Origin of the sequence: Serratia sp. CY40230, assembly GCF_052168835.1 — a bacterium.
GTDB classification, from domain to species: Bacteria; Pseudomonadota; Gammaproteobacteria; order Enterobacterales; family Enterobacteriaceae; genus Serratia; species Serratia nematodiphila.
On record NZ_JBJNLX010000003.1, the window covers coordinates 508490 to 623832 of the forward strand.

At 59.7% G+C, this 115343-nt stretch carries 96 protein-coding genes and 3 tRNA genes (2 of these 99 running past the window's edge); 70 read left to right on the plus strand and 29 right to left on the minus strand.

Going from position 1 to position 115343, the window contains the following annotated elements; all coding sequences use genetic code 11:
- Both ACJ8IJ_RS14045 and ACJ8IJ_RS14050 read right to left on the minus strand, forming a co-directional pair.
- Positions 1–1145, minus strand: the 5' portion of a protein-coding gene (locus tag ACJ8IJ_RS14045; protein ID WP_275095139.1) for an L-lactate permease. 439 nt of this gene lie to the left of the window's left edge; only the first 1145 of its 1584 coding nucleotides appear in the window; its start codon is at positions 1143–1145; the stop codon falls past the left edge of the window.
- A 323-nt stretch (positions 1146–1468) separates the two neighbouring features.
- Entirely contained in the window at positions 1469–2389 is a 921-nt protein-coding gene (locus tag ACJ8IJ_RS14050; RefSeq protein WP_442518667.1) for a LysR family transcriptional regulator, read from the minus strand.
- Between the two features lie 425 nt (positions 2390–2814).
- Here ACJ8IJ_RS14050 and ACJ8IJ_RS14055 point away from each other — a divergent pair, with 425 nt between their 5' ends.
- The 17 genes from ACJ8IJ_RS14055 (at position 2815) to ACJ8IJ_RS14135 (ending at position 21607) form a co-directional block, all read left to right on the plus strand.
- Positions 2815–3018, plus strand: a complete 204-nt coding sequence (locus ACJ8IJ_RS14055) for a DUF4762 family protein (RefSeq protein WP_004931753.1) — start codon at positions 2815–2817, stop codon at positions 3016–3018.
- Positions 3019–3195: 177 nt separating this feature from the next.
- Entirely contained in the window at positions 3196–3861 is a 666-nt protein-coding gene (locus ACJ8IJ_RS14060) for a DsbA family protein (RefSeq protein ID WP_442518666.1), read from the plus strand.
- Entirely contained in the window at positions 3861–4805 is a 945-nt protein-coding gene (locus tag ACJ8IJ_RS14065) for an ABC transporter (RefSeq protein ID WP_442518665.1), read from the plus strand. Before ACJ8IJ_RS14060 ends, ACJ8IJ_RS14065 begins: the two co-directional genes overlap by 1 nt.
- A gap of 19 nt (positions 4806–4824) precedes the next feature.
- The gene (locus tag ACJ8IJ_RS14070; RefSeq protein ID WP_442518664.1) at positions 4825–6948 is read left to right on the plus strand and encodes a peptidase domain-containing ABC transporter; all 2124 of its coding nucleotides are present in this window, start codon (positions 4825–4827) and stop codon (positions 6946–6948) included.
- 40 nt (positions 6949–6988) lie between these two features.
- Positions 6989–8116: an efflux RND transporter periplasmic adaptor subunit gene (locus ACJ8IJ_RS14075; protein ID WP_442518744.1), complete on the plus strand. Its 1128-nt coding sequence runs from the start codon at positions 6989–6991 to the stop codon at positions 8114–8116.
- Positions 8106–10064 (plus strand): ABC transporter permease, encoded by a 1959-nt coding sequence (locus ACJ8IJ_RS14080; protein WP_442518663.1) that lies wholly within the window; start codon positions 8106–8108, stop codon positions 10062–10064. Before ACJ8IJ_RS14075 ends, ACJ8IJ_RS14080 begins: the two co-directional genes overlap by 11 nt.
- Positions 10061–11440 carry an efflux transporter outer membrane subunit gene (locus ACJ8IJ_RS14085; protein WP_442518662.1) on the plus strand — a complete coding sequence of 460 codons (1380 nt, stop codon included), beginning with the start codon at positions 10061–10063 and terminating at the stop codon, positions 11438–11440. The genes ACJ8IJ_RS14080 and ACJ8IJ_RS14085 overlap by 4 nt, the downstream gene beginning before the upstream one ends.
- Positions 11441–11442: 2 nt before the next feature.
- Positions 11443–12696 carry a beta-ketoacyl-[acyl-carrier-protein] synthase family protein gene (locus tag ACJ8IJ_RS14090; RefSeq protein ID WP_033645646.1) on the plus strand — a complete coding sequence of 418 codons (1254 nt, stop codon included), beginning with the start codon at positions 11443–11445 and terminating at the stop codon, positions 12694–12696.
- Between the two features lie 11 nt (positions 12697–12707).
- Positions 12708–12950: an acyl carrier protein gene (locus tag ACJ8IJ_RS14095; RefSeq protein ID WP_033632204.1), complete on the plus strand. Its 243-nt coding sequence runs from the start codon at positions 12708–12710 to the stop codon at positions 12948–12950.
- A 541-nt stretch (positions 12951–13491) separates the two neighbouring features.
- Complete coding sequence (locus ACJ8IJ_RS14100) at positions 13492–14040, plus strand: tyrosine-type DNA invertase (RefSeq protein WP_442518661.1); 549 nt, start codon at positions 13492–13494, stop codon at positions 14038–14040.
- A gap of 480 nt (positions 14041–14520) precedes the next feature.
- Positions 14521–15042 carry a fimbrial protein gene (locus ACJ8IJ_RS14105; protein WP_154871739.1) on the plus strand — a complete coding sequence of 174 codons (522 nt, stop codon included), beginning with the start codon at positions 14521–14523 and terminating at the stop codon, positions 15040–15042.
- A 97-nt stretch (positions 15043–15139) separates the two neighbouring features.
- A complete protein-coding gene (locus ACJ8IJ_RS14110; protein WP_131165556.1) occupies positions 15140–15817 on the plus strand; it encodes a fimbrial biogenesis chaperone in 678 nt (225 codons plus the stop codon).
- A 106-nt stretch (positions 15818–15923) separates the two neighbouring features.
- The gene (locus ACJ8IJ_RS14115; protein WP_442518660.1) at positions 15924–18473 is read left to right on the plus strand and encodes a fimbria/pilus outer membrane usher protein; all 2550 of its coding nucleotides are present in this window, start codon (positions 15924–15926) and stop codon (positions 18471–18473) included.
- A gap of 10 nt (positions 18474–18483) precedes the next feature.
- Positions 18484–19542: a fimbrial protein gene (locus ACJ8IJ_RS14120; protein WP_234721980.1), complete on the plus strand. Its 1059-nt coding sequence runs from the start codon at positions 18484–18486 to the stop codon at positions 19540–19542.
- A gap of 61 nt (positions 19543–19603) precedes the next feature.
- Positions 19604–20131, plus strand: a complete 528-nt coding sequence (locus tag ACJ8IJ_RS14125; RefSeq protein WP_154871737.1) for a fimbrial protein — start codon at positions 19604–19606, stop codon at positions 20129–20131.
- Positions 20132–20182: 51 nt separating this feature from the next.
- Positions 20183–20878, plus strand: a complete 696-nt coding sequence (locus tag ACJ8IJ_RS14130) for a response regulator transcription factor (RefSeq protein WP_131165559.1) — start codon at positions 20183–20185, stop codon at positions 20876–20878.
- A gap of 45 nt (positions 20879–20923) precedes the next feature.
- A complete protein-coding gene (locus ACJ8IJ_RS14135; RefSeq protein WP_154871735.1) occupies positions 20924–21607 on the plus strand; it encodes a response regulator transcription factor in 684 nt (227 codons plus the stop codon).
- A 230-nt stretch (positions 21608–21837) separates the two neighbouring features.
- On the opposite strand, the gene ACJ8IJ_RS14140 is transcribed toward ACJ8IJ_RS14135, so the two are convergent.
- Complete coding sequence (locus tag ACJ8IJ_RS14140; protein WP_004931799.1) at positions 21838–22389, minus strand: tyrosine-type DNA invertase; 552 nt, start codon at positions 22387–22389, stop codon at positions 21838–21840.
- A gap of 375 nt (positions 22390–22764) precedes the next feature.
- Between ACJ8IJ_RS14140 and ACJ8IJ_RS14145 the strand changes: the two genes are divergently transcribed.
- Positions 22765–24417 carry a multidrug ABC transporter permease/ATP-binding protein gene (locus ACJ8IJ_RS14145; protein ID WP_154871734.1) on the plus strand — a complete coding sequence of 551 codons (1653 nt, stop codon included), beginning with the start codon at positions 22765–22767 and terminating at the stop codon, positions 24415–24417.
- 388 nt (positions 24418–24805) lie between these two features.
- Complete coding sequence (locus ACJ8IJ_RS14150) at positions 24806–24919, plus strand: YmiA family putative membrane protein (RefSeq protein WP_049232362.1); 114 nt, start codon at positions 24806–24808, stop codon at positions 24917–24919.
- Between the two features lie 183 nt (positions 24920–25102).
- On the opposite strand, the gene ACJ8IJ_RS14155 is transcribed toward ACJ8IJ_RS14150, so the two are convergent.
- On the minus strand, positions 25103–26323 hold the full coding sequence (locus tag ACJ8IJ_RS14155; RefSeq protein ID WP_049186860.1) for a CynX/NimT family MFS transporter: 1221 nt from the start codon (positions 26321–26323) through the stop codon (positions 25103–25105).
- Between the two features lie 503 nt (positions 26324–26826).
- Between ACJ8IJ_RS14155 and agaR the strand changes: the two genes are divergently transcribed.
- Genes agaR through agaF form a run of 6 tightly spaced genes read left to right on the plus strand, consistent with a single transcriptional unit; the run spans position 26827 to position 31507 of the window.
- A complete protein-coding gene (gene agaR / locus ACJ8IJ_RS14160; RefSeq protein WP_004931804.1) occupies positions 26827–27600 on the plus strand; it encodes a transcriptional repressor AgaR in 774 nt (257 codons plus the stop codon).
- A gap of 23 nt (positions 27601–27623) precedes the next feature.
- Positions 27624–28907 carry a D-tagatose-bisphosphate aldolase, class II, non-catalytic subunit gene (locus ACJ8IJ_RS14165; RefSeq protein ID WP_004931807.1) on the plus strand — a complete coding sequence of 428 codons (1284 nt, stop codon included), beginning with the start codon at positions 27624–27626 and terminating at the stop codon, positions 28905–28907.
- Between the two features lies 1 nt (position 28908).
- Complete coding sequence (gene agaV, locus ACJ8IJ_RS14170) at positions 28909–29385, plus strand: PTS N-acetylgalactosamine transporter subunit IIB (RefSeq protein ID WP_004931808.1); 477 nt, start codon at positions 28909–28911, stop codon at positions 29383–29385.
- Positions 29386–29399: 14 nt separating this feature from the next.
- Positions 29400–30179 carry a PTS N-acetylgalactosamine transporter subunit IIC gene (gene agaW, locus ACJ8IJ_RS14175; protein WP_004931810.1) on the plus strand — a complete coding sequence of 260 codons (780 nt, stop codon included), beginning with the start codon at positions 29400–29402 and terminating at the stop codon, positions 30177–30179.
- Positions 30169–31062, plus strand: a complete 894-nt coding sequence (locus ACJ8IJ_RS14180) for a PTS system mannose/fructose/sorbose family transporter subunit IID (RefSeq protein WP_033632215.1) — start codon at positions 30169–30171, stop codon at positions 31060–31062. The genes agaW and ACJ8IJ_RS14180 overlap by 11 nt, the downstream gene beginning before the upstream one ends.
- Positions 31063–31072: 10 nt before the next feature.
- The gene (agaF, locus tag ACJ8IJ_RS14185) at positions 31073–31507 is read left to right on the plus strand and encodes a PTS galactosamine/N-acetylgalactosamine transporter subunit IIA (RefSeq protein WP_004931813.1); all 435 of its coding nucleotides are present in this window, start codon (positions 31073–31075) and stop codon (positions 31505–31507) included.
- Between the two features lie 36 nt (positions 31508–31543).
- Here the strand turns inward: agaF and ACJ8IJ_RS14190 are convergent, their stop codons facing one another.
- Positions 31544–33271, minus strand: coding sequence for an ABC transporter ATP-binding protein/permease (locus ACJ8IJ_RS14190; RefSeq protein ID WP_131165563.1), 1728 nt, complete (start codon positions 33269–33271; stop codon positions 31544–31546).
- Positions 33272–33476: 205 nt separating this feature from the next.
- Between ACJ8IJ_RS14190 and ACJ8IJ_RS14195 the strand changes: the two genes are divergently transcribed.
- Complete coding sequence (locus tag ACJ8IJ_RS14195; protein WP_131165564.1) at positions 33477–34184, plus strand: tetratricopeptide repeat protein; 708 nt, start codon at positions 33477–33479, stop codon at positions 34182–34184.
- 28 nt (positions 34185–34212) lie between these two features.
- Here the strand turns inward: ACJ8IJ_RS14195 and ACJ8IJ_RS14200 are convergent, their stop codons facing one another.
- Both ACJ8IJ_RS14200 and ACJ8IJ_RS14205 read right to left on the minus strand, forming a co-directional pair.
- Positions 34213–34860 carry a DsbA family protein gene (locus ACJ8IJ_RS14200; RefSeq protein WP_004931818.1) on the minus strand — a complete coding sequence of 216 codons (648 nt, stop codon included), beginning with the start codon at positions 34858–34860 and terminating at the stop codon, positions 34213–34215.
- 74 nt (positions 34861–34934) lie between these two features.
- Complete coding sequence (locus ACJ8IJ_RS14205) at positions 34935–35819, minus strand: MBL fold metallo-hydrolase (protein ID WP_004931820.1); 885 nt, start codon at positions 35817–35819, stop codon at positions 34935–34937.
- Positions 35820–35927: 108 nt separating this feature from the next.
- On the opposite strand from ACJ8IJ_RS14205, the gene ACJ8IJ_RS14210 reads away from it, so the two are divergent.
- Positions 35928–36836: a LysR family transcriptional regulator gene (locus tag ACJ8IJ_RS14210; RefSeq protein ID WP_015378928.1), complete on the plus strand. Its 909-nt coding sequence runs from the start codon at positions 35928–35930 to the stop codon at positions 36834–36836.
- A gap of 27 nt (positions 36837–36863) precedes the next feature.
- On the opposite strand, the gene ACJ8IJ_RS14215 is transcribed toward ACJ8IJ_RS14210, so the two are convergent.
- A complete protein-coding gene (locus tag ACJ8IJ_RS14215) occupies positions 36864–37787 on the minus strand; it encodes a LysR family transcriptional regulator (protein ID WP_021505677.1) in 924 nt (307 codons plus the stop codon).
- A gap of 133 nt (positions 37788–37920) precedes the next feature.
- Here ACJ8IJ_RS14215 and lysA point away from each other — a divergent pair, with 133 nt between their 5' ends.
- Complete coding sequence (gene lysA / locus ACJ8IJ_RS14220; RefSeq protein WP_021505676.1) at positions 37921–39183, plus strand: diaminopimelate decarboxylase; 1263 nt, start codon at positions 37921–37923, stop codon at positions 39181–39183.
- 27 nt (positions 39184–39210) lie between these two features.
- Here lysA and ACJ8IJ_RS14225 read toward each other — a convergent pair whose 3' ends face one another.
- The 3 genes from ACJ8IJ_RS14225 to galR form a co-directional block, all read right to left on the minus strand.
- Entirely contained in the window at positions 39211–39513 is a 303-nt protein-coding gene (locus tag ACJ8IJ_RS14225; RefSeq protein WP_004931828.1) for a helix-turn-helix domain-containing protein, read from the minus strand.
- A 5-nt stretch (positions 39514–39518) separates the two neighbouring features.
- Complete coding sequence (locus ACJ8IJ_RS14230) at positions 39519–39863, minus strand: type II toxin-antitoxin system RelE/ParE family toxin (RefSeq protein ID WP_004931830.1); 345 nt, start codon at positions 39861–39863, stop codon at positions 39519–39521.
- A 159-nt stretch (positions 39864–40022) separates the two neighbouring features.
- Positions 40023–41042 (minus strand): HTH-type transcriptional regulator GalR, encoded by a 1020-nt coding sequence (gene galR, locus ACJ8IJ_RS14235; protein WP_004931832.1) that lies wholly within the window; start codon positions 41040–41042, stop codon positions 40023–40025.
- A 220-nt stretch (positions 41043–41262) separates the two neighbouring features.
- Here galR and ACJ8IJ_RS14240 point away from each other — a divergent pair, with 220 nt between their 5' ends.
- The 3 genes from ACJ8IJ_RS14240 to lplT all read left to right on the plus strand — a co-directional run bounded on the left by ACJ8IJ_RS14240 (position 41263) and on the right by lplT (position 47204).
- A complete protein-coding gene (locus ACJ8IJ_RS14240) occupies positions 41263–43521 on the plus strand; it encodes a molybdopterin guanine dinucleotide-containing S/N-oxide reductase (protein ID WP_442518659.1) in 2259 nt (752 codons plus the stop codon).
- Positions 43522–43866: 345 nt separating this feature from the next.
- Complete coding sequence (gene aas / locus ACJ8IJ_RS14245; RefSeq protein WP_131165567.1) at positions 43867–46020, plus strand: bifunctional acyl-ACP--phospholipid O-acyltransferase/long-chain-fatty-acid--ACP ligase; 2154 nt, start codon at positions 43867–43869, stop codon at positions 46018–46020.
- Positions 46020–47204 (plus strand): lysophospholipid transporter LplT, encoded by a 1185-nt coding sequence (lplT, locus tag ACJ8IJ_RS14250; RefSeq protein WP_131165568.1) that lies wholly within the window; start codon positions 46020–46022, stop codon positions 47202–47204. The genes aas and lplT overlap by 1 nt, the downstream gene beginning before the upstream one ends.
- Positions 47205–47238: 34 nt before the next feature.
- Here lplT and ACJ8IJ_RS14255 read toward each other — a convergent pair whose 3' ends face one another.
- The 4 genes from ACJ8IJ_RS14255 to mutH form a co-directional block, all read right to left on the minus strand.
- On the minus strand, positions 47239–48279 hold the full coding sequence (locus ACJ8IJ_RS14255; RefSeq protein ID WP_016929924.1) for an NADP(H)-dependent aldo-keto reductase: 1041 nt from the start codon (positions 48277–48279) through the stop codon (positions 47239–47241).
- Between the two features lie 205 nt (positions 48280–48484).
- Complete coding sequence (locus ACJ8IJ_RS14260; RefSeq protein ID WP_004931843.1) at positions 48485–48703, minus strand: YgdI/YgdR family lipoprotein; 219 nt, start codon at positions 48701–48703, stop codon at positions 48485–48487.
- 154 nt (positions 48704–48857) lie between these two features.
- Positions 48858–49574: a TerC family protein gene (locus tag ACJ8IJ_RS14265; protein WP_004931845.1), complete on the minus strand. Its 717-nt coding sequence runs from the start codon at positions 49572–49574 to the stop codon at positions 48858–48860.
- Positions 49575–49674: 100 nt separating this feature from the next.
- Positions 49675–50361, minus strand: a complete 687-nt coding sequence (gene mutH, locus ACJ8IJ_RS14270; RefSeq protein ID WP_033644848.1) for a DNA mismatch repair endonuclease MutH — start codon at positions 50359–50361, stop codon at positions 49675–49677.
- A gap of 696 nt (positions 50362–51057) precedes the next feature.
- Here mutH and rppH point away from each other — a divergent pair.
- The 12 genes from rppH (at position 51058) to recD (ending at position 69707) form a co-directional block, all read left to right on the plus strand.
- Positions 51058–51585 (plus strand): RNA pyrophosphohydrolase, encoded by a 528-nt coding sequence (gene rppH, locus ACJ8IJ_RS14275; RefSeq protein ID WP_004931849.1) that lies wholly within the window; start codon positions 51058–51060, stop codon positions 51583–51585.
- 12 nt (positions 51586–51597) lie between these two features.
- Positions 51598–53844 (plus strand): phosphoenolpyruvate--protein phosphotransferase, encoded by a 2247-nt coding sequence (gene ptsP / locus ACJ8IJ_RS14280; protein WP_049186875.1) that lies wholly within the window; start codon positions 51598–51600, stop codon positions 53842–53844.
- A gap of 221 nt (positions 53845–54065) precedes the next feature.
- Positions 54066–54938 carry a prolipoprotein diacylglyceryl transferase gene (lgt, locus tag ACJ8IJ_RS14285; RefSeq protein ID WP_019455719.1) on the plus strand — a complete coding sequence of 291 codons (873 nt, stop codon included), beginning with the start codon at positions 54066–54068 and terminating at the stop codon, positions 54936–54938.
- 7 nt (positions 54939–54945) lie between these two features.
- Positions 54946–55740 (plus strand): thymidylate synthase, encoded by a 795-nt coding sequence (thyA, locus tag ACJ8IJ_RS14290; protein WP_016929918.1) that lies wholly within the window; start codon positions 54946–54948, stop codon positions 55738–55740.
- A 174-nt stretch (positions 55741–55914) separates the two neighbouring features.
- Positions 55915–56418: a prepilin peptidase-dependent protein gene (locus ACJ8IJ_RS14295; RefSeq protein WP_004931862.1), complete on the plus strand. Its 504-nt coding sequence runs from the start codon at positions 55915–55917 to the stop codon at positions 56416–56418.
- Positions 56412–56990 carry a prepilin peptidase-dependent protein gene (locus ACJ8IJ_RS14300; protein WP_280631251.1) on the plus strand — a complete coding sequence of 193 codons (579 nt, stop codon included), beginning with the start codon at positions 56412–56414 and terminating at the stop codon, positions 56988–56990. Before ACJ8IJ_RS14295 ends, ACJ8IJ_RS14300 begins: the two co-directional genes overlap by 7 nt.
- Entirely contained in the window at positions 56987–57433 is a 447-nt protein-coding gene (locus ACJ8IJ_RS14305; RefSeq protein WP_261127116.1) for a YgdB family protein, read from the plus strand. Before ACJ8IJ_RS14300 ends, ACJ8IJ_RS14305 begins: the two co-directional genes overlap by 4 nt.
- The gene (locus ACJ8IJ_RS14310; protein ID WP_265261394.1) at positions 57423–57779 is read left to right on the plus strand and encodes a prepilin-type N-terminal cleavage/methylation domain-containing protein; all 357 of its coding nucleotides are present in this window, start codon (positions 57423–57425) and stop codon (positions 57777–57779) included. The genes ACJ8IJ_RS14305 and ACJ8IJ_RS14310 overlap by 11 nt, the downstream gene beginning before the upstream one ends.
- Positions 57780–57810: 31 nt before the next feature.
- The gene (gene recC / locus ACJ8IJ_RS14315; RefSeq protein ID WP_442518658.1) at positions 57811–61182 is read left to right on the plus strand and encodes an exodeoxyribonuclease V subunit gamma; all 3372 of its coding nucleotides are present in this window, start codon (positions 57811–57813) and stop codon (positions 61180–61182) included.
- Positions 61183–61414: 232 nt separating this feature from the next.
- Entirely contained in the window at positions 61415–64303 is a 2889-nt protein-coding gene (gene ptrA, locus ACJ8IJ_RS14320) for a pitrilysin (RefSeq protein ID WP_442518743.1), read from the plus strand.
- Positions 64300–67860: an exodeoxyribonuclease V subunit beta gene (gene recB / locus ACJ8IJ_RS14325; protein WP_442518657.1), complete on the plus strand. Its 3561-nt coding sequence runs from the start codon at positions 64300–64302 to the stop codon at positions 67858–67860. The genes ptrA and recB overlap by 4 nt, the downstream gene beginning before the upstream one ends.
- On the plus strand, positions 67857–69707 hold the full coding sequence (gene recD / locus ACJ8IJ_RS14330; protein WP_442518656.1) for an exodeoxyribonuclease V subunit alpha: 1851 nt from the start codon (positions 67857–67859) through the stop codon (positions 69705–69707). The genes recB and recD overlap by 4 nt, the downstream gene beginning before the upstream one ends.
- Before the next feature lie 37 nt (positions 69708–69744).
- On the opposite strand, the gene argA is transcribed toward recD, so the two are convergent.
- A complete protein-coding gene (argA, locus tag ACJ8IJ_RS14335) occupies positions 69745–71070 on the minus strand; it encodes an amino-acid N-acetyltransferase (RefSeq protein ID WP_015378910.1) in 1326 nt (441 codons plus the stop codon).
- A gap of 239 nt (positions 71071–71309) precedes the next feature.
- Here argA and amiC point away from each other — a divergent pair, with 239 nt between their 5' ends.
- Complete coding sequence (amiC, locus tag ACJ8IJ_RS14340) at positions 71310–72563, plus strand: N-acetylmuramoyl-L-alanine amidase AmiC (protein ID WP_004931882.1); 1254 nt, start codon at positions 71310–71312, stop codon at positions 72561–72563.
- Between the two features lie 90 nt (positions 72564–72653).
- Here amiC and ACJ8IJ_RS14345 read toward each other — a convergent pair.
- The 3 genes from ACJ8IJ_RS14345 to ACJ8IJ_RS14355 form a co-directional block, all read right to left on the minus strand.
- Positions 72654–72730, minus strand: a tRNA-Met gene (locus ACJ8IJ_RS14345).
- Positions 72731–72795: 65 nt separating this feature from the next.
- A tRNA-Met gene (locus ACJ8IJ_RS14350) sits at positions 72796–72872 on the minus strand.
- A 58-nt stretch (positions 72873–72930) separates the two neighbouring features.
- A tRNA-Met gene (locus tag ACJ8IJ_RS14355) sits at positions 72931–73007 on the minus strand.
- A gap of 216 nt (positions 73008–73223) precedes the next feature.
- On the opposite strand from ACJ8IJ_RS14355, the gene mltA reads away from it, so the two are divergent.
- Both mltA and tcdA read left to right on the plus strand, forming a co-directional pair.
- Positions 73224–74360 (plus strand): murein transglycosylase A, encoded by a 1137-nt coding sequence (mltA, locus tag ACJ8IJ_RS14360; protein WP_004931884.1) that lies wholly within the window; start codon positions 73224–73226, stop codon positions 74358–74360.
- An 84-nt stretch (positions 74361–74444) separates the two neighbouring features.
- Positions 74445–75251 (plus strand): tRNA cyclic N6-threonylcarbamoyladenosine(37) synthase TcdA, encoded by an 807-nt coding sequence (gene tcdA / locus ACJ8IJ_RS14365; protein WP_049187677.1) that lies wholly within the window; start codon positions 74445–74447, stop codon positions 75249–75251.
- On the opposite strand, the gene csdE is transcribed toward tcdA, so the two are convergent.
- Together csdE and csdA are read right to left on the minus strand one after the other, a co-directional pair.
- A complete protein-coding gene (gene csdE / locus ACJ8IJ_RS14370; protein ID WP_004931888.1) occupies positions 75242–75676 on the minus strand; it encodes a cysteine desulfurase sulfur acceptor subunit CsdE in 435 nt (144 codons plus the stop codon). The genes tcdA and csdE overlap by 10 nt on opposite strands.
- Positions 75677–75695: 19 nt before the next feature.
- The gene (gene csdA, locus ACJ8IJ_RS14375) at positions 75696–76901 is read right to left on the minus strand and encodes a cysteine desulfurase CsdA (protein ID WP_442518655.1); all 1206 of its coding nucleotides are present in this window, start codon (positions 76899–76901) and stop codon (positions 75696–75698) included.
- A gap of 196 nt (positions 76902–77097) precedes the next feature.
- Here csdA and ACJ8IJ_RS14380 point away from each other — a divergent pair, with 196 nt between their 5' ends.
- The 4 genes from ACJ8IJ_RS14380 (at position 77098) to rlmM (ending at position 80168) form a co-directional block, all read left to right on the plus strand.
- Positions 77098–77322, plus strand: coding sequence for a YgdI/YgdR family lipoprotein (locus tag ACJ8IJ_RS14380; protein WP_004931891.1), 225 nt, complete (start codon positions 77098–77100; stop codon positions 77320–77322).
- A gap of 385 nt (positions 77323–77707) precedes the next feature.
- A complete protein-coding gene (locus ACJ8IJ_RS14385; protein WP_004931894.1) occupies positions 77708–78625 on the plus strand; it encodes a transcriptional regulator GcvA in 918 nt (305 codons plus the stop codon).
- A gap of 51 nt (positions 78626–78676) precedes the next feature.
- A complete protein-coding gene (locus ACJ8IJ_RS14390; protein WP_004931896.1) occupies positions 78677–79072 on the plus strand; it encodes a DUF423 domain-containing protein in 396 nt (131 codons plus the stop codon).
- Positions 79065–80168, plus strand: a complete 1104-nt coding sequence (gene rlmM / locus ACJ8IJ_RS14395; protein WP_004931897.1) for a 23S rRNA (cytidine(2498)-2'-O)-methyltransferase RlmM — start codon at positions 79065–79067, stop codon at positions 80166–80168. Before ACJ8IJ_RS14390 ends, rlmM begins: the two co-directional genes overlap by 8 nt.
- A 40-nt stretch (positions 80169–80208) precedes the next feature.
- Here the strand turns inward: rlmM and xni are convergent, their stop codons facing one another.
- From xni to queF, 3 genes are all read right to left on the minus strand, one after another.
- A complete protein-coding gene (gene xni, locus ACJ8IJ_RS14400) occupies positions 80209–80967 on the minus strand; it encodes a flap endonuclease Xni (RefSeq protein WP_442518654.1) in 759 nt (252 codons plus the stop codon).
- A gap of 54 nt (positions 80968–81021) precedes the next feature.
- Positions 81022–82386 (minus strand): nucleotide 5'-monophosphate nucleosidase PpnN, encoded by a 1365-nt coding sequence (gene ppnN, locus ACJ8IJ_RS14405; protein WP_021505658.1) that lies wholly within the window; start codon positions 82384–82386, stop codon positions 81022–81024.
- Positions 82387–82578: 192 nt separating this feature from the next.
- Positions 82579–83424, minus strand: a complete 846-nt coding sequence (queF, locus tag ACJ8IJ_RS14410) for an NADPH-dependent 7-cyano-7-deazaguanine reductase QueF (RefSeq protein WP_004931905.1) — start codon at positions 83422–83424, stop codon at positions 82579–82581.
- Positions 83425–83487: 63 nt separating this feature from the next.
- On the opposite strand from queF, the gene syd reads away from it, so the two are divergent.
- Positions 83488–84036: a SecY-interacting protein gene (syd, locus tag ACJ8IJ_RS14415; protein WP_004931906.1), complete on the plus strand. Its 549-nt coding sequence runs from the start codon at positions 83488–83490 to the stop codon at positions 84034–84036.
- Between the two features lie 612 nt (positions 84037–84648).
- Here syd and ACJ8IJ_RS14420 read toward each other — a convergent pair.
- On the minus strand, positions 84649–85887 hold the full coding sequence (locus ACJ8IJ_RS14420) for an MFS transporter (protein WP_442518653.1): 1239 nt from the start codon (positions 85885–85887) through the stop codon (positions 84649–84651).
- 178 nt (positions 85888–86065) lie between these two features.
- Between ACJ8IJ_RS14420 and ACJ8IJ_RS14425 the strand changes: the two genes are divergently transcribed.
- From ACJ8IJ_RS14425 to ACJ8IJ_RS14445, 5 genes are all read left to right on the plus strand, one after another.
- Positions 86066–86392, plus strand: coding sequence for a YqcC family protein (locus ACJ8IJ_RS14425; protein WP_028127529.1), 327 nt, complete (start codon positions 86066–86068; stop codon positions 86390–86392).
- A 146-nt stretch (positions 86393–86538) separates the two neighbouring features.
- Complete coding sequence (locus ACJ8IJ_RS14430; protein ID WP_442518652.1) at positions 86539–92514, plus strand: alpha-2-macroglobulin family protein; 5976 nt, start codon at positions 86539–86541, stop codon at positions 92512–92514.
- 49 nt (positions 92515–92563) lie between these two features.
- Positions 92564–94912: a penicillin-binding protein 1C gene (gene pbpC, locus ACJ8IJ_RS14435; protein ID WP_442518651.1), complete on the plus strand. Its 2349-nt coding sequence runs from the start codon at positions 92564–92566 to the stop codon at positions 94910–94912.
- 60 nt (positions 94913–94972) lie between these two features.
- Positions 94973–95743, plus strand: coding sequence for a tRNA pseudouridine(65) synthase TruC (gene truC / locus ACJ8IJ_RS14440; RefSeq protein WP_131165575.1), 771 nt, complete (start codon positions 94973–94975; stop codon positions 95741–95743).
- 33 nt (positions 95744–95776) lie between these two features.
- On the plus strand, positions 95777–96229 hold the full coding sequence (locus ACJ8IJ_RS14445; RefSeq protein WP_016929894.1) for a flavodoxin: 453 nt from the start codon (positions 95777–95779) through the stop codon (positions 96227–96229).
- Positions 96230–96286: 57 nt separating this feature from the next.
- Here ACJ8IJ_RS14445 and ACJ8IJ_RS14450 read toward each other — a convergent pair whose 3' ends face one another.
- The 4 genes from ACJ8IJ_RS14450 to map all read right to left on the minus strand — a co-directional run bounded on the left by ACJ8IJ_RS14450 (position 96287) and on the right by map (position 101195).
- On the minus strand, positions 96287–96676 hold the full coding sequence (locus tag ACJ8IJ_RS14450) for a DUF3461 family protein (RefSeq protein ID WP_004931929.1): 390 nt from the start codon (positions 96674–96676) through the stop codon (positions 96287–96289).
- Between the two features lie 129 nt (positions 96677–96805).
- Positions 96806–97630 (minus strand): 2,3,4,5-tetrahydropyridine-2,6-dicarboxylate N-succinyltransferase, encoded by an 825-nt coding sequence (gene dapD / locus ACJ8IJ_RS14455; RefSeq protein ID WP_004931932.1) that lies wholly within the window; start codon positions 97628–97630, stop codon positions 96806–96808.
- 42 nt (positions 97631–97672) lie between these two features.
- Positions 97673–100327, minus strand: coding sequence for a bifunctional uridylyltransferase/uridylyl-removing protein GlnD (glnD, locus tag ACJ8IJ_RS14460; RefSeq protein WP_004931933.1), 2655 nt, complete (start codon positions 100325–100327; stop codon positions 97673–97675).
- 73 nt (positions 100328–100400) lie between these two features.
- Positions 100401–101195, minus strand: coding sequence for a type I methionyl aminopeptidase (map, locus tag ACJ8IJ_RS14465; protein ID WP_004931936.1), 795 nt, complete (start codon positions 101193–101195; stop codon positions 100401–100403).
- A 345-nt stretch (positions 101196–101540) separates the two neighbouring features.
- Here map and rpsB point away from each other — a divergent pair, with 345 nt between their 5' ends.
- The 14 genes from rpsB to lpxB form a co-directional block, all read left to right on the plus strand.
- On the plus strand, positions 101541–102266 hold the full coding sequence (rpsB, locus tag ACJ8IJ_RS14470) for a 30S ribosomal protein S2 (protein ID WP_004931937.1): 726 nt from the start codon (positions 101541–101543) through the stop codon (positions 102264–102266).
- A 129-nt stretch (positions 102267–102395) separates the two neighbouring features.
- The gene (tsf, locus tag ACJ8IJ_RS14475; protein ID WP_004931939.1) at positions 102396–103247 is read left to right on the plus strand and encodes a translation elongation factor Ts; all 852 of its coding nucleotides are present in this window, start codon (positions 102396–102398) and stop codon (positions 103245–103247) included.
- Positions 103248–103395: 148 nt separating this feature from the next.
- Positions 103396–104121: a UMP kinase gene (pyrH, locus tag ACJ8IJ_RS14480; RefSeq protein WP_004931940.1), complete on the plus strand. Its 726-nt coding sequence runs from the start codon at positions 103396–103398 to the stop codon at positions 104119–104121.
- Between the two features lie 118 nt (positions 104122–104239).
- Positions 104240–104797 carry a ribosome recycling factor gene (frr, locus tag ACJ8IJ_RS14485; RefSeq protein WP_004931943.1) on the plus strand — a complete coding sequence of 186 codons (558 nt, stop codon included), beginning with the start codon at positions 104240–104242 and terminating at the stop codon, positions 104795–104797.
- A gap of 157 nt (positions 104798–104954) precedes the next feature.
- On the plus strand, positions 104955–106151 hold the full coding sequence (gene ispC, locus ACJ8IJ_RS14490; RefSeq protein WP_049187687.1) for a 1-deoxy-D-xylulose-5-phosphate reductoisomerase: 1197 nt from the start codon (positions 104955–104957) through the stop codon (positions 106149–106151).
- 277 nt (positions 106152–106428) lie between these two features.
- Positions 106429–107187: a (2E,6E)-farnesyl-diphosphate-specific ditrans,polycis-undecaprenyl-diphosphate synthase gene (gene ispU / locus ACJ8IJ_RS14495; protein ID WP_033632249.1), complete on the plus strand. Its 759-nt coding sequence runs from the start codon at positions 106429–106431 to the stop codon at positions 107185–107187.
- A gap of 9 nt (positions 107188–107196) precedes the next feature.
- On the plus strand, positions 107197–108039 hold the full coding sequence (cdsA, locus tag ACJ8IJ_RS14500; protein ID WP_004931949.1) for a phosphatidate cytidylyltransferase: 843 nt from the start codon (positions 107197–107199) through the stop codon (positions 108037–108039).
- A gap of 27 nt (positions 108040–108066) precedes the next feature.
- Positions 108067–109422 carry a sigma E protease regulator RseP gene (gene rseP / locus ACJ8IJ_RS14505; protein WP_004931952.1) on the plus strand — a complete coding sequence of 452 codons (1356 nt, stop codon included), beginning with the start codon at positions 108067–108069 and terminating at the stop codon, positions 109420–109422.
- Between the two features lie 35 nt (positions 109423–109457).
- Positions 109458–111884, plus strand: coding sequence for an outer membrane protein assembly factor BamA (gene bamA / locus ACJ8IJ_RS14510; RefSeq protein ID WP_004931955.1), 2427 nt, complete (start codon positions 109458–109460; stop codon positions 111882–111884).
- A 156-nt stretch (positions 111885–112040) separates the two neighbouring features.
- Positions 112041–112538 (plus strand): molecular chaperone Skp, encoded by a 498-nt coding sequence (gene skp / locus ACJ8IJ_RS14515; protein WP_004931958.1) that lies wholly within the window; start codon positions 112041–112043, stop codon positions 112536–112538.
- A 3-nt stretch (positions 112539–112541) separates the two neighbouring features.
- Positions 112542–113564 carry a UDP-3-O-(3-hydroxymyristoyl)glucosamine N-acyltransferase gene (lpxD, locus tag ACJ8IJ_RS14520; RefSeq protein ID WP_442518650.1) on the plus strand — a complete coding sequence of 341 codons (1023 nt, stop codon included), beginning with the start codon at positions 112542–112544 and terminating at the stop codon, positions 113562–113564.
- 160 nt (positions 113565–113724) lie between these two features.
- Positions 113725–114180, plus strand: coding sequence for a 3-hydroxyacyl-ACP dehydratase FabZ (fabZ, locus tag ACJ8IJ_RS14525; protein ID WP_004931962.1), 456 nt, complete (start codon positions 113725–113727; stop codon positions 114178–114180).
- Between the two features lie 3 nt (positions 114181–114183).
- Positions 114184–114972: an acyl-ACP--UDP-N-acetylglucosamine O-acyltransferase gene (gene lpxA / locus ACJ8IJ_RS14530; protein ID WP_004931964.1), complete on the plus strand. Its 789-nt coding sequence runs from the start codon at positions 114184–114186 to the stop codon at positions 114970–114972.
- Positions 114973–114975: 3 nt separating this feature from the next.
- Positions 114976–115343 carry the beginning of a lipid-A-disaccharide synthase gene (gene lpxB / locus ACJ8IJ_RS14535; protein WP_049187688.1) on the plus strand. The gene runs 781 nt beyond the window's last position, so the window shows 368 of its 1149 coding nt (coding positions 1–368); it begins with the start codon at positions 114976–114978; its stop codon lies beyond the right edge, outside the window.

Genomic DNA, 115343 nt, shown 5'->3' on the forward strand with positions numbered 1-115343 from the left:
CCGCCGGTTTCGCTGAACATTTGCCGCACCTGGCCGCCATTCAGCCGGAACAGCGGAATGCACAGCAGCACCACCAACAGGAACGGGATCAGCGCCGGGACATACAGCGTTTTGTAGCCGGCGGCGGCGGTGGTGCCCAGCACCTGCTGCAGTTCGACGATCAGCGCCCGGCTGATGCGCAGCTCTCCGAGCCAGCCGAGGTTTTCCCGCCACAGCAGCGCGGTGTTGTTGAGCAGCGCTTTGAGGCCCAGCTGGTGGACGCGCGTCACTATCAGAATAGCAATCAGCAGCAGGGTCGGGGTCATGGCCTTGACCACCTGCATGAACGGCACCGCCTGCCCGGCGCTCTGCGGTTTGTCGCCGCGGGCGAGGCCGATACCGCCGCGCGCCAGCAGCACTGAAAGCGCCAGGCCGATCGCGCCGCCGACCAGCGCCGGGAACTCATAGTTCACCTGGGCCAGCAGCAGATAGGGCACGGTGCAGCTCAGCACGCTGAGCAGGATAAACGGCAGGTTGCGGCGGATATCCCGCCAGGAAACGATAAAGCGCAGCGCCAGCAGAGGAATGACGAAGCCGGCGACGAAGTGGATCAGCGCGGTTTGCCGGCCGATCTCCAGCAGGCTGGCGTCCGACAGGCCGAGATTGGCAAAGCCGAACCAGGTAGGGGTGCCCACGGCGCCGAAGGAGACCGGTACCGAGTTCATCACCAGCGTCAGCAGGGCGACGCGCAGCGGGTTGAAGCCCAGCCCGACCAGAATCGGCGCGGCGATGGCGGCCGGGGTGCCGAAGCCGCTGGCGCCCTCGATCATAAAGGCGAACGCCCAGCCGATAATCATCAGTTGGGCCACGGGATTGGGGCTGATGGTTTCCAGCCAGCGGCGCACCACGTTTTCCGCGCCGCTTACCTGCATCAGTTTGTTGAGCAGGATGGCGCCGGCAATGATGGTGATCGGCGTCAGCGTCGACACCAGCGCGGTGATGATATTGGCATGCAGCAGCCGCAGCGAGGCATCGAACCACAGGAGCTGTACGGCATACACCACGGCGGCCGTCAGCGGCAGGGCGAGGTAAGAGGGCACGCCATTCCTTTTGGTCATAATCCAAATCAGCAGGACGATGGGCGCAATACTGAAAAGCAGGGGCATAAGATCCTCAGGGTTATTATTTTTATGGGCAGAGATATGTAGCTGAAAGGTTAATTACCGCAACATTTTCATTCTAATCACAACGTTGGCGACGATGCCATGCGGTAATTTTTTAACATCGGCGAACGGCGCCGGCGGTGGGAAACTGGCCGGCAGGAGGCGTTAAATTAACTGCTTTAAAATCAGTTTGATAGGAAGTGATTTTGTGTGATGAATGCGTGAGCTCACATTAATTAAGCGGTAATGTTCAATAGTTCATGTCCAAAAATGCGGTAATCCCCGCGTCTTTTTACGGCCGCAGGGAAATAATCAGAGCAGGGAACTCAAAAATAATGGCTGATATTTTGGTAGGAACCGATGATATGTTCGATCAGCAGACGGGTTTTTAACGGCAGATTGCGGGTGTAAGGATAAACGGCGTAAATGCCCAGCACTTTGCCGCAGTGGCCGGCCAGGATCTCCGTCAGTCTACCGTCCTGCAAATCTTCATACACCATGCAGCGCGGCACCATGGCGATGCCGTGGCCGCCGATCACCGCTTTGCGGATCGCCCGCGCATTGTTGGCCGACAGGTTGCCGTTAACCTGCAGCTCGTAGATGTCGTTGCGCCCCGGCCGCTTCATCAGCCAGTTGGCGGTGCCGCTCTCCTGGTAGGTGTAGGTCAGGCAGTTGTGGCCGAGCAGGTCTTCGGCGCTGCGCGGTTCCGGGTGGCTTTCCAGGTAGCCCGGCGAGCAGACGATCACCCAGCGGGAATCGAAGATCGGCCGGGCAATCAGGCTGGAATCCGGCATGGTGCCGGTGCGGATCGCCAGATCGATGCCTTCTTCCACCAGATCGACGAAGCGGTTTTCCAGCCGCATTTCGACCTTCAGGCTAGGGTGTAGAGCGCAAAATTCCGCCACGCTTTCGCTCAGCAACAGCTCGCCCGAAATGGTCGGCACCGACATACGGATGGTGCCGGTCAACTCTTCGCTCTTTTCGCTGACGGCGTACAGCGCCTCCTGCACTTTGGCGCCGATCTCTTTGGCCTGCTGGTAGAGCGCCTGGCCGCTTTCGGTCAGCGTCAGGCTGCGGGTGGTGCGGTACAGCAGGCGGGCACCCAGCGATTTTTCCAGCCGTCCGATGCGTTTGCTGATCACCGAGCTGGTGATGCCGGCGCTCTCCGCGGCCTTGCTGAACGACCCGCAGTCGACAATCAGGGCAAACAGAATCAGGTCGTTGGCGTATTCGTGAGTGGCGAGCATGGGCATCCTAAAGAGTGAGAATCCTGTTGCCCAGTGTAAGTCCGGCGCGGCAGGAAGCAATCTTTTCAGCCTGTTTCCAGCGCCGATTAACTGGTCGGATCTGAACTTTTCTTGGTTAATTACCTCTTAAACTGAGAATTATCCTTCAAATAAATCATGGCTATTCCTGGGGTGGAATTAATTTTCATGTTTTTATAAGCGATTAAATTAGAATAATCCTTGTATCAAGCGTTACTTATTTCACTAAGGCTGCGGCCTAGTGTAAATAATTGTATTGATCTGCTTGTATGAGAGGGCTATTATTTTTTCGCAGCGCTCTCATTGTTATCAATTAAATGTTTTTCAATGTGTTGAAGTATTACTCTGTCTTGCAGGCAGAGTGATGGGTAGTGTGTTTATATTTTAATATATATAAGGATATTGTAATGAAGAAAATCAATCTGTCTGAAGCGGAAAACATCGTCGGCGGTACTTTTGTGTGTACCAAGGCATTCGCTTGGGTGGGCAGTGGCAACAATAGAACCTGCCAGCTGGTGAAAACCTGCGCGAATAAATTCGGTGGCGTCCAGAAGTACTATTATCCGGCACCGACGGCGAGCTGCCCGACTAATCCAACCACGCCAAGCTAAGGCGGGCAGACCACCTGCATTTGGATGAGTGGTGGGCAGGCGGGCAGCGTTCACGCTGTCCCGCCTGATATCGGGCGAAGCAGTCGTCTTTAGCTTTTTATTATTTACGATGTTAATTCTTTTACACTCGTTCACTCTGCCAAGTGAATATTAATTAATGCGCAGGATGCGTCCGTTATGTATAAACGTCCCTTGCTTTTTATCAGCTACACGCTCGTTATTATTTTCGCCTCTTCTTTTTTGACCGCGCTTTATTTCCAGCATTACGTTATGGCCTCGCCGGCGGCGGAAAGCCTGAATTTTCTCTCTTCGGAAAAAGTCGAGCAAAGCCCGTTGCAAGACGACAATACGATTGTCGAAGTGTTCTCTTACGCCTGTCATTATTGTGAAGTCAATGAGAGTGGCGTGGCCGAGCTGGAAAAACGTTTACCAGCGGGTGCCAAATTGGTGCGTTTGCATCTCAGCGACGACGATCACGCCGGCATGGCGGCCTTTGCGCCCCTCTTCGCCACTCTGACGGTCATGGGGAGCGAGGCGCAGCACCGTCCCGCCGCTTACCGCGCCATTATCAAAGAAAATCTCAATCTGGCGGATGAAAAGCAGCTCAGCGCCTGGTTGGTGGCCAACGGCATCGACGAGGCCGCTTATCAGCGGGCCAGAGATTCAGAGCGGGTCAAGGAACTGTTGGCGTATATGACGGCGGTAAGTCGTTATTACCAGGTCAACGCGACCCCCAGCTTTATCGTCAATCGCAAATGGCTGGCGTTGCAAGACCGCGAGTTTTCCGCTTTCAGCCGGCAACTGCTGTCGCTGTTGCAGCACGATAAGCCGCTGGCTCCCTGATGCGCCTGCTCGCGGTTCGGGGCTATCTGGCCTGGCGTAACGGCCTGGACGCCGTGGCGCGTCTCTCGTCTGTCCGCACCGGGGTGAGCCGGAGTCTGACGTGCGCTCTGCTGCGGCGCATGGATTATCGCCTGTGGCTGGAGATGCAGAGGCGGTTGAGGTGGGGTCTGCAGCAACGCCGTTTTCGCCACCGGCAAGCGGTCGCTGAAGCGAATCGCCAAAGTCTGTTGGGCGACGGCAGGCTGGACTTCGCCTGGCTGATGCAGCGGCGGCAATGGCTGGATTTGGCGGCGCTCCAGGCTCGCAATGCCGCGTTGATGGAACATTTGGCGCAGTGCACCTCACAGCTCAATCAGGTGGTGGAGCCGCTGCATCGCGCCGGGGTGCCGGTGTTGTTGGCGCCGATGCACACGGTTTCTGATGTGTTGGCGACGCTGGTCGGCGCGGGCGTTTATCCCGGGCGGGCAACGGTGATCGTTTCCGGCGACGCACAGACGTTAGCGCGGCGAGCGCCTGAGGGGGAATGGCGGCAGCGGCTCGACTATTGCTCGATTCACGACGATCCCCGGCATATTGCCGGCACCTTGTCGCAGGCGCTGCTGGAGGCGACGAAGCATCGGCGCAACATCATCCTCTTCCCGGACATCACGCCGGATTACACCTTGAACAGCACCCGGGACGCCTCGGCCAAACTGGCTTGCCGTTTGTTCAACCGGCCGGCGCATTTGCACAGCGGCATCGTTCGATTATCCCGGGCGATGCGGGCTCGGGTGGTGTGCTATTCGCTTTATTACGATCGCGGCGTTCGTATTCACATAGAGGAACCGATTGCCACAGAGCAGGTCGGCCGCGCCGTGCCGGAAATCGTCGAGCGCACCCTGCGGCGACATGCGGATGATTGGCTGCTGTGGCATTCGCACTCTTTATTTTTTATCAACGAATAAGTCAGGGATATCACTACGCATGGAAAACACCCTCCCTACGCCGGTCTTGCAGAGCGAAATCAATGAGTGCGGGCTGGCCTGCATCGCCATGCTGGCGGAAACGCAGGGCGTTCGCGCGCCATTGACGGAACTGCGTGAGCGTTACCCCGCTTCGCAACACGGCACTTCGCTGGCGACGCTGTGCGCCATTTTAGGGGAGCTGGCGCTGCCGGCTTATCCGGTGGCGTTCGAGCATCGGGATCTGGCGGCGCTGCCTTTACCGGCGATTCTGCATTACGGCGCGGGCCACTATGTACTGCTGGCATATCGTCAGGGCGGTTACGTTTGCGTAATGAATCCGGCGTTGGGGCAACAGCTGCTGCCGTACGCCGCCCTGAAAGCGGAAATCAGCGGCTACGCATTGGTGCTCGATCGCGACGATTTACCGTCCACCGCCCCCGCCGCGCGGAGCCGCCGACGGGGCGCCTTCGCCAGTTTAAGCCTGAAGGATACCGCCGGCATCGCCGGCATTTATCGCCTGGCGGCGATGACGTTTTTTATCTCGCTGACGCTGTTCATCATGCCGATGATGGTCGCCAGCGCGATCAATCAGGTGTTCGCCATGGCCGGTGAGATCGCATTCCCTTACGCCTACTATCTGCTGGCGTTTGTGGCATCCACGGCGTTGGCCCTGATGGCGCGCATCATCACCGAGCGTTTTATCAAAAACTTTGTGTTGCTGCACGGCGCAGCCGGCTTTTCCCGCCTGTTGGAAAATTCGCTGAATTTCTTCAGCAAGCGCGCGCCCGGCGAGATTTTCAGCCGTTTCACCAGCTGGCAGATGGCCGCCGGCCAGAAAATCGAACTGGATAACGGCCTGCGCACCGACTGGATCATCGGAGCTATCGCACTGGTGGTGATGGGCTATTTGAGCCCGATGCTGGCGCTGGTGCCGGTTGTCGGCATGCTGCTGATGGGGGCGGTCAGCGTTTGGGCCATTTATCGCGATCGCCACTTCACCCAGCAGTTGCAGGTGAGAGGGGCGGCGCAGAATGATTTTATTCTGGAAACCATTCAAGGGTTTTCGACCATCAAGTCCGCCGGTTTGGCTGGCCAGCGGCAGGAAGGGTTCGCCGAACATGCCCGTTCGCTGTTCAACTGCCTGCAGCGGCAAAAAATCTATGAGCAGGTCAAGGGCAGCATTTATCAACTGATTGGCAGCCTGGAAATGGTGGTGTTCATGCTGCTGGCGTTGCCGTTGCTCAAAGGGGGCGAGCTCAGCTTGGGGGCCTTCTTCGCCTACAGTTTTCTGCGCGAAATCTTTACCTCTTACACCAGCAAGATCTTTTTTGCCGTCCTGCAGAAAAACCAACTGCACGTTATCGATGAACGTGCGCGGGATCTGTTTCCTGCCGTCTCTCTGCGTACCGGGTCTGGCGACGAAAGCGTGAGCCATTTTGATGTGCAGTTGGCGTATCGGGGGGTGAGCTTCGCTTACGACGCCGGCCAACCGGTTTTACGCGACCTGTCGTTGACGTTGGAACGGGGCGAGTGCATCGCCATCTGCGGCGGTTCCGGCGCGGGCAAGAGCACCTTGCTGAAGGTGCTTGCCTGTCTGCTGACGCCGCAGCGGGGGGAGCTGAGTCTGGATGGGCGCACACTGGCAAACGCCGCCGCGCAGCGGCTGTTCTTCCTGCAAAGCCAGGAGGACATTCTGTTCAATGCCTCTGTGTTGCAGAACATCACGCTGTTCGCGCCGTCGGCGCCGGGCCAGCAACGGCAGGTGGAACAGGTGCTGCGCAGCTTGGGGCTGGCGGACGCGGTAGCGCAGCTGCCGGGCGGCGTGAACGCCCAGGTACGGGAGAGCCATGCCGGGCTGTCGCTGGGGCAGCGGCAGCGTCTGTTGCTGGCGCGCGCCATGTATAGCCGTTGCCCGGTGTTGGTGCTGGACGAGCCAACGGCGAATCTGGATGAAAAGACTGCGGCGGCGGTGATGTCGGCTCTGGTGGCGCATTGCCGAGAAAACCGTAAAACCCTGGTGACCGTGACGCATAACTCGCGGCTGTTGCCGTTGTTCGATCGGGTGCTGCGCATGTCTCAGGGCAGGCTGGTGGCTGAAGCCACCGTCAATGCCAGGGCAAATGATTGTGCTGAGGCAGGGTGACGTGGCTGGAAAGAGACGCTGGGGACGAGCGGCATGGCTGATGGTTGTCTTGCTGACGCTGTTGTTGGGCGGGCTGTCTTTGTTGAATCGCTCCCCTGAGCCCGAAGTGCCGCAGACGGCGCGCGTCGATCGCGGTGACATCGAAAAAAGCGTCTTGGCGACCGGGATTCTGAAACCGCTTCGGCAGGTGAACGTTGGCGCGCAGGTCAACGGTCAATTGAAAAAACTGTATGTCAAACAGGGGGACAGGGTGACTCAGGGGCAGCTGTTGGCCGAGATAGATCCGACGCTGCAACTTAACGAACTGCGCAAGTCGCAGGCCGAATTACGCAGCGCGCAGGCGCAGAAATTGGCGAGTCAGGCGCAGCTCAAGCAGTACCAGTTGGAGCTGACGCGGCAAAGGGCGCTGGCGCGCGACCGCGCCGGCGTGGCCAGCGATTTGGAAAAAGCGCAGGCGCAGCGCGACGCGCAACTGGCGCAGTTGAAAGTGAACGAGTCGCAGATCGTCCAGGCCGAAGTGGCGCAGGAAACCGCCAGGGCCAATCTGGCTTTTACCCGTATTACTGCCCCTATCGACGGCGAGGTGCTGGGCATCGTTACCCAAGAAGGGCAAACCATCGTCTCGTCGCAAAGCGCGCCGACCATTTTGGTGATGGCAGACGTGGATACGATGATGGTGCATACCCGCATATCGGAAAATGACATCTTGCAGGTGAAGACGGGGCAGCCGCTGTGGTTTTACGTCGCCGCCGATCCCAGCCGCCGATATGAGGGGGCCATGGGCGCGATACAGCAGGCACCGGCGGAGGCGCTGGAAACCGACCCGCTGGGCAGGAATTCAAGCCAGCAGACGGCGGCGGTGTATTACAACGGCGTGTTTGCCGTCGCCAATGGCGAACGTCGACTGCGCACCTCGATGACGGCGCAGGTATTTATCATTACCGAACGCGCGCAGGGAGTGGTGCGGGTGCCGATGGCTGCGCTGGGAGCGGCATTGGATGAAGGGGGTTACCAGGTCAAGGTGTTGGAAGGTGAGCAGACCGTGGTACGCCGAGTGCGTATCGGTACCCGCGATCGTCGCTATGCCGAAGTGCTGGAAGGGCTGAACGCAGGGGAACGGGTGCTGCTGGAGCAGCAGCCTGATGCGGAGGACGGCCATGTCAGCTAGCACGGATCCCATTATCGTTTTGGATAACGTTTCGCGCGAGTTTCAGGCCGGGGAGCAGAAAATTGCGGTCCTCAAACGCGTTTCCCTGAGCATTCAGCGGGGGGAAATGGTCGCTATCGTCGGCGCCTCCGGTTCTGGAAAATCGACGCTGATGAACATTATCGGCTGTCTGGACAAGCCTTCTCAGGGCGATGTGCACATCAACGGGGTGGCTATTGGGCAAGCCGACGGCGATCGCCTGGCGCAGCTTCGCAGCCGGCATATCGGCTTTATCTTCCAGCGCTATCATCTGATGCCTTACCTGAGCGCCGGCGAGAATGTGGCGATCCCGGCGCTGTATACCGCCATGCCGGCCGCAGAGCGCCGCCTGCGGGCCGCGCATTTGTTGACTCGGCTCGGGTTGGCGCAGCGCGGCGGTCATCGCCCGGCGCAGCTTTCAGGTGGGCAACAGCAGCGGGTCAGTATTGCACGCGCCCTGATGAACGGTGCGGAAATCATTTTGGCCGATGAACCGACCGGCGCGCTGGATAGCGCCAGCGGTCAGGCGTTGATGGCCATTTTGCACGAGCTGAACGCGGTCGGGCACACCGTCGTTATCGTGACGCACGATCGGCGGATCGCCGAGCAGGCACGGCGGATCATTGAGATCGGCGACGGCGAGATCGTGGCGGATCGTTGCCATGATGCCGCCCGACAGCATTCTACGTTCGAACGGCCGCTACCGCTGGTGGCACCCCTGAAGCGCATGGCGCCGGGCATGGCGCTGAAAGAGGCTGTCAGTATGGCCTGGCGGGCATTGCTGGGGCATCGGATCCGGGCCGTGTTGTCGATGCTCGGCATCATTATCGGCATTGCGGCGGTGGTCTCCGCCATCGCCATCGGAGAAGGTACTCGGCGTAATATTCTCAAGGAAATCAGCCAGCTTGGCACCAGCACGTTGGAGATTCGCCCTGGCCTCGGGTGGGAAAAATCGCGCCCCGATTTTGCGCGTTCGCTGAGCGCGCGCGATGCTGCATTGCTGGCGGCGATGCCTTACGTCGACAGCATCTCGCCGGTGATCGGCACCCAACTGCTGGCCGTTCGCGAAAGCAAACAGGTGCCACTCGCCGTGATGGGCGTCGGCGAAGGGTATTTCCGCACGCAGGGCATTCGCCTGCTTTCCGGTGGCCTGTTTACCGCGCAGGATCTGAGTGAGCGCGCACCGGTAGCGGTAATTGATCCCTTGTTAAAGCAGGCGCTGTTTTCTTCCCGGCAAGACCCGGTAGGCGCGGTGTTGCTGATAACGGGCGTGCCTTATCGGGTGATTGGCGTTGCGCAGCGCCGCGGCGCCCAATATGCCGGTTCTCAACCGCTTGCCTGGCTGCCCTATACCTCCCTGACCGGGCGCATCGCCGGCGATATGCCGCTGGAATCCATTGTGATGCGAGTGAATGAAAAACTGACGCTGGAAGAAGCGGGGAGGGATGTGACCCGGCGTTTGATGGTGGAACACGGACGGCGGGATTTCTTCACCCTGACCGACGATCAGCTGACGCAATCTATTCAGCGTGCCTCAGACTCCATGCAGTTGCTGATTACCGCGATTGCCGCCATCTCGCTGCTGGTGGGCGGCGTGGGGGTAATGAACATCATGCTGGTCTCGGTGACGGAACGGACCCATGAGATCGGTATTCGATTAGCGGTGGGCGCCGCTGAGAAGGACATTATGCGGCAGTTTTTAATTGAGGCGGTGGTGATCTGCAGCCTGGGGGGCGTGTTGGGGATCGCCTGCGCCGCGCTGGTTAAAGGGGCTCTGAGCGGATTGGCGCCGCAGGTAACGATGATCTTTACCTGGCCGCCGTTGCTGCTGGCCTGCGGATTCTCGGCGTTGATCGGTGTCGGGTTTGGGTACTTTCCCGCTCGCACCGCCGCGCGCCTGCAGCCGGTAGAGGCGCTGGCGCGAGAATGAGCCGACTTCTGGTTTTCGGGTTGGTGATGCTGTCGCTGAGCGCCTGCGGATGGCGGCCGATCGACCCCACGTCGCCACCGTCGCTGCCGCCGCAGTGGCGTGTGGTCGATGAACGTTCCGGTTCACTGCGGGCGGGCGTCGCCTGGTGGGAAAACTTCAATGATCCGCAACTGTCCGCGCTGATCGATGGCGTGCTGATCGCGAATCAGGATCTGGCGCTGGCCGGATTGCAGTGGCGCGAGGCCGTGTTGGAGGCCGGATTAGCGCAGGGCAATTTGACGCCGGATCTGGCCGCCAGCCTGAGCGGCCGCAATACCCGAACGTTGCGGAGCACGGCTACGCCGCAGGAAAGCTACCGTGCGGGGCTTTCTCTGAGCTATGAGCTGGATTTATGGGGCAAGCTGGCACGTATTCGCGAACAGGCCGAATGGCTGGCCGTCGCCTCGGAGTTGGACCGGCGCAATACCGCGTTGACCTTGATCGGTGCGACCGCGCGCGGGTATTGGCAGATTGCCGATTTGAATCAGCAAGTCACCTATCAGCAACAGGCGCTGGCGATCGCGTGTGAAACTTTGCGGCTGGTGACGGCTCGTCACACCGCCGGCGACGTTGGCCAATTCGAACTGTTGCAGGCGGGACAAAGTCTGTTGGCACGAGAGAATCAGCTGCATGAGCTGGAGCGACAGCGGGAAGATGCGCGTAACTCGTTGGCGTTATTGTTCGGGCGATCGCCGCTGCTGCGCTATAGCGAACGGCGTTCGTTGCCGCTTGAAGAGGTGGCTGTCGTACAGCGCCAGCCGGCGAAGGTGATTGCGCGCAGGCCGGATGTTCAGGCGGCAGAGCGCCGCCTGAGAGCGGCGCTGGCCGGTGCGGAGGCGGCCGGATTGAGTTTTTATCCGGCGCTGAGTCTGGAGGCCGGGTTGGATGCCGGCAGCGGGCTTTTCCGCCGGTGGTTCAGTGAACCTTCGCGTTCGCTGGGCGCAACGTTGACGCTGCCGTTTATCGAATGGCGCAAGATGCGTTTGTCCAGCGACAAAGCGGCGTTGCAGGCGCAGCGGGCGGAGATTCAATTTCGCGATGCGGTCTACCGCGCGCTGGCCGATGTGGACAACGCCATGCGACAACGTCTGGAAGCACAGCGGCAAATCGGCAACCAGCGGCGGCATCTGGCGATGAGCCGACAAGCCGTGGCGTTGGCGCGGCATCAATATCAGGCCGGTTCCGTCGCGCTGCAAACGCTGCTGGATGCGCAAGAGGCCGTGTTGACCAGCGAAAATTCGCTGTCGGCGCTGCAATATCGCTACCTGAACGCCACGATGCAGCTCTGGCTGGCACTGGGCGGCAACGAGGCTTTCGCATCGGGGCAAGGAGAATAAGCATGGAGAAAATAAGGCGAGTGGTGGTCACCGGTTACGGTGCCGTCACCGCGCTGGGAGGCAACGTGCAGCAAAACTGGCAGGCTATCATGGCCAGCCGCCTGGCCTATCGTTATCACGATAAATCGGCGGCGGGGATCCACGCGCGCTTTTTTGCTTTGCTGGAGTCTGAACCACCGCTGGAGGGCGTTGCCGCGCGGGTAAGCCGCCGCTTGCCCAGATTCGCCAGGTTGGCGCTTGCCGCAGCCGCGGAGGCGATCGAAATGGCGTTTTCATCCAGTTTTGTGGGGCCCGCGCACTTTTATTCGTCGTTGGAGTGCGGGGCGATTATCGGCAGCGGCTGGGGCGGCCAGGATGAGATCATGCAAAACAATGCGGACTATCTGCAATCCGGGCTAGGGCAGCTGTTTGGCTGTTTTCACGCGATGCCCAATATCGCGACCGCCATATGTGGCCAGCATTGGTTGCTGCGGGGCTATCAAGGCTCGCCGGCGGCGGCCTGCGCGACCGGCGGCATCGCGATTGGCGATGCGTTTGAGGTGATACGCAGCGGTCGCGCTTCAATGATGCTGGCCGGCGCCTCGGAGTCGTTGCGCGGCAACGGCGCGATCTGGAATATGGATGCGTTGCGTTTGTTGAGCCGGGAGCAAAAGGACATCACTAAAGCCAGTTGCCCGTTTAGTCGGGAACGCAACGGTTTCGTCCTGGCGGAAGGTGCCGCCGTGTTATGCCTTGAGGAACGGGAAGCGGCTTTAGCGCGCGGTGCGACGATTTTGGGCGAAATCAAAGGATACGGCAACTTTTCAGATGCTTTTGATCTCACCGCGCCGTCGAAGGATCCTCAGGCTAAGGTGAAAACCCTACGGCGGGCTTTGGAGCAGGCGGGGCTCGGCAGCCATGAGATCGACTATATCAATGCGCATGGTACGTCTACGCCGCAAAACGACGTGAATGAAACCGAAGCGATCAAGGCGGCGCTGGGACGCGATGCTTATCGCATACCGATTTCCAGCACGAAATCCTATACCGGGCACCTGCTTGGCGCATCCGGCAGCTTTGAGGCCATCGTCTGCCTGCAAGCATTACAGCAACAAATGATGCCGGCAACCTGCCATTTGCACGAGACCGATCCCGAATGCGATCTTGATTATATTCGCGAAGGGCATCGGCACGGTCGTCTGCGTAATGTCATGAGCCTCAGCTTCGGTTTCGGCGGCGCCAATGCGGCGCTGATATTTGGCAATCACTATGGATAACGTTAGAACGTATGGACAAATATCATCGGTTATATGAGGCGATTTGCGGCCTGTTGCATGAGGCCAGAGGGCTGGAGAGAACGATGCTGTCGGCGGATATGCCGCTACAGCAGCTTGGGCTGGACAGCCTGGATTATATGGAGTTGATGTTGTTGGTTCGGCGAGAATTCGGCATTACGCTCACTGCGGAAATGCTGATCGAGCATCCTGAGTTGACCCTCGGCGAATTGTGCCACGTGATAATCCGTCAATAATTTCATCCCCCCAGGCGATCGCATGTTGAGGTAAAGCCTGGGTTTTTCGTCTGTTGTGACTGCTATTTCATCCTTACCCTTCCTGTTTCACTCTATTATCGATATCCATAATTATTAATGCTTATTCGTCAGGTTAATATGAATCCGTGGTGGTTTTTTATTCACCTTTGGGCGGTGTTATAAATGGCGAGTATTAATGACATGGCGATGTTTTTTTTAGGAATATTCTTTGTTTTGCCGGTTAATTTATCAATCTTACTCTGCATCGTGCCCGGTAGTGATAATGCAAGCTAAAGCAAACAGGGACCTGCGCGGTGATAATACCGGGGATCTGCGGAACCCATTCACAATAGCGTCTCACAGGGGCAGCTGGCGCCGGTGATAATAACGCCTGTCGCGCTGTTCGCATTTGGCAAATCCGCTATACTCCGCGCTGGATGCAGGAACCTATCCATAAGCCAGGGGCTACCCTGAGTGTCCATTGTGGTGATGTAAAAGGAAAATGACAGCCACATTTTTCCTCTCAAAGTAATGAGGTTGTATGTCTAATCGTAAACATCTGACGCCTTCCGAAGTGGAGAGACTGCTTGAGGTCACGCTGCATGGAAAGAATCCAGAACGCGATTATTGTTTGATTTACATGTGTTTTATTCATGGGTGTCGCGCCAGTGAAATAGGGGGATGGCGTTTGTCGGATATCGATCTGGAGGGCGGTAATATCTATGTGCATCGGTTGAAAAATGGCTTTTCCACCATGCATCCGCTTTATCTGCGCGAAAGGCAATGTCTGCGGCGCTGGTTGGATAAGCGTCAGCGGCACCGCTGGGCCGATCGGGAGTGGCTGTTCCTTTCCAACCGCGGCGGCCGTCTGTCGCGCCAACGGATTTACGGGTTGATTCGCCATTACAGCAAGGCAGCCAAATTGGAGGTCAACGCTCATCCACATATGCTGCGGCATGGCTGTGGATTTGCATTGGCGGACCGCGGTATCGATACCCGTTTAATCCAGGATTACCTCGGGCACCGAAATATCCAGAATACGGTGATTTATACCGCCAGCAATGCGCAGCGCTTTAAGGAAATTTGGTAAGTATGATTTAAGTTAATAACGTTAAGGAGTCACTTTGAACTAAACTGAAACATACTGTAAGGACGCGTAAAAACAATGTCAATATTCCCATGCTTCCTTTCCTGTTTAAAGCTTAATTTCATTTAAAAACAGTGTTTTGCGATTTCATCTCGTGTCATGCCTTCCCTCTGATTCTAAGTAAAATCCTAACCAAAGTTCCACGGCTTTAAATCATTGAGTTAACACCTTGGTTTTTTAGTCTGATTTGTCAGTCATTCATCACTCTATTGGTTTTTAATTCCGATAAATTAATGTTTTTTGGTTTTAAAAACCAAAGGAGTCACTTTAGTTCAAAATGAATCGTTTGGATGAATGAGCTTGATGCCATTAATCAGTCTGGCTAAAGCCCTCCATATTCATGGAACTAAATAAAAGGAATGACATTAAGGATATGTCGGAAATAAACCCATGCATATTTTGCATATTTTTAAGGAAAGTAGGATGAAAAAGAATCTGTTGGCTGTAGCTGTACTGACCGCGTCCGCATTTATCCCCTCTGCATTTGCTGCTGACGGCGCGCTGAATATCACTGGCACCATTACCGATCAGTCTTGCACTGTCGATCCGGATTCCCAAAACAAGCAGGTCGCGTTGGGCAAGATCGCCAAAGATGCCTTCGCCCTGTCTAAAACCGCCGGCGCCAAGGCGTTCAATCTGGTGCTGAAAAATTGCCCGGCCACTGTCACCGGCGCCACCGTGCGTTTTGATGGTACCCAGGTTCAGGGGCAGTCCGGGCTGCTGCAACTGACCGGCGCCGGCACTGCCGGGGTCGCGGGCGGTATTGGCGTGCAACTGCTGGACGACGGCAGCAACGTGTTAAATATCGGCAACGATTCCCGCGTCTATACGCTGGCAGAGAACAAAGACAACGTTCTGGGCTTTGTCGCGCGTTATTTCGCTTATGACAACGTTTCCGTCGGTAGTGCCAACGCTACGGCCAACTTCACCATCGTTTATCAGTAAGGCCATGCCGTTACGGCGGCGGAACAGCTAGAGAAATGAGCCAGAGAGCGTGTCCTCTGGCTCTTATTCATCGGTGATGGAAACGGGAAGAAAGAGAATGAAAGCTGGATACTTTGCGCTGACGGCGGCGTTGTTGATGACGCTTTGGGCTCCGGTACAGGCCGGCGTGGTAGTGGGTGGAACGCGCCTCATCTACGACGGCGCTAAAAAAGAGTCTGCTCTGAATATCAGTAATCCGGATGCGGTGCCTTATCTGATCCAATCCTGGGTCGATGCGCAAGAAGGCGATAGCGCGAAAGCGCCTTTTATCATCACGCCGCCGCTATTTCGTTTAGACGGCGGCCAAAATAACCTGCTGCGCGTGGTGCGCGCAGGTGGCAATTTACCGACGGACAGAGAGTCGCTGTATTGGCTGAATGTGAAGGCGATCCCTTCGGTGGAAAAGAAAGAAAACACGTTGCAGATCGCCATCAAGACCCGCATCAAGTTGATTTACCGCCCGCAGGGACTCGCCGGCAATCTGGAGGAGGCGGCCGGTAAAGTGACGTGGCGGCGCAGTGGCGATCGTCTGCAGGTGACCAACCCTTCTCCCTACTACCTCACCTTTTTCAATTTGAAGCTGAATGGCCACGCCATTACCGGCAACACCATGGTAGCGCCGCAGGCGAGCGCCAGTTTCCCGCTGCCGACGGCGAGCGGTGCAGGTGGCAGCCTGAGCTGGCAAATCATTAACGACTATGGCGGCACCGGCCAGAACTTTACCAGCACGTTATAACCGGGCAGCGGTGCGTGTTTTTTTGCTCCGGGATAACGCTGGAGCAGGGGTTCGGCTTACCTGATTTTTTGTCGGGCCGAGCCAATCGGGACAGGGAGTTAAAAGGATGAATAACCCGAATTGCATTGGTTTACCAGGAGCGCGATCGGTTCTTGCCGGCCTGATGTCTTGCCAGGTGGCGCTGCTGAGCTCGATCGGCACGGCTTATGCACGCGATTATTTCAACCCGGCGTTGCTGGAAATTGATAATCCGGCGCTGCGAGGCGCCGATCTCTCCGTGTTTGAGGAGAACAGCAGCCAGGCGCCCGGGAGCTATCGGGTCGATCTTTACCTGAATGGCGAACAGATCGACAGCCTTGACGTCGAGTTCCGGCTTATGCCGGGAGTCGGCGGTAAGCAAGCGCTACGACCTTGTTTCAGCACGGAAAAATTGGCTGAACTGGGCGTCAGGGTTGCTATGTTCCCGGCGATGGTGCCTGGGGATAGCTGCGTCAACCTTGCGCAGGCCATTCCACAGGCCTCTGCGGTATTCTTGTTCAATCAGCTGAGGCTGAATTTGAGTATTCCACAGGCGGCGTTGCGCTTGAATGCGCGCGACTACGTTTCCCCGGATAAATGGGATTCCGGCATACCGGCGCTGTTGGTCAATTACAACTTCAGCGGCGCCAATAGCCATATGCGCGACAGTGAACGGCAAAACAATAATAACTATTATCTCAATCTGCGTTCGGGCATCAACTGGGGTGCCTGGCGCCTGCGTAACTATTCGATCTGGAATCATTACACCGGCGGCTCTTCTTCCTGGCGCTCAATCAATACCTACCTGCAGCGCGATATCGTTGCGTTGCAAAGTCGCCTGACCCTGGGGGACAGCGCGACGTCCAGCGATGTGTTCGACAGCGTGCAGTTCCGCGGTGGGCAGTTGGCCTCTGAGGACGACATCCTGCCGGACAGCATGAAAGGGTACTCGCCGGTAGTACGCGGGATCGCACGCACTAATGCGCAAATAGTCATCCGGCAAAACGGCTACGTGATTTATCAAAGCTATGTGCCGCCGGGGGCATTTGAAATTACCGATCTGTATCCCACGGGCGGCAGCGGCGACCTGAATGTGAACGTGCGTGAGGCTGATGGCCAGGAGCAGCATTTTGTGGTGCCTTACGCCGTGGTGCCGGTATTGCAGCGCGAAGGGCGGTTTAAATACAGCCTGACCAGCGGGAAATACCGTTCATACAGCGGCGGCGTTGATGAACGTCCGTTCAGCCAGGCAACCGGGATCTACGGTCTGCCATGGGGGGCCACGCTGTATGGCGGCGTGCAGGCGGCCAGTAAATATCAGTCTCTGGCGTGGGGCTGGGGGCAGAACCTGGGGGCGATGGGCGCGCTGTCTGCCGATGTCACCCAAGCCTGGACCAAACAGGAAACCCGGCCGAAGGAACAGGGGCAGTCATGGCGCCTACGCTACGGTAAAAACTTCATTGAGACCGGCACCAACTTCAGCTTGGCCAGCTACCGCTACTCCACGCGCGGTTTTTATAACCTGCAAGAGGCGCTGGAGAGTTACGGCGGCAACAGTGCTATCTATAACGATCACAAGAAGAGCCGTGCCGAGCTGACGATGAGCCAGAGCCTGTGGGATTTGGGGGGAACGCTGTCGCTCAGCCTGTTTAACGAAGACTACTGGGACGACAATCGCCGCTCGCAATCGGTCACCCTCAGTTACAACAACAGCTGGGAAGCTGTCAGTTACGGGCTGAATTACACCTTCAACCAGAACGGCTACGACAGTAACGGCAATCGAAGCAACATCCGTGACCATATCGTGGCTTTCAACGTCAGCGTGCCGCTCAGCAAATGGCTGCCAGGCAGCTATGCCACCTACAACATGAACACCAGCCGCAATGGCGCCACCAGCAACAACCTTGGATTGAGCGGTACTGCCCTGCCGGGCAACAACCTGAACTACAGCATCAGCCAGGGCTATACCGGCCGGGGCGTAGGGGCGAACGGCAATATTCAGGCGGATTATAAAGGCGCCCTCGCCGAGTGGAACCTGGGTTATGACTACGATCGCCATCGGCAGCAGGTGAACTACGGCGTGCAGGGCGGCGTTCTGGTGCACCAAAACGGCGTCACGCTGTCGCAGCCGTTGGGCGATACGGTGGCGTTGGTGCAGGCGCCCGGTGCCGCAGGGGTTGATGTCCTGAACCAGACCGGGGTCAGCACCGACTGGCGCGGTTATGCGGTTGTACCTTACCTGACGCCTTATCGGCGCAATATCGTCGGATTGGACGGTGAATCTTTCGCCGATGACGTCGACATGACGCTGAGCAGCCAAACGGTGATCCCAACCCGCGGCGCCGTGGTACGCGCCCGCTTCAATCCGGACGTCGGTGCCCGCGTGTTACTGACCTTGCTGACGCGCAGCGGCAATCCGGTGCCATTCGGTGCCACCGTCAGCACTCTCAACAGCCCCTCTGACAATGCCGCCATCGTCGGCGATGGCGGCCAGGTTTATCTGGCCGGGCTGGCGGAGAGCGGGCGATTGCAGGTTAAGTGGGGCAATGACGCGGCTCAGCAATGTCAGGCCAACTATCAATTGGCTAATCAGCCCGAGGGCGGTGGGATTCGCCTCGTTAACGGGCAGTGTTTATAAGGTGCATATGATGGCGACAGGAATATCGATTCAACGAGGGATCATCGTCGGCGGGCTATTGGCGTGCGCAACGTTGGGCGCACCACTGGCGCAGGCGGCTTTCGGGCAGTGTGTCCCTATTTCGGGAACCCATGGGTTTTCATTCCTTTTTTCCCCGGTTTTAACCGATCCGTCGCAAAACGTAGTGGGGCGGATTATTAGGAATGCTGACGGCGGTAACTGGAACCTGTCCGGCTCTTATCGGGTGAGGTGCGAGTGTCAGGCGCGTACGGCGTCTTATGTCACCGCCAAAATGCTGCTTAGTGAGCCGGTATTCAGCAACGGGGGATTAACGTACTACGCATTGAATGAATACCTGGGCGTGGCCAGTGAAGTTTTCGTGGCGGGGTATCGCAATGAGTTTATTGCCGCACCGTTCACCAATGAGTCTAACTTTAAGACCGATATGGATGGTGATGACGAATCCTGTGCCAGCACGCCCTACAACAGTGGCGCTCGTGGGCGAATTCATCTGTATTTCCGCCGCCCTTTCGTGGGTGTGACCACAATCCCCAGCACTCGCCTGGTGGACACCTACGTCTCCGTGGTGAGTGGGGTGAAAAGCGATGTGCCGGTCTCCACGATATCAATGAGCGGCACCGTCACCGTGCCGCAGAGCTGTGAAATCAGCCCGCAAACGGTCACGGTCGATTTTGGCGATATCTTGACGTCGAATATCCAAACCAAGGGTGCTATGCCGCCCGGTTTTACTCCAGAGGAGAGAACGTTGACGCTGGCCTGCCGCAATATTTCTGCCGGTGTCAAGGTCAGTCTGTCATTTCGCGGTGAGGCGGACGGCAGCATGCCCGAGGCGCTGAAGACCAGTAATCGCGACATTGGCGTAATGATTAAGGATATGCAGGGCAATGTGATTCGGCCTCAGAGCGGTCGCTTGCCGATCGATAACTTCCAATACCCCAACCAGAGCGGCAGTTCACGGATCAGCGTATATCCGATCAACACCACCGGGCAAGCTCCTTCAGTAGGGCAGTTCAATGCCACGGCAACCATTCAGGCAGAAATCCAATAAACGGATATTTCAACGGTAGTGGGCCGGGCAGGCCTCAGCGTTTAACGAGAAGGAGCAAAGGATGAAGAAGGTTTTTGGCGGTCTTGGTTGCACATTGGCGCTGGCCAGCCTGTTTTTTTTGGCTAGCCCGGTGGTACACGCGGTATCGAAAATAGTGATTACCGGCAACATCAAAGCGGCACCTTGTGAAATCGACGGCGCGAACGGCACGATTTCGGTCAATTTGGGAAATGATATTTCCGCTGCGACCCTGGCGACGTCCGGCGCTTTTAGTCCCTGGGTAGAATTCCCTCTGACGTTAAAAAACTGCCCGAGCACCACCACGTCGGTTGTCGCGACCTTCAGCGGGACGGCCGCTGAGGAAAGCGCTAGCTTATACAAAAGCACCGGCAGTTCTCGCCGGGTACAAATTGAATTGCAAAACAACCAGGGAGCAAACCTGGGCAATGGCAAGAGCATGACCCAGCCAGTTAACCAGGCGACGCATGAAGCCAAATTCAATTTGCGGGCGCGGGCGTACAGCACCCATGGCGGTTCGACACCAGGTTCGATAGACGGCGCTCTGCAAGTCACTTTTGTCTATCAATAGGCAAAGAGACCGTCCTCAATGGAATGCTAAAGACAGATTTAAGGTGATGATATGAATGGTAATTATCCTTCTGCAACGACTTTGGCGGCCGGTAAGGCAACGACGGGAGCCGTGGCCATCATGGAGCCCTGCCTTATCACTGCGTTGGGGATGAGAAATCGCTTGATTGAGTCCTGCGGCCTGCAGCCCGACAACGTTCGGCAGGTGACGAACCTGGTGGCATTGAGAACCTTATTCACTCAGCATGTGCATCGCTTATTGGTGATGGATTTGTGCGGTAAATCAGAGTCGGTATTGGACGGTTTCCGGTTGATCGCTGAAGTTCGCGAAAACTCGCCGGACACCGCGATAATTATTTGCACGGCACTGGATGAACCCAGGCTGCTACGGCAACTGATCGCCTCCGGCATCCGTGGCCTGATGTTGAAGCAGGAACCGGCCATTGCGTTGACTCATTGCGTCCAACAGGTCTTGACGGGCTGCAGCAGTTTCAGCCACCGGGTGCGTCAGCGTCAATTGCATGAGGCGGCGGCCGACAAGCCTCTGACGGCGAAGGAACTGGATGTGCTGACCCAGCTGTTTTCCGGTAAAAGCGTAACCAACGTGGCGTTAACGATGTGCCGTGATATACGCACCGTCAGCACGCATAAGCGCAATGCGATGTTGAAGTTGGGATTTCACAGCGATGGGGAATTGTACCTTCAGGGGAAATGGATGGCTGCGCAAGGTTCATCCTTTGTTCGCTAGGCAAGCGTGCGATGCCTCTCGGGTAAGCAAGCATAGGAGCAGATTATGCATTTATGGCGTCAGCAGCCGCTGAACATAGCGTTAATGGACAGATGTCCATTAACGCTGGAGGGGTTGGCGAGTTTTCTAAAAACGCTGCCAACCCAGGCAAAAGTTGTCGTAAAAGAAACCAGCGTTCGCGCGGTGGCGGATAGTGTGGTCTATCAGCAGGCTGACGTGCTGATTAGCGAGATGGACGGTGAAGATGAAACGGTGGCTCAGGGCAGAGAAACGTTGCTTGCCTTGTGCACGCAGCTACCCGAATTGCGGGTAATCGTCTATACCCGCTGCCAGAATGCAGAAGAGGTGGGGCGTCTGTTGAACCAGCCCAATATCAGCATCGTCGCCAGAGATGACGCTTTACCGCTGGTGGCGGAGTTTTTTAATCGCGTATTGCTTGGGGAGCGCGTGTTGAGCCCGCAGATAGGCGCTTTTCTGGCGCCTTCCGTTAGTGGCGAGGAGGCGGCAACGCGAAAGTTGACCCGCTGTGAGAGCGACGTTTTGGCTTTTTTGTTCAACGGGATGAGCCTGCGGCAAATCGCCGAGTTACAACGCCGCAGCATCAAGACGATCAGCGCGCATAAATGCAGCGCCATGCGTAAACTGCAGGTGAAGAATGACAGCGAACTGTTTTCTTTGCACGGCAATATTACGCGGCAATTGGGTGGGAAATGGTCAAAGGGCACCTAACCTCTAATGAAACGGTATGGGCTATGATTTATCGGCAGGCTTGCCGTTAAAAGTTTACCCAGTGAGGCGTATCCCAGGGCGTTGAGGCATGAAAAGCAGCTCGGCGTGAAAATATTGCTGAGTAGGCCGTAGATGACGTGCCGGGCTGCATCTTCCTATCTGAATATTGCATCGCACTCGATGTGTTGTTTAACGGAGGACGGGGCTGTGTGATTATTCTCGTCGTGGAGTTAAATGTTGATCGTGCGGAATCGTTCTACGTTGGTCGCGGTGTAGATCACCGTATTCTGGATATTTTTGTGTCCTAAATAATCTTGAATCAAACGGGTATCGATCCCCTTATCCGCAAGGGCGTAGCCGCAGGCGTGTCGCAACATGTGAGGATGAACCTGAACGCTAATACCGGCCATCTCACCATACATTCTCATCAACCGATACAGCTGCTGACGTGATATTTGTCCGCCGTGGCGCGACAGGAATAACCATGGGGTTTCAGCGTCAGGATAGCTCGTCCGCTGGGCCAACCAATTTAACAGCGCCTGCCGTTCTCGCGGTTGGATCGGATGCTGAACGGAAAACCCGTTTTTCAGCCGGGATATATGGATCCGATTGGAAGTAAGATCAATATCCTCCAGGCGTAAAGCACGCAGTTCGCTAACCCGCAAACCGTGAATAAAGCACATTAATAGTAGACAACGATCTCGAATGCTATTTTTACCCTCATGCACGGCAGCAATCAGTTGCTCAATTTCAACCTGACTGAGAAATTTCCTTTTTTTCATTTTTCTTTCCTGCGTCTTTGATGTTGGCGATTCTTATCATGAGGTTTTATTAAAGCATTGGAGCATAATAGGCGGCAAAGAAAATAAATAATTTCATTTGTGAATAGATGGTTTTTTTATCTTTCCTACTTTTTCATTTTTCAAATGAATGCCTTTTTGAATTTTATATATTTATTTAATTTATTTCCGGAAGCTATTTAATCAGCGAATATTGAGCGACCTGTAAGAGCCGTATGGAGACTTTGCAACCGTCAGATGGCCAGGGGATATCGCCTCTCTCACAACGGTGCTCAATAAACTGTGATGAGAATTCGTCTTGATCTCATTCTCACGCCGCTTACAATGCCTGCCAGATCGCGACTTCAGAGGTTTTTCATGGAACTGCTACGGGTGGTTTATCACCAGTATCGTTGGCCATTTCTGGCGGTTATGGCATTGACCATGACCAGCGCCGGCTTAGGCATCGGTATCATTGCGTTTATCAATCAATATCTGATGGACGCCGGCGGCGATGCATTGGCTGTGCTGCCGATGTTTCTCGCCCTGCTGGCATTGCTGATGGCGGTCACGCTGGGATCGCAATTGGCGCTGACGACATTGGGCCATTACTTCGTCTACCGCCTGCGCGGGCAGTTAGTGAAGCGCATCCTGGATACCGATATTGAGCGCCTTGAACAGCTAGGCAGCGCCTCATTGTTGGCCAGTCTCTCCAGCGATGTCCGCAATATCACCGTCGCCTTCGTGCGCTTGCCCGAACTGGTGCAAGGGGTGATTTTAACCCTGGGGTCGGCGGCCTATCTGGGGTGGCTATCACCGAAAATGCTGGCGGTGACGGCGGTGTGGGTCGCGGTCACCGTGGTGGGCAGCGGTTGCCTGGTCTCGCGGGTTTATCGCCATATGGCCAGTTTGCGCGAGTCGGAAGAGCGTCTCTATCATCATTATGAATCGGTGATTGACGGTCGCAAGGAACTGACGTTAAACCGCAAGCGAGCGCAGGCGCTTTACGAACAGACCTATCAACCCGATGCGCAAGCTTACCGCCACCATATCATTCGCGCCGATACCTTCCATCTGAGTGCGCTCAACTGGTCAAATATCATGATGTTGGGGGCGATCGGACTGGTGTTCTTTATGGCTAACAGCCTGGGATGGGCGAACTCGGCGGTGGCCGCCACGTATTCCCTGACGCTGCTGTTCTTGCGCACGCCATTACTGCAGGCGGTCGGGGCGTTTCCGACGCTGGTCAGCGCCGAAGTTGCTTTCAACAAGCTGAAGACGCTGCGCCTGGCCGAGTACCAACCGGCGTTCCCTGCCGCCGCCGGCCGTTCCTGGCAGACGCTGGAGCTGCGCGATGTGGTTTTTCACTATGCCGATACGGAGCAACAGCCCGGTTTTGCCGTCGGGCCGCTTAATCTGACGCTGCGGCGTGGCGAGCTGATCTTTTTGATCGGCGGCAACGGCAGCGGCAAGTCAACGCTGGCGATGCTGTTGACCGGGTTGTACCGGCCGGTGAGCGGGCACATCGTTCTGGATGGCGTCGCGCAGACCGCGGCGGATATGCCGGACTATCGTCGGCTGTTTTCGGCGATTTTCACCGATTTTCATCAGTTCGATCGTTTGCAAGGGCCGGAAGGCGGCGAACCCGATGCGGAACTGGTCGCCGGCTGGCTCGAGCGGTTGAATATGAAAAGCAAGCTGCAGTTCGACGGCGCCAGGGTGACTAACCCGCAACTGTCGCAGGGGCAGCGCAAGCGCCTGGCTTTGCTGCTGGCCGTGGCGGAACAGCGCGATATCTTGCTGTTGGATGAATGGGCCGCGGATCAGGATCCGCAATTCCGGCGCATTTTCTATCGCGAGCTGTTGCCAGAACTGCGCGCGCTGGGCAAAACGGTGTTTGCCATCAGCCATGACGATCACTATTTCGAACAAGCCGATCGGCTGCTTGAGATGCGCTCGGGTCATTTACGTGAGCTGACCGGCAGCGAGCGTGAACACGCCAGCCGGGATTCCGTCAGTAGAATCGGTTAACTCACGCCGGCCCGAACGAGACCAAAGCGGGCCGGTGCTTCTCTCCGTATGATCCCAGTACGTCGCTTCATTTTATCCTCCGCCTTCAGCGCTGTCTGTTGCCGATTTGGCTTATGACCAGTCAAATAATTGATAGTTGAATTATTTACCAGTGGTTTAATTTTGACCTTTCAAGGTATGGCACACTGCACGTTCGTTCGCCTATCAAATCAAGTTATCGCCTGCCGATAACAGTGATATCCACGGTGCCGTTCTTACTGAGGCGATGATGCAGGTCTATGGCTAGCAGCTGTTTTTTAAATTTCCATAGGAAAAAACGACTTTATTGATCGTTAAAACAGATCAATAATTATTGTTTGAATGGTTTAATCTATTGGTTGAGGGCGCTGTGGTGAGCAAGGATGGATCGGATATCAAACGTAGAGCATGGCTGTGTGTGTTTATCGGTAGCGGGCTGTTCTGGCTGTTAACCGCCGCCGTGATTTACTGGTTACTGAGTTAGCAGGTTAAGCAGGAAGGCGATTCGTGAACAAAAAGCAGGCTAAAAACCGAGAGGGCGCTGAGCGTCGCGCACAGTCCAAAATTCCGCCGTCATGGGTGCTGAGCGATGAGCAGCGCGCCTTTATTGATGATTTATGGCAGGACACCGACTCTGAGCCCGTGCGGCCCCCATTGCGCCGCAGCGTTAGCTGATCACGCGGCTGCGGCCGGCCAGCGCGCCGAACAGCATTTGCAAGACGGTCAGGCCCAGCAGGGCGATCAACGGCAAGCGCCAGCCTTCCGTCAGATCGTGCAGCAGGCCGAATAGGGTGGGCCCCAGCGCCGCCAACAGATAACCGACGGATTGCGCCATACCCGACAACAGCGTCGCCTGATGATGATGCTGACTGCGCAATCCAAAGAAGGACAGCGCCAGTACCAGCGAGCTCCCCGCCCCCAACCCGGCAAACGTCAGCCACACCAGTGAACTGGCGGGTTGCACCAATAATCCCCCGACGCCGATGAAGATCAGCAGCGAGCTGCCCAACGCTATCGCCCGCTGATCGCGCGCCCGCGGCAAAATCACCACCATGACAAAGTTGGCGACGATCGCCACCACCTGGTAAACGAACAGTTCGAAACCCGCCTGCTGAGCGGAGGTGCCGTGGCTGGCGGCAAAAGCGCTGAACCACCCGATGATGGTGTAGAAGGCGATCGATTGCAGCCCCATGAACATCGCCACTTGCCAACCCAGCGCGCTGCCCCAGGGAGAGCGATAGCGTTGCGGCTCCGTCGGCTGCGGCTCTTTAGCGGCGGGTGTGGCGGAGCGCCGCAGCTGCGGCAACCACACCAGCAGCGCCAACAGCGCAGGCAAGCCCCAGCATAACAAGGAGAACCGCCAGCCAAGGTCGGCCAGCGAAGCCAGTGGCACGGCCAAACCGGAAGCGATGGCGGCAACCAGCGACATCACCGCCGCATAGGCGGCGATCATCGCGGCGGCGCGATGCGGGAAATCTCTTTTCACCAGCGTCGGCAGCACCACGTTGGCGAAGGCGATGGCGGCGCCGATCAGGATGCTGCCCGGCCATAGCATGGCGTCTTGCGGCAGGGAGCGCAGGGTGATGCCGCAGATCAGCAGCGCGAGGGCGAGGCCCAAGGTGCGCTCGATACCGATGCGTTTCGCCAGCGCCGGGGTCAATGGCGAGAGGATGGCGAACAGGATCAGCGGCAGCGAATTGATCAGGCCGGCGGCGGTGGCGGACAACGCCAGCTGTTGCTGGATCTGCTCCAGCAGCGGGCCGACGCTGGTCAGGGCGGCGCGCAAATTGGCCGCGATCAGCATAATGCCGACGATCAGCAGAATAGGGCGGTGTAACCGGCGACGCGGGGTCGCGGTGGACGCTGGGGGTGAAGCGGGTTGCGGCATGGGTTCCTCGCACCAGGGCATGCAGTCAATCAGTGCTGCATGGCGTGATGCGTTGATTGACGTTAACGCTTACGTACCGAAAATCGACGGTATCCGTTCGCCAGTGTAGGGAAGATGGCTCGTGCTGACAAGGGGACGGCCCGGCGGGATGGCGGCGGTTAATCCCCGCTGGCCGACGGATAATTGCCATTATGTGATCCTGGTCACTGAGTGAACTAAAAGTCATGGCGCGGGGCGCACCATGCGTCGCTTTCGCTTTCCGTGCAGCCCACGCCTCAGCGCTCCGGGGGGTATCGCCCGTCATGGCATTTCACTTTTCCCCCCTTCCGCTTTTAGGATTTTCGATCCGTTTCGATTCGAAAGGTTTTTTGGCGGTTTTTTTGCTAAAACGGGGCTGTAAGCCCGATCACAATTTCATTGCTTTCGCTTTGCTGTAATGCCAGCGCAGTAGAGCGAAAGCCATCTTCTCCCCGGCGATGCCGGAAACCTGAGGACCGCAGCTCATGCCAGTGAATACCGCAAAGCGACGTGAACACATTATCGATCTGTTATGCGAACACGGCAGCGTGCGCGTGGAGCAGCTCAGCAAACAGTTTGCGGTATCCACGGTGACGATCCGCAACGATCTGCGCTTTCTGGAACGAAAAGGGTGTGCGCTGCGCGCTTACGGCGGCGCGATGCTCAATCAGCAATTCGCTTTCGATCGGCCGCTGCGGGACAAAGGGCGGTTGAATCGCGACGTCAAAACGCTGATCGCCAACGCGGCGGCCGGCTATGTGCGCGACGGCGATGCGCTGATCCTCGATTCCGGTTCAACCACCGCGCAGATCGTGCCGTTCCTGAAGGGGCGGCGCGATCTGGTGGTGATGACCAATGCGCTGAACATTGCCTACGAGCTTTCGGGAAACGACGGGGTGGAAGTCATGGTGCTGGGGGGCAGCGTGCGCCGCAACTCTTACTCGCTCTACGGTCCGGCTGCCGAGCAGCAATTGCGTCAGTACCGCTTCGACAAACTGTTTTTGGGCGTCGACGGGTTCGATCTGAGCGCCGGCATCACCACGCCTCACCCCGGTGAAGCGCACCTCAATCGCGTGATGTGCGAGGTGGCGCGCGAGATTATCGCGGTGGCGGATGCCAGCAAATTCGGTCGCAAAAGCTTTTGCATGATTCGCGAAGCCGGACAAATCCATCGGCTGATCACCGACAGCCGTCTTCCGGACGATTACGAGCGGGCGTTAACCGAGCTGGGCGTTGAGGTCATCATCGCCGATCGGTAGCACGGCGCCTGCATGGGGGCTTCATGCAGCAGTTGTTACAGCTTGTCGAGCAGCACAAGGCCGGTATGCCGGTCGGGATCTTTTCCGTCTGTTCCGCCCATCCCTGGGTTCTGAAGGCCGCGCTGCGGCAGGCCAAAGCGCGTGGCACGCCGGTGTTGGTGGAGGCGACGTCCAATCAGGTCAATCAGTTCGGCGGCTATACCGGCCAAACGGCGACCCAGTTCCGCGATGCGCTGTGGCGTCTGGCGGATGAAGTGGGCCTGGCGCGCGAGCGCGTGTGGCTGGGCGGCGATCATCTGGGGCCCAACGCTTGGCAAGATCGCCCGGCTCAGGAAGCGATGGCGCTGGCGGAAACCTTGATAGACGATTACGTTCGCGCCGGATTTCGCAAAATTCACCTCGATTGTTCCATGTCGTGCGCCGATGATCCCTCGCCTCTGGGGGATGCCACGGTTGCCGAGCGGGCGGCGCGCCTGTGCGCGGTAGCGGAACGCGCCTGGGCGCAGAGCGGCGGTGAAGCGCCGGTCTATGTGATCGGCACCGAAGTGCCGGTGCCGGGCGGCGCGCAGGAGGCGCTGGCGGGTCTGCAGGTCACCACGCCGCAGGCGGTGGCGCAAACGCTGGAAACCCATCGTATCGCCTGGCAAAAGGCCGAGCTGAACGCTGCCTGGCAGCGAACTATTGCGCTGGTGGTGCAGCCGGGCGTTGAGTTCGATCACCACAGCGTTGAGCACTACCAGCCACAGCGCGCCGACGCATTGAGCCATTTCATTGAACGGCAGCCGGGCATGATCTATGAAGCGCACTCCACGGACTATCAGCCGCCGCAGGTCTACCGCCAACTGGTGCGCGATCATTTCGCCATCCTGAAGGTGGGGCCGGCGCTGACCTTCGCGCTGCGCGAAGCGCTGTTCGCCCTCGATCGCATCGAACGCGAATGGCTGGGGGAACGTCAGTCGGCGCAGCTGTGCGCCACGCTGGAGCAGGTGATGCGCGAGCAGCCGCAGCAGTGGAGCCGCTATTACCACGGCACGCCGCACCAACAGTACCTCGATCGCCACTACAGCCTGAGCGATCGGGTGCGTTACTACTGGCCGCAGCCGCAGGTGCAGCAGGCGGTCGACGGTTTGCTGGACAACCTGCGCCGCAGCCCGGCGCCGCTGGCGCTGCTCAGCCAGTACCTGCCGGATCAGGCGCGGGCGCTGAACGCCGGCGAATTGAGCGCCGATCCGCAGGAGTGGGTGCTGCATAAAGTGACGCAGGTGCTCGACGATTACCACGCCGCCTGTTACCCGGAGGGCCGCTGATATGCCGAACATTTTAATGACCCGCATCGACAATCGCCTGGTGCACGGCCAGGTAGGCGTGACCTGGACCAATACCCTCGGCGCCAACCTGGTGGTGGTGGCCAACGACGAGGCCGCCGCCGATCCGGTGCAGCAGAACCTGATGGACATGGTGGTGGCGGAAGGGGTGCAGACCCGTTATTTCACGCTGCAGAAAACCATTGACGTGATCCACAAGGCGGCGGATCGGCAGAAGATCTTTCTGGTGTGCAAAACGCCGCAGGATGTGTTGACGCTGGTGCGCGGCGGGGTGCCGATCCGTTTCGTCAACGTCGGCAATATGCACTTCGCCGAGGGGAAGCGGCAGGTGCACAAAACGGTGTCGCTGGACGACGGCGACGTGGCCGCGTTCCGCGCGCTGGCGGAGCTGGGCGTGGAGTGCGAAGTGCGCCGGGTGCCGGATGAAGCGGGCGAGGCGATCGGCAAACTGCTCTTTTGAGCCAGGGGGAAAGCATGTTGACGGATGCGTTATTGATTGCGCTGTTGGCCGGGCTGGCGGGGGTTGACCTGTTCGACGGTCTGACCCACTTCCACCGGCCGGTGGTGATGGGGCCGCTGGTGGGGCTGATTTTGGGCGATGTCTACACCGGGTTGCTGGTGGGCGGCACGCTGGAGCTGGTGTGGATGGGGATGGTGCCGCTGGCGGGCGCCCAACCGCCGAACGTGGTGATCGGCGGGGTGATCGGCACCGCGTTCGCCATTCTGACCAAGGCCGATCCTAAAGTGGCGATCGGCGTGGCGGTGCCGTTCTCGATAGCGGTGCAGGGCTGCATCACGCTGCTGTTTACGCTGTTCTCACCGATGATGCACCGCTGCGATCGCATGGTGAAAGCGCTGAACTGGCGTGGCATCGAACGGGTGAATTACCTGGGCATCAGCATTCTGTTCATCTTCTATTTCGTGGTGGCGTTCCTGCCGATTTACTTCGGCGCCGATGCGGCCAGCGCCATGGTGCAGAAGGCGCCGGGCTGGCTGCTGGACGGGCTGGCGGTGGCGGGCGGCATGATGCCGGCGATCGGTTTCTCGCTGCTGATGAAAGTGATGATGAAAAAAACCTACGTGGCCTATTTTATCCTCGGTTTCATCTCGGTCACGTTTCTCAAGCTGCCGATCCTGGCGGTGGCGCTGGGGGCTCTGGCGATCGCTCTGATCGACTTCTTCAACACGCAACGCGGCGCGGCAGAGGCAACCGCCCGGCCCGCTCCGCAGGAGGACGCCGAAGATGGCATTTAACGATTCCGACGATCTGTTGGCGCAAAAAGCCGAGCAGCGCATGGCGCAGGCGCTGGCCACCAGCCAGGTGGAACAGGACGATTATCTGGACAGCCAGCCCGCCGAAGCGCTGACGCGCGGCGACATCAACCGCATGGCCTGGCGTTCGCTGCTGTTGCAGGCGTCGTTCAACTACGAGCGCATGCAGGCGGGCGGCTGGCTGTATCAGCTGATCCCCGCGCTGCGCAAGATCCACCGCAACCCGCAGGATCTGGCCAACTCGATGAAGATGCACATGGAATTTATCAACGTGCACCCGTTCGACGTCACCTTCCTGTCCGGTTTGGTGTTGGCGATGGAGCAGAATAAGGAGAAGATCTCCACCATTCGCGCGGTGAAAGTGGCGCTGATGGGGCCGCTCGGCGGTATCGGCGACGCGCTGTTTTGGCTGACGCTGCTGCCGATCTGCGCCGGCATAGGCGCTTCGCTGGCATTGGAGGGCAGCCTGTTCGGGCCGATCGTTTTCCTGCTGCTGTTCAACCTGTTCCACTTCGGCCTGCGTTTTGGGCTGGCGCACTACGGCTATCAGGCCGGCACCAGCGCGCTGGCGCTGCTGAAGACCCACACCCGGCGCATTTCTCACGCCGCGTCGATCGTCGGCATGACGGTGATCGGCGCGCTGGTGGCCTCGTATGTGCACCTGTCCACGCCGCTGGTGATGCATGCCGGCAAGGCCAGCGTGGCGCTGCAGACCGACGTGCTGGACAAGCTGATGCCCAACTTGTTGCCGCTGTGTTTCACGCTGCTCATTTTCTTCCTGATGAAGCGCGGATTCTCGCCGGTGAAGCTGATTGGCGTCACCGTAGTCATCGGCGTGGCGGGCAAATTTATCGGTATTTTGTGAGGAGCGGGCTATGCCAGGCATTGTGATTACCGGCCACGGCGGTTTTGCCACCGGGCTGTTGCAGGCGGTGGAACAGGTGGTGGGGCCGCAGCGGCACTGTGCGGCGGTCGATTTCCCCGAACAGATGAGTACCGCGCAGCTCAACGACGCCTTACGCTCGGCGCTGGCGGCGGTGGCGCAGCCGGACGGTGTGGTGTTCCTGACCGATATGCTCGGCGGTTCGCCGTTTCGCAGCGCCTGCGAGCTGGCGGATGCGCAGGGCGATTGTGAAGTGCTGACCGGCGTCAACATGCAGTTGGCGGCGGAAATGATGCTGGAGCGCGATGGGCTGAGCCTGGATGAATTTCGCGAGATGGCTTTGGCGTGCGGTAAACGCGGGCTGACCAGCCTGTGGCATGAACGCCGCCGGGTGAAGTGCGAAGACGCACAGGCCGATGGCATCTGAACGAAAACCGGGCGCGCCTGCGCCCGGCTTCGTGAGTTATGCCGGCAACGGGCTCAGCGCCAGGCGCGCCGGTTGGTCTTCGCCGCGGCTGAAGCGCCAGCAGGTCTGGTGGTACTTCGCCACGCTGTTGCGGTGCGCTACGCTGATCAGCGTCATGTCCGGCAGTTCATCCACCAGCAGGCAGTACATCAGTTGCTCGGTTTCGTCGTCCAGCGCGCTGGTGGCTTCGTCGAGGAACAGGAGGTTCGGGCGAATCAACAGGGCGCGGGCGAACGCCAGCCGCTGTTGCTCACCCGGCGACAGGCGATGGCTCCAGTTAGCGGAGGTATCCAGCCAGCGCTGCAGGTGTTTCAGACGGCAGTTTTCCAGCACCCGCATCAACTGTTCGTCGCTGTATTCTGACGCCAGGCTCGGGTAGCTCAGCGCCTCGCGCAGCGTGCCGATCGGAATGTAGCTGCGCTGGGGCAGGAACAGCGTGTTGGCGTTGGCCGCCACCCCGATGGCGCCCGCGCCGTAAGGCCAGATACCGGCGATGGCCCGCAGCAGCGTCGACTTGCCGCAGCCGGAAGGGCCGACGATCAGCAGGCGATCGCCGCGTTGCAGCGTCATCTCGGCGCCGGCCAGCAGCGGTTGGCCGTCGGGCAAGTTCAGGCTGAGGTTATCCAGCGTCAACGGATGGGCGCTCTCTTCCCGCAACTGAATGCCGCGCGGCTGATGGTGAACCTGATCGACAGCGGCGTTGAAGCCGGCCAAACGGTTAACGCAGGCTTTCCAGGTCGCCAAGTCGTTAAACGCGTCGATAAACCACGAAAGCGCACCCTGTACCTGGCCGAAGGCCGAGGCGATCTGCATCAGGCCGCCCATCTGAATGGCGCCGGAGAAGTAGCGCGGCGCCGCCACCAGCAGGGGAAACACGATGGCGAACTGGCCGTAGAAGTTGGTGGCGATGTTGAGCCGCCGGGTGATGCGCATGATCGCCCACCAGTTGCTGCGAATGGTGTCGAAACGGCCACCCAACTGTTGCACCTCGCGCGGTTCGCCGTGGTATAGCGCAATGGCATCGTTGTTTTCGCGGATGCGGATCAGGCCGAAACGGAAGTTCGCCTCATACCGCTCCTGGTTAAAGCCCAGCATGACCAGCGGTTTGCCAACCCACCAGATCAGCAGCGATCCCAGCACCGCATACAGCAGCGCGAACCACACCATATAGCCGGGCAAGGTGATGGCGTGTTGACCGAGCGCGAAGGTCATCGGCCCGCTGACGTGCCATAAAATGTCGATAAAGGAAAACAGCGTCACCAGGCTGGAGAGCAGCCCGAGCGACAGTGACAGGGTATATTGGGTCAATACGTTGAGATCTTCGGCGATACGCTGGTCGGGGTTATCGACGATCTGCTGCTGCTCGGTATGGTAATACGCCTGGTGCGCCAGCCATTTTCCCATGAACTTTTCCGTCATCCAGCGCCGCCAGCGCATCTGCAGCCCCTGAGTCAGGTAGATCTTGTAGACCGCCAGCACGATGAAGATCAGCGCCAGATAGGTGAAGCGCCACAGCTGCGCCTTGAACACCGGGTAGTTTTTGTTCTGCAACGCATCGTAGAACACCTGGTTCCACTGGTTGATCTGCACGCTGATATAGACCAGACCGAGCGACAGGATGACGATGGCGATCAGCATCGCCCAGGCGCGCCATCGCTCCTCAGACACCCAAAAGGGTTTGATCAGCTGCCACACGGCGTGTTTCTGCAAGGGGGTTGCGTTCATAACGGCTCGATAATTGCGGTATTTTGTTCAGCATGGGCTGCGGGCCGGTAACAAACAAACCGCGACTGTAAGCAGTTTTGACTCCGCTAACCGTTTGAAATAATGCGGCTGAATCGTCAGCGGCACGCTGGCGGGCGCAATTGCGGCATACACTCCGGCGCAGGGCGGTTATACTGGCGCCGAATTTTTGCAGAAAGGATAAACGATGAAGGCTTGGTTTCCCCTGTTGCTGACCTGCGGCGTCTTCGCCAGCGCCCGGGCCTGGGCGCACATTGACGAGCCGGACATTGCCGCCGACTGTCAAAAGGTGGCGAGCTACGCCGAACTGGGAAAAAAGGCCTATCAGCGGCAAGATTACGCCAAAGCCGCCGACATCTTTCGCGATCAGGCGGCCTGGAGCGAGTTTTGCGGCCTGAGCGAGCAGGCCGTCGCCACGGCTTACAACAACGTGGCGCTGTCGCTGATGCACGCCGGCGAATTGCTCAAGGCGCAGGCCTATCTGGCGCTGGCGCCGCACGATGACAAATCGCAGCACAACCTGAGCCTGTTGCGCCAACGGCTGGCGCAGCGGCCGCAGCCGCAGGGGCCGGGCGGCGTGTACTGGCAATACGCCGGGCGCGGCGTGTGGAGCGAAGTGGTGGTGAAGCCGCAGGGCGAGCGCTGGCTGATCGATTTCTCCGGCTACGCCATGCCGCAGATGGGGCTGTATTACGGCCCGAACATGGGCGACTTCTCCGCCGAGCTGCCAATTGAGCACGGCAAGGCCGTCTACCACCAGCACGAGTCGGACAGCGCGCAGGTCTGCGACGTGACGATGGAGTTTGGCGAACAAGCGCTGGAGATGCATACGCGGGGGGATTGCGGGTTCGGCCACAACGTGCGGGCGGAAGGGCGATTCGTGCGGGTCGAATGACCCGCCCCGACAACCGGGGCGAGGAGGGTTACGCCAGCGCGGCGGCGCCCAGCAGGTTTTTCCAGGCTTCCACATTACCCAGATAGTTGCCGGCCGGCAGCAGATGCAGGCGGCCATCACTATCCTGCAGCGCAAAGGTCGGGAAGCCCTGGCCTTGCACTTTGGCCAGCAGCGCCCGGCTTTCCGCGATGTGTTGCGCGGTCGGTGCGCCGCTGTTGAAGCGCATTTCGGCGATAAACGCCGCCGAAGGCAACCCCAGCTCTTTCGCCAACGCCTCCAGCACCGGCGTGTCGGCGATGCGCCGGCCTTCCTTATAGTGTGCCTGTTGAATGCGGTGCAACATATCCAGCCCGCGTCCAGACAGCTTTTCCGCCGCCAGGATAGCGGTGATCGGCGGTTCGGAATCCATCACCGCCGTGGTGTCGCGCAGCAGGCCGTTGAAATAGGCTTCGCCGAACGGCTGGCCCGTCATTTCGGCGATGCGTTTGTCGTGCGGAATGACGTAGTTGCGCCACTCGTCGGTGATCTGGCGGCGATTGTTGCCGGTCATCATGCCGCCGGCGTGCGGCACGATCTTCAGCCCGGGGAGGCTCTGAGCCGCTTTCACCAGCGGCGCGGCGCCATAGCACCAGCCACACAGCGGATCGAAAATGTAATGCAGAGTGGTTTCGGTCATCTTTACTTTTACTCCTCGCTTGGCGCGCGGCAGCTCGCCGCGACGCCAGGGCTGGCTCAATCACGCAGGGGCGCTTATTGCGGCCACTTCATCTCGCCTTTCAGCACTTTCGCGCTCAGTTCCAGGCTCGATTCGTCTTTCAGCGTCGGGTAGTGCTTTTTCATCGCTTCAATCAGCGCGGCGGAATCCTTGGCCTTCGGCAGTTCGGCTTCCAGCGTGGTCAGGTATTTCTGGGTAAAGTGCACCGATGCCAGCGTCTGTGCGGCACCCGGCAGGAAGTGGCCCGGCACGACGACCTGCGGCTTCAGCGCTTCGATGTTTTTCAGCGTCTGCTGCCAGTGCTGGCGCGATTCCACGGTCTGGTTGTCGGCGATCCACGGATGGATATTGTCACCGGCGACCGCGACGCCGCCCACGACCGCTTTCAGCGCCGGGATCCAGACGAAGGTGCGATCGGGGGTCGGGCCGTTCAGGCCTTTCACTTCCACTTTCTGGCCGTCGATGGTGAAGCTGTCGCCCTGCAGCGGCTGCGGCACGATCACGGTTTTCGGCGCGTTGTCTTTCAGGATCGGGCCCCAATAGGCGACTTTGCCGTCTTTGGTGGCGTTGATGTCCTTGATGGTGCCAGGCGAAGCGATGATTTTCGCCTCCGGGAAGGCCGCCTTAATCACGTCCAGACCGAAATAGAAATCCGGGTCTGAGTGGCTGATATAAACGGTGGTCAGCTTCTTGCCGGTCGCCTTGATCTTTTTCACCAGCTCTTCGGCATCGTTACGCTGGAACTGAGCGTCAATCAGCGCCACTTCGTGTTGGCCGCTGACGATTTCGGAAGACACCGGGAACACGCTTTTCTCGCCCGGGTTATACACTTCCATGGTCAGGGTATCGGCAGCGGTGGCGTAGGTGCTCAGGGTGGCGACGCCGGTGAAGGCCAGAGTTAACAGTGATTTCTTAAACATGGGCAGAGGTCCTTAGGTATCGGTTAATGTTGTAACGATGTTAGGTTGCATAAAGCGATAGAAAAACCGGATAATAAGCAATTATTCGTTGCATAAATCGGACTAATCATGGATCGCATTACCGCCGCTGAAGTTTTTGTCACCATCGTCGATCGCGGCAGCATGATCGCCGCCGCGGAAACGCTGGAGATGTCGCGCGCGATGGTGACGCGCTACCTGGCGCAGATGGAGCAATGGGCCGGCGCGCGTTTACTGCACCGCACTACCCGTAAGCTTAGTCTGACCGACGCCGGTGAGCGTACTCTGGAACGTTGCCGACAAATGCTGGCGCTGGCGGGAGAGATCGACCTGGTGGAGGAAGGGCAGAGCGACGAACTGCGCGGCCTGCTGCGCATTACCTGTTCGCAGTCGCTCGGGCAAACGGCGCTGGTGGGGGCGGTCGCTCAGTATCTGAAGCGTCACCCGCAGGTGGCGGTCGATCTGCAGATGAACAACCGGGCGGTGAACCTGGTGGAAGAGCGCATCGATCTGGCGCTGCGCATCACCAACGAGCTGGATCCCAACCTGATCGCCCGTCCGCTGTCCACCTGCGCATCGGTGGTGTGCGCCGCGCCGGCGTATCTGGCGGCACACGGCACCCCGCGCCAACCGCAGGATCTGGCGTTGCACAACTGCCTGACCTACTCCTATTTCGGCAAAAGCCTGTGGCACTTCGATGCTCAGGGGGTGAAATCGGCGGTGGCGGTCAGCGGCAACCTGAGCGCCAACGAGTCGGTGGTGTTGATGGCCGGCACGGTGCAGGGCGCGGGCATTTCCATGCAGCCCTATTATTCGGCGGCCCCGCTGCTGGCCAGCGGCGAACTGGTCGAATTGTTGCCGGATTACCGGCCGCAGTCGATGGGCATCTACGGCATCTACACCTCGCGTCGCCAGATGCCCGCCACCTTGCGCACCATGCTGGACTTTCTGGTGGAGTGGTTCGCCACCGATCCGCAGTGGCAGGCGACGCTGCGCTAAGGTCTCGGCAATATTCCCTGGTCGCTTTCAGCGCCTGACAGCGGCGGCCAGCCGGGCGGAGAAGCGTGCCGCCTGCTGATGCAGATGGTCGATAAAGGCCGTGACCAGCGCCGATGAAGGGCGGTGCAGCGGCCGGATCAGGCTGACGGTGAACGGCACGTCGATGCTGAACGGCCGCACGTGCACGCCGCTGCCGGCATAGTCGAGCGCCGTCAGCGGGTTAACGATCGACACCCCCACGCCGGCTCTCACCATGGCGCACACCGACGCCGCACTGTGCGTTTCCATCACCATGCGGCGCTCGACGCCCTGTTCGCCGAACAGCGCATCCAGCAAGTGACGATAGCTGTCGGTGCTCGACAGGCTGATAAAGTTCTGCCCGGCGAAGTCCTGCGGCGTCAGCTGGTCTTTTACCAGCAGCGGGTGGCCCGTCGGCAGCACGCACACTTCGTTCAACGTCATCAGCGTCACCCGTTCGGTGCCCGCCGGCGTGAGGGTGGTTTCCGTCAGCCCGAGATCGTGGCGCTGGGCAGACAGCCACTCTTCCAGCAGCGGCGACTCTTGCGGGATCACGCTGAAGCTGACTTCCGGATAACGTTCGATAAAGGGTTGGCACACCGCCGGCAGCAGCGATTGGGAGAATACCGGCAGGCACACGATCGACAGCTGCGCCTGCTGAAACTGGCGGATGCCGGCGGCGGCGTTGACGATGCGATCGAGGCCGTAATAGGAGCGCTGTACCTCTTCGAACAACCGTAACCCTTGCACGGTGGGGGACAAACGCCCGCGCACCCGGTCGAACAGCTGCAGCCGAATCAGCTTTTCAAAGCGCGCCAGCTCGCGGCTGACGGTCGGTTGCGAGGTTTGCAGCAGGGCTGCCGCCTCGGTCAGGTTGCCGGTGGTCATCACCGCCCGAAAGATTTCGATCTGCCGCAAAGAGATACTGTGCATGGCGAGGCCGCTCGACTGTAGAGAAAGCCATATCATAAATGAATAGACTACGGCTAAATAGATATTTTCCACTCGATTCAGCGTGCGGCACTATGGCTTTATCTGCCGTCATTTTCGAATTGGGAATATCGCCATGCCACGCCCGTTGCACGACACCTCCACCGCGTTGAACGCCGCTAACCTGCTGGCCTTGCCGCAGCGTTTCGGTTGCCCGGTCTGGGCCTATGATGCGGACATCATCAGCCAGCGCATCGCTCAGCTGCGCCACTTCGACACTATCCGTTTCGCGCAGAAGGCCTGTTCGAACATTCATATTTTGCGCTTGATGCGCGAGCAGGGCGTGAAGGTGGATTCGGTGTCGCTGGGCGAGATCGAACGGGCGCTGCAGGCCGGCTTTCAGCCAGGAGGCGAACCGAGCGAGATCGTGTTTACCGCGGACGTGTTGGATCACGCCACGCTGGCGCGCGTCAGCGAATTGAAGATCCCGGTTAACGCCGGTTCCATCGACATGCTGGATCAGCTCGGCCAGGTTTCCGCAGGGCATCCGGTGTGGCTGCGCATTAACCCGGGGTTTGGCCACGGCCACAGCCAGAAAACCAACACCGGCGGCGAGAACAGCAAGCACGGCATCTGGTATGCCGACCTGCCGCAGGCGGTGGAGAAAATTCGCCGCTACGGCCTGAAGCTGATCGGCGTGCATATGCATATCGGCTCCGGCGTCGATTACCAGCATCTGGAGCGGGTCTGCGATGCGATGGTGCAGCAGGTGATCGATCTCGGTCATGACATCAGCGCCATTTCCGCCGGCGGTGGCCTGTCTATCCCGTATCAGTACGGCGAAGAGGCGATCGATACCGAACACTATTTCGGTTTGTGGAACCGGGCGCGTGAACGCATCGCCGCGCATCTGGGGCATCCGGTACAGCTGGAGATCGAACCCGGGCGTTTCCTGATGGCGGAAGCGGGCGTCTTGGTGGCCGAAGTGCGGGCGGTAAAAGACATGGGCAGCCGCCACTTCGTGCTGGTGGACGCCGGTTTTAACGATCTGATGCGCCCGGCGATGTACGGCAGTTACCACCATATTTCGCTGTTGCCGGCCGATGGGCGCGATACCTCGGGGCAAGCGCTGCGCGACACGGTGATCGCCGGGCCGTTGTGCGAATCCGGCGACGTGTTTACCCAGCAGGCGGGCGGCGGCGTGGAAACCCGCGAGCTGCCGCCGGTGCAGATCGGCGATTATCTGGTGTTCCACGATACCGGCGCTTACGGCGCGTCGATGTCCTCCAACTACAACAGCCGTCCGCTGTTGCCTGAAGTGCTGTTCGAAAACGGCGAGCCGCGTTTGATCCGCCGCCGCCAGACCATCGAAGAACTGATCGCGCTGGAACTTATCTGATCAGCGGGCGGGCGCCTGGCGCCCGCTTCACAGCGTCATGCGGCGGTGCTGGCCATTGGGCAATTGCACATCCAGCGACAGCGTGCCGCCCATCGCCTCGATATAGCGTTTGAGCGACGACAGTTTGATTTCGCTGCCGCGCTTTTCCAAATTGGCGACGGAGGGTTGGCTGATGCCGAGCCGCTTCGCCAATTCAACCTGAGAAACCGCCAACTCTTCCCTCAGCATCGCCAGCCGCAGCTCGAAAATCTCCTGATCCGCTTTTTGCCTGGCGGCGGCAACGACGGCGGGATCGAGTTTATCGATCAGTTGGGATAAAGGTTTGGCCATCTGCATTACCTCCGGGTTGCCAGATAATGTGAAAACTCCATGGCGGCGATGGGCAACATGCGCTGGTAAAAGCGTTTGTCGCCGGTTTTATCGCCGCCGCACAGCAATACCGCTTGCCGCTGTGGATCAAAGGCGAAAAACACCCTGAAAGGGCGCCCGCGATGTTGAATGCGCAGCTCCTTCAACTGCCGGACCGCGTCGGAAAAATGCAGCGTATCGGCATGCGGCCGCGCCAATTGCGGACCGAACGTCTGCAATTTGTAGATCGCCGCCAGGATGCTTGTTTGCTGGGCGTTGTTGAGCGCTAAAAACCAGTCGTCAAACCGTTCGACGGTCACCACTTGCCACATGACGCGCTCCGAATATAGCGTTTATGCTATATAGTGTAAAGGTTATTGTGCCAACAATATGCACGAACGCTGGGAGCGGAAAAAATCCAAAAGCGGGAAATGCGGCGGGCTGCGCAATCTGAGCGCATGGGTGACGGCTCACCCATGCGGCGGCGGGAATTACGGCTGTTCGTGTGCGTTGTTGAGGGTGGCGACCGAGTGGCGGCGCACCAGCGTCGGGCTGAACATGTTGGTGATTTCCGGCAGCGGTTGCCGGTTGGCCAGCGCCAGCGCCAGCTCCGCCGCCTGGGTCGCCATCGCCACGATCGGGTAGCGAATGGTGGTCAGGCGCGGCCGAAGATAGCGCGAAATCAGCACGTCGTCGAAACCGATCAGCGAAATTTCCCCCGGTACGTCGACGCTGTTATCGCTCAGCACCGACAGCGCGCCGGCGGCCATCGGATCGTTGTAGCAGGTAATGGCGGAGAACGAACGGCCGCGGCCGAGCAATTCGGTCATCGCCTGTTCGCCGCCGATCTCGTCCGGTTCGCCGTAGGCGATCAGCTTTTCATCCACCGCAATGCCGTGTTCCCGCAGCGCGTCGAGATAGCCCTGCAGACGATCGGTGGCGTCGGAAATCTGGTGGGTGGAGCAGATGATGGCGATGCGCTGATGCCCTTGCTGGATCAGATGACGGGTTGCCAGCCAGGCGCCGTAGCGATCGTCGAGCGCCACGCAGCGCGTTTCGAAGCCCGGCAGCGTGCGGTTGATCAGCACCATGCCCGGGATCTGTTGCATCCAGCCGCAAAGTTCCTGATCGCTCAGCCTTTTGGCGTGCACCACCAGCGCTTCGCAGCGGTGCCTCACCAGCTGTTCAATCGCCTGACGCTCTTTTTCGGCGTCGTGGTAACCGTTGCCAATCAGCAGAAAATTGTGGGTGGCGTAGGCCACTTGCTCGACCGCTTTGACCATCGCGCCGAAGAAGGGATCGGAAACGTCGGAGACGATCAGCCCCAGCGTCTCGGTGGATTGCTGCGCCAGCGCCCGAGCGTTGGCGTTAGGGTGATACTGCAGCTGTTCCATCGCGGCCTGCACCGCGGTGCGCGACCCTTCGCTGGCCTTGGGGGAATTGTTTATCACGCGGGATACCGTGGCCACGGAAACCCCCGCCAGCCTGGCAACATCCTTTATCGTAGCCATATCAGTCAACACATCCTGGGTAATCGCTTACATCCCCCAGTTTTGCGGAAAAAAACCGGGGCTGCAAGCGGTCTCGTGCGCAACTTGTGGCGGCGGTTGCAGAATCTCTTCGAGTCTGTACGCATAACCAACTGCTACCGAACGATAGCGCAATTTGTACGTTGGCACCGGCGGTGGGCTGAGGTAACGTCTGTGCATTCCGATTTGCGCCGAGAACGCCATGTCCATTAAACGCTATCCGCAGCTCGCCCATTGGGGCGCTTATACCGCCCTGGTTGAAGACGGCCGGCTTATCCGTTGTGAACCCTTCGTCGACGATCCCGACCCTTCGCCGCTGCTCGATTCCATCGCGCCGATGGTTTACTCCGACAAACGCATTCGCAAGCCGGCGGTGCGCCGCTCGTGGCTGCAAAAGCGCGAGGGCAGCGACCGTACGCTGCGCGGCAGGGAAGATTTCGTCGAGGTGGACTGGGAATTGGCGCTCGATTTGGTGGCGCAGGAGAATCGCCGGGTGCGCGAGCGCTACGGCGCCTCCGGGTTGTTTACCGGCTCTTATGGCTGGTCGTCGGCCGGGCGGCTGCACCATGCCCGCTCGCTGGTGCGGCGATTCTATTTCAGCGGCGGCGGCGGGGTCGATCAGCAGGGCAACTACAGCTGGGGCGCAGCGCAGTTCTTTCTGCCGTATGTGATCGGCACTTTCTCGCCGTTGACCGGGCGCGTCACCAGTTGGCCGAGCGTGGTGGAGCATTGCGAGCTGTTTGTGGCGTTTGGTGGGTTGGCGCTGAAAAACGCTCAGGTCTCTTCCGGCGGCGCGGCGGAACATGCGCTCAAGCCCTGGCTGCAAAAGCTGGCGCGCAAGGGCACGCCGGTGGTCAACATCAGCCCGATGCGCGATGATTGCCCCGAGTTCGTCAATGCGGAATGGATCCCGATCCGGCCGAATACCGACGTGGCGCTGATGCTGGCGCTGGCTTACGAAATCCAGCGGCTGGGCGCGCAGGATGAAGCCTTCCTGCACAGCCACTGCGTGGGTTATCAACAGTTGGCGGATTACCTGAACGGCGTGAGCGACGGCGTGGCGAAAACGCCTGCCTGGGCCAGCGCTATCACCGGCATTCCGACGGCGCGCATAGCGCTGTTGGCGCGGCAGCTGATCGGCGTGCGCAGTTTTATCACCTGTTCCTACTCCGTGCAGCGCGCACATCGTGGCGAGCAACCGTACTGGATGATGATCGCGCTGTCGTCGATGCTGGGCCAGGTGGGGCTGCCGGGCGGCGGTTTCTCGTTCGGCCACGGCTCGATGAACGGCGTCGGCAATCCACGCGTGGACACGCCTGCGCCGACCATGCCGGTAGGCGATAACCCGGCCGGGCTGGCGATCCCGGTGGCGCGCATCTGCGACATGCTGCTGCACCCCGGCGAAGCCTATCAATTTTGCGGCGAGACGCGGCATTATCCGGATATCCATCTGGTGCACTGGGCCGGCGGCAACCCGTTCCATCACCATCAGCAGTTGAATCGGCTGGTGGAAGGTTGGCAGAAGCCGGATACGGTGATCGTCCAAGATATCTGGTGGACGGCGGCAGCCAAAATGGCGGATATCGTGTTGCCGGTCACCAGTTCGCTGGAACGCAACGACATCGGCGGCTCGTCGCGCGATCGTTACGTGCTGGCGATGCATCAGGCCATTGCGCCGCAGCATCAGGCGCGCAACGATTTCGATATCTTCGCCGATCTGGCCGAGCGTCTCGGTTATCGCGAGCGCTTTACCGAAAACCGCGATGAGCGCGCCTGGATCGAAGCTATCTATCGGCAATGCGGCGCGGCGCAGCAGCGCGCCGGCGTCGCCTGGCCCGAGTTTGAGGCGTTCTGGCAACGGGGCTATGTCGAGCTGCCCGCGCCGGCCAAAGAGTTTGTATTTTTTGACGCGTTTCGCGCCGATCCCCAGGTTAACCCGCTGCAAACGCCCAGCGGCAAGATCGAATTGTTCAGCGAGCGGATCGCCGGCTATCGCTACGAAGATTTCGCTCCGCATCCGCAGTGGCGGCCGCCGGTGGAGTGGCTGGGTGCGCCGCAGGCCAAAAACTGGCCGCTGCACCTGATCTCCATTCAGCCGAGCGATCGCCTGCATAGCCAGATGGATCCGGCGCCGCTGGCGCAGGGCAACAAGACCGCCGGGCGCGAAACCCTGTATATGCATCCGGACGATGCGGCGCCGCGCGGCGTGGCGGACGGCGCCGAAGTGCTGGTCAGCAATGCGCGCGGCAGCTGTCTGGCGGGGGTCTCGCTCACCGATGGTGTGACGCGCGGCGTGGTGCTGATGGCAACCGGTGCCTGGTTCGAGCCGGGTTTCGACGCGCAGCGCCGGCCGCTCGAGCAGGCGGGCAACCCGAACGTGCTGACGCTGGATATCGGCACCTCATCGTTGACGCAGGGGCCGAACGCCATGAGCTGCCTGGTCGAGGTCAGCGCGCGATGAGTGAAGATTTCACGTCTGGGTCACTGGTTCGTCGTTGTTATATTTATTTTTTCGTCGCTGCGGGAAGGTTTAAGTTTCATTGAGTTATTACAGCAGATCGCGGGAAATTTACAGCTGGTTGCATTTGGAGCAGAACTCTTGCGATTCGACGGTAGTTTCCTGCACGCCATCTCTCTAGAGTAGGTGATCCCAGAGGTATTGATTGGTGAGAAATCAGCATACTCTGTATGTTGAAGCCATTTTCAATTGCACCAACCTACGCGGATGCGTAGGTTTTTTTTTGCCTGCCATATAGTATTCTTTTCCCTACAACGATTTACGCCTCCATGGCCAAGGGAGAAGGGCATGATCTTTTCACTGCTGCGCGCGCTGTTTCGCCTGTTGTTTCGGGTACGGGTCGAAGGGGACGTCCAGCACTTCGAACGGCAAAAATTACTGATTACGCCGAACCACGTCTCTTTCCTCGACGGCGTACTGCTGGCGCTGTTCCTGCCGATAAAACCGGTGTTTGCGGTCTATGCCAGCATCGGCGAGAGCTGGTTTATGCGCTGGCTGCGGCCTTACATCGATTTCGTCTCGCTCGATCCCACCAAGCCGATGGCCATCAAGCAGCTGGTGCGCATGGTCGAACAGGGGCGGCCGATCGTGGTGTTCCCTGAAGGGCGCATCACCGTAACCGGCGCGCTGATGAAAATCTACGACGGCGCGGCGTTTATCGCCGCCAAATCGGGCGCCACCGTGGTGCCGGTGCGGATCGACGGCCCCGAATTCAGCCCGTTCGGCCGCATGGCCGGGGTGTTCAAGATCCGCTGGTTTCCGCAAATCAGCATCCGCATCTTGCCGCCGACCACGCTACCGATGCCGGAGGCGTCGCGTGCGCGCGAGCGTCGGGCGCTGGCGGGCGATCGGCTGATGCAGATCATGATGCGGGCGCGCATGGAGACGCGCGAACCGCAGACGCTGTTCCATGCCTTGCTGGCGGCGCAGCAGCGCTATGGGCGCCGCAAGCCCTGTATCGAAGACATCGCTTTCAAAGAGGACAGCTACCAAACGCTGATCAAGAAATCGCTGGGCGTCAGCCGCATTCTGCAGCGCTTTACCGCCGAAGGGGAGCACGTCGGGCTGCTGTTGCCCAACGCCACCATCACCGCAGCGGCGATCTTCGGCGCTTCGCTGCGCAACCGCATTCCGGCGATGCTCAACTACACCGCCGGCGTCAACGGCCTGAACAGCGCGATGACCGCCGCCGGCATCAAGACCATCGTCACCTCGCGCCAGTTCCTGGAGAAGGGCAAGCTGACCCACCTGCCGGAACAGGTGCCGCAGGCTAACTGGGTGTATCTGGAAGATCTGAAAGATACGGTCACGCTGGCGGATAAGCTGTGGATCCTGCGGCACTTGCTGCAACCGCAGCGCGCGGCGTTGCCGCAACGCCCGGAGGATGCGGCGCTGATCTTGTTCACTTCCGGCTCCGAAGGCCACCCCAAGGGCGTGGTGCATTCGCATGCCAGCCTGCTGGCCAACGTAGAACAAATTCGCACCATCGCCGATTTCACGCCGCGCGACCGTTTCATGTCATCGCTGCCATTGTTCCACTCGTTCGGCCTGACGGTGGGGCTGCTGACGCCGCTTCTTACCGGCAGCCGCATTTTCCTCTACCCCAGCCCGCTGCACTATCGCGTGGTGCCGGAGTTGGTGTATGACCGTAACTGCACGGTGCTGTTCGGCACGGCGACCTTCCTCAACAACTATGCGCGCTTCGCGCATCCGTATGATTTCGCCCGCCTGCGCTATGTGGTAGCCGGCGCGGAGAAACTGGCGGACAGCACCAAACAGATCTATCAGGATAAATACGGCATCCGCATTCTGGAAGGCTATGGCGTGACCGAGTGCGCGCCGGTGGTGTCGATCAACGTGCCGCTGGCGACCAAGGTGGGCACCGTTGGCCGCATCATGCCGCAGATGGAGGCGCGTTTGATCGCGGTGCCGGGCATCGATAACGGCGGCCGCCTGCAGCTGAAGGGGCCGAATATCATGAAAGGCTATCTGCGGGTTGAACGTCCCGGTGAGCTGGAACCGCCGGCGGCGGAAGATGCGAACGGTGTGCTGCAGCCGGGTTGGTATGATACCGGCGATATCGTCAGCCTGGATGAGCAGGGGTACTGCACCATTCGCGGACGCGTGAAGCGCTTCGCCAAGCTGGCGGGCGAGATGGTGTCGCTGGAGAGCGTCGAATTGCTGGCGCAACGACTGTCGCCGGAAAAACTGCATGCCGCCACGGTCAAAAGCGACAGCAGCAAAGGCGAGGCGCTGGTACTGTTCACCACCGATCCCGCCATTACCCGCGAGGCATTGCTGCGGGTGGCGCGCGAGCTGGGCAGCCCGGAGCTGGCGGTGCCGCGCGATATTCGCCTGTTGAAAACGCTGCCGGTGCTCGGCAGCGGCAAACCTGATTTCGTCACCCTGCGTCATATGGCCGAACAGCCGGAGAGTGCCTGATGAATCCTTCGACCGAATCCCCTTTGTTGTCACGCGGCATGATCGCCGTGATCAGCGCGCAGTTCCTCTCGGCGTTCGGCGACAATGCGTTGCTGTTCGCCACGCTGGCGCTGATCAAGCAGCAGCTGTATCCGGACTGGAGCCAGCCGATCCTGCAGATGGCTTTCGTCGCCACCTACATCATCCTGGCGCCGTTTGTCGGCCAGGTGGCCGACAGCTTCGCCAAAGGGCGGGTGATGATGTTCGCCAACGCGTTGAAGCTGGCGGGGGCGTTGGTGATCTGTTTTGGGGGGAACCCGTTTCTGGGTTACAGCCTGGTCGGCGTGGGGGCCGCCGCGTATTCTCCGGCCAAATACGGCATTCTGGGCGAGATCACCAGCGGCGAGAAGCTGGTCAAGGCTAACGGCCTGATGGAGGCCTCGACCATCGCCGCCATTCTGACCGGTTCGGTGGCCGGCGGTATTCTGGCGGACTGGCACGTGGTCGCGGCGCTGGCGGCCTGCGCGTTGGTTTACGCGGGGGCGGTGGTCGCCAACCTGTATATTCCACGTCTGGCGGCGGCGCGCCCAGGGGCTTCATGGCGGCCGCGGGCCATGACGAACAGTTTCTTTACCGCCTGCGTCAAATTATGGCGCGATGGGCAGACGCGTTTCTCATTGATTGGCACCAGCCTGTTTTGGGGGGCCGGCGTGACGCTGCGTTTTCTGTTGGTGCTGTGGGTGCCGGTGGCGCTTGGCATCGCCGATAACGCCACGCCGACGCTGCTGAACGCCATGGTGGCCGTCGGCATCGTGGTGGGCGCGGGTGCCGCCGCGCGCTTCGTCACGCTGAAGACGGTGAAACGCTGCATGCCGGCCGGGATCCTTATCGGCGTCGCGGTCGCGGTGTTTGCGTTGCAAACGACCATGCTCAATGCCTACGTCTTGCTGGCGATCATCGGCATGCTGGGGGGCTTCTTCGTGGTGCCGCTCAATGCGTTGCTGCAGGAGCGGGGCAAACATTCGGTCGGCGCCGGCAATGCGATCGCGGTGCAAAACCTGGGTGAAAACGCCGCCATGTTGCTGATGCTGGGCCTGTATTCTTTGGTTGTGAAGCTGGGCGTGCCGGTGGTGGGCGTCGGCGTAGGGTTTGGCGTGGTGTTTGCTCTGGCGATTAGCACATTGTGGTGGTCTCAGCGGCGGTGAAACGGGGCGCAGCCTGGCTGCGCCCTCAGGGGGATTAAGGCGCCGGAATGGTAAACCGGGTGTGGATTTCTTCGAGCGCCTGCAGCACGTCCTCATCCAGAATCACGTCGAGGCTGTCGAGGTTGATTTTCAACTGATCCACCGAGGTGGCGCCCAGCAGAGTGCTGGCGACGAACGGCTGCTGACGCACGAAGGCCAAGGCCATCTGCGAAGGATCCAGTCCGTGTTTTTTGGCCAGCGCCACGTATTCGGCGATCGCCAACTGGGTTTGCTGTCCTGAATAACGGTTGAAGCGGGTGAACAGCGTATTGCGCGCGCCGGCCGGTTTTGCGCCGTTGAGGTATTTACCGCTCAGGGTGCCGAACGCCAGGCTGGAATAGGCCAGCAGTTCCACCCCTTCGTGCTGGCTGATCTCGGCCAGGCCAATCTCAAAGCTGCGGTTCAGCAGGCTGTACGGGTTTTGAATCGACACGATGCGTGGCAGCTCATGTTTTTCCGCCAGCTGCAGGTAGCGCATCACGCCCCAGGGCGTTTCATTGGAAACCCCGATATAGCGGATCTTGCCGGCGCGCACCTGCTCGGTCAGCGCCTCCAGCGTTTCCAACAGCGTGACCGTAGCTTTGTCGTCGGTGTATTGATAGTTGAGTTTGCCAAAGCAGTTGGTGGCGCGCTGCGGCCAGTGCAATTGATAAAGATCGAGATAATCGGTGTTCAGCCGTTTGAGGCTGGCGTCCAGCGCGGCGCGGATGTTTTTGCGATCGAGCGCCTGCTGCGGGCGGATGCTGCTGTCGGTGCCGCGCACCGGGCCCGAAACTTTGCTGGCCAGGACGATTTTTTCGCGATTGCCGCGCGCCTTGATCCAACTGCCGATATAGCTCTCGGTCAGGCCCTGGGTTTCCGGGCGAGGCGGCACCGGGTACAGTTCGGCGGTGTCTATCAGGTTCACGCCTGCGGCCAATGCATAGTCCAGTTGCGCATGGGCGTCGGCTTCGCTGTTCTGTTCGCCAAAGGTCATGGTGCCCAGTCCCAGCACGCTCACTTCTAAAGAACTGTGGGGAATACGGTGGTATTGCATTAACGGCCTTCCTTTCTTGTTAGCGCTGACGGGCCGCGCGGCCCGGTGAAACAGGAGCCCAATTCAGAAGACGGCGCAAAGTCCGTCGGGCGGCGATGTCGCCTTTCCTGACTATAACCAAGCGGTGAAGATGGGGGAAGTGGATTCAGTGCGGAGACGAATGAGGGCTACCGCGCTTGAACGGACGATAGCCGGCGAGCGGTGATTAGCGTTCGATAACCTGGGAAACCTGATCGCCGTTGATCTGGCGGTGGTTGCCTTTCTCGTCTTTATAACTGATGAGTCCGGTGTCTTCGTCGATCTCTGGTTTGCCTTGCGTCAGGATCATGTTGCCGTCTTTGGTCGCCATGACGTAGTCGCTGGAACATCCCGCCAAACCGGCCGCCATCACCAGCGCAGACACTGCCATTACCCACTTTTTCATCCTGCGGATCCTCGATTATGCAAAAACAATGTTCTTTCAAGATTAGCAAACTCTTGGCCGGGGGCGTCTCAGATAAGTCTTTATCTGATAAGAAAAACTGAAATGAGGGGGCAACGAAACGGCGGAAGCCGCCGATGGCGGCCTCCGCGCAGGGTTATTCCGGCGAACGGTTTTTCTTGCTGCGCATCAGATTGAGCGCTTCTACCGACATGGAGAAGAACATGGCGAAGTAGATGTAGCCTTTCGGCACGTGCACCTGGAAGCTTTCCAGCATCAGCGTGAAGCCCACCAGGATCAGGAACGCCAGCGCCAGCATTTTTACCGACGGATGGCGGTTGACGAACTCGCCGATCGGCCGGGCGGCGAACATCATCACGCCGACGGCAATCACCACCGCCGCCATCATGATGAACAGATGGTCGGAAAGGCCCACGGCGGTAATCACCGAATCCAGACTGAAGATGATATCCAACAGCATGATCTGTACGATCGCGCCGAAGAAGCTGTGCACCTTGGTGTGGTGCTCTTCTTCCGACCCTTCGATGGTTTCGTGGATCTCTTTGCTGGCTTTCCAGATCAGGAACAGTCCCCCCAGCAGCAGGATCAGATCGCGGGCGGAAATGGCGTGATCCAGCACGGTGAACAGCGGGTGCGTCAAGCGGATCACCCAGGCGATGGAGGCCAGCAGCGCCAGGCGCATCAGCATGGCGGCGGCCAAGCCCATTCGGCGAGCTTTGTTCTGTTGCGCTTTGGGCAGCTTCGCCACCACCAGCGACAGAAAAATGATGTTATCAATACCCAGTACGATCTCAAGAATGGTTAGCGTACCTAACGCTAACCAGGCATTGGGATCCATAATCCATTCGAACATTGCCCGACACACCTTAATACTTAATAAATGCAAAGGGTGAATTATACGCGTTTATCGTGGCGCTGACAGGGCTAGCTAAACCAGAGTTAAACGAAATCGCTTAGATTGAGAAATGTCTTGCCAGCAGCGCGCCGGTAAAACCCTTTTTCAGATAGAAACCGCGCGGCAGCGTCATGATAGGTTGCCCCTGTTCGCCGATGGCTTCGGTGAGCGCCTTGTTGTTGGCCGCTTTGGGGCGCAGTTGCAGCACTTCGCCGTGGCGTGCGGTGATGCGTTCTACGTGACCGAGCACAATCAGATCCATCAGCTCTTCCCAATCGCGGCGCAGCATCTCTTCTTCTGCAGCGCTCGGGCTCCATAGCAGCGGCGAACCGACGCGGCGCTGCGCCAGAGGGATTTGCCGTTCGCCCTCTACCGGTATCCACAACACGCGCGCCAGCTTGTGGCGAACGTGGCTGCTGGCCCAAGTGACGCCGCTGTTGCCGGTGAGCGGGGCGACGCAGACGAAAGTGGTCTCCAGCGGTTTGCCGGCGGCGTCGACAGGAATGGTTTTCAGCTCAATGCCCAGCTCAGGAAAATCCTGTTCCGGTTTACTGCCGGCCATGGCACCGAGGTACAGCTCCAGCAGCATGCCCACCCAGCCTTTGTCGCGTTTCAGATCCTTGGGGATCGGCAACTGCGCGCGGGCGGCCAGTTCGCCAAAACTGAAGCCGGCCAGCGCCTGAGCGCGCTCGAACAGCTGCCGTTCATTTTCCGGCGGGGGCGGCAGAGGGGATAAAAATGCCATAAATCAAGCCTGTCGAATTTGGTTGAAAAACGTACTGCAATTATACACGGCGAGCAATAACCGCTATCGCCTGGGGAAAAGAATAATAGTAGCATGATTTTACATGACTTTTTTTCTTTCCTTGCGCGGGCGACAATGCACTTGCGGGGCTTGTTCACCTGAAGCCACCGACAATAAACAGGATCTTACACCTATTTATCCACAGATTTATGGGATAACCCAAATTTTTACCGATCACTGGTTCAATTTACAGCCTTGACTCAGGCGGATTTTTACGAATTTGTCCGTTTTGTGCGTAACTTGCCCGGATAATCTGTGGATAAAAACGGCGTTGGTGGATCTTTCGCCAGGGTAAGATCCTTACCGTGCATAGATCACATTTTTGCCCTGTGCATCACTGTGAGATATTGGTTAACTATATGTTTTTAAGTTTAATATTTGTTTTTAGGTATGAGGGGGGATTTTAGGGGACGAGAGTTTTACCGGCTTATCCCTCGAGTTCTGCACACACCTATCCACAGAAAAAGTGAATAAAACCGGTCTGAAAGGCTGGGGTATGTTTATAACTTTGCCTATATCTGTGAGTTATCCCAATGTTATCCGGCCCGCAGCGCCGTAAAGCAGTGGTTTACCGCCTGTAGCTTGTGTGAAACAATCAGGACATCTATGCGAATTTAAGCTTATCGAGGTAGTCCGGTGATCGATGATGATGGCTACCGCCCGAATGTTGGTATCGTAATCTGTAATCGTCAGGGGCAGGTCCTATGGGCCCGCCGTTACGGTCAGCACTCCTGGCAGTTTCCCCAAGGTGGGATTAACCCTGGCGAAACTGCGGAGCAGGCGATGTACCGTGAGCTGTTCGAAGAAGTGGGGCTGAGTAAAAAGGATGTGCGCATCCTGGCTTCGACCCGCAACTGGTTGCGCTATAAATTGCCGAAACGTTTGGTGCGTTGGGACACAAAGCCGGTTTGTATCGGCCAAAAGCAAAAATGGTTTTTGTTGCAGCTACTGTGCAATGACGCTGATATCAATATGCAGCGCAGCAGCACGCCGGAGTTCGACGGTTGGCGCTGGGTGAGCTTCTGGTATCCGGTGCGCCAGGTGGTGTCGTTCAAACGCGACGTCTACCGCCGGGTGATGAAAGAATTCGCCGTGACCGTGATGCCGATGCAAGAGCAGGCGGCGCCGCGGCAGGCCCCCGCTTATCGCCGAAAGAGAGGTTAAGTTAAGCCGACTATGCTCACGCGCTTGCGAGAAATTGTAGAGAAGGTGGCCGCGGCGGCCAGTCTGACGGATGCGCTGGATCTGCTGGTCAATGAAACCTGTCTGGCGATGGACACCGAAGTGTGTTCCATCTACCTGGCGGACAACGATCGCCGCTGTTACTACCTGATGGCCACGCGCGGGCTGAAAAAGCCGCGTGGGCGCACTATCGCATTGGCGTTTGACGAGGGCGTCGTCGGGTTGGTCGGCCGCCGAGCCGAGCCTATCAACCTGGCCGATGCCCAAAGCCACCCCAGTTTTAAATACGTTCCGCAGGTGAAAGAGGATCGTTTCCGATCCTTCCTCGGGGTGCCGATCATTCATCGGCGCCAACTGCTGGGGGTGCTGGTGGTGCAGCAGCGCGAGCTGCGCCAGTTCGATGAAAGCGAAGAGTCTTTCATGGTCACCCTGGCCACGCAGATGGCCGGGATCCTGTCACAGTCGCAGCTCAACGCCATTTTCGGCCAGTATCGCCAAACGCGCGTGCGCGCGCTGGCGGCCTCGCCCGGCGTGGCGGTGGCGGAAGGGTGGCAGGACAGTAGCCAGCCTTCGCTCGATCAGGTTTACCGCGCGTCGACGCTGGACACCGCCAGCGAGCGCGAGCGCCTGACGCTGGCACTGGAAGAGGCCGGCGCGGAGTTTCGCCGCTTCAGCAAGCGTTTTGCCGCCAGCTCGCAAAAAGAGAGCGCGGCGATCTTCGATCTTTATTCTCACCTGTTAAACGACGCTCGCCTCAAGCGCGAACTGTTCGCCGAAATCGACAACGGTTCGGTGGCGGAGTGGGCGGTGAAACAGGTGATAGAAGCCTTTGCCGAACAGTTCGCCAAACTGCAGGACACCTATATGCGCGAGCGCGGCAGCGACCTGCGCGCGCTGGGCCAACGCCTGCTGTTCCACCTCGACGACACCACCCAGGGCGCCACCCAGTGGCCGGCGCGTTTTGTGCTGGTGGCAGATGAGCTGACCGCGACATTGCTGGCCGAAGTGCCGCAGGATCGCCTGGTCGGCGTGGTGGTGCGCGACGGCGCCGCCAACTCGCATGCGGCGATTTTGGTGCGTGCGATGGGCGTGCCGACGGTGATGGGCGCCGACATCCAGCCTTCTCTGCTCAGCCAGCGGTTGCTGATCGTCGACGGTTATCGCGGTGAACTGCTGGTCGATCCTGAGCCGGTGTTGGTGCAGGAATATCAACGGCTGATCAGCGAAGAGCTGGAGTTGAGCAAGCTGGCGGAAGACGACGTCGAGCAGCCGGCGCAGTTGAAAAGCGGCGAGCGTATCCAGGTGATGCTGAACGCCGGCCTCAGCCCGGAACATGAACAGCTGTTGGGCGGCCGAGTGGATGGCGTGGGGTTGTACCGCACCGAAATCCCGTTCATGTTGCAAAGCGGTTTCCCCTCCGAAGAAGAACAGGTCGCGCAGTATCAAGGCATGCTGCAGCTCTATCCGAGCAAGCCGGTTACGCTGCGCACCCTGGATATCGGCGCCGACAAGCAACTGCCCTATATGCCGATCAGCGAAGAAAACCCTTGCCTGGGGTGGCGCGGCATCCGCATCACTCTGGATCAGCCGGAGATCTTTTTGATTCAGGTGCGCGCCATGCTGCGCGCCAATGCCGGCACCGGCAACCTGGGTATTTTGCTGCCGATGATCACCAGCCTTGAAGAGGTCGACGAAGCTAAACGCCTGATTGACCGAGCCGGGCGCGAGGTGGAAGAGGTGCTCGGCTACGCGATCCCGAAACCGAAAATCGGCGTGATGCTGGAAGTGCCATCGATGATTTTCCTGATCCCGCATTTGGCCGGGCGCGTTGATTTCATCTCGGTCGGCACCAACGACTTGACCCAGTACCTGCTGGCGGTGGATCGCAACAACACTCGGGTCGCCGCGCTGTATGACAGTTTGCATCCCGCGATGTTGCAGGTGCTGAAATTGATCGCCGAGCAGGGGAACGCGGCCGGGCTGCAGCTTAGCCTCTGCGGTGAGTTGGCCGGTGATCCCATGGGCGCGCTGTTGTTGGTGGGCATGGGCTATCGCAATTTGAGCATGAATGGCCGCAGCGTGGCGCGCATCAAATACCTGCTGCGACATATCGACCTGGCCGACGCCGAAATGCTGGCTCACCGGGTGTTGAACACCCAGATGACCACCGAAGTGCGCCATCTGGTGGCGGCGTTTATGGAGCGGCGCGGCATGGGCGGGCTGATCCGCGGGGGCCGATAACCGCCGCGCGGTGTGATTTTTTTACAGAACTTTTCCCGCCCTGCCGGACCGGACCGCGCTAAGCCTATGTTATGATGCGCAACCTCAGCGCGGCGCATGTTCGTCGTCTTGCAGATCGCAGCGGCAATGCTGCCGCTTGCAAGGCGCGGGATAATCTCCGCCGTCGCTTGGCACCTGCCGCCCCCGCATGGGGAAAAATAACAGACATGTTGTGGTGATAGATGAGCAATAGCTATCTGGCGTTTCCTAAATTTGATCCGGTCATTTTCTCCATTGGCCCGGTTTCTCTGCATTGGTACGGCCTGATGTACCTGGTCGGTTTCGTTTTTGCCATGTGGCTGGCGGTGCGTCGCGCCAACAAGCCGGGCAGCGGCTGGACCAAAGACGAAGTGGAAAACCTGCTCTACGCCGGCTTCCTGGGCGTATTCGTCGGCGGCCGCGTAGGCTATGTGCTGTTCTACAACCTGCCGCTGTTCCTGGATAACCCGCTCTATCTGTTCAAGGTCTGGGATGGCGGCATGTCATTCCACGGCGGTTTGATGGGGGTGATTCTGGTGATGTTCTGGTTCGCTCGCCGCACCAAGCGCACCTTCTTCCAGGTTTCCGATTTTATCGCGCCATTGATCCCATTCGGCCTGGGCGCCGGCCGCCTCGGCAACTTTATCAACGGCGAGCTATGGGGCCGCGTGACTACCGACACCCCTTGGGCGATGTTGTTCCCAAGTTCGCGCAGCGAAGACGTGGCTCTCGCCGCCGCCGATCCTTCCCTGCTGCCGCTGCTGAATCAGTACGGCGTGCTGCCGCGCCATCCGTCGCAACTGTATGAGCTGCTGCTGGAAGGCGTAGTGCTGTTTATCATTCTGAACCTGTTCATCCGCAAGCCGCGGCCGATGGGCGCCGTATCAGGCCTGTTCCTGATCGGGTATGGCGCATTCCGCATCATCGTCGAAGCGTTCCGCCAGCCGGATGCTCAGCTCGGCCTGTTCGACGGCGTGATCAGCATGGGGCAGATCCTGTCCATCCCAATGGTGGTGGCCGGTGTTATTATGATGATTTGGGCGTACCGTCGTCGCCCACAGCAACAAGTGTCGTGAGGGACAAATGAAACAGTATCTGGATTTGATGAACAAGGTGCTCGCCGAGGGCACCCCTAAAGCCGACCGTACCGGCACTGGCACATTGTCGATTTTCGGCCACCAGATGCGTTTCAACTTGCAGGAAGGTTTCCCGTTGGTGACCACCAAGAAATGTCATCTGCGTTCGATCATTCATGAGCTGTTATGGTTCCTGAACGGCGATACCAACATCGCCTACCTGCGTGACAACAAGGTCACCATTTGGGACGAGTGGGCCGATGAAAACGGCGATCTCGGCCCGGTGTACGGCAAACAGTGGCGCGCCTGGGGCGCAGCGGACGGCCGTCAGATCGATCAGCTGAGCAACGTGCTCCAACAGCTGAAGCAAGATCCGGATTCGCGTCGCATCATCGTTTCCGCCTGGAACGTCGGCGAGCTGGATCAGATGGCGTTGGCGCCGTGCCACGCGTTCTTCCAGTTCTACGTGGCGGATGGCAAGCTCTCTTGCCAGCTGTATCAGCGTTCCTGCGACGTCTTCCTCGGCCTGCCGTTCAACATCGCCAGCTACGCGCTGTTGGTGCATATGATGGCGCAGCAGTGCGATCTGGAAGTGGGCGATTTCGTCTGGACCGGCGGCGATACCCACCTGTACAGCAACCACATGGAACAGACTCAGCTGCAACTGACGCGTGAACCGCGTCCGTTGCCGAAACTGGTGATCAAACGCAAACCGGCTTCACTGTTCGATTACCGTTTCGAAGACTTCGAGATCGAAGGTTACGATCCGCATCCGGCCATCAAGGCGCCGGTCGCGATCTGACCTTAACCGCATCACACCAGGGGCGCAGCGATTGCGCCCCTTTTTTTATCCGCATTGCGTACCGCGCCGCATTTTTTTGTCGCGCTCTGCCGTCGTAGAGAAAACATTGCGCAGCTTGCCGCAGCGCTTGCGCATGTGGCTTTACCGCGTTGTTACGGCCCTTACACTGGCGGCATGAACGACAATACTCTCTCGAACATCGATGATCGCCAACGGGGCATGACGCTAATTGAGCTATTGGCGGCGATCCTGATCGCCGGCATGCTCACCGGCTGGGGCGTCGGGCAATGGCGCTATCATCAGCAAGCGCTGCGGCTGGAACACACGGCCCAACAGCTGCTGGCGTTTTTGCTGCGATTACAGGCGGACGCCAACTGGCGTAACCGCACGACGCTGCTGTGGTTCAAGAATGGCACGCCCTGGTGCCTGGGCGGTGGTGTGCCACCGACGGATTGCGCTTCCGCCGAAGGCTCCGTTTTCTTGCCGCCTTATCGTGACGTTGCGCTGAGCGGCTACTCCGGCAAAGAGATTGGGTTTTATGGTTTGCGCAATACTGCGCAGGCGGGGCACATCCTTCTCAGCAACGACGCAGGCAGCCTGCGGCTGGTGCTGTCCGGCCGTGGGCGGCTGCGTTTGTGCAGCGAAGGGCAGTGGGTCAGGGGCATTGCGCTATGTTGAATTTAGCACGCGGTTTTAGCTTGCCGGAAGTGATGTTGGCGTTGCTCTTCGGCAGCGTGATCGCGCTCGGCGCGGCAAAAACTTACCCGCTGTTACGCCAACAGAACGTTGCCGTCGGTCAGCACTTTCGGCTGGAGTCAACGCTGCGACAGCTGGCGTTCGGCATTGAGAAAGATCTGCGCCGCGCCGGTTTTTGCGCTGGAAAGTGCGCTGGCCGGCCGCTGCTGATAGGCCAGGCATCGGGAGAAGTGGCTGGCAGCTGCGTTATCGTTGCCTACGACATTGCTCGCAGCGGGCAATGGCTCAGTTCGGGTGAGGATGCGGGCTATTTCGGTTATCGGCTACGCAATGGCGGCCTGGAAGGGCAGCGCGGCGTGAGCCAATGCGATGGCGGCGGCTGGGAGCGGCTACTCGATCAGGACGAAGTGCGCATTGAGCGGTTTCATGTGGCGATAGAGCGGGGCGATCACGGCGCGGCGTTGGCTCGCCTGACGCTGACGGGGCGCTCCACCAGCGATACGCGTATCAGGCGTAGTCTGAGCGGGAGCGTCGAAATGGCGGCGCTGCCATGAACCGGCGAACCCAGCGAGGCGGTAGCACCCTGGCGGCGGTGATGTTGCTGTTGGCGCTGGGGCTGATGTTGCTCAATGCTCAGCATCGGCAATTGGATAACGCGCTGTTACTGGCCGCCGATCAGCAGCGTTACCTTCAGGCTTACAATCAGGCCGCTTCGGCGCTGAGTTGGGGCATGAGCCAGCGTTGGCCGCGCGCCGAGCTGAGTGCAGCGGCCTGGTTATGCAGGCAGCGCGTGGAACTGACGGCTTGCGCTCGGCTGTCAGCCAGAGCGGGCATGGTGACGGTACGCGGCCTTGGTGAGATGCGCGGCGGTGAACCGGTATGGCTGTATCAATGGGGCACCTTTGACGGCGCGGAGGCTGCTGGCAAGTTGCAAGCACAGCCGGGCGGTCGGCTGGATTTTTGCCCCGAGAAAAGGTTGGCCGACTGTGAGGGTTAACGCTCGGGCAGCGCGGATATCACGCAACGGCTTCAGCCTGCCGGAAGTGTTGGTGGCGGCCTTGCTGTTCTCGGTGTCGCTGCTTGGCTTGTTACAGTATCATCAGGTGCTGTTGCAGTCGTTCCAGCGCCAGTGGCACTACCGGCAAGCCTGGGGGCTGGCGCATCAGCAGTTGGAGGCGTTTGCCGTCACCGGCCGGCTCGAGGCTGAACCGCTGCCGGAAGGGTGGCGGCGCGAGACGGCACTTGACGATGCGGGGAGTGATTGCCGCCGATTGGCGGTCAGGATCCAAACACCGCAGCGGCAGTGGGCAACGCTGAGCCGCTGGTATTGCGCCCGTTTTTGAGCCGTATGTCTTTTGTTTTAAAGGAGTCTTCATGTTCACGGTTTATCATTCCAATCAGCTGGATTTGTTGAAAACGCTGACCAGCGCGCTGATAGCCAGAGATCCGTTGACCGATCCTTTTCAACAGGAGGTGGTGCTGGTGCAAAGCCCCGGTATGGCGCAATGGCTGCAGATGCAGCTGGCGGAACAGTTCGGTATCGCAGCCAATGTCGCGTTTCCGCTGCCGGCGACCTTCATTTGGGACATGTTCACCCGGGTGTTGCCGGATATTCCGAAAGAGAGCGCATTCAGCAAGGATGCCATGACCTGGAAGCTGATGTGGTTGTTGCCGGAGATGTTGACTCAGCCGGCGTTTGCGCCACTGCAGCACTATCTGACCGATGACGGCGACAAGCGCAAAATCCACCAGTTGGCCGGCCGGGTCGCCGACCTGTTCGACCAATATTTGGTTTATCGCCCGCAGTGGCTGGAGAGCTGGCAGCGCGGCGAGCGCATCGACGGTCTGGCGGAGGCTCAGCAATGGCAGGCGCCGCTCTGGGCGCGACTGGTGGAATACACGCGCGAACTGGGGCAGCCGGAATGGCACCGCGCCAATCTGTACAGCCGCTTTATCCACGCGCTGGAGCAGGCAAAAACATGCCCGCCCGGTTTGCCGCCGCGGGTGTTTATCTGCGGCATCTCGGCATTGCCGCCGATCTATCTGGAAGCGCTGCAGGCGCTGGGGCGGCATATCGACATCCACCTGATGTTCACCAACCCCTGTCGCTACTATTGGGGTGATATTCAGGATTACGCCTTTCTGGCCCGCTTGCAGAGCCGCAAGCGTCGTCACTACCACCAGGCTCGCGAGCAAGGGCTGTTCCGCGAGCCGGATGACGCGGCGCACCTGTTTGACGCCGAAGGGCAGCAGCAACTCAGCAACCCGCTGCTGGCCTCCTGGGGCAAGCTGGGGCGCGATCACCTTTACCTGCTGTCGCAGATGGAAGGGGCGCAAGAGGTTGACGCCTTTGTCGATATCCCGGCCGATACCATGCTGCACGCCGTTCAGCGCGATATGCTGGAACTGGAAGACCATGCGGTAATCGGTATTACCGCGGAAACGCTGGAAAGCAGCTTCAGCAAACGTCCGCTTGATGAAAACGACCGCTCCCTCAGCCTGCACGCCTGTCACAGCCCACAGCGGGAAGTGGAGGTTTTGCACGATCGGTTGCTGAGCATGCTGGCGCAGGATCCGTCGTTGACGCCGCGCGACATCATCGTGATGGTGGCGGATATCGACAGCTACACGCCTTACATTCAGGCGGTGTTCGGCAATGCCCCCGCCGAGCGCTACCTGCCGTTTGCCATTTCCGACCGTAAAGCGCGCCAGGCGCATCCGGCGCTGCAGGCGTTCATTTCACTGCTCGATCTGCCGCAAAGCCGCTTTACCTCGGAACAGGTACTGGCGCTGCTGGAGGTGCCGGCCCTGGCCGCCCGTTTCGCCATTGGCGAAGAGGGGCTGCGCCTGCTGCGTCATTGGGTTGGTGAATCCGGCGTGCGCTGGGGCCTGGACGATGATAACGTGCGCGAACTGGATCTGCCCGCCACCGGCCAGCATACCTGGCGCTTCGGCATTACGCGCATGCTGCTTGGCTATGCGATGGACAGCAATGCCGGCGATTGGCAGGGCATTTTGCCTTACGACGAATCGAGCGGGTTGGTCGCCGAACTGGCGGGGCAACTGGCAGACCTGCTGGCGCAGCTCAGCCACTGGCGGCAAATCCTGAGCGAAGCGCGCCCGCTCGAGGCGTGGCTGCCGCTGTGCCGCCAACTGCTGGATGCCTTCTTCGCAGCGGACAGCGACACCGAAGTGGTGCTGGCGCTGATCGAACAGCAGTGGCAGCAGGCCATTAATTTTGGCCTGGCGGCGCGCTATCCCGATGAGGTGCCGTTGACCATTCTGCGTGACGATCTGGCGGCGCGCCTCGATCAAGAGCGCATCAGCCAGCGCTTCCTCGCCGGGCAAATCAACTTCTGCACGCTGATGCCGATGCGTTCCATTCCGTTCAAGGTGGTGTGCCTGCTGGGCATGAACGACGGCGTGTATCCGCGCACGTTGCCGCCGTTGGGTTTTGATCTGATGGCGCAGCAGGTCAAGCGCGGCGACCGCAGCCGCCGCGATGACGACCGCTATCTGTTCCTGGAAGCGATTTTGTCCGCTCAGCAGCGGCTATATATCAGCTTCATCGGCCGTTCCATTCAGGACAACAGCCCGCGCTACCCTTCGGTGCTGGTCACTGAGCTGCTTGAGTACCTGGAGCAAAGCTATTGCCTGCCGGGAGATGAGGAACTCAGCGCAGACGATAGCGCCCGGCGGGTTGGTGAGCACTTGCTGAAGTGGCACGCGCGCATGCCGTTCGCCGCCGAGAATTTCTTGCCGGGCTCGGAGGCGCAAAGCTATGCCGCCGAGTGGCTGCCCGCCGCCGATGGTCGCGGTGCGGCGCATCCGGCGTTCAACCAGCCGCTGCCTGCCGAAGCGCTGCAGCAAATATCGTTGGATGAGCTGCTGCGGTTTTACCGCCATCCGATTCGCGCGTTTTTCCAATTGCGGCTGGGCGTCAGTTTTATCCTGGAAGAGACTGAGCTGCCGGACGAAGAGCCCTTCACGCTGGATAACCTCAGCCGCTACCAGTTCAACAGCCAACTGCTGAATACCCTGATCGACGGCGACGATCCCGAACGGTTGTTCCAGCGGGTGCGTGCCGCCGGCGGCTTGCCCTATGGCGCCTTCGGCGAGATCTATTGGCAAAAGCAGCAGGAAGAGATGAGCGAACTGGCCGAGCAGGTGCGTGCGGAACGCGCAGAGAGCCATAGCCTGGAGCTGGATATCGATATTGCCGGCGTACGTCTCAGCGGCTGGCTGCATCAGGTGCAGGATGACGGCCTGTTGCGCTGGCGGCCCGCCACGTTGTCGGCGGTGGATGGCATATTGCTGTGGCTGGAGCACCTGGTGTACTGCCGCGCCGGCGGCACCGGCGAGAGCCGCATCTACGGCCGCAAGAACTCTGCCTGGCGCTTTGCCGCGCTGGCGCCTGAAGAGGCACAGGCGCAGCTGGCGGAACTGCTAGCGGGCTATCAGCGCGGTTTGTGTCAGCCGCTGTTGCTGCTGAACAAGAGTGGCTGGGCATGGCTGAGTCAGTGCTATCAGCCGGAAACACAGCAAATCGACTGGGAGGAAGAAGCGCAAATTAAGGCACGCGCCAAATTGCTGCAGGCCTGGCAGGGCGATCAGCGCATTCCCGGCGAAGGGGAAGATCCCTACGTGCAGCGAGTATTCCGCCAATTGGATAATGAATACTTAGCGCAAATACTGGCCGAAACAGAGCGTTATCTGCTGCCGGTGGCGCGACATAACCTGGGGTAACAATCCCCCGGTGGTGCTGTACGGCGGGAGGTGGTAAAAATAACGAAGGTTATATTCAACCATTGGGGTGATTCCCGGTCTTACATAACGTACAGGCATATACACGCCGTGTTTCGGGCCGCCACATTGGCGAAGAACCCGGCGAGTACCGATTTGGTTATGTGGTTTTGATGTACGTCGCCAACGTCAGGGAGTGGGCGTAGCGACGTCAGAATAGGGGTTTATTTTGGATATGCGCAGACAGTTGGCCCGTATCACCGGGCTGGTATTATTGGCTATGTGTTGGGCACCGTTGAGTTGGGCCGCGCAAGGATGGCAACCGCTGACGGAGAAGATCAACAAGAGCGAACACGATCCGCGTCAGTATGAAGCGATCAAGTTGGCTAACGGCATGACGGTGTTGCTGGTGTCCGATGCCCAGGCGCCGAAATCGCTGGCGGCGCTGGCATTGCCGGTTGGGTCGCTCGAAGATCCGAACAGCCAACTGGGATTGGCACACTATCTGGAACATATGGTGCTGATGGGCTCCAAACGCTATCCAGAGCCGGAAAACCTGTCCGAATTCCTGAAAAAGCACGGCGGCAGCCACAACGCCAGCACGGCCTCTTATCGCACCGCCTTCTATCTGGAAGTGGAAAATGACGCGCTGGAGCCGGCGGTTGACCGCATGGCCGACGCCATTGCCGAGCCGCTGCTGGATCCGGGCAATGCCGATCGCGAGCGCAACGCGGTGAACGCCGAGTTGACGATGGCGCGTTCGCGCGACGGCATGCGCATGGCGCAGGTCGGCGCGGAAACCCTTAACCCGGCGCACCCGAGCGCGCGCTTCTCCGGCGGCAATCTCGATACGTTGAAAGACAAGCCGGACAGCAAGTTGCACGATGAACTGACCGGCTTCTATAAGCGTTACTATTCCGCCAATCTGATGATGGGCGTTTTGTACGGTAATCAGTCGCTGCCGCAGTTGGCTGGCATTGCGGCGAAAACCTTTGGCCGCGTGCCGAATCATGACGCCAGCGTGCCGCCGATCACCGTGCCGGCCGTCACGCCGGAACAGCAGGGCATCATCATTCACTATGTGCCGGCGCAGCCGCGCAAGCAGCTGAAGGTCGAATTCCGCATCGATAACAACAGCGCCGCGTTTCGCAGCAAAACCGATACCTACATCAGCTACCTGATTGGCAACCGCAGCAAAAACACCCTGTCTGACTGGCTGCAGAAGCAGGGGTTGGCGGACGCCATCAATGCCGGCGCCGATCCGATGGTGGATCGCAACGGCGGCGTCTTCGCCATCAGCGTTTCACTCACTGACAAAGGCCTGGCCCAGCGCGATGAGGTCGTCGCCGCCATTTTCAACTACCTGAAAATGCTGCGCAGCGAGGGCATCAAGCAGAGCTACTTCGATGAAATCTCGCATGTTCTGAACCTGGACTTCCGTTATCCCTCGATCACGCGCGACATGGACTATATCGAATGGCTGGTGGACACCATGCTGCGCGTGCCGGTTGAGCATGCGCTGGACGCGCCTTATCTGGCCGACCGTTATGATCCAAAGGCGATCGCCGAACGCCTGGACGCCATGACGCCGCAAAACGCGCGCATCTGGTTCGTCAGCCCGGATGAACCGCACAACAAGACGGCCTATTTCGTCAATGCGCCTTACCAGGTCGACAAAATCACGCCGCAGCGCTTTACGCAGTGGCAGCAGTTGGAGAGCGGCATTTCCCTGTCGCTGCCGGCGCTCAACCCGTACATCCCGGATGACTTTACCCTGACCAAGCCATCGCACGAGTTCAAAAAACCGGAAATGGTGGTAGATAAACCCGGCCTGCGTGTGTTGTACATGCCGAGTCGTTACTTCGCCGACGAGCCGAAGGCCGACGTCACCGTCGCTTTCCGCAACGCCAAAACCATGGATTCCGCGCGCAATCAGGTGCTGTTCTCGCTGACGGATTATCTGGCCGGCCTCGCGTTGGATCAGTTGAGCTATCAGGCGTCGGTCGGTGGGCTGAGCTTCTCGACCTCGCCGAACAACGGCCTGATGTTTAACGCCAACGGTTTCACCCAGCGTCTGCCGCAGTTGCTGACGGCGCTGATCGAGGGCTATTCCAGCTTCATGCCGACGGAAGATCAGTTGGCGCAAGCCAAATCCTGGTATCTGGAGCAGCTGGACGCCGCCGAGAAGGGCAAGGCGTTTGAGCTGGCCATTCAGCCGGTGCAGATGGTTTCCCGCGTGCCGTATTCTGAACGCAGCGAGCGCCGCGAAGTGCTGAAGACGTTAACGCTGAAAGACGTGCTGGCGTATCGCGACAGCCTGCTGGCCGAAGCCACGCCGGAGCTGCTGGTGGTGGGCAACATGAGCAAGCAGCAGGTCGACACGTTGGCGTCGACGCTGAAACATCGTCTGGGCTGTACCGGGAGCGAATGGTGGCACGGCGAAGACGTGGTGGTGGACAAGGAGCATCTGGCCAACCTGCAACAGGTGGGCAGCAGCACTGACTCGGCGCTGGCGGCGGTGTATGTGCCGACCGGCTACGACGAAGTGACCGGCATGGCCTACAGTTCGCTGCTGGGGCAGATTATTCAGCCGTGGTTTTACAGCCAGCTGCGCACGCAGGAGCAATTGGGGTACGCGGTCTTCGCCTTCCCGATGTCGGTGGGCCGCCAGTGGGGCGTGGGCTTCCTGTTGCAGAGCAACAGCAAACAGCCGGCCTACCTGTACCAGCGCTATCAGGATTTCTACCCGAAAACCGAGAAACGCCTGCGCGACATGAGCGAGGCGGACTTTGAACAGTACAAACAGGCGCTCATCAATGAGCTGAAGCAGCGGCCGCAAACCCTGAGCGAAGAGGCCAGCCGGTTCGCCAACGATTTCGATCGCGGCAACTTCACCTTCGATACTCGTCAGAAACTGATCGCGCAGGTGCAACAGCTGACGCCGGCCAAACTGGCGGATTATTTCCACCAGGCGGTGATCCAGCCACAGGGGCTGGCGGTGCTGTCGCAGGTTAGCGGCAGCGGGCAAGACAAGGCGGATTACGCGGCGCCTAAGGATTGGGTCACCTATCCGAACGCGTCTGCATTGCAGCAGATTTTGCCGCGTAAAGTGGCAACACCATGACGGAAATTGCCCCGCAGAGGCTGGAGCCGCTGTCGTTGCCGCTGTTCGGCGAACGCCTGATAGAAGCGTCGGCGGGCACCGGCAAAACTTTTACCATTGGCGCGCTGTATCTGCGCTTGCTGCTGGGGTTGGGCGGTGACGCGGCGTTTCCCCGCCCGCTGACGGTCGAAGAAATCCTGGTGGTGACCTTTACCGAGGCCGCCACCGAGGAGCTGCGCGGGCGCATCCGCGACAATATCCACGGGCTGCGCATCGCCTGCGTGCGCGGTAAAGACGCGGAATGCAAAAATCCGCTGTTTATCGCGCTGATGGAAGAAATTGACGATTTGAGCGACGCCGCCTCACAGTTGCTGGCGGCGGAGCGGCAAATGGACGAAGCGGCGATCTACACCATTCACGGCTTTTGCCAACGGATGCTGACGCACAACGCCTTCGAGTCCGGCATGTTGTTTGAACAAACGCTGGTGCAGGACGAGCTGCCGCTGCGGCGGCAGGCCTGCGCCGACTTCTGGCGTCGCCACTGCTATCCGTTGCCGCTGGGCGTGGCGCGTGCGGTCAGCCAGGAGTGGAGCGGCCCGGAAGCGTTGCTGGCCGATCTCTCCGGCTATCTGCACGGTGAAGCGCCGGCGCTGCGTCGGCCGCCGAAGGACGAAGAAACCGTCCTGATGCGCCACGAGCAGATCGTCGCGCGCATCGACGCCATCAAGGCGCAATGGCGGGCGGCGGCGGGCGATCTGGAGGCGTTGATCGCCCAGTCCGGCGTCGATAAGCGCAGCTACAGCAGTAAACACCTGCCGAACTGGCTGAACAAGGTCGGCGAATGGAGCGGGCAGGAGACTCAGGACTACCAGCTGCCGAAGGAACTGGATAAATTTCGCCAGTCGGTGCTGCTGGAGAAGACCAAGAAGGGCGAGCCGCCGCGGCATGCGCTGTTCACGGCGATAGACGAACTGTTCGATGAACCCTTGACGCTGCGCGACCTGATCATGGCGCGCGCGCTCAGCGAGATCCGCACCTCCATTCAGCAGGAAAAGCGCCAGCGCGCCGAGCTGGGGTTTGACGACCTGCTCAGCCGTTTGGACGGCGCCCTGCAAAGCGGCGGCGGCGCACAGCTGGCGCAGGCGATCCGCCAGCGCTATCCGGTGGCGATGATCGATGAATTCCAAGATACCGATCCGCAGCAATACCGTATTTTCCAAAAACTTTACGTCGGCCGGCCTGATTGCGGCCTGCTGCTGATCGGCGATCCCAAGCAGGCGATTTACGCCTTTCGCGGCGCCGACATCTTTACCTACATGCGCGCGCGTTCAGAGGTGAGCGCCCACTATACGCTGGAGACCAACTGGCGCTCGTCGCCGTCGATGGTCGCCAGCGTCAATCACCTGTTTTCTCAGGTAGAAAAGCCTTTCCTGTTTGGCCAGATCCCCTTTATTAAGGTTAATGCGGCGGAAAAGAACCAAGGGCTGGCGTTTGAATTGCATGGCACGCCGCAGCCGGCGATGCAGTTCTGGCTGCAGCAGGGGGAAGGCGTGGGTGTAAGTGATTACCAACAGCTGATGGCGCGCCTGTGCGCCACGCAAATTCGCGACTGGCTCAGCGCCGGTCAGCAGGGCCTGGCACGGCTGCAGAGCGGCAAGGAGTCACGGCCGGTACAAGCCTCCGATATCACGGTGCTGGTGCGCAGCCGCAATGAGGCGGCGTTGGTGCGCGATGCGCTGAGCGCGCTGTCTATCCCGTCGGTCTACCTGTCCAACCGCGACAGCGTGTTTGACACCCCGGAGGCCAAAGACCTGCTGTGGTTGTTGCAGGCGGTGTTGGCGCCGGAGCAGGAGCGTACGCTGCGCAGCGCCATGGCCACCGGGCTGATGGGGCTGGACGCGCCGACGCTGGACGGCCTGAGCCGCGATGAGCGCGCCTGGGACGCGCTGGTTAACGAATTCGACAATTACCGCACGCTCTGGCTGCGCCGCGGCGTGTTGCCGATGCTGAGCGAGCTGATGAAAGCGCGTCAGCTGGCGGAGAACCTGTTGGCCAGCGCCGGCGGCGAGCGTCGCTTGACCGACGTGCTGCATCTGGGGGAGCTGTTGCAAGAGGCGGCGGCGCAGCTCGACAGCGAGCATGCGCTGGTGCGCTGGCTGGCGCAGCAGATCGCCCAGCCCAATCGCCAGTCCGACAATCAGCAGCTGCGGCTGGAGAGCGACCGGCATCTGGTGCAGGTGATCACGATTCACAAGTCCAAGGGGCTGGAGTTCGATCTGGTGTGGCTGCCGTTCGTCGGCAACTTCCGCCAGCAGCAACAGGCGCTGTATCACGATCGCCACAGTTTCCAGGCGTTGCTGGATCTCGACGCCAATGAAGAGAGCCAGGCCTGGGCGGAGGAGGAGCGCTTGGCGGAAGATCTGCGTCTGCTGTACGTGGCGCTGACCCGCTCGGTGTACCACTGCAGCATCGGCATCGCGCCGCTGTTCCAGGGCACGCGCAAGAAACAGGGCGATACCGATCTGCACCGCAGCGCATTGGGTTATCTGGTGCAGGGCGGGCAGGCCGGCGACGCCGTGTACCTGCAGGAGCGGCTGCAGCAATTGGCGGGCGGGGGTATCGCGGTGTCGCTGGTTGAACCGCCGGACGAAGAACCCTGGCACCCTCAGGCGGCACTGGCCGAAGCGCTGGCGGCGAAAAGCTTTACCCGGCGGATCCAGGATTTTTGGCGGGTGACCAGCTATACCGGTTTGCAACAGCACGGCGCGAGCCTGATGCAGGATCTGCTGCCGCGTCTGGATGTCGACGCTGCGGGGGAGCGGAGTGAGGAGAGTGAGCCAGCGCTCACACCGCATACCTTCCCGCGCGGCGCGACGCCCGGCACCTTCCTGCACAGCCTGTTCGAAACGCTGGACTTCACCCAGCCGTTGGATGAACAGTGGTTGCTGGCACAGCTGCAACAGCAAGGATTTGCCGAACACTGGCAGCCGATTTTGCTGGCGTGGATGCAGGTATTGCTCAACACGCCGCTCGCCGACAGCGGCGTGACGCTGGCGGCGCTAACGCCGCAGCACAAGCAGGCCGAGCTGCAGTTCTATTTGCCGATCAACCGGCTGTTGCAGGCGAAGGAGCTCGATGCCCTGGTGAAGCGTTACGATCCGCTTTCCGCCCGCTGTCCGGCGCTGGATTTCCATCAGGTGCAGGGCATGCTGAAAGGCTTTATCGACCTGGTGTTCTGTTGGCAGGGCAAATACTACCTGCTGGACTACAAGTCCAACTGGTTAGGGGAAGACAGCAGCGCCTATACCCGGCCGGCGATGGAGCAGGCGATGGCGGAGCATCGTTACGATCTGCAATATCAGCTGTATACGCTGGCGCTGCACCGTTATCTGCGTCATCGGCTGCCGGATTACGATTACCGGCGCCATTTCGGCGGGGTGATTTATCTGTTCCTGCGCGGCGTGGATGCGGCGCACCCGGGCAACGGCATTTTCACCTGTCTTCCCGAGTTTGAGCTGGTGGCGGGGATGGATCGCTTGTTCAGCGGCGAGGCTGCTGCGACGGAGGATGGATCATGATCGCACTGCTGGAGCAGGCGGTGGCGCTTGGCGTGTTGCGCCCGCTGGACGTGCAGTTCGCCCGCGTGGTGGCGAACGAAGACGAGCCCGATATTTTGCTGGCCGCCGCCTGCCTGAGCGCAGAGGCAGGGGCCGGTCACGTCTGCCTGATGCTGGATCAACTGCAGGCGGACACCCTGTTTGAAGGGCGCCAGCCGGCGCTGGCGCTGGCGGTGTGGGAGGCGGCCGGGCGACCGGATAGCGCGCGTTGGCAGCAGCGTTTGGCGGCCAGCGCAGCGGTCGGGGACGGCAGCGGCGCTATGCCACTGGTGCTGCGCGGGCCGCGCCTGTATCTGCAGCGCATGTGGCAAAACGAAGGTGAAGTGGCGGCGTTTATCGGTGGCGAAGGCGAGTCGCTGGCGGTGCCGGAGGCTGAGCTGCGCACCATTCTCGACCGCTTGTTCGGCGCGGCGAGCGATGAACCCGATTGGCAGAAGATCGCCGCCGCAGTGGCCGCCACGCGGCGTATCGCGGTCATTTCCGGCGGGCCTGGCACCGGTAAAACCACCACCGTCGCCAAGCTGTTGGCGGCGCTGGTGCAGCTGGATGAAGGCGCGCGCTTGCGCATTCAGCTGGCGGCACCGACCGGCAAGGCGGCGGCGCGTCTGACGGAGTCGCTTGGCAGCGCCAGCCGTCAGCTGGCGTTGACCCCGGCGCAGCAGGCGCTGTTCCCGACCGAGGCGGCGACGTTACACCGCCTGTTGGGGGCGCAGCCGAACAGTCAACGCATGCGCTATCACCGCGGCAACCGGCTGCATTTGGATGTGCTGGTGGTGGATGAAGCCTCGATGGTCGATCTGCCGATGATGGCGCGCCTGATTGCTGCGCTGCCCGACCAGGCACGGGTGATTTTCCTTGGCGACCGTGACCAGCTGGCCTCGGTGGAGGCCGGTGCGGTGCTGGGGGATATTTGCCGTTTTGCCGAGCAGGGATACAGCGATGCGCGTGCCGCAGAGCTGAGCCGCCTGACCGGCTGTTCGCTCGCAGGGCGGCAGGCTGATGCGGAAGCGGCGGTGCGCGACAGCCTGTGTTTGCTGCGCAAGAGCTACCGTTTTGACGCTCGGTCCGGTATCGGTCAGCTGGCGTTGGCGGTCAACGCCGGAGCGGGGGAGCGCGCGCTGGCAGCCTTAAGCGGCAGTTTCGGCGATGTCGCGGGCTATGCGCTGGCGACGAGCGAAGAGTATCAGGCGCTGCTGGATGCCTGCGTGGCGGGCTATCGCGACTATCTGCGGCTGATTGCCGAAGGCGCGGATGCGGCGGCGGTGCTGGCCGCCTTTAGCCGCTTCCAGGTGCTGTGCGCGCTGCGTGAAGGGCCGTTCGGCGTTGCCGGCCTGAATGAACGTATTGAACTCGGGCTGCAGCGCGCCGGTCTGATCGACCGCAAACCGGGCGTTCTCGGCCGCTGGTATCGGGGGCGGCCGGTGATGATCGGCCGCAACGACAGCGCGCTGGGGTTATTCAATGGGGATATCGGCATTACGCTGCCGGATGAGCGCGGCGAGCTGCGCGTGCATTTCCAACTGCCGGATGGAAGCATCAAGTCGGTGCAGCCGAGCCGTTTGCCGGCGCATGAAACCGCCTATGCCATGACGGTGCACAAATCTCAGGGATCGGAGTTTGACCATACGGTGCTGGTGTTGCCGAATCACTTCCTGCCGGTGCTGACGCGTGAATTGGTCTATACCGCGATCACCCGTGCGCGTAAGCAGCTCTCGCTGTATACCACGGAGGCGGTGCTGCTGCGGGCCATTCGTATGCCGACCCAGCGCCGCAGCGGATTGGCTGAACGGCTGCAGGCAACGGAATAAGCGTTGAAGGGGCGCGGCAAGGGCCGCGCCGCGGAGATTACAGATCGGCCAGCAGGATTTTGGAACGGCGCTGATAGTTGTACAGCGCCTGCTTTTGCATCGGCAGCACGTCGACCTCTGCCGGAGTGAAGCCACGCTCCTGGAACCAGTGGATGCTGCGGGTGGTCAGCACGAACAGCTTCTTCAATCCCATCTGCCGCGCCTGATTTTCCACCCGCTGCAGCAGCATCTCGCCGCGCGAAGAGCTGCGGTAATCGGGATGCACCGCCACGCAGGCCATCTCACCGATTTTTTCCTCCGGGAACGGGTACAGCGCCGCACAGGCGATGGTCAGGTTGTCGCGTTCGATAATGGTGAACTTGTCGATCTCCATCTCCAGCTGTTCACGCGAACGGCGCACCAGAATACCCTGCTGTTCGAGCGGCCGGATGAGCTCCAGAATACCGCCGATGTCGTTGATCGTCGCCCGGCGCACCTGTTCGGCGCTCTCCATCACGATTTGGGTGCCGATGCCGTCGCGTGAGAACAGTTCTTGCACCAGCGCGCCGTCCTCCTGATAGCTGATCAGATGGCTGCGGCGCACGCCGCTGCGGCAGCCTTTCACCGCGCCGCGCAGGAAGCGCACGGTGCCGGAATGGTAATCACCGCCTTCCTCCAGCTCTTCAAGACGCTTTTGCGCGTCGTTGGGGAACAGCTCGGAAAGGATGTTGCCTTCCGCGTCGGTCACGCCCTGCGAGGAGCAGAAACCGATCATTTTTTCCGCCTTCAGCTTGATCGCCAACTGGGTAGCCACTTCTTCTGACGTCAGGTTGAAGCTCTCGCCGGTGACCGAAACCGCGACCGGGCCGATCAGCACGATGGCGTTGCTGTCGAGCTGACGGTGGATCGCTTCTTCATCGATGCGGCGAATGCGGCCGCTGTGGCAGTAGTCGATGCCGTCATCAACGCCCAGCGGCTGCGCGATGATGAAGTTGCCGCTGACTACGTTGATATGCGCGCCTTGCAGCGGCGTGTTGTTGAGGCTCATCGACAGTCGGGCGGTGATGTCGAGCTGCAGCAGGCCGGCGGCCTGCTTGACCAGCTCCAGCGTATGGGCGTCGGTCACGCGGGTGTGTTTGTGGTAGATCGGCTCATAGTTATGCTGCGCCAGATTGGCGTCGATCTGCGGCCGCGCGCCGTAAACCACCACCAGGCGAATGCCCAGGCTATGCAGCAACCCGATATCGTTGACGATGTTGGAGAAATTCTCGTGTTCGATGGCTTCCCCGCCGAGCATGATGACAAACGTCTTGCCGCGGTGGGCGTTGATATAGGGGACTGAGTGACGGAATCCTTGCACCAGCTCTGTACTACGTTCCTTCACGGCCAAACCTCTTTGCATATTTATACGATATTTTTGTATTTTTATTCTTTTATTGCGCCGATGGCAAGTGGGAAATCGTCATGAAGCGTGCGCTAAGGGCGCTAAATCGTTAATAAATTGAAAAACCATAAAAAGATTTTCTGATGACAGGGCTGGAATGATTGGTTAAAGTTTTCGGCATCCCCATTTCATTGGTGTTTTTTTCATCTGTTGTAAACAGCTATTACTGCCGGAGCCGCATGCCAAACGCTAATCACAATCTGGGCCGCCGTCGTTTATTACAGGGCGTTGCCGCCAGCTGGTTGCTGAGTGTGAGTCGTACGGGCTTCGCCGCATCATCGCACGTGATCGCCGTGCGCGTCTGGCCATCCTCCACCTATACACGCGTCACGCTGGAATCCAACGTCGAGCTGAAATACAAGCAGTTCGCCCTGACCAATCCCGATCGCGTGGTGGTGGATATCGAAGGCGTTCACCTCAACAGCGTGCTGAAAGGCATCGCCGGGCAGGTGCGCGCCGACGATCCTTATCTCAAGCAGGCGCGCGTCGGCCAGTTCGATCAGAATACCGTGCGGCTGGTGCTGGAGCTCAAACAAAGCGTCAGCCCGCATATTTTCACGCTGGCGCCGGTGCCGGAGTACCGCAACCGTCTGGTGATGGATCTCTATCCGACCAAGGGCGGCAGCGGCGGCGAGGAATATGATCCGCTACTGGCGTTACTGGAAGATTACAACAAGGGCGATCTGGAGCGCACGCTGCCGCCGGAAGCGCCGCAGGCCGGCAAAGCGGGGCGCGATCGGCCGATCGTCATCATGCTGGATCCTGGCCACGGCGGCGAAGATCCCGGCGCGATCGGCAAGTACAAGACGCGCGAGAAAGACATCGTGCTGCAGATTGCCCGCAAGCTGAGCGCCATGATCAAGCGCGAGCCGAACATGAAAGTGTTCATGACGCGTAATGAAGACGTGTTTATTCCGCTCAAGGTGCGCGTCGCCAAGGCGCGCAAGCAGCGTGCCGATCTGTTCGTTTCGATTCACGCCGACGCCTTCACCAGCCGCGCGGCGCGCGGGTCATCGGTGTTCGCATTGTCCACCAAAGGCGCCACCAGCTCGGCGGCCAAGTTCCTGGCGCAGACGCAGAATGCCTCGGACCAAATCGGCGGCGTCAGCAAGAGCGGCGACCGCTATCTCGACCACACCATGTTCGATCTGATCCAGACCGCGACCATCAACGACAGCCTGAAATTCGGCAAGGAAGTGTTGAACCGGATGGGCAAAATCAACCGGTTGCACAAGAATCGCGTCGATCAGGCCGGTTTTGCGGTGTTGAAGGCGCCGGATATCCCGTCGATCCTGGTGGAAACGGCGTTTATCAGCAACATCGAAGAGGAGCGCAAGCTGCGCACCAGCCATTTCCAGCAGCAGGTGGCGGAGTCGATTCTGGCGGGCATCAAGGCTTATTTCGCCAACGGCGGCGCGCTGGCGAGTCGATAACGGCAGGGCCGGGCGCGAGTCCGGCTGTTTTCGCGGATTGCAGATACAAAAAAACACCCGTCAGGGTGCTTATCTGTTGTCATCAAGAGTTGGTTGCGGGGGCCGGATTTGAACCGACGACCTTCGGGTTATGAGCCCGACGAGCTACCAGGCTGCTCCACCCCGCGTCCGTCTTGATGCGGTATTACGACGAAACCACCGTTCATGTTATGCCGCTGGTACGACATTCGGTTGGTTGCGGGGGCCGGATTTGAACCGACGACCTTCGGGTTATGAGCCCGACGAGCTACCAGGCTGCTCCACCCCGCGTCCGTGTAATACTTTGTTATCGTAACCAAACGAAAAATACCGCCAATGCGGCATCGGTTGGTTGCGGGGGCCGGATTTGAACCGACGACCTTCGGGTTATGAGCCCGACGAGCTACCAGGCTGCTCCACCCCGCGTCCGATGGATGCGCACTATACTCTCCATGCGTTTTGTTGCAAACCCTTTTTGCATTTTATTGCCCTAAACCCATTTTTCTGCTGAATTTGCCCGCAATTTGCCTTCTTTTTCATCACCATCCTCCGTGCGGCTTTTTTTATTTGCAGCGATTCCTTTATCAATGAGCGTTTGTTATCGTTCAGCCGGTAGATCATATCAGTTTGAGAGTGTGCGCGATGAAAGGACGTTGGGGCAAATACCTGCTGGGCGGGTTGATGGTGGCGGTGTTGGCGGGCTGTTCGTCCAAGCCGACCGATCGGGGGCAGCAATATAAGGACGGCCGTCTGGATCAATCGCTGGAGCTGGTCAATCAGCCCAACGCCAAAGGTTCGCCGGTCAACGCCAAGGATTACTCGGATCAGCTGATGGAGATCAAGTACGCGTCGCCTTCGCTGTTTAACCGCAACAACAGCACCTATCAGGCGGTGCAAAGCTGGATGGCGTCCGGTGCCGACACGCGCATGCTGAGCCAGTACGGCCTCAGCGCTTACCAGATGGAAGGCGTCGACAATTACGGCAACGTGCAATTTACCGGCTACTATACGCCGGTGGTGCAGGCGCGCTATACCCAACAGGGCGAGTTCCGCTATCCGCTGTACCGCATGCCGCCGAAGGGCAGGGGCCGCTTGCCGGATCGCGCGGGCATCTACTCCGGCGCGCTCGACGATCGCTATATCATCGCTTACACCAACTCGCTGATGGACAACTTCATGATGGAAGTCCAGGGCAGCGGTTATGTCGACTACGGCAACGGCCAGCCGCTGGTGTTCTTCGGCTACGGCGGCAAGAACGGCCACGCCTATCGCAGCATCGGCAAGGTGCTGATCGATCGCGGCGAAGTGGCCAAGGCGGACATGTCGATGCAGGCGATCCGTCAGTGGGCGGATACCCACAGCGCCGCAGAGGTGCGTGAGCTGCTGGAGCAGAACCCGTCGTTCGTGTTCTTCCGCCCGGAAGCTTTTGCGCCGGTGAAAGGCGCCAGTGCGGTGCCGCTGATTGCCAAAGCCTCGGTGGCTTCCGACCGTTCGCTGATCCCGGCGGGCACCACGCTGCTGGCCGAAGTGCCGCTGCTGGACAACAAGGGTAAATTCACGGGAAAATACGAGATGCGTCTGATGGTCGCGCTCGACGTGGGCGGCGCCATCAAGGGCCAGCATTTTGACATGTATCAGGGCATCGGGCCGGAAGCCGGCCACTCGGCGGGGTACTACAACCACTACGGCCGCGTCTGGGTGCTGAAGAACAACGGCGGCGGCCAGCTGTTCAGCGCCAATCAGTCAAACGGCGGCGGTTCGTTGTTGGCCACCCGGTAAACGCGCGCGGTGTGAAAAGATTGACCCGCAAGGGCCGGATTTTCCGGCCCTTATCATTTGCATTACGAAGGTAATTAAAGCGTTATGAGCACAGCTTATTCGGAAGCCTATCTACAGCGTTTCGGCGGCACGGCGCGGTTGTACGGCCAGCAGGCGCTGGCGGTGTTCGCGCAGGCACACGTCTGCGTGATCGGCATCGGCGGCGTGGGTTCCTGGGCGGCTGAGGCGCTGGCGCGCACTGGCATCGGCGCCATCACCCTGATCGACATGGATGATATCTGCGTCACCAATACCAATCGTCAAATCCACGCATTGCGTCAGCATGTCGGGCAATCCAAAACCGAGGTGATGGCGGAGCGCATCCTGGCGATTAACCCGGAATGCCGGGTGACCTGCATCGATGATTTCATCACTCCGGACAACGTCGCCGAGCTGCTGGACCATAACTTCAGCTATGTCATCGACGCGATCGACAGCGTGCGGCCGAAGGCGGCGCTGCTGTCCTACTGCCGCCGCTTCAAGATCCCGGTGGTGACTACCGGCGGCGCCGGCGGGCAAATAGACCCGACTAAAATCGAAGTGGCCGATCTGGCGAAGACCATTCAGGATCCGCTGGCCGCCAAACTGCGCGAGCGGCTGAAGCACGATTTCAACGTGGTGAAAAACGGCAAGGGCAAGCTGGGTATCGACTGCGTCTTCTCCAGCGAGCCGCTGGTTTATCCGCAGCCGGACGGCTCGGTATGCGCTTCGCGCAGCACGGCGGAAGGGCCGAAAAGAATGGATTGCAGCGCAGGTTTCGGCGCGGCGACCATGGTCACCGCTACCTTCGGCTTCGTCGCCGTGTCGCACGCGCTGAAAAAGATGGTGGCGAAGGCGGCGCGTCAGGCGTAACGGGCGGCGATCGCCTTTACGGCGGCGGCCAACGCCGCCAGGCCGCTGGCGCGGGTGGCGCTCAGCTGCGCGCGCAATGCCAGGCGGTCGAACAGCGCCAGCGGATCCATTGCGGCGATCTGCGGCGGCGTTTTCCCTTCCACTTCGGTCAGCAGCACCGCCAGCAGGCCGCGCACGATGCGGCCTTCGCTGTCGCCATAGAAGTGCAGCGTGCCGTCTTCCAGCAACTGGTGCCCCAGCCAGACGCGGTTTTCACAACCGCTCAATGCCATTTCTTCACTGCGCAAGGCTTCCGGCAGCGGCGGCAGCCGTTTTGCGAGCATAATCAGCTGGCGGTAGCGGTCTTCCCACTGTTTCAGCGTGCTGAAGGTGGCGATCAACGCGTCGGCGGTGACCTCTCGGCCAAAAGGATGGGGGGCGAGCATAGCGTCTCCGGGAATCAAGTCAGTCGGCCAGCAGATCGAGGGCGTGAGTTAACGCGCTGACCAGCGTATCGACGTCCTGTTGAGTATTGTAGGGAGCGAACGACGCGCGCAGCGTGCCGCTGACGCCTAACGCCGCCATCAGCGGCTGCGCACAGTGCTGGCCGGCGCGCAGCGCAATGCCTTGCTCCGCCAGCAGCGTGATGATGTCGCTGTGGTGTACGCCGGCGATATCGAACGCCAGCAGGCTGGAACCGGAACTGCGGAAGCTGCGAAAGCCCGGCAGCTGCGCCAACCGCTGTTCCGCCCGGTCCGCCAGCTCGCGGCTGTAGCGCTCTGCCGCCGCCATGTCCTGTTCACTGAGCCAGGTGAGCGCGGCGGCCAATCCCAGCACGCCGGCGATGTTTGGCGTGCCGGCCTCGAAGCAGTGCGGCGGCTTTTGCGGGATAAAACCGTCGAACGACGCCTGGGTCAGCATCTTTCCCCCTCCTTGCCACGGCGCCATCTGCGCCAACAGCTCGGCTTTGCCGTACAGCGCGCCGATGCCGGTCGGGCCATACAGCTTGTGGCCGGAGAAGGCGTAGAAATCGATGTCGAGCCGCTGTACGTCGGCCGGGCCGTGAACCACGCCCTGGGCGCCGTCGATCATTACGCGCGCGCCGGCGGCATGGGCCAGCGCGATAGCCTGCGCCAGATCCGGGCAGCCGCCGGTGACGTTGGACATTTGCCCCAGCGCCAACAGGCGGGTTTTGTCATTGAGCAGGGTGGGCAGCTGCGTCAAATCCGGCAACCGATCGGCGCCGATCGGCAGTTTCACCACCCGCGCGCCGGTTTGATCCGCCACCATCAGCCAGGGGATCAGGTTGGCGTGGTGTTCCGCTTCGCTCACCAGAATTTCATCCCCCGGCTGCAGACGCGGACGCAGGTAGCTCTGTGCCACCAGGTTGATCGCCTCGGTGGTGCCGCGCGTCCAGACGATGTCGTCGGCCGACGGCGCATGGATCAGTTGCGCGACCTGGCCGCGCGCCTGCTCGAAACGGGCGGTCAGATCCTGCGCCGCCCGATGCTGGCTGCGGTGCACGGTGGCGGCGTCGTCGCGATAAAACTGCTGCGTGGCGTCGATCACCGCCTGCGGTTTCAACGCGGTGGCGGCGCTGTCCAGATAGATGCCGTCCTGCGCGAGCGCGGGAAACTGTTGGCGAAAAAGGCTGGGGTTAAAAGGCGTCATACCCTGATTGTCACTGGCTTGAGTCGATGGGTGATCCTGTCCTATTTTGCCGCCGGAGACAAGCGTTCGCGCCGATTAGGACTTATCGCCTGGCAAAATTGGGAAAGTTTGTTATGCTATTAAACGTGCGCTTATTAATCGCATCTATACACATAAAAGGTATTTATCAGCATTTAAAACTACAAAGGAGTCCTCAATGAAGAAAACAGCCGCAGTTATCTCTGCCCTGATGCTTACGTTCACCCTGGCCGCCTGTTCCAGCAACTACGTGATGCATACCAATGACGGACGCACCATTGTCGCTGACGGTAAGCCTAAAGTGGACAACGACACCGGCATGATCAGCTATAAAGACGCCAACGGCGTCGAGCAACAGATCAACCGCGCCGATGTGAAAGAGATGGTTGAAAGCAACCAGTAATCGTCAGGCAAAAAAAAGCACCGCAAGTTTTGCGGTGCTGCATAAAATCACTATGGACAGACAGGGTAAATGTACAGGAAGTGAAAAAACAGTAGCCTAGCTACCATGTCCGGAATCGCCGGACAATTTGCAAACACAACATCACAACCACAAGCCAAAAGTTCATCGGCGTCCTCGACACCCACTCCCTTTTCGTTCCGGCCCGGGAAGTGCCGCCACTATAGGTATTTGCTGGCGCATCCTCAACGGACAAATTATAATGGCTCGGATAAAAAAAACTAATGGCAATCCGCCGTTAGCGTTTACCGATGGCTTGCCACGCAAAGCCGCCCGATTTTCGGCGCCGAATCATTCGGATTAATGTTACACAAAAGTAGCTAATTTAATGTCTAAACGCTTACCTCCCCTCAATGCGCTGCGCGTGTTCGATGCGGCCGCTCGCCACCTGAGTTTCACCAAGGCGGCGGAAGAGCTGTTCGTGACCCAGGCCGCGGTGAGCCACCAGATCAAGTCGCTGGAGGACTTCCTCGGGCTGAAGCTGTTTCGTCGGCGCAACCGCTCGCTGCTGCTGACCGAAGAGGGGCAAAGTTACTACCTCGATATCAAGGAGATCTTCTCTTCGATCAACGAGGCGACGCGCAAGCTGCAGGCGCGCAGCGCCAAGGGGGCATTGACCGTCAGTCTGCCGCCGAGCTTCGCCATTCAGTGGCTGGTGCCGCGCCTGTCCGGCTTTAACTCAGCTTATCCGGGGATCGATGTGCGCATCCAGGCGGTGGACCGCGAAGAAGACAAGCTGGCGGACGACGTCGATGTGGCGATTTTCTACGGCCGCGGCAATTGGCCGGGGCTGCGCGCCGAGCGCCTGTATGCGGAATATCTGCTGCCGGTTTGTTCGCCGAGCCTGCTGACCGGCGATCATCCGCTGAAAACCGCAGACGATCTGGCTTATCATACGTTGCTGCATGACGTTTCACGCCGCGACTGGCTGGCCTATACGCGCCAGCTGGGGTTGCAACACATCAATGTGCAGCAGGGGCCGATCTTCAGCCACAGCGCCATGGTGGTGCAGGCGGCGGTGCATGGCCAGGGCGTGGCGCTGGTGAATAACGTGATGGCGCAAACCGAGATCGAAGCCGGTCGCCTGGTGTGCCCGTTCAACGATGTGTTGGTCAGTAAAAACGCTTTTTATCTGGTATGTCATGACAGCCAGGCAGAACTGGGTAAAATAGCCGCCTTCCGGCAGTGGATCCTGGCGCGCGCCGCCAGCGAACAAGAGAAGTTCCGCTTCCGCTACGAACAATAAGGCTGGCCGCCGCCTTGCCGCGGCCGGTGATTTTTAATGGGATAGATCACGATGAGCAGCCGTTCCATGCTGGTTTTCGCCGCTATCAGCGGCTTTGTGTTTGTCGCGTTGGGCGCATTCGGCGCGCATGTGTTAAGCGGCACGCTGGGCGCCAACGAAATGGCCTGGATCCGCACCGGGCTGGAATATCAGGGGTTCCATACCCTGGCCATCCTGGCGCTGGCGGTCGCGATGCAGCGCCGCGTGAGCCTGTGGTTTTACTGGAGCGGAGCGCTGTTGGCGTTCGGCACCGTGTTGTTCAGCGGCAGCCTCTATTGCCTGGCGCTGTCGCACCTGAAGGTCTGGGTATATATCACGCCGGTTGGCGGCGTGTGCTTCTTGATCGGCTGGATATTGATGTTGATTGGCGCTTTGCGTCTGAGGAAAAAGGCCGAGCGCCATGAATAAGATTGCGTTGTACTGCCGCCCCGGCTTCGAAAAAGAGTGTGCGGCGGAGATCACCGATAAAGCCGCCCAGCTGGAGATTTACGGCTTTGCGCGGGTAAAAGAGCACAGCGGTTACGTGTTGTTCGAATGCTATCAGCCGGACGATGCCGACCGTCTGGCGCGGGAAATTCCGTTCCGCGAACTGATTTTCGCCCGCCAGATGATCGTGGTGGGGGAGCTGCTGCGCGATCTGCCGCCGGAAGATCGGGTATCGCCGATCGTCGGCATGCTGATCGGCGTGGTCGATCGCGGCGGTGAGCTGCGGGTGGAAGTGCCGGACACCAACGAAAGCAAAGAGCTGATGAAGTTCTGCCGCAAGCTGACGGTGCCGCTGCGCGCCGCGATGCGCGAGCAGAAGGTGCTGATGGCGCGCGAGAACCCGACTCGCCCGGTGGTGCATGTATTTTTCATCGCGCCGGGCTGCTGTTACGTCGGTTACTCCTACAGCAACAACAACTCACCGTTCTATATGGGCATTCCGCGTCTGCGTTTTCCGGCCGATGCGCCGAGCCGTTCGACGCTGAAGCTGGAAGAAGCGTTCCACGTGTTCATCCCCGCCGACGAGTGGGATGAGCGCCTGGCCAGCGGCATGCACGCGGTCGATCTGGGGGCCTGCCCGGGCGGCTGGACCTATCAGCTGGTGAAACGCAGCATGATGGTGCATTCGGTGGATAACGGCCCGATGGCGCCGAGCCTGATGGAAACCGGCCAGGTGACGCACCACCGCGCCGACGGCTTCAAGTTCGAGCCGAACAGCAGCAAGATCTACTGGCTGGTGTGCGACATGGTGGAGAAACCGGCGAAGGTGACCAGCCTGATGATTCAGTGGCTGGTGAAAGGCTGGTGCCGTGAAGCGATCTTTAACCTCAAGCTGCCGATGAAAAAGCGCTACGAGGAAGTGTCGCAAAACCTGATGAGCATCCGCGAAGCGTTGGGCGCCGCCGGCATCAGCGCTGAAGTGCACGCCAAGCAGCTGTATCACGATCGCGAAGAGATCACCGTACACGTGCGCCGCATGTGGTCGGCGGTGCCGGGCCGCCGCGACGAGCGCGATTAACCGCGTGAAGCCTTGATGAAGGGCGCTGCTTGCAGCGCCCTTATTGTATCGGCAGGCGCAGCTGCTGCAGGTTGCCGTCCAGCGACAGAACGGTGCGCAGCGTGGCGACCCGTTTGCTGACGTAGGCCAGCTCGCGGTGCTGCTCCAGCTTACTGCGCCATTTTTCCGGCACCTGCTCCAGGTGCTGATAAAGCCCGTCCAGAGTGCCCGACTGCTGCAGCAGCAGCACGGCGGTTTTCGGTCCGATGCCGGCCACGCCGGGGATCTTGCTGCTGCCGATCCCCGCCAACCCCCAGTAGTCCGGCAGCTGCTGCGGCTGCACGCCAAACTCCTGTTGCACGAAAGGCATATCCAGCCAGCGTTTCTGGAAGTAATCGCGAATTTGTACGTTCGGCGCCAGCAGTTGGCAATAGCCTTTGTCGGTGGAGACGATGGTCACCTGGTGGCCGCCGCCGGCGACCTTCGCCGCCAGCGTGGCCGCCAGATCGTCCGCCTCATTGCCGGGCGAATGCCAGCTGGCGACGCCCAACTCGGCGAAGGCCTCGCGCAGCTGCGGCATCTCCTGCTGCAGGTTTTCCGGCATCGGCGAGCGCCCGGCCTTGTAGTCCGGCAGAATTTGGTGGCGCCAGCTGTCGCTGCGGTCGTCCTCGTCGAATACCGCCACCGCGTGGGTCGGGCGGCTGTGCTGGAGCAACTGCTGCAGCGCGTGGCGGCAGGCGTTGACGCAAGGGGAGCCCTGCACGGCGTGAATGCGGCGGATGAGGTTCAGGGCGTCGACAATCAGTAGGTGTATCATCATGGGCGGTAAGGTCAGAAAAAACAGGGCGGCCGTTACGCCGCCCGGGATTGAGGGTCAGGCGACGATTTCGTAGCAGGGCACATAGGCGCTGCCCGGCAGCTTCATACGGTGCTGGGCAACAAAGCCCTGCAGCAGGCTGTCCATCTGCTTCATCATTTGCGGTTCGCCGTGCAGCTTGTACGGGCCGAACTGCTCAATGGCGTGGATGCCGTTTTCCTTCACGTTGCCGGCCACGATGCCAGAGAAGGCGCGGCGCAGCGCGGCGGCCAATTGCTCCGGCGGCTGGTTCGGATACAGGTTGAGGTTCGCCATGTTCTCGTGGGTCGGCTCGAACGGCAGTTGCAGATCCGGCGCGATGCGGATCGACCAGTTAAAGCTGTAGGCGTCGCCGGTGTTGCGGCGGTTTTCCTTCACCAGCGGCATGGCTTTTTTCATCTGCCGCGCCACTTCCGCCGGATCGTCGATGATGATGGTGTAATGGCGGCGCGCTTCGTCGCCCAGCGTGTTCATGATGAACTCGTCCAGCACGCGGAAGTAGTCGGCGCTCTCTTTCGGTCCGGTCAGGATCAGCGGCAGCACCTGTTCACTGTTCTCCGGGTTCATCAGGATACCCAACAGGTACAGCAACTCTTCGGCGGTGCCGACGCCGCCCGGGAAGATAATGATGCCATGCGCGATGCGCACGAAGGCTTCCAGGCGTTTTTCGATGTCCGGCATGATCACCAGCTCGTTCACCAGCGGGTTAGGCGGCTCGGCGGCGATGATCGAAGGCTCGGTCATGCCGATAAAGCGGCTGTTGCGGTAACGCTGCTGCGCGTGACCGACCGCTGCGCCTTTCATCGGCGCTTCCATGGCACCCGGCCCGCAGCCGGTGCAGATGTTGAGCTCGCGCAGGCCCAGCTGGCTGCCGACCTTGCGCGCGTACAGATATTCGTTCTCGTTGATCGAGTGCCCGCCCCAGCACACCACCATGTTGGGATCTTCATCCAGATGCAGCGTGCGCGCATTGCGCAGGATCGAGAACACCAGGTTGGTGATGTGGGCCGAGTTTTCCAGGTTCAGGTGTTGGAAACGGCCGGCGCTGGCGATTTGGCCGTGCACGAACAGAATGTCGCGCAACACGGCGAACAGGTTGGCCTGCAGCGAACGGATGATGCGGCCGTCGACGAACGCCTCTTCCGGCGGGTTGACCAGCTCCAGCTTCACCCCGCGCTCGCGGCGCAGCACGTTGATGTCGAAGGTTTCATAGCGCGACAGCAGCTGTTTGCTGTTGTCGGTTTGGCTGCCGGAGTTCAACACGGCCAGCGAACAGTTGCGGAACAGGCGGTACAGGTCGCTGCTGGCGGTGCGCTTCAGCATGTCTACTTCCAGCTGCGACAATAAATCCATAGAGCCAAGCGGGCTGATGTGTGTAATCAAGGTAACTCCTTTGCACCCGGTGCGGGGCGGTAGTAATCCATACGCAGCAAAACAGCATCTCGTTATGGTTGGCGTGCTGCGGCGCAGCGGGCGCTCTGCCCGGCCACAGCCTCGTTTTAACCTTACCGCCGTCCCTGGGCTTTTACCAACATAAACCGCTCGTTAGCTCAGTTGTTGAGCAATGTTTCGCACTTATTGGCGCGCCAGGCGGCCGTGCGCGGGAGCGAATACGACGTTGCTGCGCCACGGGTTGATGTCCAGCCCGCCGCGGCGGGTGTAGCGGGCGTAAACCGTCAGGCTTTGCGGCCGGCAGTAGCGCATCAGATCGTTGAAGATGCGCTCGACGCACTGCTCGTGGAATTCGTTGTGGTGGCGGAAGGAGACCAGGTAGCGCAGCAGCGCTTCGCGATCGATCTTGCCGCCGCGGTAGCTTATCTGCACCGAGCCCCAGTCCGGTTGATGGGTGATCAGGCAGTTGGACTTCAGCAGGTGGCTGACCAATTGCTCTTCCACCACCTCTTCACCGGCGGCGTTCAGCAGGTAGTCGGCGTTGAACTCATAATTGTCGATGCGGATATCCTGCTGGTCGATGCAGTCGCCGGCCAGACGGGCGATCGGCGTGCCTTCCAGCTGCTCGACGCTGAACAGGGTGACGCTTACCTCGCCCTGGGCACAGGCAGACAGATCGCGCTGCAGGGTGCTGCGCACCGTTTCCCAATCGGCGAACGGGGTTTGGTTGAAGCTGTTGAGATACAGTTTGAAGCTTTTCGATTCGATCAGGTTCAGGCTGTCGGCGTTGAGGCTGATCTCGCCGACCGCCACCTGCGGCAGCCCGTTGGCGTTCAGCCAGGAGAGTTCGTAAAGCGTCCAGATGTCCGCGCCGTGGAAGGGCAGGTTGTCGGGATACAGCCCCAGCGGCTCGCGGTTCATGCTGCGCGGCACCGCCTGCAGCAACGTGGCGTCGTAGCGATCGCGGTAGGCGGTGGGTTTGCCCAGCGTCAGCCCTGACAGGGCCTGGTGGTCTTGATAGGAGGACATCTGCTGTCACCTCGCTCAGAGATAGGTACAATGGCCGTCAGTTTAACGTATGCGAGAAAGAATATGGACCATGATGTATCGCACGCTCTGCGTGAATTCACTCAACGCTATGTCGAGTTGTGGCAGCAAGCGCGCGGCCACGCGCCGGCCAGCCAGGCGTTGTACGGCGTGCCGTCGCCCTGCATCGTGGAGAATCGCGAGGACGAGGTGCTGTGGTTGCCGCAGCCTTTCGAGCCGGCGGCGACGCTGGAGAAGGTAGAAGCCGCGCTGGAGCTGCGTTTGCAGCCGGATGCGCACCGTTTTTACACGCAGCAATACGCGGGCGACATGAGCGCGCAATTTGGGGAGCATCGCCTGAGCCTGCTGCAGGTCTGGAGCGAGGAAGATTTTATCCGCCTGCAGGAGAACCTGATCGGTCATCTGGTGACGCAAAAACGTCTCAAGCTGTCGCCAACGCTGTTCCTGGCGACCACCGAATCCGAGATGACGATGGTGTCGCTGTGCAACGTTAGCGGCAACGTGGTGCTGGAACAATTCGGCAGCGATAAGCGCACCTTGTTGGCGGCGACGCTGGGGAATTTCCTCGATGCGCTGCGCCCGGTGCTGGACTGAAGCGCGGCGGATTCGCCGTCGCCCGTGTAAGAGATCTCTCACACGGGGTGTGAGAGATCGCTCTTAATTTTTCCCACCTTTTTCCAGACTATGAGATTATTGTTATCCAGATCAATTGGTTAGAATTTCTTTAGGATAACTCTTAGGCTTAATTTAGTGTGAGACGCCTCCCAAACCCTTGTGATTCCGGGGAATTTAAGCGATCTTATCGTTACCGGAACGGAACCGGCGGAGCAGGAAAGCATCAGGATGATGCAGCTTCAGGACGAAGAAAGGGATGCGCTCAGGCAAGAGCGAAGGATGGCGTCAGGAGATGCCCAGGATGTTTCAGGATAGAAACCAGGGACACCTCCAGGACGGAGATTGAGAGCCGGCACAGGACTGTCGGCGGGTCAGGAAGGCTGAGGAACCGCGTCAGGACGATGCTGCAGGATGATGCAAGGACCACTTGGTCAGGATGGCCGCAGGAAAAGTTTTCAAGGATTGAGCAGGGAGCACACTGTGTAGCGGGATGGCTATAAAACGAACCGGGGGCACTGTTAACGCAGTGCCCCCAACTTTTTGTTGTTCTATCCCGCCGTGCGTGCTTCTCTGCTTAATCCATCGCCAGCGTTAACCAATCGCGCCCAGCGTATCGCCTGCGCCCTGTTTTTTCGGCAGCAGGAACAGCGTGGCGTAGATATCCAGCAGGTAAATCGCCGCCAGCAGGCTGATAGCGGCGGTGAACGACACCTGCGTCACCAGCGCGCCGATCACCAATGGCCCCAGGCCGCCGACACCGCGCCCGAGATTGAACAGGATGTTTTGCGCGGTGGCGCGCGCCTGTACCGGGTAAGTATCGGAAATCAACGCGCCGTAGCCGCCTATCATGCCGTTAACGAACATGCCCATCACGGCGCCGGCGAACAACATCAGCATCGGGTCGCTCAACTGGGCGTAGCCGATCACCATCACCACCGCGCCGACCTGATACAGCACGAAAATCTTCCAGCGGGCGAAGCGGTCGGCCAGCACGCCAAACAGCCCGATGCCGAACGTCATGCCCACGACTGTCACCGCCGTCCACAGGCCGGACTTGGTGAGCGAGAAACCAAAGTTTTTCGCCAGGTAAGTCGGCATCCAGATCATCAGCCCGTAGTAACCGAAGTTCTGCACCGAACAGAGAATGAAGATGCCGATGCTGGCCTTGCCGGTGGCGCGATCCTTAAACAGCAGGCGCAACCGCTGCAGGAAGGAAAGCGGCTGCCCGGCGTCTTTCTGCCGCACGAATTCCTCCGGTTCGCCCAGCGTGCGGCGGATCAGGAATGACGCCAGCGCCGGCAGCAGGCCGACCAGGAACATGCCGCGCCAGCCGATGTGTTCCAGCAGCAGCGGCGTCAGGAAAGCGGCCGCCAGCACCCCCAACTGCCAGCCCATGCCGACGTATGCCGAAGCGCGGTTGCGCTTCTCCGCCGGCCAGGCTTCGGCGATCAACGCCATGCCGATGCCGAACTCGCCGCCCAACCCGATGCCCGCCAGGGTGCGATAGGCCAGTAGATCCCAATAGCCTTGCGCCACGGCGCACAGGCCGGTGAACAGGGAAAACATCAGGATGGTGATCGTGAGTACCCGGATACGGCCGAAACGATCGCTGAGGTGGCCAAAGATCACGCCGCCCAGCACCGCGCCGATCAGCGTCCAGGTGACCAGCGAACCGGCGGCCGATGAGGATAATCCCAATTCGATGCTGATGGCCGGCAGCATAAAGCCGAGGATCAGCAGGTCAAACCCGTCCATGGCATAACCGGTGACCGAGGCCAACATGGCCTTACCGGGCGTCGCGTGGTTTTTTTTCTCTGTTATTACGGACATGAATCTTTATCTGTGTGGTGAATTCGGTGGGCCTATTGTGCCGCGCGACGGCGAACGTCACCAGATAAAAACGGCGAGCTGTCTCAGGCGCGCCGAATTTGGGCTATAAAAATGCTATGCTTTGCCGCCTTTCAGCCAGAGCGCTGAATACCATGATGAAAAGAGATCGGGAATGCAGATGAGTATACATAACCAGGTGCGCCGCAGTTTGCAGGCGATTGAACAATCCATGCGCGATCTGGCGCTGTGGCAGGCCGCGCCCCCTGAGCATGAGGCTTTCTCCAGCACCGAGCCGTTCTGCATCGACAGCATGTCGGCCGAAGCCTGGCTGCAGTGGGTGTTCTTGCCGCGCATGTATGCGTTGTTGGACGCCGAGGCGCCGTTGCCGACGCGCTTCGCCATCACGCCTTATTTCGAAGAGGCGTTGAAAGATCGTGAACCGAGCAGTCTGCCGCTGCTGGTGCTGCTGCAACAGCTGGATTTGATGTTGAATAAAGAGCCGTAATGCGCCGGCGGCGCGCAGATTTTTGCCGCCCGGCAGTGTAGAGTACTCGCGCGGATGCCGGGCAGGAGAGCCGACGGCGTCTTTCGGCTCGGTTTAACCGCGGCGGTTGACCGGGAGCTGCATTAGGATGATGAGGTGCTGCAATAATGGATTTATTAAGGTTTATCCTGCGTTTGCCTTTTACCCTGGTTAAGGGCGTTTGTCGCCTGCTGGGCGGGGCGTTGTCGCTGTTGGGGCGGTTGCTGAGACCGCTGGTCGGCAACCTCAGCTGGCGCGCGCCGGCCTGGTGGGCTGCGCTGCCGCGCGGTTTTTTGCGGCTGGAAAGCGGCGTGGATAAACACCCGAAAGCGGTCGGTCTGAGCCTGCTGCTGCTGGCAGGCGTTGCGGGCGGCGCATTTTACGGTTGGCACTGGTGGCAAAACCGGCCCCAACCGATTGAACCGGCGCCGATGGTGGTTCAGGAGATCAACGCCGAGTTGTCCAACCCCGAGCCGATAGACTACGCCGCCGCCCGGCAGGCGCCGCAAACGGTGAGCCTGACCTTCAGCGGCTCGGCTGCGCCGATAACCGCGGCGGGCAAAACCGTGAGCGCCGGCATCACTCTGAAACCGTCGGCGGAAGGGCAGTGGGCATGGAGCAATGAGTCGACACTGGTGTTCACGGCGAAAAAGCCGCTGCCGATGGGCGCGAAATATGAGGTGACCCTTGAGCCCGCCACGTTGCTGGCGCCGCAGGTCAAGCTCGCCAAAACCCGTTATGCCTTCACCGTGCCCGCGTTCGATTACCGCCTGGGGCAGGCCGAGTATTACCGCGATCCGCAGAATGCGCAGAAACGCAGCGCGATTTTCAATCTGCAGTTCAACGCGCCGGTCGACGTCGCCAGCTTTGAAAAACAAATTTCGCTGGGATTGAAAGAAGGCAGCGCCACCTCCGAGAAGAAGCTGAATTTCTCTCTGGTCTATGACGAGAAAAAACTGAACGCCTGGGTGCATTCCGAGCCGCTGCAGGCGCTGGATCAGGGCGGGGCAGTGCATCTGACCGTTGGCAAGGGCGTTAAATCGACGGCGGCCGGCAACGCGGTCGAAGAGGCGAAAAGCAACTGGGTAAAAGTACCGACGCTGTACAGCCTGGCGCTGAGCGACGCCAGCGCCCAGGTGGTGGATACCGACGGCGGCCAAGGGCAGCGTGCCCTGGTGGTCGGTTTCAGCGATGCGGTGAAGGATAAAGAGCTGGCGCGGGCCGCGAAAGCCTGGCTGCTGCCGCAGCACGATCCGAGCGATGCCGAGACCGCCAACGATGCCGACGATTTCTATCAATGGACGGTCGACAGCGTCGGTAAAAACGTGCTGGCGCAGGCGACGCCGCTGCCGTTGACGCTTAACGAGGCGGAAGAGGCCTACCAACCGCAGTTCAGCTTCCGTTTCGACGCCCCGGCGCACCGCTTTGTGCTGCTTGAGATCGATAACCAGCTGGTTTCCGCCGGCGGTTACAAAATGCCGAAGAAGGTTTACCGCGTGGTCGAAGTGCCGGAGTTCCCGAAATCGCTGCAGTTCATGTCGCAGGGCTCGCTGCTGTCGGTCAACGGCGACAAGCAGATCAGCGTGGCGGCGCGCAACGTGGCGGGCCTGCGGCTGGACATCAAGCGGGTGATCCCGAGCCAGCTGCAGCACATCGTCTCCTTCAAAAGCCGGGAATACTCCTCCACGGAATTCAACCGGCTCAACGACGAATATTTCACCGAGCATTTCAAATACCAGACGGCGCTCAACAACGAGCGGCCGGGGGAAGTGAACTATCAGGGCATCGATCTTTCCCGCTATCTCTCCACCAACGCCAGTTCCCATCGCGGGGTGTTCCTGCTGACGCTGTCTGAATGGCAGCCGAACCGAAAACCGGCGGCGGAAGAGGCGGGCGCCGAGCAGGATCAGGAACAGGATGAGAGCGAAGGGGAAGAGCAGCCCGACGTCGGCGATTCGCGCTTTGTGGTGGTGACCGATCTGGGCATCGTCGCCAAGAGCTCGCAGGACAAGACGCGCGACGTCTTTGTGCAGTCGATCCAAAGCGGCGCGCCGGTCAGCGGCGCCACCGTGTCGGTGGTGGCCAAAAACGGCGTGACGCTGCTCAGCCAAACCACTGGCGCCGATGGGCACGTGCGTTTCCCGGCGCTGGATGTGTACACCAACGAGCGCCAGCCGGTGATGTTCCTGGTGGAGAAAGAAGGGGATGTCTCCTTCCTGCCGACCGGCAGCTATAACGATCGCGGGCTGGATTTCTCGCGCTTCGACGTTGCCGGTGAACAAACGCCGACCGATCCGCGCACGCTCAGCAGCTACCTGTTCTCCGATCGCGGCGTTTATCGGCCGGGGGATACCTTTAACATCGGCCTGATCACCCGCGCCACCGACTGGGGCGTTGGCCTGGCCGGCGTGCCGGTGCGCGCCGAAATCCGCGATCCGCGCGACAAGCTGATGTCTACCGTGCCGCTTACGCTGGGCGCCAGCGGTTTCAACGAGCTGAGCTATACCACCGATGAAAATTCGCCCACCGGCGAGTGGAACGTCTATCTGTATCTGATCGGCAAAAATAACGACACCTCCACGCTGCTCGGCCATACCGCAGTCAATGTGAAGGAGTTCGAACCGGATCAGCTGAAAGTGAAGCTGGCGTTGACGCCTGACCGCCAGCAAGGCTGGGTAAAACCGTCCGAGCTGAAGGCCAGCATCGATGTGCAGAATCTGTTCGGCACCCCGGCGCAGGATCGCCGCGTGACCACCAGGCTGACGCTGCGGCCGATGTATCCGAGCTTCGATCGCTTCCCGGATTATGCGTTCTATGAAAACCGACAAAACAGCGACGGGTTCGAGACCGAGCTGGAAGATCGCACCACCGATGAGCACGGCGCGGCCGATATTCCGCTCGATCTGAAATCCTACGCCGACGCCACCTATCAGCTGCAATTGCTGTCGGAGGCGTTCGTCGCCGGCGGCGGGCGCTCGGTGGCGGCTACCGCCCGTACGCTGGTTTCCCCTTACGATTACCTGATCGGCGTGAAGGCGGACGGCGATCTGGGCTACATCAACCGCGACGCGGAGCGGCATCTGAACGTGATCGCCATCGATCCGGCCCTGAAACAGATCGCCATGCCGAACCTGAAGCAGGTGTTGATCGAGCAGAAATACATTTCGGTGCTGACCAAACAGGATTCGGGCGTTTACAAATACCAGTCGAAGATGAAGGAAGTGCAGCTGTCGGAACAGCCGCTGGCGCTGAGCGAGCAGGGCGCGGATCTGCGGCTGGCGACCGATAAGCCGGGCGACTTCGTGCTGGTGATTGAAGATGCGCAGGGCAAGACGCTCAATCGCGTCGCCTACAGTGTGGCCGGTAACGCCAACCTGAGCCGTTCGCTGGATCGCAATGCCGAACTGAAGCTGAAACTCAACCAGGCGGAATACCAGCCGGGCGAGGAGATCGAGGTGGCGATCAACGCGCCTTATACCGGTAGCGGCTTGATCACCATTGAAAAGGACAAGGTTTACGCCTGGCAGTGGTTCCACACCGACACCACCAGCTCGGTGCAGACGATCCGAGTGCCGGCCGGCATGGAGGGCAACGGCTACATCAACGTGCAGTTCGTGCGCGACATCAACTCCAGCGAGATCTTCATGAGCCCGCTGAGCTACGGCGTGATGCCGTTCAAGATCAGCACCAAGGCGCGCCAAAACAGCCTCGAGGTGACGGCGCCGCAGGTCATCAAGCCGGGTGAAAACCTGACGATGACGGTCAAGACCGATGCGCCGCAGCAGGTGGCGCTGTTCGCCGTCGATGAGGGCATTCTGCAGGTGGCGCGTTACCGCCTGAAGGATCCGCTGGAGTTCTTCTTCAGCAAGCGCGAACTCAACGTGAGCAGCTCGCAGATCCTCGATCTGATCCTGCCGGAATTCAGCAAGCTGATGGCGCTGACCGCGGCGCCGGGCGGCGATGCGGGCGAAGGGCTGGATCTCAACCTCAACCCGTTCAAACGCAAGCGCGACAAGCCGGTGGCCTATTGGTCCGGCATTACCGAGGTCAGCGGCGAGAAGCAGTTCGTCTATCCGGTGCCGGATTACTTCAACGGCAAGATCCGCGTCATGGCGATTTCGGTGACGCCGGAGAAAATCGGCAAGGCGCAAACCGCCGCCACGGTGCGCGACAGCTTCATCATGACGCCGAATGTGCCGGCGATGGTGGCGCCGGGCGATGAGTTCGACGTCAGCGTGGGCGTCAGCAACAATCTTGAAGGGCTGAAAGGCCAGTCGGTCGCCATCAACGTCCTGCTGACGCCGCCGCCGCAGTTGGAGGTGGTGGGCAACGCGACGCAAAGCCTGACGCTGGCGGAAAAACGCGAGGGCGTGATCGCCTTCCGCCTGCGCGCCAAAGCCGTGCTGGGCGATGCGCCGCTGGTGTTCGACGCCCGTTACGGCGACCAGGCCAGCCGTCGCACCGTCAGCACCTCGGTGCGGCCGGCGGCGCCGTACCGCACCCAGTCGGTGATGGGGCGCATGAGCGGCGGCAGCCAGAATGTCGATGGCCTGCGCCAGATGTTCGACGCCTTCGCGCAGCGCCGGGCGGCGGTGTCGAATTCGCCGCTGGTGCTGACCAGCGGGCTGGCGCAATACCTGGCGGATTACCCGTATTACTGTTCCGAGCAGATCGTCAGCCGCTCCATTCCGCTGATGCTGCAGAGCCGTCATCCGGAGATGAAAAGCAGCCTGAGCCAGGCGGAAGTCAGCAAGCAGCTGCGTAATCTGCTGGGCGTGCTGCGCGCCCGTCAGAACGACAGCGGGGCGATCGGCGCCTGGCGTTCGTCGCCGGATGCCGATCCTTTCGTCACGCCTTATGTGGTGCAGTATCTGCTCGAAGCCAAAGCGGCGGGCTACGCCCTGCCGGAAGGCATGCTGGATGAAGCCAACGGCGCGCTGCGCGAGCTGGCGGCCAGCGGATTCGACGATCTGTATCTGCTGCGCCTGCGCAGCTGGGCGGTTTACCTGCTGACGCTGCAGGGCGAAGTGACCACCAACTCGCTGGCGGCGGTGCAGGATACGCTGCAAAAACGCTATGGCGAGGGCTGGAAAACCGATCTGAGCGCGCTGTATCTGGCCTCTTCCTATCGCCTGTTGAAGATGGACGACGAAGCCGCCGCGCTGTTGCAACCGAGCTGGCAGCAACTGAGCAAAGCGTATGACAGCGCCTGGTGGACGCAGAACTATTTCGATCCGCTGGTGCAGGATGCGACGCGGCTGTATCTGATTACCCGTCACTTCCCTGAGAAGGTGGCGTCGATCCCGCCGCAGGTGCTGGAGAATATGGTCAAGGCACTGAAAGAAGAGCGTTACACCACCTACTCCTCTGCAATGAGCATCCTGGCGCTGGAAAGCTATTCGGCCCAGGTGGCGGCGCAATCCGCCAATGCGGACGCGTTAGGCATCATGCAGGTGGGCAAAAGCGACGGCGACCCGCAGCGCATCAGTGAGCTGCAGGGGCTGTTCGTTCAGGGGCAATTTAACGCCGACGCTACCGCCGTGCGCTTCACCAACGGCGGCAGCGCGCCGGCCTGGTATGTGGTGACGCAGGCCGGTTACGATCTGAATGCGCCGCAAAAAGCGCTGTCGCGCGGGATTGAGATCGTCCGCGATTACACCGACGAACAGGGCAAGCCGGTGACGCAGGTGACGCTGGGGCAGAAGATCAACGTCCATCTGAAGGTGCGCGCCAATTCGAAAGAGGGACAGAGCAACCTGGCGATCGTCGATCTGCTGCCGGGCGGGTTCGAAGTGGTGCAGCAGATGCCGCCGGAGCCGGCCGACGCCGGTGAAGAGAGCGACGATCGCGGCGGCTGGCAGTCGCCGCTGGCCGCATCTGGCTCCACCTGGGCGCCGGACTACAGCGATATCCGCGAAGATCGGGTGATTATCTACGGCAGCGCCGGCACCGAGGTGCAGGAGTTCGTCTATCAGATCAAGGCTACCAATACCGGCAGCTTTATTATTCCACCGGCCTACGGCGAAGCCATGTACGACCGTGAAGTGCAGGCCATGTCGGCCGGCGGCGGCAAGCTGGTGGTGGTGCCGGCGGGCAACGACTAGGCCGTATCCGGCGCCAGGCCAGCGTCTGGCGCCGGAATGCTGAGAACGTATGAAGATCCTGACCGGGCGCGTGCTGCAAAACGGCTTGATGGCGGTGTTTTTACTGGCGCTGCTGTTGACCGCAATTCGGCTGTGGCCGCATCCGCCCCTGTGGCAGGGGCTGCCGCAGTCTTCCGTTTATTACGACAGGCACGGCGCGCTGCTGCGCATTACGCTGGCCAACGACGATCGCTACCGGCTGTGGACCCCGCTGGAGCAAGTGTCGCCGCTGGCGGTGCGCGGGTTGCTGCTGCACGAAGACCGCTGGTTCTACTATAACCCCGGTTTTAACCCCGTCAGCCTGATGCGCGGTTTCTGGCGCAGCTATGTCGCCGGCGGCAAAATGCAGGGCGGATCGACCATCAGCATGCAGCTGGCGCGTATGCGCTGGCATCTCAATACCCGCACGCCGGGCGGCAAGCTGCTGCAGGTGCTGCGTGCGGTGCAGCTGGAACTGAGCTACTCCAAGCGCGATATCCTGGAAGCCTATCTGAATTACGCGCCCTACGGCCGCAACATTGAAAGCATCGGCGCCGCCAGCCTGATCTATTTCGCCAAGTCGCCGCGGGAGTTGACTCTGCCGGAGGCGCTGACGCTGGCGGTGTTGCCGCAGTCACCCAGCTACCGTCTGGAGCCGAAAACCGGCATGCTCGGCGCCGCATTGACGCAGGCGCGCAACCGTCTGTTCCTGCGCTGGCAACAGGCTTACCCCACCGACGCCAGCCAGCAAACGCTGTTCCGCCTGCCGTTGGCGCTGCGGCAGCCTGAACAAGTGCCTTATATCGCACCGCACTTTATCGAACAGCTGCGCCTGCAGACGCAGCAACTGGTGCAGCGCGATACCCGCGTCGACACCACGCTGGACGCCGGGCTGCAGCGGCTGGTCGAACGACAGGTCAACGCCTTTATCGCCCGCAACCGCAGCCGCGGCATCCAAAACGCCGCGGTGCTGCTGGTGGACAGCCGCGATATGGGGGTGCGCGCGCTGGTGGGTTCGGCGGACTATTACAATCGTCCGATTCAGGGGCAGGTGAACGGCACCAACGCCAAGCGTTCGCCGGGATCGACGCTGAAGCCGTTCATCTACGCGCTGGGCATGGAGCAGGGCGTGCTGCATCCGATGACCATTCTTAAAGACGTGCCTTCGTCGTTCGGCGCCTATGCGCCGGAAAACTTCGATCGGCGCTTTCTCGGCCCGGTGACCGCCACCGACGCGCTGAATTTCAGCCGCAATATTCCGGCGGTGTATGTCGCTTCACAGCTGCGTCAGCCGACCTTTTATCAGTTTTTGCGCCTGACCGGCGTCGCCAATATGGCCAACGAGAGCCACTACGGACTGTCGCTGGTGTTGGGCGGCGGCGAGGTAACGGCGCAGGAATTGGCGAAGCTGTATGCGCTGCTGGCGAATCGCGGCGAGCTGCGGCCGCTTCGCATGCAGCTGAACCAGGCCGAATCGACGCCGGTACGGCTGCTGAGTGAGGAGGCCAGTTTCATCACGCTGGATATGCTGCGCCAGCACCGGCGGCCGGGCGATACGCTGGCGCAGCGTTCTTCGTCGCTGCCGGTGTACTGGAAGACCGGCACCTCATGGGGCTTTCGCGACGCCTGGAGCGTCGGGATTTTCGGCCCTTATGTGCTGGTGGTGTGGGAAGGCAACTTCGACGGGCGCGGCAACAATGCGTTGGTCGGCGCCGAGGCGGCCGCGCCGCTGTTCTTCAACATCATCGACAGCGTCAACGCCAGCTATCCCGGCCTGCGAGAACCGAAGCACCCGTTCCCCAAACGGCTGCGGCGGGTGGACATTTGTCTCGCCAGCGGCGATCTGCCGACGCCGTGGTGCCAGCAAAAGGGCAAGACCTGGTTCATTCCCGGCAAGTCGCCGATCAAGGTCGACAGCGTTTACCGGCCGGTGGTGCTGGATATTCACAGCGGTGAGGTCGTTTGCCCGCCGTATGACGCGGCGCAGACCCGCACCGAAATCTTTGAGTTCTGGCCTTCCGATCTGGCCAACGTGTTCGCTCAGGCCGGGTTGCCGAAGCGGGCGCCGCCGATCAATCGCTGCAAGGACAACGGCATCGCCGTCGGCGGCAGCGCGCCGCGCATCACTTCACCGCTGAAAAACACCACCTATACCCTGCGCCAGTCGCAGCAGGGGCGGGACAAAATCGCCTTCAATGCGGTGACGGACGCCGACAGCAAGACGGTGTACTGGTTCGTCGACGATATCTATCTCGGCAGCAGTGCCAGCAAAAAGCCGATCGACTGGCGGCCTATCGACAACGGGCGCTACCGCATTCGGGCGGTAGACGAGCGCGGCCGCGCCGATATGCGGCTGGTGACCATCGAATGGGTGAACTAGCGTTGCGTCTCATGCCTGTTATACTCGCGCCCGAAACGGTTATTGACCTGGGAACGTGATGTGATTGAGATTTTATATCAGGATGAACACCTGGTGGCGGTGAACAAGCCGTCGGGTTGGTTAGTGCACCGCAGTTGGCTGGATCGTCATGAAACCCGCTTTATGATGCAGACGGTGCGCGATCAGCTCGGGCAGCACGTTTTTACCGTGCACCGTCTCGATCGCCCGACCTCCGGCGTGCTGCTGATGGCGCTGTCCAGCGAGGTGGCGCGCCTGCTGTCGCAGCAGTTCGAACAACATCAGGTGCAGAAAACCTACCATGCGGTGGTGCGGGGTTACGTGCAGGAGGGGGCAACTCTCGATTATCCGCTGACGGCGGAACTGGACAAAATCGCCGATAAACATGCCGATGCCGATAAGGGGCCGCAGCCGGCGGTAACGCACTACCGGCCGTTGGCGCAGGTGGAGATGCCGGTGGCCGTCGGCCGCTACGACAGCGCGCGGTACAGCCTGGTGGAACTGCAGCCGGAAACCGGCCGCAAACATCAGCTGCGGCGCCATATGGCGCATCTTCGCCATCCGATCATCGGCGACAGCAAGCACGGCGATCTGCGGCAGAACCGCGGGATGGCGCAGCATTTCGGTTGCCCGCGCCTGATGCTGCACGCCAGCCATCTGCAGCTGACGCACCCGGTGACCGGCGAGCCGCTGCAGGTAACGGCGCGCTGGGACGAAGCCTGGCAAGGGGTGATGGCGCAGTTCGGCTGGGCGGGGCTATTCCCTGAACTTGCCGGGGTTGAGTTTAGCGCGGCTAACGGTCAGGATAGCTGACAATTTTTAAAGGTAATGAAGGGAGTAGGAGCCATGGCTCAGGTTGGTATCTTCGTGGGAACGGTCTACGGCAATTCGCTGCTGGTGGCGGAAGAGGCGCAAAACATCCTCAGCGAGCAGGGCCATGAGGTCAAACTGTTCGAAGAGGGCACGCTGGAGGCCTGGCAGTATTATCGTCAGCACTACGCGCTGGTGATCACCTCCACCACCGGGCAGGGCGATCTGCCGGACAGCATCGCGCCGCTGTTCCACGCTATCCGCGATCAGGTTGGCTATCAGCCGGAGCTGCGCTATGGGCTGATAGCCCTCGGCGACAGCAGCTATGACAACTTCTGCGGCGCCGGGCGCGCGTTCGACGCGCTGCTGCAGGAGCAGGGCGCCACCCGCGTTGGCGAAGTGCTGGAGATCGATGCGATGGAACAGCCGGAACCGGAAGTGGCCGCCTGCCCGTGGGTCGAGCAGTGGGGCACGCTGCTGCAATCGTAAAGTAAAAAGGCGCCGCAAAAGGGCGCCTTGGCGATGATGCGGGTCAACCGATCCGCATTATTTGCCGCGGGTGAGTTTTTCCAGATCGGCTTCGATCTCGGCAATCTTGTGCGACACCACGCCTTCGAGATGGCGCAGGTCGTCGAGGATTTTACGCTTCAGATCCACTTCCACCTGATCGCGCTGGCACAGCTGATCCAGCTCGTCGATCACGTAACGCAGGTTCGGGTTGATCTCGTGAATTTCCTTGTAGCCCTGGCCGGCGTTGTCCGCCACCACGGTTTTACGCTGGCGCGGGTACTTGAACTTCACGCTCTTGGCGAAGAACTCGCCCTTGTCCTTGCGGAAATAGATCTTGAGGATGTCGTTGTTGGCCTCTTGACGCAGGCTATAGCGATCGACGTCTTCCGGTTGATTGATGCCCAAACTCTTCAAGTTATCGTACATACTGCGCCCTCTTTAGATGTGATCGTTATATTCCACGACTGCGATTATGGCGGAAAGCGAGATCTGCGACTGTGACTGCCAGCGAAACGCAGACAAAAAAATAGCGGGTGAATCACCCGCTATTTCAATTTAGTCGATAGTACGCAATAACTCATTAATGCCGACTTTACCGCGCGTTTTGGCGTCGACTTTCTTGACGATCACCGCGCAGTACAGGCTGTAAGAACCGTCTTTCGACGGCAGGTTGCCGGAAACCACCACCGAGCCCGCCGGCACGCGGCCGTAATGGATTTCGCCGGTCTCGCGGTCATAGATGCGGGTGCTCTGGCCGAGGTAGACGCCCATCGAGATCACCGAGCCTTCTTCCACGATCACGCCTTCCACCACTTCGGAACGCGCGCCGATGAAGCAGTTGTCTTCGATGATGGTCGGGTTGGCCTGCAGCGGCTCCAGCACGCCGCCGATGCCGACGCCGCCGGACAGGTGAACGTTTTTGCCGATCTGCGCGCAAGAACCGACGGTGGCCCAGGTGTCGACCATGGTGCCTTCGTCGACGTAGGCGCCGATGTTAACGTAAGACGGCATCAGCACGGTGTTGCGCGCGATGAACGCGCCCTGGCGCACGGTGGCCGGCGGCACGACGCGGAAACCTTCCTTCTGGAAGCGCGCTTCGTCGTAGTCGGCGAATTTCATCGGCACTTTGTCGTAGTAGCGGGTTTCCGCGCCGTCCATCACCTTGTTGTCGTTGATGCGGAAAGAGAGCAGCACGGCTTTCTTCAGCCACTGATGGGTGACCCATTGACCGTCAATCTTCTCGGCGACGCGCAGGGCGCCGCTGTCCAGCAGGCCGATCACCTGGTTTACCGCTTCGCGCGTTACGGTGTCTACGTTCGCCGGGGTGATGTCCGCACGGCGTTCGAAGGCGCTTTCAATAACGTTCTGTAATTGCTGCATGCTGTTCTCTTTCCTGATGTTGTCGGTAAAAAGTTACTTGTATCACATTTTATCGTTTGGGGTGAGGGCCTCTGTCAACCGTTGCTCCAACTTTCTGCGCGTTTCTTGGTCGAGCGCGCGCCGCTCGCCGTCGGCTAGGATGAACAAATCCTCGACCCGCTCGCCGATGGTGGAAATGCGCGCGCCGTGCAGCGACAGCCCCAGATCGGCGAACACTTCGCCCACCCGCGCCAGCAGGCCAGGTTGGTCGAGCGCGGTCAGCTCCAGGTAGCTGCGGCGATCGGTATGGGTCGGCAGGAAGGTGACCTCGGTCGGCACGCTGAAGTGGCGCAGCTTGGAAGAGGGGCGGCGCACGCGCGGCGGCTGGTACTCCCGCTGGGTGATGGCCTGCAGCAGCGCCTGGCGGATCGCCGCGTGGCGATCCTGCGCCAGCGGGCTACCGTCCGGCTCCAGCACAATAAAGGTGTCCATCGCCATACCGTCGCGGTTGGTGAAGATCTGCGCGTCGTGCACGCTCAGGTTGCGGCGATCCATCTCTCCGGCGACGGCGGCGAACAGGTAAGGGCGATCCGGGCTCCAGATGAAGATCTCGGTGCCGCCGCGCGTCGCCTGGCGGCTGACCAGCACCAGCGGCTGGGTGGAGTCGTGGGCCAGCAGGTGGCGGGCGTGCCAGGCCAGCTGATTCGGCGAGTGGCGCAGGAAGTAATCGGCGCGGCAGCGGCTCCAGATGCGGTGCAGCGCCTCTTCGTCGATGTTGTCCATGCGCAGCAGCGCCAGCGCCTGCAGGCGATGGTGGCGCACGCGTTCGCGCAGGTCAGGGCTGTTTTGCATGCCGCGGCGCAGCTGTTTTTCGGTGGCGAAATACAGCTCGCGCAGCAGGCTCTGTTTCCAGCTGTTCCACAGGGTTTCGTTGGTGGCGCAGATATCCGCCACCGTCAGACACACCAGATAGCGCAGGCGGGTTTCGCTCTGTACTTCGCTGCTGAACTGCTGGATCACCGTCGGATCCTGAATATCGCGGCGCTGCGCGGTAACCGACATCAGCAGGTGGCAGCGCACCAGCCAGGCCACCAGCTGGGTTTCTCGCGAGTTGAGGCCGTGCAGTTCGGCGAACTCCACCACGTCTTCCGCGCCGAGGATCGAGTGATCGCCGCCGCGCCCTTTGGCGATATCGTGGAACAAGGCCGCCAGCAGCAGCAGTTCCGGGTGCGGCAGGCGCGGGTACAGCTCCACGCACAGCGGATGGCGCGGCCGGGTTTCAGGCTCGGCGAAGCTCTCCAGCTTCTGCAGCACGCGGATGGTGTGTTCGTCGACGGTATAGGCGTGGAACAGGTCGAACTGCATCTGCCCGACGATCTTGCCCCACTGCGGCATATAGGCCCACAGCACGCTGTGACGGTGCATCGGCACCAGCGCGCGCGACACCGCGCCGGGGTGGCGCAGGATGGCCATAAACAGATCGCGCGCTTCCGGGATGGTGCACAGCGGCTGTTTCAGGTGGCGGCGCGCGTGGCGCAGCTGGCGCACGGTGGTGGAGTAAATGCCTTTGATCTCGCGGTTGCGCACCATCAGGTAGAACATGCGCATGATGGCTTGCGGCTCGCGGATGAACAGCGTTTCGTCGCGCAGATCGATCAGATCGCCGCGCAGCTGGAAATCGTCGTTCAGCGGGCGCGGCTTTTCGGTGGCGTCCAGCGCCAGGATGGCTTCGTCGAACAGCTGCAGCAGCATGTGGTTCAGCTCGCTGACGCGCCGCGTCATGCGGTAGAAGTCTTTCATCATGCGCTCGACCGGCTCGTTGCCTTCGCCTTCATAGCGCAGCAGCTGCGCCACGCTGAGCTGACGATCGAACAGCAGACGGTTGTCGTAACGCGGCAGCACCAGATGCAGCGCAAAGCGGATGCGCCACAGGAAGCTCTGGCATTCGTTCAGCTCGTTGCGCTCGGCCTGGGTGAGGAAACCGAAGCCGACCATTTCGTCCAGCGAGGTGGCGCCGAAGTGGCGACGCGCCACCCACAGCAGCGTGTGGATGTCACGCAGGCCACCGGGGCTGCTTTTGATATCCGGTTCCAGGTTATAGCTGGTGCCGTGGTAGCGCTGATGACGCTCCTGTTGCTCGCTGATCTTGGCGTGGAAGAACTGCGGCGAAGGCCAAAAGCCGTCGCTGAAGATATGTTTTTGCATCTGCAGGAACAGCGCAACGTCGCCGCAGATCATGCGCGATTCGATCAGGTTGGTGGCCACGGTCAGATCCGCCAGCCCTTCCAGCAGACACTCTTCCAGGGTGCGCACGCTGTGGCCCACTTCCAGTTTGAGATCCCACAGCAGAGTGATGAATTCGCCGACCCGCTGCGACTGTTGCTCCGTCAGCCGGCGCTGGCTGAGCACCAGCACGTCGATATCCGACAGCGGATGCAGCTCGCCGCGGCCGTAGCCGCCGACCGCCACCAGCGCGGTTTCCGGGATATCTTCAAAGCCGTAGAACGTCCACAGCCGGCGCAGCAGGCGATCGATGAAGTCGCTGCGCGCCGCCACCAGGCTTTCGGCGCTGGATCCGGCGTCGAACGCCGCCGCCAGCCACAGCTGGAACTGCTCCAGCCGCTGTTTCAGCAGCGGGCAGGTGAGCTCGTCGTCGCCGTAGACGCTGGGAGAGGCGGGCGGCATCGGCACAGCCGGTTGAAGGAGATTGTCAGACATAGTGCGCAGCCCATAAAAAAGGCCGGCATAAGCCGGCCTGGTGACATTCTGCACGCGGCGTGCGCCGCAGTGCTTACATCTCGTGCGTAATGATGTTGGGGATGGTGTCATCCTTGCGCAACGTCATTATCTCGCAGCCGTTATCAGTGACCACAATAGTATGCTCATACTGCGCCGACAAGCTGCGATCTTTGGTTTTTACCGTCCAGCCGTCTTTCATGGTGCGGATGCGGTAGTCGCCGGCGTTGACCATCGGTTCGATGGTGAAGGCCATGCCCGCCTGCAGCACCACGCCGCCGTCGTCCGCGTCATAGTGCAGCACCTGCGGCTCTTCATGGAACACTTCGCCGATGCCGTGGCCGCAGTACTCGCGCACCACGGAGAATTTCTCGGCCTCGACGAATTGCTGGATGGCCTTGCCCAGGGTGCGCAGACGGATGCCCGGTTTGACCATCTTCAGCGCCAGATACAGGCTTTCCTGAGTGACGCGGCACAGGCGCTCGCCCAGAATGGTCGGTTTGCCGACGATGAACATCTTCGAGGTGTCGCCGTGGAAACCGTCTTTAATCACGGTCACGTCGATGTTGACGATGTCGCCGTCTTTCAGCGTTTTGTCGTCGCTCGGGATGCCGTGGCACACCACTTCGTTCACCGAGATGCACACGGATTTCGGGAAGCCGTGGTAGCCGAGGCAGGCGGAGATGGCCTGCTGCTCGTTGGTGATGTACTCGTGACAGATACGGTCCAGTTCGCCGGTGGTCACGCCAGGTTTGACGTGCGGCTCGATGATCTCCAGCACTTCGGCGGCCAGGCGGCCGGCCACGCGCATTTTTTGGATGTCATCAGGTGTTTTAATTGAGATTGCCATGAAATTCGTCCGCAGGTGTCGTTATCGTCGACAATAAGAAGCAGTGACTTATGGTATCAGCCCGGCCGGGGGCTGCCAAATTTCATTTCCTGACGCCCGGCGAAACGCAACAAAAGTTGGTGTCGGCGGCGGGTTTATGGTATAAAGCGCGCCGGCGATCCGCGACTTGGTTCTTGTGGCCTGGCGGGAATCGGCCGAAAATACTTTAACTGCACTCATTTTGTGTAAATAACACACACGTATCGGCACATCCGCCGGGGTGCCCTGAGGTGACTTGTCGCCGCCAGGGTCGGCGTTATGGGATACGTGGAGGCATAACCCCAATTAATCTATAGAGGTTTAATCATGGCAACTGTTTCCATGCGCGACATGCTCAAGGCTGGTGTTCACTTTGGTCACCAGACCCGTTACTGGAACCCGAAAATGAAGCCTTTCATCTTCGGCGCTCGTAACAAGGTTCACATCATCAACCTGGAGCAGACCGTACCAATGTTCAACGCCGCTCTGGCTGAACTGACCAAGATCTCTTCCCGTAAAGGCAAGATCCTGTTCGTTGGTACCAAGCGCGCAGCAAGCGAAGCGGTAAAAGACGCTGCTAACAGCTGTGACCAGTTCTTCGTGAACCACCGCTGGTTGGGCGGCATGCTGACTAACTGGAAAACCGTTCGTCAGTCCATCAAACGTTTGAAAGATCTGGAAATCCAGTCTCAAGACGGCACCCTGGACAAGCTGACCAAGAAAGAAGCGCTGATGCGCACTCGTGAACTGGCCAAGCTGGAAAACTCCCTGGGCGGTATCAAAGACATGGGCGGCCTGCCAGACGCACTGTTCGTTATCGATGCCGATCACGAACACATCGCGATCAAAGAAGCCAACAACCTGGGTATCCCGGTATTCTCTATCGTTGATACCAACTCTAACCCAGACGGCGTTGACTTCATCATCCCTGGTAACGACGACGCAATCCGTGCAGTAAACCTGTACCTGACTGCCGTTGCTGCCGCTGTGCGTGAAGGTCGTTCTCAAGATCTGGCCGTTCAGGCGGAAGAAGGCTTCGTAGAAGCTGAATAATAAGGCAAGCTCGTCACTGAGCCCTTATTAACCAGGTATTGACATATGTTGGTTAGGGGGGCCTGTTAAGGCCCCCTTTGCTTATCTGAATGAGAACTGTCTCCACGCGAGATAACCGAGGAAAAAGAAATGGCTGATATTACCGCTGCCCTGGTAAAAGAACTGCGCGAGCGTACCGGCGCTGGCATGATGGATTGCAAGAAGGCGCTGGTTGAATCCAACGGCGACATCGAACTGGCAATCGAAAACATGCGTAAGTCCGGTGCGATCAAAGCCGCTAAAAAAGCAGGCAACGTGGCTGCTGACGGCGTGATCAAAACCAAGATCGAAGGCAACTACGGCATCATTCTGGAAGTTAACTGCCAGACTGACTTCGTAGCAAAAGACGCTGGTTTCCAGGCGTTCGCCGACAAAGTGCTGGATGCCGCTATGGCTGGCAAAATCACTGACGTTGACGTGCTGAAAGCACAGTTCGAAGAAGAGCGCGTAGCGCTGGTGGCAAAAATCGGCGAAAACATCAACATTCGTCGCGTTGCTTCCCTGGAAGGCGAAGTGCTGGGCAGCTACCTGCACGGCGCGCGTATCGGCGTTCTGGTTGCGGCTAAAGGCGCTGATGAAGAGCTGGTTAAGCAAATCGCAATGCACGTTGCGGCGAGCAAGCCAGAGTTCGTGAAGCCAGAAGACGTGTCTGCTGAAGTGGTAGAAAAAGAGTACCAGGTTCAGCTGGACATCGCCATGCAGTCCGGCAAGCCGAAAGAAATCGCAGAGAAAATGGTTGAAGGCCGCATGAAGAAATTCACCGGCGAAGTTTCTCTGACCGGTCAGCCTTTCGTTATGGATCCGAGCAAATCCGTTGCTCAGGTGCTGAAAGAGCACAACGCTGACGTGACCAACTTCATTCGCTTCGAAGTGGGCGAAGGCATCGAGAAAGTCGAAACCGACTTCGCTGCTGAAGTTGCCGCGATGAGCAAACAGTCTTAATGACTGTCGATGGAACCGCCGTCTGGCGGTTCCATACTATCCAGCCAGAATTACACCGGTGGCAAGCCCTGCAGCGTGATACTCACCTCAGGCGCGTTTCATCGGCTGAAATCCCCAATACTAATACTGCTTCTTAGGACAGAACACCATGGCAACCAATGCAAAACCCGTATATCAGCGTATTCTGCTTAAACTGAGTGGCGAAGCCCTGCAAGGTGCAGAAGGTTTTGGTATCGACGCCAGCGTTTTGGATCGCATGGCTCAGGAAGTGAAAGAGCTGGTCGAACTGGGAATTCAGGTCGGTGTAGTTATTGGCGGCGGGAACCTGTTCCGCGGCGCGGGCCTGGCGCAAGCCGGCATGAACCGCGTAGTGGGCGACCACATGGGAATGCTGGCTACCGTGATGAACGGCCTGGCTATGCGTGATGCACTGCACCGTGCCTATGTGAACGCCCGCCTGATGTCGGCGATCCCGCTGAACGGCGTGTGTGACAATTACAGCTGGGCAGAGGCGATCAGCCTGCTGCGCAACAACCGCGTGGTGATCTTCTCCGCCGGTACCGGCAACCCGTTCTTCACCACCGATTCCGCTGCTTGCCTGCGCGGCATCGAGATCGAAGCGGACGTGGTGCTGAAAGCCACCAAAGTGGATGGCGTCTACTCCGCCGATCCGGTGAAAAACCCGGATGCGACGCTGTATGAACAATTAACCTATCAGGACGTGCTGGAGCGCGAGCTGAAAGTGATGGATCTGGCGGCGTTTACGCTGGCTCGCGATCACGGTCTGCCGATCCGCGTGTTCAACATGAACAAGCCTGGCGCGCTGCGCCGCGTGGTGATGGGTGAGAACGAAGGTACGCTGATCAGCAAATAAGGCTGTTCACACCCCTTTTCGGAGCGCGTGACGCCAGGCGCCGCGCGCTCTCCGAGTACGATTACGGGCTATACTTGAGTATCGCCTGCCAAGTAACCAGCTTCCAAGGGTTTGCAACGTGACTAATGAAATCAGAAAAGATGCTGATTCACGCATGGAAAAAAGCGTAGAAGCATTCAAAAACCAAATCAGCAAGATCCGCACCGGCCGCGCTTCGCCAAGCATTCTGGACGGCATCATGGTGGAATACTACGGCGCCGCTACGCCGCTGCGTCAACTGGCCAACGTGACCGTGGAAGACTCCCGCACGCTGAAAATCAACGTGTTCGACCGCAGCCTGAGCCAGGCCGTTGAGAAAGCGATCATGAGCTCCGATCTGGGCCTTAACCCGTCTTCCGCCGGTTCTGACATTCGCGTTCCGCTGCCTCCGCTGACCGAAGAACGCCGTAAGGATCTGATCAAGATCGTACGCGGTGAAGCCGAACAGGGCCGCGTAGCGGTGCGTAACGTGCGTCGCGACGCCAACGACAAGGTCAAGGCGCTGCTGAAAGACAAAGAGATCAGCGAAGACGAAGAACGTCGTTCACAAGACGAGATTCAGAAAATGACCGACGCTTACATCAAGCTGGTCGACGCCGCGTTGGCGGAGAAAGAAAAAGAGCTGATGGATTTCTAATCAGCATCGCGCAGAAAAAAAGCGTCGCCTGGGCGGCGCTTTGTTTTTTGTGGCGCAGATCCCGTTTCATCGTACTGAAAGATCATGGACAAGCGCTGTCCAAGGTTCCACACTGGAGCACCTCCGATCTCATCAGACAGTTATTCAGAGTGAACTCATGAAGCAACTGACCATTCTTGGCTCGACCGGCTCGGTAGGGACCAGCACCCTGGCCGTGGTCAGGGCGAATCCCGAGCGTTTTGCGATCAAAGCGTTGGTGGCCGGCCGCAACGTCGCGGTTATGGCGCAGCAATGCATCGAATTCCGGCCCGCCTTCGCCGCGATGGCGGATGAAAGCGCCGCCCGCGAGCTGCGCGCCATTCTGGCGGAAAACGGCGTCGCTACCGAGGTATTGGCCGGGGAGCAAGCGGCCTGCGAACTGGCGGCTTTGGACGACGTCGATCAAGTGACGGCGGCCATCGTTGGCGCTGCGGGGCTGTTGCCGACGCTGGCGGCGATCCGTGCAGGCAAGCAGGTGCTGCTGGCCAACAAAGAGTCGCTGGTCACCTGCGGCCGCCTGTTTATGGACGCGGTGCGGCAAAGCCAGGCGCAACTGCTGCCGCTCGACAGCGAGCACAACGCGATTTTTCAGAGTTTGCCTGAGAGTATTCAGCGCCAGTTGGGATACTCTTCACTGGACAGTCATGGTGTTTCGCGCATCGTACTTACCGGCTCCGGCGGCCCGTTCCGCACCACGCCGCTGGAACAGTTCGCCGCGATGACGCCGGATCAAGCCTGCGCCCACCCGAACTGGTCGATGGGGCGCAAGATCTCGGTGGATTCCGCCACCATGATGAACAAAGGTCTGGAATACATTGAGGCCCGCTGGCTGTTTAACGCCTCGGCCGAGCAAATGGAAGTGATCCTGCACCCGCAGTCGGTGATTCACTCGATGGTGCGCTATGCCGACGGCAGCGTGCTGGCGCAGCTGGGTACGCCGGATATGCGCACGCCGATCGCCCACGCGATGGCGTATCCGCAGCGCGTGAACTCCGGCGTGGAAGCGCTGGACTTCTGCCGCATCGGTTCGCTGACCTTCGCTGAACCGGAACGCGAACGTTATCCTTGCCTGTATTTGGCGATCGAAGCGTTCGAGGCCGGCCAGGCGGCGACCACCGCGCTGAACGCGGCCAATGAAATCGCCGTGGCGGCATTTTTGCAGCAGCAGATTCGCTTTACCGACATTGCGGCGGTCAATCGCCAGGTGGTGGAGCGTCTCGCGCTGCAGGAACCGACCAGCATCGAAGCGGTCTTAGACATTGACCGCCAGGCGCGCGCCGCCGCCGAGGAACGCGTTCGCGCGTTGTGCGGCTGATCACGGCGATTATCCGATTTTGCTCGTAATTCGCGCGTGCCGCCGCGGGGCCGTTTGTTCATGCCCCGCTGAGGTGGTATAGTCTGCGCCACCTGTCAGCGGTTATACCGTTGAATTATGGCTCGATTGGCGCCTTGTGCGCCAATGGCGACCCGGCTGCGTCGGGTATCGCGAGGGCAGGCTGAAAGCCGTGTCGGGCACACGGCTTTTTTTGCGCGTAAGGGTCTGATGTTCCGGAAAGGCAGTTATATTTCTATTGAGGAAATAAGTACGAGTTATGTCGTCCGCAAACCAACAAGAGGCTAATCCATCTTCCCCGGGGCCGCGCCATGTCGCCATTATCATGGACGGTAACGGACGCTGGGCCAAACGTCAGGGCAAGTTACGTGTCTTCGGTCATAAAGCAGGGGTGAAATCGGTTCGCCGCGCGGTCAGTTTTGCCGCCAGCCACCATTTAGATGCACTCACGCTTTATGCCTTCAGCAGCGAAAACTGGAACCGTCCGGTGCAGGAAGTCTCTGCCCTGATGGAGCTTTTTGTCCGCGCTTTGGATAGTGAAGTAAAAAGCCTGCATAAACATAACGTCAGGTTGCGGGTAATCGGCGATATTAGCCGGTTCAGCGCGCGTTTGCAGGAGCGGATCCGCCGCTCTGAAACACTGACGGAAAATAACGATGGCCTGACGCTCAATATCGCTGCCAACTACGGCGGCCGTTGGGATATCATTCAGGGAGTAAGGGAACTGGCCGAGCAGGTACGGGGCGGGGAGTTGCACCCGGATCAGATCAGCGAGGAATTATTGAGCGAACGGGTTTGCATGAGCGACCTGGCGCCGGTGGATCTGGTTATCCGCACCGGTGGCGAGCATCGCATCAGTAACTTCCTGCTGTGGCAAATCGCCTATGCTGAACTTTACTTTACTGATGTGCTCTGGCCTGATTTCGATGAACTTGTCTTTGAAGGTGCGCTGAATGCATTTGCACAACGTGAGCGCCGCTTCGGGGGAACAACACCTATCGGCGCCGATGCGTCCTAGGGAGAACTTTTGCTGAAGTATCGCCTCATAACTGCTCTGATTTTAATCCCGATCGTTATCGCGGCGCTGTTCCTGTTGCCGCCGCTGGCCTTTGCTCTGGTAACGCTCGTCGTGTGCATGTTAGCAGCCTGGGAGTGGGGCCAACTGGCCGGTTTTACCTCCCGTTCGCAGCGCATCTGGCTGGCGATACTGTGCGGTTTTCTGCTGGCGCTGATGATGCTCAGCGTTCCCGCCTACCATCAATCCGTGCCGCAGGTAAGCGGCTCGCTGTGGCTGTCGCTGGCCTGGTGGCTGGCGGCGCTGCTGCTGGTGCTGTTTTACCCTGGCTCGGCCGCCATCTGGCGCAATTCGCGCCCGCTGCGCCTGCTGTTCGGCCTGCTGACCATCGTGCCGTTTTTTTGGGGCATGCTGGCGCTGCGCCAGTTCGGCTATGAGCAAAACCCGTTTACCGGCGCCTGGTGGCTGCTGTACGTGATGCTGCTGGTGTGGGGCGCGGATTCCGGCGCCTATATGTTCGGCAAGCTGTTCGGCAAGCATAAGCTGGCGCCGAAGGTCTCGCCGGGTAAAACCTGGGAAGGGTTGATCGGCGGACTGCTGACATCGGCGGTTATTTCCTGGCTGTTCGGCCGCTACGCGCCGCTGAACGTGGTGCCGACCACGCTGCTGGCCTGTTCGGTGATCGCCGCGCTGGCTTCGGTGCTGGGCGATTTGACCGAAAGCATGTTCAAACGCGAAGCGGGCATCAAGGACAGCGGTCATTTGATTCCCGGTCACGGCGGCATACTGGATCGTATCGACAGCCTGACCGCGGCGGTGCCGGTGTTTGCCTGCCTGATGCTGTTGGTGTTTTAATCCGTCAATGACGGAAAGTGAGGGATGATGGTCAGCGTGCTTTGGAACCTGGTGGCGTTTCTGATTGCGCTCGGTATTTTGATTACCGTGCACGAGTTCGGACACTTTTGGGTTGCCCGTCGTTGCGGCGTGCGCGTTGAACGCTTCTCCATCGGCTTCGGCCGGGCGCTGTGGCGCCGCACCGATCGCCAGGGCACCGAGTACGTCATCGCTTTGATTCCGCTCGGTGGCTACGTGAAGATGCTGGACGAGCGCGTGGAGTCGGTGGCGCCGGAAATGCGCCATCAGGCCTTCAACAACAAAACCGTCTGGCAGCGCGCGGCCATCATCAGCGCCGGCCCCATCGCCAACTTCCTGTTTGCTATCCTTGCCTATTGGTTGGTGTTCATCATCGGCGTGCCGAGTTTCCGCCCGGTGATCGGCGAAATCGCGCCGCAATCCATCGCCGCCAAGGCCGAAATTTCGTCTGGCATGGAACTAAAGTCGGTTGACGGCATCGAAACGCCTGATTGGGAGTCAGTTCGTCTGGCGCTGGTGGCGAAGATTGGCGATGCGCAAACCGAAGTCGGCGTAGCGCCGTTCGGCTCTTCGCAGGTGGTGACCAAAACCCTGGACTTGCGCCAGTGGAACTTTGAACCGGACAAGCAGGATCCCGTTGTCGCGCTGGGCATTATGCCGCGCGGCCCGCAGATCGAATCCGTGTTGGCGGAAGTGCAGCCTAACTCGGCGGCGCAAAAGGCGGGTTTACAAGCGGGGGACAGGATCGTTAAAGTCGATGGTCAGCCGTTGGGTCGTTGGCAGACGCTGGTGAAGCGTATCCACGATGGCCCGGGGCAACCGCTGGCTTTGGAGATTGAAAGAAACGGCGCCCCCTTGTCTTTGACGCTGATACCGGATACAAAGCCGGTGGGAAAAGACAAATCGGTGGGGTTTGCAGGCATCATTCCAAAAGTGCTGCCGCTGCCGGACGAGTATAAAACGATTCGCCAGTATGGACCGTTCCCGGCGCTGTATCAGGCCGGCGACAAGACCTGGCAGCTGATGCGGCTGACGGTCAACATGCTGGGCAAATTAATAACCGGTGATGTAAAGCTGAACAACCTGAGTGGCCCGATCTCGATTGCACAGGGAGCTGGGGCGTCAGCCGGAGTCGGGTTCGTGTATTATCTGATGTTCCTGGCGTTGATTAGCGTCAACCTGGGTATCATCAACCTGTTCCCATTACCGGTGTTAGATGGTGGGCATCTCCTCTTCCTGGCGATAGAAAAGCTGAAGGGTGGGCCGGTTTCCGAGCGAGTACAGGACTACAGCTACCGCATAGGTTCGATCGTGCTGGTGTTGTTGATGGGTCTTGCACTTTTCAATGATTTTTCCCGCCTTTAGGGGCGGGGATAGGTTAGGAAGAACGCATAACAACGATGGCGATGAAAAAGTTGCTCATAGCGTCGCTGCTGTTTGGCAGCGCCACCGTATACGGTGCAGACGGGTTCGTAGTGAAAGACATTCATTTCGAAGGCCTGCAGCGAGTCGCCGTCGGTGCGGCGTTACTCAACATGCCGGTTCGCGTCGGCGATACCGTCACTGACGATGACATCAGTAATACCATCCGTGCCTTGTTTGCCACCGGCAACTTCGAGGACGTGCGCGTGCTGCGCGATGGTAATACCTTGATCGTGCAGGTGAAGGAACGTCCTACCATCGCCAGCATCACTTTCTCCGGCAACAAGTCGGTGAAGGATGACATGCTCAAGCAGAACCTGGAAGCCTCCGGCGTCCGGGTGGGCGAGGCGCTCGACCGCACCACGATCTCCAGCATTGAAAAAGGGCTGGAAGACTTCTACTACAGCGTCGGTAAATACAGCGCCTCGGTGAAAGCCGTAGTCACGCCGTTGCCGCGCAACCGTGTCGACCTGAAGCTGGTGTTCACGGAAGGGGTCTCCGCCAAGATTCAACAAATCAACATCGTCGGCAACCATGCCTTCACCAACGACGAACTGATCTCACGCTTCCAACTGCGTGACGAAGTGCCATGGTGGAACCTGGTCGGCGATCGCAAATACCAGAAGCAAAAACTGGCGGGCGATCTCGAAACCCTGCGCAGCTTCTATCTGGATCGCGGCTATGCCCGCTTCAACATCGATTCTACCCAGGTGAGCCTGACGCCGGATAAAAAAGGCATCTACATCACCATCAACATCACCGAAGGCGAGCAGTACAAGCTTTCCGATGTTGTCGTGAACGGCAATCTGGCCGGCCACTCGGCGGAAGTCGCTCAGATCACCAAAATCGAGCCAGGCGAGCTGTACAACGGCAGCAAGGTGACCAAAATGGAAGACAACATCAAAACGATGTTGGGCCGTTATGGTTACGCCTACCCGCGCGTCGGCACTCAGCCTGAGATCAACGACGCGGATAAAACCGTCAAACTGCACGTCAACGTTGACGCGGGCAACCGCTTCTACGTGCGTCGCATCAAGTTCGAAGGCAACGACACCAGCAAGGATTCCGTACTGCGTCGCGAAATGCGCCAGATGGAAGGCGCCTGGCTCGGCAACGAGCAGGTCGAGCAGGGCAAAGAGCGTCTGAACCGTCTGGGCTACTTCGAAACGGTTGACGTGGAAACCCAGCGCGTGCCGGGCACCGCCGATCAGGTCGATGTGACCTACAAGGTGAAAGAACGCAACACCGGTACCTTCAACTTCGGCGTCGGTTACGGCACCGAGAGCGGCGTCAGCTTCCAGGCGGGCGTGCAGCAGGATAACTGGTTGGGTACCGGCTACTCGGTCGGCATCAGCGGCACCAAGAACGACTATCAGACCTATACCGAACTGTCGGTCACCAACCCGTACTTCACCGTTGACGGTGTGAGCCTGGGCGGCCGCATCTTCTACAACGACTTTAAGGCGGATGACGCGGATCTGTCGGACTATACCAACAAGAGTTACGGTATCGACGGCACGCTGGGCTTCCCGATCAACGAAAACAACTCGTTGCGTACCGGCCTGGGCTACGTCCACAACGGCCTGTCGAACATGCAGCCGCAGATCGCCATGTGGCGTTACCTCGACTCGATGGGCGTGGATGCGAACAAAACCGATCGCGCCAGCTACTCGACCGACGACTTTACGCTGAACCTGGGCTGGACCTACAACAACCTGGACCGCGGCTACTTCCCGACCTCGGGTAACCGCACCACGTTGAACGGTAAGGTCACCATTCCGGGCTCGGACAACGAATACTACAAGGTGACGCTGGACAGCGTACAGTACGTGCCGATCAACGACGATCGCACCTGGGTGCTGTTGGGCCGTGGCCGTCTGGGTTACGCGGATGGGTTGGGCGGCAAGGAAATGCCGTTCTACGAGAACTTCTACGCCGGTGGTTCGAGCACCGTGCGCGGCTTCCAGTCCAACACCATTGGTCCGAAGGCGGTGTACTACAACTCCAACTCGTACCAGTGTCAGTTCAACGCCGGCAGTACGACCTCGCGTCAGAGCATTTGTAGCTCGGATGACGCGGTGGGCGGTAACGCCATGGCGGTCGCCAGCCTGGAGCTGATCACCCCGACGCCGTTCATCAGCGAGAAATACGCCAACTCGGTGCGGACCTCGCTGTTCATCGATGCCGGTACCGTGTGGGATACCAAGTGGAAGAATACCGACGAAACGCTGATGTACGGCGTGCCGGACTACAGCAAGGCCAGCAATATTCGTTCTTCCGCCGGTATCGCGCTGCAGTGGATGTCGCCATTGGGGCCATTGGTGTTCTCTTACGCCAACCCGATCAAGAAATACGAAGGCGACAAGTCCGAACAGTTCCAGTTTAACATCGGTAAGACCTGGTAACGGGTCTCGCCTCTGGGCATAACAGTTATTAAGAATCGCAATGGCCAGGCGCCCGCCGGCAGAGGGAGATGATTCTCATTGTTTGGTGGGACAAGTCTGGCAAATTGTGTACTTCAGTGTCATATGACACAAATGGGTGATGGTAAGGAGTTTATAGTGAAAAAGTGGTTGTGTGCCGCAGGCCTCGGTTTAGCAATGGCTGCTTCAGCTGGCGTTCAGGCAGCAGATAAGATCGCTGTCGTTAACGTCTCCAGCATTTTCCAACAGCTGCCGGCCCGCGAAGCGGTCGCTAAACAGCTGGAAAACGAGTTTAAAGGCCGTGCAAGCGAACTCCAGAACATGGAACGTAGCCTGCAGACCAAAATGCAACGTCTGCAGCGTGACGGCGCTACCATGAAAGCCAGCGACCGCAGCAAGTTGGAAAAAGACGTGATGGCGCAACGCGAGCAGTTCTCTCAGAAAGCCCAGGCTTTCGAGCAGGACAACCGCCGTCGCCAGATGGAAGAACGTAACAAGATCCTGAGCCGTATTCAGGACGCGGTGAAATCTGTCGCCAGCAAAGGCGGTTATGACGTGGTGATCGACGCCAACGCCGTTGCCTATGCAGACTCTTCCAAAGATATCACTGCTGACGTGCTGAAACAGGTTAAATAACACATGCTTTCAATTCGACTGGCTGATTTAGCGCAGCAGTTGGATGCACAATTGCACGGTGATGGCGATCTCGTCATCACCGGCATTGCTTCTATGCATTCGGCACAGCCTGGCCAAATCACGTTTTTGTCAAACAGCCGCTATCAAGAGCAGCTGTCTTCCTGCCAGGCAAGCGCCGTGGTGCTTACCGAAGCGGATTTACCACACTGCCGTGCTGCGGCGCTGGTGGTTAAAAACCCTTATCTGACCTACGCGCGCATGGCGCAACTGATGGACACTACGCCGGCACCAGCGCAGGATATCGCGCCAAGCGCGGTGATCTCGCCTGAAGCGCAGCTGGGGCAGAACGTCGCCATTGGAGCGAACGCGGTGATCGAGTCGGGTGCGGTGCTTGGCGATAACGTGGTTATCGGCCCGGGCTGCTTCATCGGCAAACACGCACGCATCGGCGCGGGAACGCGTCTGTGGGCGAATGTCACAATTTATCATGCGGTTGAAATCGGCCAGCGCTGCCTGATCCAGTCCGGCACCGTGATTGGCGCGGACGGTTTCGGCTATGCGAACGAGCGCGGCGAATGGATCAAAATCCCTCAGTTGGGCTCGGTGATTATCGGCGATCGCGTCGAAATCGGCGCTTGCACCACCATTGACCGCGGCGCTTTGGATAACACCCAAATCGGGAATGGTGTTATCATCGACAACCAATGTCAGATTGCACATAACGTCGTGATTGGCGACAATACCGCCGTCGCCGGCGGTGTGATCATGGCCGGCAGCCTGAAAATCGGCCGCTACTGCCAGATCGGCGGTGCCAGCGTGATCAACGGTCACATGGAGATTGCCGACAAGGTTGTTGTTACCGGAATGGGAATGGTTATGCGACCAATCACCGAACCTGGGGTATACTCTTCGGGCATTCCGTTGCAGCCTAACAAGGTTTGGCGTAAAACCGCTGCGTTGGTGATGAATATCGATGAGATCAGCAAACGCTTGAAAGCTGTCGAACGTAAAGTCGGAAAAGACTAATCATTGCCGCCCGCCCTGGCGGGTACAAAACGAAACGCGTTGGTCGTGAGACCAAAAGCGCAAAGAGATGTTAATTTGCGGCCTGCATGATGATCTCCTTTTGGGGTCAGCGCAGGCCGTGTTGTTGATGCCATCAGTTTTTAGAGACAGGAAGAGTATTTTGACTACTGACACTCATACTCTGGATATTGCAGAAATTTTGGATCTGCTTCCTCACCGTTACCCGTTCTTGCTGGTCGACCGCGTCCTCGAGTTTGAAGAGCACAAATATCTGCGTGCGGTGAAGAACGTATCGGTGAATGAACCGTTTTTCCAGGGCCATTTCCCTGGCAAACCGATTTTCCCAGGCGTATTGATCCTGGAAGCCATGGCGCAGGCCACCGGTATTCTGGCGTTTAAAAGCGTCGGCAAACTGGAGCCGGGCGAGCTGTATTACTTCGCCGGTATCGACGAAGCACGCTTCAAGCGCCCTGTGGTGCCAGGCGATCAGATGGTCATGGAAGTCACCTTCGAGAAAACTCGCCGCGGTCTGACTCGCTTCAAAGGCGTGGCGACCGTTGACGGTAAAATTGTCTGCGAAGCAACCATGATGTGTGCCCGCAGCCGGGAGGCTTAATCCGTGATTGACCAAACCGCCTTTATCCATCCTAGCGCGATAGTCGAAGAAGGCGCCGTGATCGGCGCCAACGTGCATATCGGCCCTTTCTGCTACGTCGGCTCCCAGGTGGAAATCGGCGCCGGCACGGTGCTGAAATCCCACGTGGTGGTGAACGGCATTACCAAGATTGGCTGCGATAATCAGATTTATCAGTTCGCCTCTATCGGCGAAGTGAATCAGGATCTGAAATACGCGGGCGAACCGACGCGCGTTGAAGTGGGCGATCGCAACCGCATCCGCGAAAGCGTGACCATTCATCGCGGCACCGCGCAGGGTACCGGCCTGACTAAAGTGGGCAACGACAACCTGCTGATGGTCAACGTGCACGTCGCCCACGATTGCGTGGTCGGCAATGCTTGCGTGCTGGCCAACAACGCCACGCTGGCGGGGCATGTGGAAATCGACGATCACGCCATCATCGGCGGCATGACGGCGATCCACCAGTTCTGCATTATCGGCGCGCATGTGATGGTAGGCGGTTGTTCCGGTGTCGCTCAGGACGTGCCTCCTTTCGTCATCGCTCAGGGCAACCACGCTACGCCGTTCGGCGTCAACGCGGTCGGCCTGAAGCGCCGCGGTTTTGACAAGGATGAAATGCAGGCAATCCGCAACGCCTACAAAATCCTGTATCGCAGCGAGAAAACGCTGGATGAAGCGAAAGCGGAAATCGAAGCCCTGGCCAAAGAACAGCCGGTGGTGCAGCAATACCTCGATTTCTTCACCCGTTCCACCCGTGGCATCATTCGCTGAGTTATGTCGAATCGTCCATTGACTATCGGACTGGTCGCCGGAGAAACCTCCGGTGACATTCTCGGCGCCGGCTTGATCCGTGCGCTCAAGGCGCAGATCCCCGACGCGCGTTTCGTAGGCGTCGCCGGCCCGCTGATGCAGGCCGAAGGCTGCGAAGCCTGGTACGAAATGGAAGAGCTGGCGGTCATGGGCGTGGTGGAAGTGCTCGAGCGTTTGCCACGCCTGTTGAAGATCCGCAAGGATCTTACCCGCCGCTTCGATGAGCTGCGGCCGGACGTGTTTGTCGGCATCGACGCGCCGGACTTCAACATCACGCTGGAAGGCCGCCTCAAGCAGCGCGGCATTCGCACCATCCACTATGTCAGCCCTTC

Bases quoted from the DNA above. Each gene is read 5' to 3' on its own strand.
- mltA (WP_004931884.1), top strand. From the start codon at position 73,224: ATGAAAGGACGTTGGGGCAAATACCTGCTGGGCGGGTTGATGGTGGCG.
- thyA (WP_016929918.1), top strand. From the start codon at position 54,946: ATGAAACAGTATCTGGATTTGATGAACAAGGTGCTCGCCGAGGGCACC.
- ACJ8IJ_RS14110 (WP_131165556.1), top strand. From the start codon at position 15,140: ATGAAAGCTGGATACTTTGCGCTGACGGCGGCGTTGTTGATGACGCTT.
- ACJ8IJ_RS14425 (WP_028127529.1), top strand. From the start codon at position 86,066: ATGAGTATACATAACCAGGTGCGCCGCAGTTTGCAGGCGATTGAACAA.
- syd (WP_004931906.1), top strand. From the start codon at position 83,488: ATGGACCATGATGTATCGCACGCTCTGCGTGAATTCACTCAACGCTAT.
- rlmM (WP_004931897.1), top strand. From the start codon at position 79,065: ATGAATAAGATTGCGTTGTACTGCCGCCCCGGCTTCGAAAAAGAGTGT.
- ptsP (WP_049186875.1), top strand. From the start codon at position 51,598: ATGCTCACGCGCTTGCGAGAAATTGTAGAGAAGGTGGCCGCGGCGGCC.
- ACJ8IJ_RS14105 (WP_154871739.1), top strand. From the start codon at position 14,521: ATGAAAAAGAATCTGTTGGCTGTAGCTGTACTGACCGCGTCCGCATTT.
- bamA (WP_004931955.1), top strand. From the start codon at position 109,458: ATGGCGATGAAAAAGTTGCTCATAGCGTCGCTGCTGTTTGGCAGCGCC.
- ACJ8IJ_RS14190 (WP_131165563.1), bottom strand. From the start codon at position 33,271: ATGAACGCAACCCCCTTGCAGAAACACGCCGTGTGGCAGCTGATCAAA.
- ACJ8IJ_RS14295 (WP_004931862.1), top strand. From the start codon at position 55,915: ATGAACGACAATACTCTCTCGAACATCGATGATCGCCAACGGGGCATG.
- ACJ8IJ_RS14130 (WP_131165559.1), top strand. From the start codon at position 20,183: ATGAATGGTAATTATCCTTCTGCAACGACTTTGGCGGCCGGTAAGGCA.
- ACJ8IJ_RS14095 (WP_033632204.1), top strand. From the start codon at position 12,708: ATGGACAAATATCATCGGTTATATGAGGCGATTTGCGGCCTGTTGCAT.
- ACJ8IJ_RS14300 (WP_280631251.1), top strand. From the start codon at position 56,412: ATGTTGAATTTAGCACGCGGTTTTAGCTTGCCGGAAGTGATGTTGGCG.
- recD (WP_442518656.1), top strand. From the start codon at position 67,857: ATGATCGCACTGCTGGAGCAGGCGGTGGCGCTTGGCGTGTTGCGCCCG.
- ACJ8IJ_RS14145 (WP_154871734.1), top strand. From the start codon at position 22,765: ATGGAACTGCTACGGGTGGTTTATCACCAGTATCGTTGGCCATTTCTG.
- ACJ8IJ_RS14165 (WP_004931807.1), top strand. From the start codon at position 27,624: ATGCAGCAGTTGTTACAGCTTGTCGAGCAGCACAAGGCCGGTATGCCG.
- pbpC (WP_442518651.1), top strand. From the start codon at position 92,564: ATGAAGATCCTGACCGGGCGCGTGCTGCAAAACGGCTTGATGGCGGTG.
- ACJ8IJ_RS14230 (WP_004931830.1), bottom strand. From the start codon at position 39,863: ATGTGGCAAGTGGTGACCGTCGAACGGTTTGACGACTGGTTTTTAGCG.
- ACJ8IJ_RS14420 (WP_442518653.1), bottom strand. From the start codon at position 85,887: ATGTCCGTAATAACAGAGAAAAAAAACCACGCGACGCCCGGTAAGGCC.
- ACJ8IJ_RS14210 (WP_015378928.1), top strand. From the start codon at position 35,928: ATGGATCGCATTACCGCCGCTGAAGTTTTTGTCACCATCGTCGATCGC.
- ACJ8IJ_RS14140 (WP_004931799.1), bottom strand. From the start codon at position 22,389: ATGAAAAAAAGGAAATTTCTCAGTCAGGTTGAAATTGAGCAACTGATT.
- queF (WP_004931905.1), bottom strand. From the start codon at position 83,424: ATGTCCTCCTATCAAGACCACCAGGCCCTGTCAGGGCTGACGCTGGGC.
- xni (WP_442518654.1), bottom strand. From the start codon at position 80,967: ATGATGATACACCTACTGATTGTCGACGCCCTGAACCTCATCCGCCGC.
- rseP (WP_004931952.1), top strand. From the start codon at position 108,067: ATGGTCAGCGTGCTTTGGAACCTGGTGGCGTTTCTGATTGCGCTCGGT.
- ACJ8IJ_RS14135 (WP_154871735.1), top strand. From the start codon at position 20,924: ATGCATTTATGGCGTCAGCAGCCGCTGAACATAGCGTTAATGGACAGA.
- ACJ8IJ_RS14075 (WP_442518744.1), top strand. From the start codon at position 6,989: ATGGTTGTCTTGCTGACGCTGTTGTTGGGCGGGCTGTCTTTGTTGAAT.
- rpsB (WP_004931937.1), top strand. From the start codon at position 101,541: ATGGCAACTGTTTCCATGCGCGACATGCTCAAGGCTGGTGTTCACTTT.
- agaW (WP_004931810.1), top strand. From the start codon at position 29,400: ATGTTGACGGATGCGTTATTGATTGCGCTGTTGGCCGGGCTGGCGGGG.
- ACJ8IJ_RS14055 (WP_004931753.1), top strand. From the start codon at position 2,815: ATGAAGAAAATCAATCTGTCTGAAGCGGAAAACATCGTCGGCGGTACT.
- tcdA (WP_049187677.1), top strand. From the start codon at position 74,445: ATGAGCACAGCTTATTCGGAAGCCTATCTACAGCGTTTCGGCGGCACG.
- csdE (WP_004931888.1), bottom strand. From the start codon at position 75,676: ATGCTCGCCCCCCATCCTTTTGGCCGAGAGGTCACCGCCGACGCGTTG.
- amiC (WP_004931882.1), top strand. From the start codon at position 71,310: ATGCCAAACGCTAATCACAATCTGGGCCGCCGTCGTTTATTACAGGGC.
- ACJ8IJ_RS14215 (WP_021505677.1), bottom strand. From the start codon at position 37,787: ATGCACAGTATCTCTTTGCGGCAGATCGAAATCTTTCGGGCGGTGATG.
- lgt (WP_019455719.1), top strand. From the start codon at position 54,066: ATGAGCAATAGCTATCTGGCGTTTCCTAAATTTGATCCGGTCATTTTC.
- lplT (WP_131165568.1), top strand. From the start codon at position 46,020: ATGAATCCTTCGACCGAATCCCCTTTGTTGTCACGCGGCATGATCGCC.
- ACJ8IJ_RS14200 (WP_004931818.1), bottom strand. From the start codon at position 34,860: ATGACCGAAACCACTCTGCATTACATTTTCGATCCGCTGTGTGGCTGG.
- agaF (WP_004931813.1), top strand. From the start codon at position 31,073: ATGCCAGGCATTGTGATTACCGGCCACGGCGGTTTTGCCACCGGGCTG.
- recC (WP_442518658.1), top strand. From the start codon at position 57,811: ATGTTCACGGTTTATCATTCCAATCAGCTGGATTTGTTGAAAACGCTG.
- ACJ8IJ_RS14080 (WP_442518663.1), top strand. From the start codon at position 8,106: ATGTCAGCTAGCACGGATCCCATTATCGTTTTGGATAACGTTTCGCGC.
- lysA (WP_021505676.1), top strand. From the start codon at position 37,921: ATGCCACGCCCGTTGCACGACACCTCCACCGCGTTGAACGCCGCTAAC.
- ACJ8IJ_RS14255 (WP_016929924.1), bottom strand. From the start codon at position 48,279: ATGCAATACCACCGTATTCCCCACAGTTCTTTAGAAGTGAGCGTGCTG.
- ACJ8IJ_RS14225 (WP_004931828.1), bottom strand. From the start codon at position 39,513: ATGGCCAAACCTTTATCCCAACTGATCGATAAACTCGATCCCGCCGTC.
- map (WP_004931936.1), bottom strand. From the start codon at position 101,195: ATGGCAATCTCAATTAAAACACCTGATGACATCCAAAAAATGCGCGTG.
- ACJ8IJ_RS14450 (WP_004931929.1), bottom strand. From the start codon at position 96,676: ATGTACGATAACTTGAAGAGTTTGGGCATCAATCAACCGGAAGACGTC.
- ACJ8IJ_RS14090 (WP_033645646.1), top strand. From the start codon at position 11,443: ATGGAGAAAATAAGGCGAGTGGTGGTCACCGGTTACGGTGCCGTCACC.
- pyrH (WP_004931940.1), top strand. From the start codon at position 103,396: ATGGCAACCAATGCAAAACCCGTATATCAGCGTATTCTGCTTAAACTG.
- aas (WP_131165567.1), top strand. From the start codon at position 43,867: ATGATCTTTTCACTGCTGCGCGCGCTGTTTCGCCTGTTGTTTCGGGTA.
- tsf (WP_004931939.1), top strand. From the start codon at position 102,396: ATGGCTGATATTACCGCTGCCCTGGTAAAAGAACTGCGCGAGCGTACC.
- ACJ8IJ_RS14180 (WP_033632215.1), top strand. From the start codon at position 30,169: ATGGCATTTAACGATTCCGACGATCTGTTGGCGCAAAAAGCCGAGCAG.
- ACJ8IJ_RS14205 (WP_004931820.1), bottom strand. From the start codon at position 35,819: ATGTTTAAGAAATCACTGTTAACTCTGGCCTTCACCGGCGTCGCCACC.
- ACJ8IJ_RS14240 (WP_442518659.1), top strand. From the start codon at position 41,263: ATGTCCATTAAACGCTATCCGCAGCTCGCCCATTGGGGCGCTTATACC.
- ACJ8IJ_RS14125 (WP_154871737.1), top strand. From the start codon at position 19,604: ATGAAGAAGGTTTTTGGCGGTCTTGGTTGCACATTGGCGCTGGCCAGC.
- ACJ8IJ_RS14050 (WP_442518667.1), bottom strand. From the start codon at position 2,389: ATGCTCGCCACTCACGAATACGCCAACGACCTGATTCTGTTTGCCCTG.
- recB (WP_442518657.1), top strand. From the start codon at position 64,300: ATGACGGAAATTGCCCCGCAGAGGCTGGAGCCGCTGTCGTTGCCGCTG.
- ACJ8IJ_RS14195 (WP_131165564.1), top strand. From the start codon at position 33,477: ATGAAGGCTTGGTTTCCCCTGTTGCTGACCTGCGGCGTCTTCGCCAGC.
- mutH (WP_033644848.1), bottom strand. From the start codon at position 50,361: ATGGCATTTTTATCCCCTCTGCCGCCCCCGCCGGAAAATGAACGGCAG.
- glnD (WP_004931933.1), bottom strand. From the start codon at position 100,327: ATGTCTGACAATCTCCTTCAACCGGCTGTGCCGATGCCGCCCGCCTCT.
- ACJ8IJ_RS14260 (WP_004931843.1), bottom strand. From the start codon at position 48,703: ATGAAAAAGTGGGTAATGGCAGTGTCTGCGCTGGTGATGGCGGCCGGT.
- ACJ8IJ_RS14115 (WP_442518660.1), top strand. From the start codon at position 15,924: ATGAATAACCCGAATTGCATTGGTTTACCAGGAGCGCGATCGGTTCTT.
- agaR (WP_004931804.1), top strand. From the start codon at position 26,827: ATGCCAGTGAATACCGCAAAGCGACGTGAACACATTATCGATCTGTTA.
- ACJ8IJ_RS14265 (WP_004931845.1), bottom strand. From the start codon at position 49,574: ATGTTCGAATGGATTATGGATCCCAATGCCTGGTTAGCGTTAGGTACG.
- ispU (WP_033632249.1), top strand. From the start codon at position 106,429: ATGTCGTCCGCAAACCAACAAGAGGCTAATCCATCTTCCCCGGGGCCG.
- ACJ8IJ_RS14305 (WP_261127116.1), top strand. From the start codon at position 56,987: ATGAACCGGCGAACCCAGCGAGGCGGTAGCACCCTGGCGGCGGTGATG.
- ACJ8IJ_RS14120 (WP_234721980.1), top strand. From the start codon at position 18,484: ATGGCGACAGGAATATCGATTCAACGAGGGATCATCGTCGGCGGGCTA.
- lpxD (WP_442518650.1), top strand. From the start codon at position 112,542: ATGCTTTCAATTCGACTGGCTGATTTAGCGCAGCAGTTGGATGCACAA.
- ACJ8IJ_RS14445 (WP_016929894.1), top strand. From the start codon at position 95,777: ATGGCTCAGGTTGGTATCTTCGTGGGAACGGTCTACGGCAATTCGCTG.
- galR (WP_004931832.1), bottom strand. From the start codon at position 41,042: ATGGCTACGATAAAGGATGTTGCCAGGCTGGCGGGGGTTTCCGTGGCC.
- ACJ8IJ_RS14380 (WP_004931891.1), top strand. From the start codon at position 77,098: ATGAAGAAAACAGCCGCAGTTATCTCTGCCCTGATGCTTACGTTCACC.
- ACJ8IJ_RS14085 (WP_442518662.1), top strand. From the start codon at position 10,061: ATGAGCCGACTTCTGGTTTTCGGGTTGGTGATGCTGTCGCTGAGCGCC.
- ACJ8IJ_RS14155 (WP_049186860.1), bottom strand. From the start codon at position 26,323: ATGCCGCAACCCGCTTCACCCCCAGCGTCCACCGCGACCCCGCGTCGC.
- dapD (WP_004931932.1), bottom strand. From the start codon at position 97,630: ATGCAGCAATTACAGAACGTTATTGAAAGCGCCTTCGAACGCCGTGCG.
- ACJ8IJ_RS14065 (WP_442518665.1), top strand. From the start codon at position 3,861: ATGCGCCTGCTCGCGGTTCGGGGCTATCTGGCCTGGCGTAACGGCCTG.
- ptrA (WP_442518743.1), top strand. From the start codon at position 61,415: ATGCGCAGACAGTTGGCCCGTATCACCGGGCTGGTATTATTGGCTATG.
- ACJ8IJ_RS14060 (WP_442518666.1), top strand. From the start codon at position 3,196: ATGTATAAACGTCCCTTGCTTTTTATCAGCTACACGCTCGTTATTATT.
- ACJ8IJ_RS14430 (WP_442518652.1), top strand. From the start codon at position 86,539: ATGGATTTATTAAGGTTTATCCTGCGTTTGCCTTTTACCCTGGTTAAG.
- ACJ8IJ_RS14385 (WP_004931894.1), top strand. From the start codon at position 77,708: ATGTCTAAACGCTTACCTCCCCTCAATGCGCTGCGCGTGTTCGATGCG.
- ACJ8IJ_RS14070 (WP_442518664.1), top strand. From the start codon at position 4,825: ATGGAAAACACCCTCCCTACGCCGGTCTTGCAGAGCGAAATCAATGAG.
- csdA (WP_442518655.1), bottom strand. From the start codon at position 76,901: ATGACGCCTTTTAACCCCAGCCTTTTTCGCCAACAGTTTCCCGCGCTC.
- ACJ8IJ_RS14100 (WP_442518661.1), top strand. From the start codon at position 13,492: ATGTCTAATCGTAAACATCTGACGCCTTCCGAAGTGGAGAGACTGCTT.
- ACJ8IJ_RS14390 (WP_004931896.1), top strand. From the start codon at position 78,677: ATGAGCAGCCGTTCCATGCTGGTTTTCGCCGCTATCAGCGGCTTTGTG.
- agaV (WP_004931808.1), top strand. From the start codon at position 28,909: ATGCCGAACATTTTAATGACCCGCATCGACAATCGCCTGGTGCACGGC.
- ispC (WP_049187687.1), top strand. From the start codon at position 104,955: ATGAAGCAACTGACCATTCTTGGCTCGACCGGCTCGGTAGGGACCAGC.